This is a genomic window from Streptomyces natalensis ATCC 27448 (assembly GCF_000935125.1).
Lineage (GTDB): Bacteria > Actinomycetota > Actinomycetes > Streptomycetales > Streptomycetaceae > Streptomyces > Streptomyces natalensis.
This window is the reverse complement of the sequence record NZ_JRKI01000026.1, coordinates 169451-280855: the sequence shown is the minus strand read 5'-3', so window position 1 is coordinate 280855 and position 111405 is coordinate 169451. Positions and strand designations below refer to the sequence as shown.

Genomic DNA, 111405 nt, shown 5'->3' with positions numbered 1-111405 from the left:
ACCTACAAGCGTGGCAGCACGCCCACGGAAGACTCCCCGTACACGACGCTGGTGTACAACACCAGCGGCTATCTGGTGGTGCGCCGTGGTCAGCTGTTTTCCACCAGTTTCGCCACGGGCGACAAGGTGGAGGTGTATCCGGTGACGGCGGGCGAGGTCCAGAACATCGCGCCCGCGGCGAACGAGGTCAGCAAGGCCATGAGCCCGCTGAAGGTGACCTCCGACCCGGCGACGCGGGCGACCGTCGCCTGATGCCTGATATCTCCGAGCTGCTGGAGCAGGCGTCGCCCCGGGAGGCCACCATCCGGGTGTGTCTCTCGGGCGACGCCGGCGCTGAGTTGGAGGCGCTGGAATCCGAGGTGGGGCAGCTGGGGGAGTGGCAGCCCACATCGCTTGGCGAGGCCAATCCGGTGTTCGAACTCCAGGAACGCATCGAAGTGGCTCGGCAGCGGGTGCGGGAGTCTGCGGTCGAGTTCCGGTTCCGGGCGCTCGGGCACCGCGCCTACAGCAACCTGCTGGCAGCCCACCCAGCGCCGGAAGGCTCCAAGGAACCCTACGACGCTGGCACGTTCCTCCCGGCGGTATTGGCGGCCTGCTGCGTCGAGCCGTCGCTGACGCCCGCGCAGGTGGACCGGCTGCTGGACGTCGTCAACGACGGCACGGCGCGGACCCTGTTCGCGGCGGCGCTCGCGGTGAACGAGGAGCCGTCGCCCCTCCCTTTCTCGTAGCCCGCCTCCGCGACAATCGTCTGCCCTACCGGCGGGAGGTGGAGGCGGCGCGCGCGTGGGGCATTCCCCGCAGCATCCTTCTCGGCCGTCCCCAGCCGGGCCCGGGGGAGCCGTTGTGGCTGCCGGAGGACCGCTGGTGGGCGATGGCGCTGATGGAGGCCGAGTCTGGGCTGTGCGGGGACTGCGGGCACCTGCTCGCCGAGACGACGCAGGCCGAGAACGAGTTCGTCTACGACGCGTCGATCACGAAATGCCATGCCTGTCTCGCCGCTGCCCGCCGGGTGGCGACGTACCAGGAGGACGGAGGGAAGACCGAGGGATTGAAGATCTCGGTCTTCCGGAGAGAGGGCTGAGATGGACGGCATCACCGTGACCGGCCTGCAGGGCGTGGTCGACGACCTGGAGATGTTCCCGGGGCGTTTGCTGGTCAACGTCCGCAAGGCCGTGCAGATCACCAGTTTGAAGATCAAGCGAGACGCACAATCGCGCGTGTCTGGCCACCCTCGCTGGGTTCACTATCCGCGCACCATCACCTATGACACCAAGGTCACCGCCGAAGGCATCGAGGGTGAGATCGGGCCGGACAAATCCCTGAGGGGACAGGCACCCTATGGAGCGATCATCGAGTTCGGGACGAGCGTTACCGCCCCCATCCCGCACCTCGGCCCCGCGCTCGACGCGAACGCTGAAGACCTGGTCACCGGCATCGAGATCGCCGTCAACCAGGCCATCACCTAGCACCACAGATCATCAAGGACAGGGACCCCAATGACCACGAGCAGGAAGCCACCCGCACGCCGGGCAGCCAAGCCGCCAGCACTGACGTTCGCCGACGTCCGCGCCAAGATCCAGCGCCCCAGGAGGGTCGTCGAACTCGTCATGGACGCCGAGGCTGCTGCAGAGATAGGCGCCCTTGAGGAGCTCCTCGATAGGGCGCAGCGTCACGACGAGGCGAACGGTACGGAGACCGCCCGAGACGTCGCTAAGCGTCTGCAGGAGCTGGAGGCGCAAGCCGAAGCGTCGCGAGTGCAGTTCACCCTCGAGGCCATCACGCACCGCGCCTACCAGCAGCTCCGTGCTGACCATCCGCCGACGAAGGAGCAGATTGAGGCCGCGGCGAAGCGCGGTGGCGAAGAGGAACCGGCCTTTGATCCGGACAGTTTCGCCCCGGCCCTGGTCGAGGCTCAGCTGATCGAGCCCAAGCCCGCGGACTCGGAAGAGTTCGTGGAGTTTTGGGATGCCCTGTCGGACGGCCAGCTCGGGCAGTTGTGGGGCGCCGCGATCCAGATCCAGTTCCAGACTGGCGAGCTCGGGCCGCCCTCGCAGGCCGCCGCCGACATTCTCCGCTCCTTCGGGATGGCCACCGGCTGACCTACTCGCCGCGCAACAACTGAAGATCGGGGGGATGCCGTGACTGACCGCACCGTCCGTGTCCGGGTCCTCGCCGAACTACCCGGGTACGCCGCGGCTATGCGAGCTGGCGTCGCCTCGACGACGGCGCTCGGCGAGGCCGCGGCCCTGGCTGGCCGGGGCGTTCGGACGCTCGGCGCCGACGCTGCGGCAGCCCGCGCCGGAATGATGTCCATGGGGACGGGCGCCCGCGGCGGCGCGGCGGGTGTCCGAGAGGGCGAGGCTGCCGCGCTGGCCGCAAGCCGGGGAGCGCGGGCCATCCGGGAGGAGACGGCTCTGGCCACGCCCGCGTTCGGGCGGCTCGGTTCCGCTGCCCGCGCTGGCATGGGATCGGTGCGGTCAGGTATCGAATCGGTCCTCGGCCCCGTCCAGCACTTGGGTGCGCTCTTGGCGGGCGGGGCGATCCTGTTCGGCCTGCACGACATCGTGCACATGGGCAACGAATACACGGACAGCATGAACAAGTTCCTCGAGGTCACGCGGGCCTCGGGGGCGCAGATGTCGGCGGCCGGCCGGGAGGCGCAGTCGCTGGGTGCGGACATGAAGCTGCCGTCGGCGAACGCGGCGGAGGCTGCGGACGCCATGGTGGAGCTCGCGAAGGCTGGCCTGTCCGCCGGGGATGCCATCAAGGCTGCCCGCGGCACGATTCAGCTGTCCGCCGCCGCCCGCACGGACGTGTCCACGGCCGCCCGCATCGAGGGCGACATCATGGACCAGTTCGCCCTGAAGAGCACCGAGGCGACGAAGGTCGCGGACACGCTCGCCAACACCTCGAACGCGGCGTCCGGCGAGCTCATGGACATCTACTACGCCATGAAATACGTGGGACCGATCGCCCACAGCGCTGGCATCTCGCTCCAGGACACGGCCACAGCGGTTGGCCTGCTCGGCAAGTCCGGCGTCATCGGTGAGACCGCGGGTACCGCGCTGCGGTCCGCGCTGGTCAACATGTCCAAGCCGACCAAGCAGGCCACCGAGGGTCTGAAGACCCTCGGTATCCAGGCATACGACTCCAACGGGCGCTTCAAGGGCCTGCAGTACGTCATCACCCAGCTCGGCGCGGCATCCGAGCACATGTCGACGCAGCAGTTCATGGCGGCGACGGCGATGGCCTTCGGCAAGCCCGCCATGACCGGGATGATCGCGCTGGCGCATCAGGGTGGCCCGGCATTCCAGCAGTTCAGCCAGCAGGTCGGCCGTGTCGGCGGCGCCGCTGCTCTGGCCGCTGCTGAGAGCAAGGGCTTGGGCGGCGCCATGCGCGGCCTCGGCAAGCAGCTCCAAAGTGCCTTCCTTCAGGTCTACCTCGGTGTTGCGCCGGGCCTGGAAAAGGTCACGCGGTCGATGACGCAGGGTGTCTCCGACGCTATCCCGTACATCAAGAGCGGTATCCGTATCGCAGGTGACCTGTGGGACATCTACGGGCCGACCGTTGAGGCGAAGCTGCGTGCGGCGGCCAGCGGTGTCGAGCGGGCGGCGGAGGAATTCGCTACCCCGCTGAAGACCGCGATCACATCGACGGCCGCCGCGACGATCCCGCTCGCCATCACCTCCGTCCATTCCCTCAGCCAGGTTCTCGGCAACGCTGGTGCAGCCACGCAACCGCTGCTGGGCGGCCTGCACGACATGTTCTCGTCCGTCTCGTCTGGGGCCGGCGCCCTCGGCATACTTACGGGCCGCCTCCAGGTCGGCGTGGGGCTCATCGGTGACATGTCCGGCGTCCTGCGCCCAATCGGCGAGCTGGTGGGTGGCGTCGCGCACGCATTCGCTGCACTGCCGGGCCCGATCCAGCTGTCGGTGCTGTCCATGCTCGCCCTGCGCCCGTTCCGGGGCCAGATCCAGAGCATGCAGCAGTCCGTTGCCAACTTCGGCCGGGCCGGCATCAACGCATTCCGTGGCATCGGCGACGCTGCCTTGTACCAGCGGGTGCAAGCCGCGAACTCCGGTGTGACCCTTGGCCGGTTCGGCGGGGTGATGGCTGAGCTAGAGCGGCGCTCCCCGACAATCGCCGCGATGGGCACCAGCTTCCGTAGCGCCTCGGCCGGGATCCAGGAGGCCGGCGGCCGTCTCGTCGGCTTCCGCTCTGCTGCTGGCGGCGCGCTCGCGGCCATCGGTACCGGTGCCGGGCGCGGCCTGGTAGGTGCTGTCCGCGGGCTGTGGTCGTTCCTGGGTGGGCCGTGGGGTGTCGCGATCGGCGCAGCGATGGTCGGCCTGGACCTGCTCGCCCAGAAACAGCAGGAAGCCGCGGCAGCTGCGGCGGCCCACCAGCAGCGGATCTCCAGCCTTACCCAGGCGCTGCAGCAGTCCGCCGGAGTGGCGGACGGCAGTGTTCGTGCTGCCGCTGTGCAGACCCTCGCGGACGCGAAGCTGGCGGACGGCAAGACGCAGCTGCTGGACGTGATGCGGCAGGCCCACGTCGGCACCACCGAACTGACGAACGCCTATCTCGGGCAGGGCACGAGCATCGACACTCTGCGCAAGCGGCTGTCGGCCGCCGCTGAGGAGAACGCGCAGTGGATCGCCTCGGGCCGGACTAGCCAGAAGGTGTACACACCGCAGGGGGAAGCCTACAAAAACGCCGCTGACGCGCTCGGCAGCCTGTCCGGCGAGTTCGACACGGCCAAGAAGAAGCAGAAGGATCTGGCCGACGCTGTCAAGGGATCCGGCGCGGCTGCACTCGACGCCACCGACCCCACCGGGCGGCTGCAGAGCGCCATCAAGACGCTCGGCGACTCGGCATCCGATGCCGACACCAAGGCCCGTGCCCTGCACACCGCCCTCGACCTGCTGTCTGGTGGCGAGCTGGACGTGCAGGCGGCGATGGCCAACATGAACCAGGCGCTGCTGGACCTCAACAGCAGCTACAAGGACGGGGTAGACAAGTCCAAGGGCTACAAGAGCGCCCTCCTCCAGGTTGACGGCAGCCTGAACACGACCTCGGAGAACGGCCAGAGCTTGTGGAACAAGCTGCAGGCGCTGAACGAGCAGACCGCGTCGGCAGCGCAGGCCACGTATGACTTCGCGCGCGCCAACGGGACTGCCGTGGTGCCGGCGCTGCAGGAGTCCGAGGCGCGCATGCAGAGCGCATGGGCGGCCGCGGTCAAAGCTGGGCAGGCGTTCGGCCTGTCCGCGGACCAGGCCAAGGTGCTCGCCAACCAGATGGGGTTCATCCCGAGCAGCCTGGCCATCACCATGTCCACGCCCGGCCTGTCGGACACCGAGAAGCAACTCCTCTACGTGCAGGGGCTCGCCGGGCACATGCCGACCGGGTCCACGATCAAGGTGTCCGCGCTGACCGCCGAGGCTGTCAAGGACATCGAGAGCGTCGGCTTCAAGGTCAAGACCCTGCCCGGCGGACGGCAGATGGAAATTACCGCCCCGACCGGAAAGGCCGCCGCCGCTCTCGATGCCCTGATCGCGAAGAGGCTTCCCTCAAAAACCGTCAAGGTCGACGCCGAGACCGCCAGCGCCATCCGGGAGCTGAACCAGGTCCAGCAGAAGGTGCGGGACACCCACGGCAAGTCCTTCACGATGACGGCGCTGACCGGCACTGCCATCGCCGCGCTGGAGGCTCTCGGCTTCAAGGTCACGCACATGCAGGACGGCACCGTGCGGATCACCGTGCCCACGGGCGGCCCGAGGGCTGCTGTGGCTGCCATCCAGCGCGCGATCAACAGCGTGTCGGGCAGCTCAGCGACTATCACCGTCACCCGCCGTCAGATTTTCGAGACTGTCATCCGGGGTGGCGGCAGCAGCCAGGCCGCGAAGAACGCGGCGGAAACGTCGGGGTATGCCACTGGTGGCACCGTTGACTACTACGCGAACGGCGGCGTCCAGCGCGGCGGTGTCCGTCGCTTCGCCGCCGGTGCTGAGCAGCACATCGCACAGTTCGCGCCGGCTGGCACCTGGCGCGTGTGGGCAGAGCCCGAGACCGAGGGAGAGGCATACATCCCCCTCGCCCCCTCCAAGCGCGGCCGCTCCCGCAAGGTCGCCGAGGAGACCGTCAAGCGCCTCGGTGGCAAGGGCATCGCCTGGAACGCCGACGGCAGCGTCACGACCTACGCGTCCGGCGGGATCCCTGGTTTCACGTACACGCCCAGCGGCCAGCCGGTACTCGGCGGGCCCTCGGACGCCAAGACCCGCTACGACCAGGCAATCCAGAACCTCAAGGATGCATGGAACAGCCTCAACAGCGCCCTCACAGACGCGAAGAAGAAAGCCGACGCCCTTACCAACGCTGAGAGGAACCTGTCCCGGGTCCGCCACGGGCATCACACGGCCGCGCAGTTGCGGGCCGCCCAATCCGCGGTCGACAAGGCGGAATCCGCAAAGCGGCAGGCGGACGCCAACGCCCGCGCCAAGCGGGCAGTCGTCAACAAGGACGACGCGGCGCTCGGGCTGAGAAGAGGCGCCAAGGTGCCCGTCGGGTTCGACCTGAAGGGGTACGAGGCGCAACTCGCCAAGTCCGTGGCGGCGACGACCTGGTGGCGCCACAACCTGGTCACCATCGGCAAGCGGGGCGGCGCCGAGCTGAAGTCGACGCTGGAGGGCATGGGGCAGGACGGTTACGCCCTGGTCAACGCCCTGGCGAAGGCGTCCAACAGGCAGTTCAAGGACATCGCGGACAAGTTGCAGAAGACCGGAGAGCTGGCCAAGGCCACGCTGGGCGACTTCACCAAGCAGCTCGGTACGTCCACCCAGCAGTCCCAGCAGTTCGCTGCCGACCTGCAGAAACTCGCCGCGCAAGGCTTCGGTAACCTCGCCCAAGCTCTCGCAGCGCAGGGCGACGCGAACGCGATGGCCGTCGCTCACCAGGCGGCGACCGGATCCAGCAAGGGGGCGGCGGCCGCCAACAAGGCCGTCACCACCGCGCAGTCCACACTCACCGGCGACGACCTGGCTAACAGCCTGATCTTGCTGTCCACGCTGCGCGGCGGCAAGGGACGCGGCTACGCGGACCTCATCGCCGCAGGCCTGGGCGTCGACGTCATCAAGGCCCTCGTGCCGAAGATGACCAAACAGATCAGCGGGCTGCCCACGGCGAACAAGGACGTCTTCGTGCGGCAGTGGGTTTCGCAGGGCGGACAGGCCATGGCCATCGGCGGAATCCTCACCCAGCCGACCCCGGTTCTCGCCGGGGAGGCAGGCGTACCCGAGGCGTTCATCCCACTTAACGCCTCGATCCGCAGTCGGGCCCTGTTGGCTGCTTCGGCAGCGGCGCTCGGATTCCACTTGGTCCCGGCAAGCCGGTACGCCAGCAGCGGCTACCGCGACCACTGGTCAGGAGGAAGCGGCGACCGCATCACCAACATCACCCTCAACGGCGCGAAGCAGTCCAGCGCCGAACAAGCCGCCGACATCGCACGCCACATGAATTTCGTCGGCTGAGGAAGGGGGCGCGGTGGCGTTCACTCCAGGCACGGATCTCGGCGGGCTCCGAGTCGACCTCGGCCCCATCCCGCTCGGCGGGGTGGACACGGCCGGGGTCGCCTGGTCGCTCCAGTCCCTAGAAGGCTGGGATGGTGCCGAGGTCCGCTCCGAATACACCGAAAGGGAAGCCGACCACGGGGCATGGGCCAGCCCCGTCTACTTCGGCTCCCGGCCCATCACGCTGGCCGGCACGGTCACCGCACCGGACCGGGTGACGCTGGAGGACGCTCTGGACCGGCTGCGGTCCGCCGATGCTCTGAGTGACACCACGCTGGTGGTGTACGAGCTGACCACGCCGAAGCAGGCGGTTGTGCGACGGTCAGGAAAACCCCTGTTCGCCTACGTGACGGACCGGATCGCCACGTACAGCGTGATGGTCACCGCCGCGGACCCGCGCCGCTACAGCACCAATTTGCAGTCCGGAACGGCGGGGCTGCCGACCACCAGCGGTGGCCTCGCCTTTCCGGTGACGTTCCCGATCACGTTCTCGGCGACGACCGTCTCGGGCGTGATCAACGCCGTGAACACCGGATCCTTCGAAACCAGACCGGTACTGACCGTCGCAGGCCCGGTCACCGCGCCCAGCGTCGCCGCCCTCTACCCGGACGGCACCGTCAAACAGCTCATCTACTCCCTCGACCTGCAATCCGGGGACGTCCTCACCATCGACACCGACGCCCACAGCGTGATGCTCAACGGCACCGTATCCAGGCGCCGCTTCATGACCGTCTCGGGCGGCTGGCCCACCATCCCGGCCGGGTCATCCGTCAACTACCAGTTCCAGTCCGGCACCTACAACGCGACCGCGATGCTGACCGCCACATGGCGATCGGCCTGGATGTAGGAGGGGGCATTCATGCCGGTCAACCCGTGGGCGATCGACACGCTCAACTTCACGGGCTTGCAGGCCCGGAACGCGGACTCCGCGTTCGCCATGCCCAACGGCACCGCCCTGGGCTCGCTGTCGGGCGTGCGGCCCGGTGACCCCGGCCTCACCGTCACCCTGGCCGGTACGACCATCAACTGCTCGGCGGGCGTCGCCACCGTCGCCTACGCCGGGCAGGGCGTGTACCGGGCGGCGTTCCCGACTTCCGTGTCACCGGGCACGTACACGGCGCCGCACGCCACTCTCAACAGGATCGATTTGGTCTATTTGAGGGTGTGGGACAACTCGGTCGACGCGTCCGGCCTGAACAAGGCGGACATCGTCTACCTGGCCGGGACGCCGTCGTCGACGCCGGTCGCGCCGACCCCGGCGGGCACGCAGATCTACATGCCGCTCGCCACTATCACCGTGCTGTCGGTCTCTAACGGCGGCACCGCCTCGGTGTCCACGTCGGTGCGGCCGGTCGCGGTGGCGCCGGGCGGGATCTGGCCGTCCTCGACGGCGCCATCCAGCCCGTACACAGGCCAGTACTACGACAGCGGCACCGACCTGCTGCGCTGGAATGGGTCCTCCTGGGACACCTACTTCAAGATTCCGGGCGCCTGGACGGCGTACACGCCGACCTGGTCGGCGTCCACCACCAACCCGGTCCTCGGTAACGGTACGCTGATTGGTCGGTATCAGAAGATCGGCCGCACGGTCATCTTCCACGTTAACCTGACCACCGGCAGCACCACCACTTACGGGTCCGGCTCCTACAACTTCACCTTGCCGCCGTTCGCGGTCGCCAGCGTTGGGGCGTCCTACATCGGTAACGCGCACCTGCTGGGGACCGACCGCTGGATGGGGCAGCTCGTCCTCTCGCCGGGCGCCAGCTCCTTCGCCCCGTTCTTCCCACTCAGTTCCACCAACGTCCGGATCGGTGGGCAAACCCCCGCCCAGCCGGAGACCTTCGCCAGCGGCGCACAGGTACGCATGACCGGCATCTACGAGTCGGCGACATGAGCGAGCTCCCTTACCGGCTCGCCTGGTACGGCTGTGACCTGCGCACTGGCGGCATCGTCGAAGACCTGCGTGCGCTCAAGCCCACCGGCGCCCTTACGCGCAAGCTCGGTGACGCCACCACCCTCCAGTTCGAACTCGCGCTTTCCGGGGCGCCGAGCGGCTGGGAGGAGGCCACCGTCCCGGGGCAGAGCGCCTACGTCGCGGTGGACACAGCCACCGACACGCCGATCTGGGCTGGCGTCGCTCTCACCCGCGCGAGCGGCAGCACGCAGACCGTTCAGCTCGGCGCGGCCACCCTGGAGCGCTATCTCGACTCCCGCTACCCCGGCACCCAGACCCTCCTTGCGACGGACCAGGCGGCCGTGGTGTCCGCGCTCGTCACCCCCGCACTCACCGCCGGTCCGCCGATCACCCTCGACGCCCCCGGAACCGGCGTGACCATGAACTACCTGACACAGGACGGCGACGACAAGACCATCCTGTCCTGCCTCAAGGAGCTCATGGGCCTGGAAGGCGGCCCGGAATGGACCATCGACGTCACATGGAACAGTGATCATTCCGGCTTCCAGTTCCCACTGCGGGTCCGCTCGGCGATCGGAACTCAAGTCGCCACGCCCGAGGGCACCTTCGACTTCCCCGGCTGCGTCTCCAACTACACCCTCACCGAGTCCTACGAGGACGGCAAAGGGGCCACCGTCGTCACCGCCCGCGGCGAAGGTGAAGGATCATCGCGGCTCACCTCGGCGGCGCACGAAGCCACCGCACTGCTGGCGGCAGGCTGGCCACGCTGGGAATACCGCTACACCCCGGCCGCGGGAGTCACCGACCCCGACCAGCTCGAAGCACACGCCACGCAGTCGCTCGCGCTCATGCAGCAAGGCGCGCAGGTGTGGAACATCGAAGCCGTCGCCTCACGGGCACCCCGACTGGGACGGGACTGGTCTCTGGGCGACACCGTCCGTCTCGCTGTCGAACACTCACCGCGGCACCCACAGGGCACCGACATAGCGGCCCGCTGCTGGTCGTGGGAGCTCGACCCGGGCGCCGACCGCGTCCGCCCCATCATCGTGGAGGAGGGCTGAATGCCGCGCCAACTGGACCAACTGCCGCCCGACGCCACCAGCCTGGCGCGCCGCCTGGCCGCCCTGGAACGCGAGGTTCGTGAGCTGCGGGCAGCTCGCCGCCTCGGCTCGGCAACTGCCGGCCTCATCCGGACCGCGGCCAGCGGATCACGGCTTGAGCTGGACGGCAGCACCCAGGACCTGAATATTTACGGCGGCTCGGACGGCAGCCAACTCATTGCCCAGGCCGGCCCTGACACGTCAGGTGGCGGGGGCTGGTGGAGTCGCGACTTCCAGTTCCCGTACAACATCACGTCGTTCATGGGCGGCGGAACAGTGGCCTTCCGCACCATCGACGACGGCATCATCGCTATGAATGGCGGGCTCCTCTACCTCACCGACGGATCCAGCTACGCGGACATGATCGTGACGTCCGGGGCCGTCGGAACAGCCGATAAGCGCGCCCTCATCATCCTGGAGACGGTGTCCGGCGGTGGCGCACCCTACGTCTACGTCACCGGAGACGGCACGACGACCGCGAACCTTGACGTCTCCGGCGTCACGACCTCGGGGAACCTGGCGTGGGGCTCGGTGGTCATCACGCCGTCAGCCGCGAACACACCGACGTCGGCTGTCATCAGCGGCCTCAACGTCCGCGGATCAACATTCATTGCCTTCGCCTCGCCCGTGACGTCTCGGCCGGGCTCTACGGGCACCCCTGACGGCGTCACCGGCGTCAGCACCAACAACATCAGCTCGACCGGGCTGAACGTGTGGCTGAACCGGCAAAACCTGACCGCAACTACCGTGAACTGGATGGTCATCGGCATATGAGCAGCGACGTCACGCTCGAACCCGCGCTGTACTACGAGGTCACCGCCCGAGACAACAACCCGGACTGCCGCAACTACAACCAGGTCTTCGACATCCCGCAGTTCTATTCCAACGACGGTATCCGCTACGCCGTCGTCTGCGGTGTCTGCGGTCAGCAGATGGAGATCCTCACCGCGACCCTCCTAGACCCGCAGCCCGAAGTCTCCTGACGCCACGGCGCCCAACGATCAGCCCCTCCGGGGCTTTTTTCATGCCCGGGAGGGCCCTTGTACACGCACCACCTTGCGCAACCCGATCCGCGTCTCGGCCGGCACGTCCAGCATGACCCACGCTCGCTGCGGTACGCGCACGGCGTCCTGCCACAGTCGGCCATCAAGACGGTTGATTGGCAGCGCCGCGCACCGATCTTCGACCAGGGCTCGGTCGGCTCCTGCACCGGCAATGCGGCAGCTGGCCTGCTTGGAACCGACTCGTCCGCCCGACCGGGCCTGACCTCGGTCACCATCTCCGGGAACGCGGTACCCGTCGACGAGCAGCTGGCCGTTCAGGTGTACAGCCTGGCCACGCAACTCGACAGCATCCGCGGCGCCTACCCACCCGACGACACCGGCAGCAGTGGCCTCGGCGCCGCCAAAGCCCTGGTGAAGCTCGGCCTGGCCGCGAAGTACACGCACGCCTTCTCGCTGGATGCCCTCAACAGCGCCCTCCAGGCGGGCCCGGTCATGGTCGGCACGCTCTGGCTGGAGAGCATGTTCAACATCGACCCTGATGGCTACGTCGTCGTCGACCGTAAGAGCCAGGTCGCGGGCGGCCACGAGTACGTCATCAGCGCCTACGACGCCGACCGCAAGGCGTACCGCCTCGATAACTCCTGGGGCGAGTCGTGGGGGGCTCACGGCAGCGCCTGGTACAGCCAGACGAATCTGGCCTGGCTGCTCTCACAGGACGGCGACGTCACCGTCCCCGTCTGGTCGGTCGCCCCCTCCCCGAAGCCCGCACTGACCGCCGCAGATCTCGCCAGCCAAGTGCGGGCTCTCCTCGCCGTGAATGGAGTGTGAGGCATGATCCACGGCATCGACGTCTCCGCATACCAGTCGGAGACGTACAGCACGAGCGGCCTTGACTTCGTCTTCACGAAGATCACTGAGGGGCTCTCTTATATCAACCCGCGGTGGGTGGCACAGCGCGACCGAGCGAAGGCTGCCGGTCTGGTGTGGGGTGCCTACCACTATCCGCACATGGCCAACGACCCGAAGGCCGAGGCGACGTATTTCCTCAAGCAGGTGGCGTGGAAGCCCGGCGATCTCATCGTCCTCGACTGGGAGGGCTACGACACCGCCAACAAGGCCGTCCCCAAAGCCCAGCAGATCGCCTACCGGGACGCCTGGCTGAAGTACGTCAAGAGCGTCATACCCGACCACCGCGTCGGCATGTACTGCAACACCGACTACTGGCGCAACGTCGACCAGACCTCGACCTGCGGCGACTTCCTGTGGATCGCCACCGGCGGCGAGCCCGCTGGCCAGCCCGGCATCGACTACGGCTGGACCTTCCACCAGTACAGCACGGCGAACAACATCGACCATGACGTCGCCAACTTCCCCGACCGCGCCGCGCTCGCCGCGTGGGCCAGCAACACTCAGGAGGACCCCGTGGCTCTGACCTCGGACGACATCAGCAAGGTTGCCGACGCTGTGTTCGCCAAGCTCGCTGCAGGCGGTGGCGTGCTGGAGAACAGCGACCTCGACCGGATTTGGGGTGACGACGTCATCCCTGCCGCCGTACCGCCGTACAACAACAGCGACTACTACGGGCCCGACGGCAAGACGGTTGCCAACAGCACCTGGACCGCGAAGTACACGCAGTACACGCAGGTCATGGTCGGCCGGGAAACCCTCGCCCGCGTGAAGAACCTGGAGACCGCCACCGGGGCCGTGCAGATGACGGACGCCCAGGTCGCCGCGCTCGCCAACCAGGTCGCCGCCAGCACCAACCTCGTCGACCTCATCGCCGAGAAGGTCGCCGAGAAGATCGCGACCAGGCTAGCCGAGTGATCCTCAACCTGACTCCGCACCCGATCCGTCTGTACGACGCGGAGCGCGAGGACGGCATAGACGACCTCGACCTGCACCTGCGGACCGTCATCGAGCCGGAGGGCGCGCCGGCTCGGCTGGCGACCATCGAACTGGGCACGCAGTGGGACGGAACCGAGCTTGTGGAGTACGGACATGCACACAATCTCCCGCCCCGCCGCGACGGGGCTCGGTACGTGGTGTCCCTCGTCGTAGCACTCTCGCTAGCCCCTAGCGGGCGCAACGACCTGCTGGTGCCCTACCGCGAGGTGCGCAACAGCTCCGGCACCGTCATCGGCTGCCGCCAACTGGCTCAACCCGTCTAGGAGAATCGATCATGCAGCTCACCGATGCTCAGCTCTGGGCGGCGGCCCTCGGCTACCTGTCCCCGCCCGTCATCGCCATCGTCCAGCAGCCGCGGTTTGCCGGCCCGCTGAAGGCCCTCATCATGCTCGTGTGGGCGGTACTTGTCGGCCTCGGAACCGCGTACCTCAACGACCAGTTCCACGGGCAGACCATCACAACTTGCATGCTGACGGCCGCGGTCGCAATCGGCGTCGCCTACCACACGCTGTGGCGGCCCTCCGGGATCGCACCCGGCATTGAGGTCGGAACATCGTCTAGCAGCCGCGCGGTTCCGCAGGAACCGCAGGGCGCCTGACCTGACCGGAGCGACTCGTGCCCGACGAGCTGACTCCCGGCGAGCTCGGGCGCGCGGTCGCCTCCCTGCGGCAAGAAATCCAGGCAATGGCGCAGGGCATCAACGCGCGCCTGGACAAAGTCGTATCGACCGAGGTGTACACACTCCAGCAGGCGTACACCGACCAGCGACTAACGGCCCTCAGTCAGAATCTACAGAAGGCGATCGACGCCCGCGAGGCCCTGGAGCGAGAGTTTGAGCAGTACCAGCTCGCGGAACGGGACCGGCGCGAACGGGACCGGCAGGCGCGCCTCTACCAGATGATCGTACCCATCTTGATGACGCTGTTGACGTCAGCGATAGCGGTGTGGGCGGTGGTGGCGAAATGAGCGCCCAGCATGGAGCCCGCCGGATCCGCCGCCTGCCGAGCGCTGAGGCTCTCGGCGCGGCAACTGCACTGCTGGTGCTGGTTTTTCTGGTCTGGCTGGCAGTGCAAACCATCGGCCTCTCCCGGGACCTGGCCACCGCCAACGAGGCGCGTGATGCCCTGGCCCGGCAAGTGCAGCAGCTCGGCCACAAGCCGGTAGCGGGGCCGCCTGGCAGCCGCGGCGCGCCGGGCCCGGCGGTACGCGGTCCTCAGGGGCCCCGCGGCCCGCAGGGCGAGCCAGGCCCGACCGGCCCGAGCGGGCCACCCGGCAAGACCGGAGCCAATGGCAATACCGGCAAGACCGGAGCCGGCGGCGCGTCCGGAAACGACGGATCCGCAGGGCAGCCGGGCAAGGACGGATCCCCCGGTGCCGCGGGAACACCCGGCCCGCAGGGACCACAAGGGCCGCAGGGCGAGCCAGGCCCCGCGGGGAAGGATGGCCAGAACGGCCGCGATGGCGCGGACGGCCAAACCTGCCCAGACGGGTACAGCCTCCAGCCGCCAGCCGACGACCCTGACGCGCTCGTCTGCCGCCGTGACGGGGCACCTTCGCCCTCCCCGAGCCCTACCACCACACCGCCCACCGTCCTCGACCGTCGACGGCAATAGAACCGCGCCCCGCCTCTTCGGAGGCGGGGCGCTTCGTGGTCTCAGCGGCGGGCCGCTTCCGCCCACGCGGCGAGCAGCTGCTCGTACTCCTCGGCCTCCTCCTCAGGCCAAAGGGGTCGGCCTGCGCGGGCGGCCATGAACTCGCGTATCCGCTCGTTGGCCACGTCGGTGGCGTCGGGTACGCAGGGGATTGCCATACGTGAAGCCTACGACCAGCCTCTGACAAATGCGTGCGAGTTGCCCGCCCGTAGGCTGCTCACATGATCCGTGCAGTGGCATTCGACGTCGGCGAGACTCTGATCAAGGATGACCGCGGGTGGGCGGCATGGGCCGACTGGCTCGGCGTCAATCGGCACACCCTGTCTGCTCTGGTCGGCGCGGTGGTGGCGCAGGGCCGGGACAATGCCGACGCGCTGCGGCTGGTACGGCCGGGCATCGACATTGAGGTCGAGCGGGCGGCCATGGAGCGCGCCGGGCGCGGTGAAGCCCTGGACGAGTCGGACCTGTACCCGGACGTCCGGCCGTCCCTCGCCGCACTGCGGGACATGGGGGTGCGTGTGGTCGTGGCCGGTAACCAGACGTGTCGGGCGGCGGAGTTGCTGCGCCGGCTCGACCTGCCGGTAGATGCTGTGGCCGTGTCCGGGGAATGGGGTGTAGCCAAACCCTCGCACGAGTTCTTTGCACGAACCGTGGAGCTGGCCGGCGTCCCGGCGCACGAGGTGCTGTACGTCGGCGATCATCCGCAGAACGATGTGACGCCAGCGCGCGCCGCCGGTCTGCGAACTGCGCACCTGCGCCGTGGCCCGCTCGGGTATCTCTGGGCAGGCAGCGAGGAAGCACGGGCCGCGGACTGGCGGATCCAGGACTTGGCGGAGTTGGTTGAGGTGCTCCGGCCGCAGTGAGTCAACTGCACGGCCCCGTCCGCGTCATGCGGGCGGGGCCGTTTTCGTGCCTGCGCGTGACGGCGCGGGTACGGTTCGGAGTGGCTGCACCGAACGGAGAAAGTATGGCATCCAGCATCGTGTACCGCGGGGTAGGCCCACGCATCGCCTACGAACGACGCATCCACGGCCTTACACAAGACGACCTCGCGCGTGCCGCGGGAGTCGCACTCGGCACCATCAGGAAGATCGAACGCGGTGAACGCGGCGCATCCGACGCTGTCCTGACCGCCCTCGCGGACGCACTTGATATCGACCCAACCCGCATGCTCCCCGGCACGGAACGCCCTGACGAACGCGTACACCAGGCCATGCCGGGGCTCTCCGCCGTCCTCGCCCAGTACGAGGCGCCGGCCGATGGGCCGTGCCGGGATTTGCCGGCCCTCGGCGACGCTGTCGCAACGGCCATAGCGCACCGACTGAACGCCCAATACTCACGGATTGCCCGCACAGCGCCAGCTCTCCTCACGGAGCTGTGCCGCGCCCTGCACACCGCGACGCCTGCCCACCGGCCCGCGGTGGCACGGTTGTTGGTGGACGCCTGCCGGGCCGCGGACGCTGTTGCCTTCAAGCGCGGGGCAAAGGATCTTTCGGCGCGCCTGATCGACCTCATGCGATGGGCTGCGCCCCAAGCCCACGACCCGCTCCTCGACGCGACCGTGGCCTACGTCCGAACCGAGGTGTTCTTCTCTGCTCGGACGCATGCTGTTGGTCTGCGCGCCCTCGAACAGGCCCTGGACAACGCATCCCGCAGCGCTCAGCCCGGAGCCCTGGCGGTTCGCGGCGCACTGCACATGCGGGCCGCGGTGGTCGCCGGCCGGGCCGGCAACGGGAATGCGGCAGTCGACCACCTCGACGATGCGCGGGCCCTCGGCGACCGACTACAGGAGGGCATCTACCAGGGGACCGCGTTCGGGCCGGACAGCGTCCGCGTACACGAGGTCTCTGTGGCCGTGAGCCTCGGCGACGACTATTTGGGCAGGGCGCTACAGCTGGCTCGCGAGTGGAAGCCGCCCCGTGAACTACCGGCTGAGCGACGCTCCGGCTTCTACATCGAACTCGGTCGCGCACAGCTCTGGTCCGGTCGCCCCGATGCGGCATTCGAGTCACTGAAGGTCGCGAGGAGAATCGCGCCGCAGCACGCCCGGGAGCACCGATGGGTGCGGGAAGACGCAGCTACCCTGCGCCGGCTGAAGCGCGCGGACGCCGAGAGCTTGTCGAACTTCGCCGAGTGGTGCCACGCGAGCAGCTGACTGCTACCCCTCACAGGGGTACTTGAGGCATCCCCGACTGCCGAACATCTCCCTGAGCCAGCCACCCACGCAGGGAGACAGCGTGACCACAGCGACAGCTCCACCCGCGGACCCAGACGTCAGCATCGTCCGCCTGCATGGCGAGGCGTGCTACTGGTGCGGAGCGGCGAACGGAACCCTCACACCAGCAGGATCTGTCACCACTCCAGTCGAAGGCGGCCGGCGCGTCTGGTTCATCGTCGCCTGCCCACGGCACAGCGCCCGCAGGCCGCGGTGAACTCTCGCACCGACCGAGGCGTCACGACGAAACCGACGCCTGACCTCCCGATCGACACGGACACGATCAGCGACACGATCCGCGAGGTGCAGGCGCTCGGCTCGGGCCCCCTCGACCTCGAGGCGATGACCGCACTCCACGAGATGCTGCGCGGCCACGTCGCCCTGCTGCTCCCGCCGGCCCGCAGCGACGCAGACTCGTTGTGGCGGGGGGACACCGCCTGGTACCAGCGGGCTGCCCGCTTGGACGGCATCATTCGGGAGGCTGAACAGCCTCTGTCCCACGAGCCGTTCGCGGCACTCGTGCACGTGCAACTGCTCGCACGGGACTGCGGCTGGCTGCTGGAACGACACGTCGGGGCGAACACCATCACGCGTCCCTGCTGGCAGCAGCAGGCCCAGGCCAGCACCCCTGAACGCAAAAATTGAGGAGGAGCAATCCGGGCGTCATGGCTGCCAGAGTCCGGGGCGGGTAGGGAGGGACCGTGAAGAGATCTGACCCTGTGTACCTGGACGCGGTCGATGCGGCTGCCCGGATCGTTCGCGAACGAGCGCGCGAGCGCCGGACGATCAAGTATGGGGAACTCAGCGCTGCCCTCAGACAGGACGGCTACGACGTGTCGCCTCACGGCGACGTCATGCGCTACCTACTAGCCGACGTTTCTAGGCTCGACAACCCCGACGGACGGTTGCCGATGCTCTCGGCTCTCGTCGTCACCCAGGGGTTCGGTGTACCGGCCGAAGGGTTCTATGAGCTTGCCGCCCAACCCCCGTTCTCCCGTGGGCGTCAGGGCGGGCGAATGTGGGAGAACGAGCGTGACGCGGTCTGGAAGGCGCACAACGCGTAGCGGCGCTGGCTGCCGGGCCGCAGTTTAGAGGGATCGCGGCCCGCGTAGCGATTGTCCGGCCGGTCACGCCGCTCACTGCACAAGCACGGCCGCGGGTTGGCTCCTTGGAGTGTCGTCCTGGATGAGCCGTGCCCAGTGGTTGGGGGCGGAGTCGTGGACGGAGACAAAGCGTGTCACCGTCCACTCCGGAGGCAGCGAAGGCCCCGACTTGATCGAGGTCGCCACGGTCTGGAATCCCCTGATCGAGGAACTCGCGCTGCCTACAGGCCGGTGACGGGGTTGTCCTCCCAGGGGTCTCCCTCGTCGAAGTACCGTGCCAGGGAGGTCGAGTTGTCCGCCCATCCGCCCTGCCTCGCAACCCGGACCATCGGTGCGCCTCCGCGCTGGGCTGCGGTGGCGAAGCCCCGGCGTAGGGAGTGACCGCGCCAACGACCCATGAAACCGGCCGCCTCCGCCAGTCGCTCGATCACGTCCGATGCCGCGTCAGCGGTGAGCCGGCCGGACGGGTCACCGATCGGTTTGCCATGCCGCACCATCGGCGGCGCGATGCGGCCGTGTCGATCGATCCGCACGAACAGCGGCCCCTCGGTACGGCCCGCCTCCCGCATGGCGGCGATCAGTGAGCGCAGGGCCCGAACGGGGCAGGTCGCTGGGTTCTTCCCATAGGGGATGGCCGACTCGGTGAACTTCTTCATCTTCACTCGGTAGATCGACACGAGGTATCCCTCGTCGCACTCGACCGGCTCGCCGATGTCGAGGCCGACCAGCTCCGAGGAGCGGGTGGCCGCCGAGTAGCCGAGTAGCAGCATGGCTGCGTCACGCTTTCCGATGAGCGTGTCCCGGTCGAGGGCGTCGAGCATCTTCCGCAGCGCGGGCGGCAGTGCGGGCTTGACCTGGCGCTGCTTGCCGCCGGGCTTCTTGTCGAGGGCCAGCTTGTGCTTGTAGCCCGCGATGACCGTTCGGGCGCCCTTCGTCACCGGCTTCGGCAGGTCCAGCTCTGCGTGCATCGTCGTGATTGCGGACAGCATCCGCTCTAGGGAACTCGGCGCCGACGGGCGGCCCGTGCGGGGGCGCGGCGTGAGTGTCAGGTGCGTGACGTACTCGACGAGCAGATCCTGTGACGCGGGCAACGGCTGCTCGCCACGCTCGGCGCACCATGCGAGGTACGCCGAGCGATCCTCCGCGTAGGCGCGGCGGGTGGAGTCGGCGCGGCCGGCGGCGAGGGCCGCCTGCGCTTCGGGGGACAGTTGCCGGACGGCGGGTGGGGCGGCTGGTGTGTAGTGCTCGATCTCGGTCATGAACTCCCCCTTGATACCGCCCTATTCTGACTCCAGAGAATAAAGATTATCAGGAGTCAGGGCCGCAGCGGCAGGATCGCCGCGAGGCGCGCGGGGCGGCGGCACGATTACCGGCTCGATGTCAGCCGAGCTTGTCGAGTGCAGCCTTGTACTTGGCGGCCTGGTCCGGGGTGAGGAGATGGGAGAGCCGAAGGACGATGTCGCCGTGTTGGTAGTCGTACTCGGCGAACCACTGCACGGTCTTGGTCACCGCGGCCACGTACTTGGTGCGGGCCGCAGCGTCGCCTGGGCTGGAGAAGACTTCCACGCTTCCGCCGAGCTGCACGTCACCCGTCTTGTACATCTTGGCACCGCCGGGTTCGGTGTCCTTGGCCGGGATCTGCGAGTCCGCGAACGCAATCTTCGACGTGTACTGATTCGGCCGCCCGAGCAAGTGGTTCGGATCGTTCGCCGCGGTCGCCGTCCACGCCATCTTCGCGGTAGGCACCGCGCCGGCGAGTGCCTTGAACACGCCAGCGGCGTCCCGAGTGGATGCGGCCGGGGTCCCCACCGGATCGTGGGCGTGTACGGATGGCTTGGACGTCCCGCTGCTGCAGGCGGTGGCGAGCAGGACAGCGGGGACGAGCAGGACGATACGGCGCATGAGGCCCCCCCTTGGCAGTGCGGTAGTTGCGTGCGGCCAAGGATGGCAGTTGCATACGGAGCGCGCAGGGATGTTGCCAGAACGTGAATGAGGCGAGCCATGAGGTTGGTGAGCTGACTCTGTTGGCGCGTCTTATGGGTTGGCCGGGCCGGATGCCAGCTCGACGGCCACTGGCCTACAGCCTTGCCTCCAAGCTCGCCGCGCGGCTCAAGCCCAGCGGGCGCGACGCATAGGGGAACGTTATGCGCTACTCGCTCTCGCCCGTTTCGGTGGAGCTGATGTGATTGTCGGCCCCCCAGGTACAAGGGCTGGCAGACTCGCCGTCCACATCACAGGAGGGGAACCATGACGACGACGCGACGTCCGGAGATCCTTGCGCACCTCAAGGCGCAAAACGGCATCGCCCGGGAGACGATGGCGTGGCTCCGTAACCGCTTCGACCCCAGCTGGGACAAGCTCAGCAAGCCACGATCGGCTGATATCTCAGCCTGGCTTCAAGCTCAGAAGATCCTTCATCAACCGGCTGAGCTGCCCTCGCGGGAGACGGAGAAGGTGACGCTGTACTCCCTGGACTCCGTAGTGGGGATGGTCGTCGCTGCTGCCCGAGTTGAAGGCCCCTTCTCCGGCAACGCCTCGTTTGCGCACCTGTTCTTGCAGGGGCATGCCGACGGCTTGGCGAAGCGCGAGGCCGACGATGAGAGCGCCTTCGGGGGCGAGTAGGCCGAAGCCGTCAGATGCTGTGGAGGTCGGGCCCGCCGTAGTCGTGCGGTCGGCCTCCGCGCCATTCCACCCACGCGTCGTCGTCGAGGATCCGCTCAGGCTCCTCGACCCCAGCGCGACGCAGGAACTCGACGAGATCGGCATCCGAGTAGGCCAGACCGAGGATCTGCCCGCGGGCGACGACCCGGCGGCCGCCGGTGGCGGACAGCTGGTGTACGACGATCGGCGCGCGGCCTCCCATCCTCCAAGCGTGCGCCGCCCGACCGCGGCCCGCAGGTCAGAGGATGCCGAGCTCCGTATCCGGCCGACACAGAGCGCACGGCTCCAGGCCCTCGGTGAGGGCGCGCATCGCCTGGTCCCGCGAGACGGGACGAGCTCGTCTGCCAGCGCTCGGGCAGCCGCCAGCATGCACCGCGATCGGTCGCCCCTCGCCGCCGATGCTGAGCTGCAGCACCCAGTCCGGCGGCGGGGGAGGGATGGCGCGCTGCTGCTGAGCTGCTCGCTGCTCGGCGACGACGATCTGCTGCCGGACACGGTCGAGAGTGAGCTGCAGCCAGGTCTCCAGGGTACGGAGGCGGCTCAGATCCGGTGGCAAATCGTTCACATGTGCGATTCTAGGTGTGGTCATGCGACCTGACGACACCGGGCAGCTGTCTCGCGGATCAGGCTGCGTACCCTCGGCTGCGTGCCTCGCCATTCAAAGAAGCCCCGCCGGCTGGTCGCTGACGGTCGCCTGTACATGTGGACGATGCGCCACAGTCACCGAAGAGACGACGACGGTCGGTCCGTGGACTGCCGCCAAATCCTCACGCTGTCCCCGCAGCCGGCCGGCACCGGCGGCCCGCTGCGCATTGTCTTTGCCGACGGGCCCGGCCGGTACGTCCCGGGCGGGGCCCCCGTTGGCTCCGGGGACGTGGGCTTCACCCAGGGCGCAGACCTGAACCTGCACGAGCCGGGCGCCGTCCGGGCGCTGCTCGATGTGGCGCTGGCCCGTGGGTGGCAACCAGAAGAGCGGCGGGCGGCGGAGGTCGACGGCTGGCCCCTGCTGGAGGCGGCAGCCGCCGTGCAAGCCGGAGACGCTGGCCCCGAAGCCCCGTAGCTACGGCGATCAAACTTCAGTGAGACTGGTCAAACTCCGTTGAGATGGGGCGCCCGTACCTTGGGTCCATCACAAGCGCTGCTGTTGGCTGTGGCGGCGCTGCTACCCCGCCCCGCCCGGAATAGCGCCCGGCGCGGGGCGCGTGCATGACGAGGTCGTCGCGGAATTGGCGCCGGGGATACACGGAAAGCGCTTGCATATGCCAGCCACTGTCGACGATGTTGTCAGCACTGTGAGCAGTGAGCTACAGGGCAACCTGCCAGCGATCCGAGGGGAGCACGAGATCCGCCACCTCCACCGGCGCCCCGTCTGCGCCGTACCGCGTCCGCTGCACCACCAGCGCGGGAATGCCCGCTGGCAGACCCAGCAGATCCGCGTCTCGCCGAGCCATCGACTCCGTCCGCACTGTCACCCGGCATGAGGCGTGCTGTTGAGCGGCACCTCGGCGCCACGTGGTCACGACCATCGCCGGCCGACCGTCAGGGTCGAGGCGCTCGATCCGCTCTCGCTGAAGCTGTGCCCCCGGCGAGACGCCAAGGCGCACGGCGAGGTCATCGTCGGCTCGCACCCGCGTGCGCTCGATATCCCCGTAGCCGTGAGGCCATGGAGCGTCAGGGTTGGCAAGGGTGCGCACGCCTACAGGGTGCGCCACGGTTAGGCGGCGACGCGGGGTGCCGAGCAGCAATCCCTCCGAGCGGAGGATCGCGACGGCCTGATGGGCGGCGCCTTGGCCGACGTGGTACTCGGCCGCGATGGCTCGGTGGCTAGGGAAGGGAGCCCCTGCGGGGTACGTGCCGTCCTCGATGAGCTGCCGCAGCTTTGCGGCGAGCCGTCGGTGCGGCGCGTTCATGGCATCCCCAGGCGAACGATCTTGAGGTCGCAACCGTAGGAGGAGCCGCCGAATCTGCTACGTAGCAAGTACGCTAAAACGTGCTGCGGCCTGCAGTTCTGTGGGCCCTGCATGGGTGGCGAGCGAGGGGTGACCTCTCGGCGTAATCGAATGTATGTTCACTCTGACGGATGTGCTGACGCATCCGAGGAGCCGAGCTGAAAGGGGGTGGGTATGGCGGTCATCAACTCGGGATCGAACGCTCTCGCCGCCCCGGAGGGAGCCATGCACGCTGACGACGTTCTCGCCGCCTACACCTGGTCTGCCGGCGACTGCTTCAGATGCGCGACACCTCAGGTGCCCACGGTGAGCGTGGGTGAGATCGATACGCCCAGCGGCGAGCGCTACGACATCCGAGCCTGTGGGCGGTGCGTCGTGGCGATGGAGGCGGAGCGCCAACGGTGGGCCAGGCGTCACGGGCTCGCGTACCGTCCGGGCGAGCTCGGAGCCTCGTAGACAAGGGCGTTGAGGCCCTCGGGTGAGCTGTAGACGGCGCGTCTGCTGGGGAGTATGTGGGGAGAATTTGGGGGCTGGGGAGTCTCTGGGGAGGGGTAGACGCCCCTAGAACCGCCCAACAAGAGAACAGATAGGAACGGAAAAGAGTGCAGGTGAGAGGGGAATTCGTCCGCCGCATCGGACTCTTCCAGGCCACTGCCCTCAACATGAGCCAGATGTGCGGCATCGGCCCCTTCGTCACCATCCCCTTGATGGTGGCGGCGTTCGGCGGGCCGCAGGCCGTCATCGGCTTTCTCGCGGGCGCGGTCCTGGCGCTCGCCGACGGGCTGATCTGGGCCGAACTGGGCGCCGCCCTGCCGGGCGCGGGCGGCAGCTATGTCTATCTACGGGAGGCGTTCCAGTACCGCACCGGCAAGCTGATGCCGTTTCTGTTCGTGTGGACGGCCATGCTGTTCATCCCTCTCGGGATGGCCACCGGAGTCATCGGCTTCGTGCAGTACCTGGGATATCTGTGGCCGGGCATGAGCCGGGGCGCGGGCGATGCCGTTGGCCTCGCCGTCACCGCGGGCATCGTCGTCCTGCTGTGGCGGCGCGTGGAGAGCATCGCCAGACTCACCGTAGTGCTGTGGACGGTGATGATCGCCTCCGTCGTCCTCGTCATCACCGCCGCCTTCACCCACTTCAGCCCCGAGCGCGCCTTCACCTACCCCGCGCACGCCGTCGAGCCGACCTCGGCGCACTTCTGGACCGGTTTCGCGGCGGGCCTGACCATCGGCATCTACGACTACCTCGGCTACAACACCGTCGCCTACATGGGCGCCGAGATCCAACGGCCCGGACGCACCATCCCGCGCGCCGTCCTCCTCTCGATCCTCGGCATCATGACGATCTATCTGCTGCTCCAGATCGGCATCCTGGGCGTGGTCGACTGGCGGGACATGCTCGACCCGGACAGCGCGGCCTCCTCGTCGGTGGCCTCCGTCGTCCTGGAGAAAGCCTGGGGCCGGGGTCCCGCCGACGCCGTCACGGTGCTCATCCTGATCACCGCCGTCGCCTCCGTCCTCACCGGACTGCTCGGCGGCTCCCGCATCCCCTGCAACGCCGCCCGCGACAGGGTCTTCTTCCGGGCGTACGGCATCCTCCACCCGCGCCACCGCTTTCCCGTCCTGGGCCTGCTGACCATGGGCGTCCTCATGGCCGCCGGCTTCCTGCTCGGCCGGCACACCGACCTGGCCACCGTCATCCAGCTGCTGACCGCCGTGATGGTGCTCGTTCAGGCACTGGCCCAGGTGGCCGCGGTCACCGTGCTGCGCCGCCGGCGTCCGGGGCTGCACCGCCCGTACCGGATGTGGCTCTACCCGCTGCCGAGCCTGGTGGCGCTGACCGGCTGGCTGGTGATCTACGGCTTCGCGGACCGCAACGCGCCGGGCAGACACCCCATCGCCTGGTCGCTGGCCTGGGTCGCGGGCGGCCTGGTGGCCTTCTTGCTGTGGGCGCGGCACGAGCGGGAATGGCCGTTCGGGCCCCGGCAGATCAGCGAGGAGTACCCGGACGGCGGCCTGGAGGAGCCGCCGCACGAGACCACACCGGAGGTCGAGCCCGCCTGAGCCCCGCCGGTCGGGCGTGCCGGAGCCCAGGCCGTCCGGAGCCGTGTACTCCAGGTGTGGTTTCCGGGCCGGTGCCTCAGCTGTGGGCCAGGGTGCGGTCCAGGAGGGGGAGCAGGCGGTCCCAGTGACGCTTCATCCCGGAGGCGCTGAAAGCGTCGGTGTCGGACATGGTGAAGCCGTGGACGGTGCCCGGGTAGATCTCGGAGGTGTGGTCGACACCCGCGACGTCCAGGGTCCGGTTGAGCTCGCCGAGGGCCTCGGGCGTCAGGTCGGTTTCGGCGTGGCCGAGGTGGACCCGGGCGGTGATCCTGGACAGGCTGTCGGGCCCGCAGGCGCTCACGGGGCCGTGGAATCCGGCGACGGCGGCCACCTGGCCGGGGTGGGCCGCGGCGGTGTGCATCGCCAGGAGGCCGCCTATGCAGTAGCCGGTCACGGCGACCGGTCCGGCGGCGACCTCGGGCTGGGCGGTGAGGAACCCGAGGTAGGCGTCGGCATCGCGCAGGATGCGTTCGGTGGTGTGCGCCTCGATCAAGGGCATCAACTGGGCGATGACCGCAGGCCGGACCTCTTCTCCGATGTACTCGGGAAGCTCGACCACAGGTGCCGGGCCGTGCCGGTAGAAGAAGTGGGGGACGAGCACGTAGTAGCCGTGCCCGGCAAGTTCGCGGGCCATCTCCCGCAGTACGGGCCGGATGCCGAAGGCGTCCGCGTACATCAGCACCCCAGGGTGCCGCCCGGCGCCGTCGGGGAAGGCGGCGAAAGCGTCGGCCTGACCGTCAGGGGTGGGAATCTGCAGTGTCTTGGTGGGAATGGCGGATCTTCCTTCCTGGAGTTCGCTCGACTAACGTTAGTCACACTAACGGTGTCGGTACGGGTGAACGTATATCGTTAGCCGGACTAACGCAATGGGGGGAGTGGGAAGGGAGTCATGAACAGAGCCGAAGCCGCGGACCTGCCCGACGACGGCGTGCTCAAGACGCCCGAGAGGCTGCGTCGGCGGGCGAGCCGACTGTTGTCGCAGCTGAGCATGCGATCGGGCCGGCTGATCACCGAGGGGCTGGCCCGGGTCGACGCCCGCAAGTGGCATTACGCCGTGCTCGCCTCACTGCACGAGTACGGGCCCGGAAGCCAGGCGGAGCTGAGCCAACGCTCCGGTATCTACCGCAGCGACATGGTCGGCGTGCTCAACGAACTGGCCGAGCGTGACCTCGTCGAGCGGGCGCCGGATCCCGCCGACCGGCGCCGCAACGTCATCACGATCTCCGCCCAGGGCCGCCGCCACCTGCGCCGCCTCGACAAGGTTCTGGACGACCTCCACGACGAACTGCTCGCGCCGCTGAGTCCGGCCGAACGCGACCAGTTCGTGCAGCTGCTCACTCGCCTGCTGGACCACCACACCCGGGGCTCCTGAGCCGCGTAGCGGCATCCGGCATGCCCCTGCCCACGCCTACGGGCACCGGGTGCCGCACGGCAGCAGCGCATGCACGGTCTTGCCCTGCGGCGTCACACACACGGACGTGGCCAGCGCCAGCCGGCGCACCATCGGCCACCCGAAGCCGCCGCCCTCCCCGTCGACGTCCGGGTTGCGCCCCACGGGCAGCGCGGAATTCCCGTCGGTCACCGACACCATCACCGCATCCCCGCACACCGCCAGCCGCAGGGAGCAGGTGGCTCCGCCCGCATGCCGTACGGAGTTGGTGACGAGCTCGGAGACCACGAGCACCACCGTGTCGGCGGCCTCCCGATGGGCCGTGGGCCGCAGATCCGCCAGGAACTCCGCCGCGGCCTCCCGCGCCCTGGCGGCGGCCCGCGGGCAGCTCTCCAGCGTCACCGCATACGTCGGCGGTGACGGGGACGGACGAAGCGCCGTGCCGCCGTTCCTCAGGTGCGTCGCCCAGATGCTGTTCACGAAGCGTCATTCCCTTCTCGCGCTTCCCGTCGGGCAGTGCCGCCCGGCACTGCCGCTGACCTGCCGCGCGATGTCCGAGCCGGTCGCAGCGGCCATCTACCCCTGTCACGTTGCGTTATTCCGCGCGGACGGATGAGAACGGAGGAGAAGGGCCCCGGACCGGCCCCGGCATGCCCACCAGCGAGGTCATCGATGTGTCAGCGCCATTTCATCGGCCGGAGCTAGCGTCGACGCCGTCCGATGCAGGGAGACCTGCGGAAGGGCTCACGAGTGAGCCGACTGCGAAAGGCACTCAGGATGACACGTCCCTCGGACGAGCAGGGCGCGACGGCCGGCGGATACTCCCGCCGTAAGCTCCTCAAGATCGGCATCGGCGTCGCCATGGGGGCGGGGGTCGTCGGTTCGAGTGCCGAGGTGGCCATGGCCGGCGGGCCGAACGACCCCACCAGCCCGACGCTCGCGACCAAGGTGAAGAACCTGACCGGCCCGGCCGAGACCGGCTCGGTGGCCTCGCCCTGGACCGACCTCGGCATCCCCGTGCTGTGCCCGAACGGCACCATGCTGTTCGTCTGCGGCGACACCTTCAACGGCGACCACGTACCGCACGACGGCGAACCCGCCGACGACTGGCGCGCCCCGGTCGGCCTGCGCTCCAGCAGTGCGGACCTGAACAACCTGCGGATCGACGGCAGCGTCGGCGGCGACCATGCCAACAGCCTTGTCGACGAGCCCCACAACCCGGTCGGGGACAAGGCCACGACGGCGATCCCGTCCGATGTGTTCGTCGTCGACGGCGTGATGTACATGCACCTCATGCGCGGCGTCATCTACGACACCCACCACACGGACTTCTGGCGCTCCACCGACAACGGCGAGACCTGGGAGTACCTGTGCCAGTGGCCCGGTGACCTGCACGACGGTCAGTTCCAGCAGAAGACCTACGCGGTGGCGGAGGGCGACTACTGCTACGTCCTGTCGACGGTCTTCAACCGCGATGTGGAATCGGGGATGTTGCTGCACCGGGTACGGAAGGACAGCCTCGGCAACCCGGACGCCTACGAGCCGTGGGGCTACGCCGACGGCGACTGGCGGTGGAACGCGCCCGCGCCGACGTCCGTCTTCGGCACCCGCAAGTGGGGCGAGATCTGCTTCCGCGCCATGGACGGCAAGTACGTCCTCACCTGGCTGAACATGAACCCGCTGTCGATCCGGGCGATGGTCTTCCCGCTGCCGACCTCGGACCTGACCCGGACGCTGGAGCAGACGATGATCCTGCCCTGCGCCCCGGGGCAGGAGGTGGCCAACCTCGTCGCCAGCCCGTACGGCGGATTCGTCATTCCCGGCTCGACGTTCGGCAACTTCCACATCGCCGTCAGCCAGTGGTACGACCCGAGGAACTACCGGGTCATGCAGTACAAGATCAACATGCTGTCCTGAGCCGGGCGGCGAGGCGGGCGCCGTCCCGGGACGCCCCGGGATGCGCCCAGTTGGATTCCTGGTTGGATTTTCCAAGGTGTCACTTGGAAAATCCAACTACCCTCGCTACGCTTTACTACACCGTGCCGAGCGGCGCCGGGGTGCTCTCCTCCGGGACGATGCGCTGGGTCGAGGCCCTGCTGGCGGGCGCCGGGGACGACGGCCGCGCGCACGGGATGGACACCCGCACCCGCGCGTTCGTCACCCGCACCACCGAGAACCTGCTGCACGCCTTCGCCGACGGCCCGGCCGCCACGTCCCGGCCCCTGCCGCGGCACAATGTGCCGGAGGTGTACGGGACTTGATGCGACAGCCACGTTCCTGTGACTCCCGACACAGGCGGCAAACCGAGGTCGGTGCCGGATCCGGCGCCCGGCGGCGCTAACGTGGTCGGTGCGGACAGCGGTGCCGGTGCTGGTTCCGTGCGGTGGTGAAGGCGGAGGAACAGTAAAAATGCAGGTCGGAGCGTTGCTGTGAGGATGCTGCACACCTCCGACTGGCATCTGGGGCGGTCGTTTCACCGGGTGAGCCTGCTCGCCGCCCAGCGCGCCTTCCTCGACCACCTCGTCGAAACGGTCCGTACCCGGGAGATCGAGGCGGTGCTCGTCGCGGGCGACATCTACGACCGGGCGGTGCCGCCGCTGGCCGCCGTGGAGCTCTTCGACCAGGCCCTGCACCGCCTCGCCGGCCTCGGCGTACCGACCGTCATGATCTCCGGCAACCACGACTCCGCCCGCCGGCTCGGCGTCGGCTCCGGGCTGATCCGGCAGGCCGGTATCCATCTGCACACCGACCCCGACGCCTGCGGCACCCCGGTGCTCCTTGAGGACGCCGAGGGCCCGGTGGCGCTGTACGGACTGCCCTACCTCGAACCGGCCATGGTCCGCGACCGGCTCGGCGCCGCGCGGGCCGGTCATGCCGAGGTGCTGGGCGCCGCGATGGACCGGGTCCGCGCCGACCTGGCCACCCGGCCCGGCACCCGCTCCGTGGTCCTGGCGCATGCCTTCGTCACCGGCGGCGCGGCCAGCGACAGCGAGCGCGACATCACCGTCGGCGGGGTGGCCTCCGTGCCCGCCGCGGTGTTCGACGGCGTCGACTACGCCGCGCTCGGCCATCTGCACGGCTGCCAAACCCTCACCGAACGCGTCCGCTATTCCGGCTCGCCGCTCGCCTACTCCTTCTCCGAGGCCGCGCACCGCAAGTCGATGTGGATCGTGGACCTCGGCCCGCACGGCGAAGTGCACGCCGAGCGGGTCGACTGCCCGGTGCCCCGCCCGCTGGCCCGTATCCGCGGACCGCTGGAGGACCTGCTCGACGACCCCGGGCTGGAGGGCCACCAGGACTCCTGGGTGGAGGCGACGCTCACCGACAGCGCGCGCCCGCACGAGCCGATGGCCCGCCTCGCCGAGCGTTTCCCGCATATCGTCAGCCTCGTCTTCGACCCCGACGAGGGACCCGCGCGCACGCTCGCCTCCTACGCCCAGCGGCTGCGCGGGCGCAGCGACCAGGAGATCGCCGAGGACTTCGTGGAACACGTACGGTCCGGTCGCGCCGCCGACGCCGACGAGCGGGCCGAACTGCGCTCCGCGCTCGATGAGGTACGCCTGGACGACACCCTGCACGAGGTGGCGCGATGAGGCTGCACCGGCTGTCCCTGACCGCCTTCGGGCCCTTCGGCGGCACCCAGGTCATCGACTTCGACCGGCTGACCCGGGACGGGCTCTTCCTGCTGCACGGCCCCACGGGAGCGGGCAAGACCTCCGTCCTGGACGCGGTGTGCTTCGCGCTGTACGGGTCGGTGCCCGGGGCACGGCCCGGCGGAGGCGCGCTGCGCAGCGATCTGGCCCAGCCGCTGACGCCGACCGAGGTGGTCCTCGAACTGACCGTCGCCGAGCGGCGGTTGGAGATCACCCGGCTGCCCGAACAGCCGCGCCCCAAGAAGCGGGGGAGCGGTACGACCCGGGAGAAGGCGCAGAGCCGGCTGCGGGAGTTCGATGCGGCCGAGGGCGGGTGGCAGCCGCTGAGCCGCTCCCACCAGGAGATCGGCGAGGAGATCGGGCAGCTGCTCGGCATGAGCAAGGAGCAGTTCTGCCAGGTGGTGCTGCTGCCGCAGGGCGACTTCGCGCGCTTCTTGCGGGCCGATGCGGAGGCCCGCGCCCGGCTCCTCGGGCGGCTCTTCGACACCCGCCGGTTCGCCGCCCTGGAGGAACGGCTCAACATCCGGCGCCGGGCCGCCGCCGACCGGGTCACGGCGGGCGACGAACGGCTGCTGGCACTGGCACACCGGATGGCGCAGGCGGCGGGGGCCGATACGGATCTCGACGACCCGTCACTTCCGCTGCCCGATCTGACCGTTGAGCCCCCCAGGAGCGGGCGCGGCCGGACGGCGCGGGTGCCGGCGCAGAGCCGGGGCGACCGGGCGGACGCACCCGGCCCCGGGGAGCCCGGTTTCGCCGACGCCGTGCTGGTGCGGGCCGCGGTGGCCCGGGCGAGCGCCCGCGAACGGCTGGAGATCGCCAGGTCCGCGGTACGGGCCGCCGAGGCCGCGGAACGGACCGCCGCCGGGCGCCTTGAGGAGGCCCATGAACGCGACCGGCTCCAGCGGCGCCACGCGGACGCCCGCCGCCGGGCCGCCCAGCTCGCCGCCCGTGCCGAGGACCACACCCGTATGCGCGACCGCCTGGAGCGGGGCCGCGCCGCCGCCGACGTCGCCCCCGCGCTGGCCCTGCGCGCCGCGGCCCGGCGCGAGCTGGACGCCGCACGGACCGCCGAACGCCGGGCCAGGACCCAGCTGCCGCCCGATCTCGCCGGGACCGACGGCGACGGACTCGCCGACCTGGAGCGACGGCTGAGGGGCGACCTGGGATCGCTGGCGGCGGCCCGGCGGGCCGAGCGCAGGTCCGCCGACCTCGCCGTGGAGCGCACCGCCCTCGACCGCGAGGCCCGCGCCGACGAGCAGACCCTGCTGGACACCGCCGACTGGCTGGCCGGCTGGGACGCCGCCCGCGAGGCCCACCAGCGGCGCATCGAGACGGCCCAGGAGGCCGCGGCCCGCGCCGAACAGTCCGCCGCGCAGCTGCGTCCGGCCGCCGAACGCCTGGCGGCGGCCCGCCGGCGCGACGTCCTCGACCAGTCCGTCCGCGCTGCCGAGCAGGAGGCGCTCGACGCCCGCGAGCGCGCCGCCGCGGCGCACGAGAACTGGCTCGACCTCAAGGACCGGCGGCTGCGCGGGATCGCCGCCGAACTCGCGCAGGGCCTGCGCGACGGCGAGCCCTGCGCGGTGTGCGGGGCGAGGGGCCACCCCGACCCGGCCCGCGCCGGCACCGGGCACGTCGACCGGGCGGCCGAGGAAGCCGCGCTCGCCGATCACCGCCGGGCCGAGGACGCCCGAGGGCAGGCGGAGGCCCGCCGCCAGTCCGCCAAGGAGGCGCTGGTCGGCGCCGCCGCCACGGCAGGGGATGCCCCGACCGCCGAACTGGCCGCACAGGTGGAGGAGTTGCAGACCCGGCACACCCGCGACCATGCCGCCGGGGCCGATCTGCACGCCGCCCGCGAGGCGTACGCACGCGCGGAGCGCGAGTACGAGCGCCGCCGCGACGAGGCGCAGCAGGCCGAGCGCCGGGCGGCTGCCCGTACGTCCCACCGAGAGGCGCTGGACCGCGAACGGGCCGCGCTGGACGAGGAGTTGAGGCAGGCGCGCGGCGAGAGCGCCAGCGTCGCCGAGCGCGCCGGGCGGCTGGAGCGGCAGGTGACGCTGCTCGCCGACGCCGCGGAAACATCCCGTACCGCACACGCCTGCGCCGAGCGCCTCCAGGCCGCCGAGGCCGCGCTCTCCGAGGCCGCCCGCGGCGCCGGGTTCGACACCCCGCAGTCCGCCGCCGAGGCGCTGCTGACGGACGCCGAATGGCGGGCCCTCCAACAGCGGCTCGACCAGTGGCAGGCCGAATCGGCCGCCGTCGAAGCCGAGCTGGCCGACCCCGCGGCACTCGCCGCGGCCGCCCTGCCGCCCGCGGACCCGGACGCCGCGCGCACCGCCCACGAGGCCGTCGGACACCGGCTGCGGAGCGCCGCCGCGGCCCAGTCGGCGGCCCGCGACCGCTGCGGCGAACTCGACCGGCTCTCCGCCCGCGCGGCGACCGATGCCCGCGAACTGGCCCCGCTGCGCACCGCCCACGAACGCCTCGACCGCCTCGCCGGGCTCGCCTCCGGCACCTCCAGCGAGAACGAACGCCGGATGCGCCTGGAGTCGTACGTCCTGGCCGCCCGGCTCGAACAGGTCGCGGCCGCCGCCAGCGAGCGGCTGTACAAGATGTCCTCCGGCCGCTACACCCTGGTCCACTCCGACGAACGGGCCGGCGGCACCCGCCGCTCCGGCCTGGGCCTGCACGTCATCGACGCCTGGACCGGCCAGGAGCGCGATACCGCCAGCCTCTCCGGCGGCGAGACCTTCTTCGCCTCGCTCGCCCTGGCGCTGGGCCTGGCCGACGTCGTCACCGACGAGGCGGGCGGCACCCGGCTCGACACCCTCTTCATCGACGAGGGCTTCGGCAGCCTGGACGAGCAAACCCTCGACGAGGTCCTGGACGTCCTCGACGCACTGCGCGAACGCGACCGCAGCGTCGGCATCGTCAGCCACGTCGCCGATCTGCGCGGCCGGATCCCGGCCCAGCTGGAGGTCGTCAAGAACCGCTCGGGCTCGGCCGTCCGGCACCGGGTACCGGGCTGAGCGGGGCGGCCGGCGCTCGTACGACGGCGGGCGGCATCCGGCCGGAACGTCAGATGCCGCGGCCGGACGCCGTACCGTCTCAGCTCACAGCGCCGACAGCTCGCTGAGCAGATCGTCCAGGCCAAGCGAGCCCTGGGAGAGCGCCGCCATGTGCCAGGACTTCAGATCGAAGTCCGCGCCGTGCCGGGCGCGGGCCGCCTCCCGGCCGTCGAGCCAGACCCGCTCGCCGAGCTTGTAGCCGATCGCCTGGCCCGCGATGCCCTGATAGCGGACGATCTCGCTCTCGACGAAATCGGCCGGGCGGCTGCTGTGCAGCCCGAAGAACTCCTGGGCCAGCTGCGGCGTCCAGCGCTCGCCCGGGTGGAAGGGGGAGTCCGCCGGGATCTCCAGCTCCAGATGCATCCCGATGTCGATGATCACGCGGACGGCCCGCATCATCTGGGCGTCCAGATAACCCAGCCGGCGTTCGGCGCTGGTCAAGAAGCCCAGCTCGTCCATGAGGCGCTCGGCGTACAGCGCCCAGCCCTCCACGTTGGCGCTGACGATGCCCACCGACGTCTGGTAACGCGAGAGCCGGTCGGCGACATGCGTCCACTGCGCCAGCTGGAGGTGATGGCCGGGCACGCCCTCGTGGTACCAGGTGGAGACCAGGTCGTAGGCCGGGAAGCGGGTCAGGCCCATCGTCGGCAGCCAGGTGCGGCCGGGGCGGGAGAAGTCCATCGAGGGCTGGGTGTAGTACGGGGCGGCGGCCGAGCCGGCCGGGGCGATGCACGACTCCACCTTCCGTACCCGCTCGGCCAGGTCGAAGTGGGTACCGTCCAGCGCCTCGATCGCCTCGTCCATCAGCGACTGGAGCCACCGGCGGGTCTCCTCGACGCCCTCGACCGCCTCGCCGTGCTCATCGCACCAGGCCAGCGCCTCCCACGGAGTCTTCGCACCGGGCAGCACCTGCTGCGCCTCGGTCTGCATCTCGGCCAGCAGCCGGTGGAACTCCGACCAGCCGTACGCATACGCCTCGTCCAGATCGAGGTCGGCGCCGTTGTAGTAGCGCGCCAGCCGGGCGTAACGCTCCCGGCCCACCACGTCCGGTGCGCCCTCGATCGCGGGGGCGTAGTGGTCGCGCAGCCAGTCCCGCAGCTCGACCAGCGCACCGGTCGCCACCTCGGCCGCCTTGGTCAGCTCGCCGCGCAGTGCCTTGGGGCCCGGCTCGGTGAACTGGGCGAACCAGCTGCGGTCCGTACCGATCCATTCCTCCAACTGGCCCAGCACGGTGGTCACTTGGCGCGGGCCTGCGGGAAGGTCCCGCTTGCGGCCGGCGTCCAGCGCGGCGCGATAGCCCTCCAGCGCCGCGGGCACCGCGCGCAGCCGCTGGGCGATGGCCGCCCAGTCCTCTTCGGTCTCGGCCGGGGTGACCGTGAAGATCTCGCGCACATGGTGCAGCGGCGAGCCGAGGTTGCTCACCGCGCGCAGCCCCTCGCCCGCCTCGTGCACCGCCAGCTCCGCGGTCAGCCGCTCGCGCAGCAGCCGCGCACAGACCTGCTCGGCGACGCCGTCCGCACCCGGCCGGGCCTCGGCCTCGGTGAGCTTCTCCAGCGTCGTACGGGCCAGTTGGGCCAGCGCCTCCTGGCCGGTGGGGGAGAGGTCGGGAAGCTTGGCGGAGCACTCGGCGATGCCGAGGAAGGTGCCGGTGATGGGGTCCAGGGCGACGAGGGCGTCGACATAGGCATCGGCGATCTGGCGGGGCAGTGGGCCGCCGCTGGAGGAAGTGGTGTTGGACATGCGGGCCATCCTCGTACGGATCACCCCGCCCCGTCATCAACAATAGGCCGGATGTGCCTGTCACTTTGCGGTGTCATTGCCCCTGCGGTGCGGACGTGGGGGGGGAGGCGCCAGGGCCGGCCGGGCGTCGCTGCGCCCGGCCGGCCCTGGGGAGATGCGGTCAGCGGCGGCCGGCGCCGTCCTGGGCCCGGAGGACCTCAAGGGCGGGCGACGGGGCGGCCGCCTGCGCGGGCAGCACCGCCGGGCGTGCAGTGATCACCAGGGTGCCCTCCTCTATCTGGTAGTCCAGCGGCAGGCTCAGGCCGCGCATCGCCGCCACCATCCCGGTGTTGGACGCCTGCGTGATGGCGTACACGCTCTCGCAGCCCGCCTCGGCGGCCATCGCCACCAGCCGGTGCAGCAGCTCCGAGCCGATGCCGCGCTGCTGCCAGGCGTCCTCGACCAGCAGCGCGACCTCGGTCTCGTCGCCGTCCCAGAGCAGATGGCCCAGCGCCACCAGCCGGCCCGACGCGGTCTCCACCGCGAGCGTGCGGCCGAAGCGCGGGCTGAGCAGATGCCCCAGGTAACGCTCTGCGTCGGAGACCGGGCCGTGGTAGCGCAGCGCCAGGGTCGCCGGGGAGCAGCGGTCGTGCATCTCGCGGGCGGCGGCCAGATCGCCGGTGTCGGCGCGGCGGATGGTGATTTCGTTGCCCTCGGGCAGCGTCAGCACATCCCGCCGCCCCGGCACCCGCTGTCCGAGCCGGGCATCCAGATCGACCAGGGCGCGCACACGGGCGAACTCGGTGGGCGTGAACGGCAACTGCGGCCTTTCGATGGTGAGCGAGCCCCCGGAGGGGTCGCGGAACTTCATGAGGTGGTCCTCCAGTACACCCTCGGTGGGTACCTGCTCGGCGAGCGGCTGCCCGGACAGCGAGCGCGCGGGCATCGAACGGATCGTGCAGCGCCCCAGCAACTGCCGCAGTGCGAGCGGGAGTTCGGCGGAATCCAGGGCCGTACGGGTGGCCATGCCCAGCATCCGGGTCGGCGCATCGACCAGATCGTGGGCATCGGCCCGCTCCAGCCACGTGTGCGCGCCGCCCGCAGCGGCGACCGTACGGGTCAGCTGCTCGGGAACGAGCGTGTCCGGCGCGCGCAGCAGGAATTCATCGACCGTGCCATCCGAGAGCGGGTGGGCCTGGAGGCTGAGTATGTCCACACGGAACGCGGCCAGTGCTGTGCACAGCGCGGCCAGGCTGCCCGGCTCGTCGCGGACCGTGGTCCGCATCCGCCACAGCACCGTCTCCGGTCCGCCGGCCCCGGGGGCCGCGGGGGAGGACGGCGCCGTGGCGCCGGTATCGGACGGTGGCGGGGCGTTTTCGTGGCGGCGTGACCACCACACGTGGAACACGGCCGTGGCGAGCAGCGCCACCGCCCCGGCGCACAGCAGCACCGGGCCGCGCGGGCCGTGCGCGACCGTATTGGCCGCCGCGTCCGCCACGGCCACGGCCGTGAACAGGGCGGCGAGCTCGACGACGTCCCGTCGCCAGTGATGCCGGCGGGCCGATCGGGCAGAGGTTGCTTCAGTCATGCAGACAGCCTGGCCGACCGGTGTTGCCTGATCACCAACAGCTTGTGTCCGACGGGTAAAACATGCAATCGCCCCATTGGTCCTTACTGTCCCACCCGTCCGGGTTGCAGCACCTTGCTGAACACCACCTCTCCGCCTTCCTGCCGCAACCGCACCGTCAGCTCCCCGCTGCCCCCGTCGATGTCGATCTCGCCGAAGTTCTGCGGACTCTCCGCGGGGGAGGTGTTGGCACGGTCCGGCGCCTTGATGAACGGCTGGGCGGGCCCGAACGTTCCATCCAGCTTCACGGCCTGGAAGCCGCCCGCGTTCAGCGGCCCGGAGACGAACTCCCAGAACGGTTCGAAGTCCTTGAACGCCGCCCGCTCCGGCGCGTAGTGCTGCGCCGAGGTGTAGTGCACATCCGTCGTCAGCCACACCGTGCCGGTGATCCGCCGGTGCTTGATGTGCCGCAGCAGCTCGGCCAGCTGAAGTTCACGGCCCAGCGGTGCACCCGGGTCGCCCTGCGCCACCGCCTCGAAGTTGACCGCGCCGTCCGGAACGACCAGCCCCAGCGGCATGTCCGCGGCGATCACCTTCCACACCGCACGCGAGCGCGACAGCTCCCGCTTGAGCCAGCGCAGCTGCTCGGCGCCGAGGATGCCCTGCGGGTCATCGGTCTGCCGGTCGGGCGAGTTGGCGTTGCGGTAGCGGCGCATGTCCAGCACGAACACGTCCAGCAGCGGGCCGTGGCGCACCACCCGGTACACCCGGCCGTCCCCGTCGCCCGGCCGCAGCGTACGGATCGGGAAGTACTCGGAAAACGCCCGCAGCGACCGCGCCGAGAACACATCCACGTCCTTGACCGTGTACCGGTCGTCGTCGAGCAGCTGCCCCGGATACCAGTTGTTGTGCACCTCGTGGTCGTCCCACTGGATGATCGTGGGCACCTGGGCATTGAACCGCCGCAGATTCTCGTCCAGGAGGTTGTAGCGGAACGCGCCGCGGAACTCCGCGAGCGTCTCGGCGACCTTCGCCTTCTCCTCGGTCGTCACATTGCGCCAGATCCGGCCGTCCGGCAGCGTCACCCGCTCGGTGATCGGGTTGTCGGCGTAGATGTTGTCGCCGCTGCACAGGAAGAAGTCCGGGTCACGGCGCCGCATGTCCTCGTAGATGCGATAGCCGCCGAGTTCCGGGTTGATGCCCCAGCCCTGCCCGGCCAGATCCCCCGACCAGTGGAAGCGGATGCCGTCGCGACGCTTGTCGGGCGCCGTACGGAAGGTGCCGGTGACCGGCTCGCTGTGGCGCCGCGGATCGTCCGGGTCCGCCAGCAGCACCCGGTAGTGGATCTGCTCCCCGGGCGGCAGCCCGTGCAGCGCCGTGACCCCGGTGAAGTCCGTCCCGGGCCCGACCACCGGGCCCCGCCAGGTGCGCGCGCCGCGGAACGACTCGGTGGCGGCGGTCTGTACGGTCATCCGGGCCGGCCGGTCCGACCGCACCCACACCACACCCGAGGACGTCGTCACGTCCCCGACCTGCACGCCCCACGCGGCGGACGGCCGCCCGCCACGCACCAGTGCCGGCGCGGCCACGGCGAGCCCGGGCAGCGCCAGCACCCCCGAGCCGGCCGCCGCACCCCGCAACAACGACCGTCGGCCGAAGCCCCCGCCCCATCCCTGCGCCATCTCAAACCTCCGTCGTCACAGCGGACTTGCACCGTTGATGTTGTGCCGTTCGTACCGGGAACGGATGCCGTACACCCCAACACCCGGTGTCCTGCGCCCGAACGGCGGATGCGCCCGGCCGGAGCGTACGCGGCGGGGCACGGCGCCGGACAGCACGCGAGGGGCCGCTCCGCAGGCGCATTGGTCTTGACCAAGGTGTCGGCCGGCCATATCGTCGGGATACTGCAACAACCTTTAATAAAGACTCGCTCATAACGCCGCCAGTAACGCCGCGAGGCGGGCGGGGCAACGGCCGATGCGGAGGACAGGGTGGGGACCACGCAGCTCGAAACGGCGCCGGAGCCGAAGTACTGGCACCTCAAGACCGTGCTCAGCGAGGCGCTGGACTCGGAATTCGCGGTCGGCGAGATCCTGCCCAACGAGCGCGAGCTGGCGGCGCGGTTCGGCGTCGCCCGGGCCACCCTCCGGCAGGCCCTCGAACAACTGGAGCTGGAAGGCCGCCTTCAGCGCCGCCGCGGTGTGGGCACCACCGTCGCCCCGCCCCGCATGGGCGTCGCCGTGGACCCCGCCCGCCACACCTGGCCGGGCGCCCCCGGCGACGACTGGCAGCCGCTGGACGCCGTCGAGACCGAAACGGTACCCGCCGCCGTCGCCCGCCTCCTGGAGAGCGTGCCCGGCGACCGCGTGCACATCGTGCGCCGCAGCCGGGTCACCGGCGGTCAGCCCGTCGCCGCCGAGCTGCTGTACGTCTCCTCGGCCCTCGTCCCGGCCCGCTCCACACTCACCCCGCTCGGCGCACCGGCCCGCGCCCGCGCCGTGCTGAACGCGCTTCAGGAGAGCGAGCTGGAGGGCCAGGACCGCACCGTCGAGCTGGGCTCGGCGTGCGCGCAGGACGCCAAGGAGCTCGACCGGCTGCCGGGCGCACCGGTCCTCGTGGTCACCACCCGCTATGTCTCCGGAGGCCGTACGGCCGCCGTCGCGGTATCCACCTACCGCGCGGACACCTGCCGGCTCACCTTCGGGGAGAGCGACGCGGTGGCGCTGCTGGCGGGCTGAGGATGTCCCTTAGGGGATGGGCGAACGGATCCCCTAGGTGTACTGACCGGAGACGTTGATCAATCGTGAGAACGGCGGCAGGCTCCCACATGCCGTATGAGGCCTGTGGTGGTTGTAGTAGTGCAACCAGCCCGCCAACTCACTCCGGCGTTCGGCCTCGGAGGCGTAGTAGCGGGCGTAGGCCCACCCATCGACCAAGGTGCGGTGGAAACGCTCGACCTTCCCATTGGTCTGCGTCCGGTACGGCCGCGTGCGCTTGTGTGAGATCCCGAGCTCGGCGCAGGTGTCTCGCCACAGGTGTGAGCGGTAGGCGCCGCCGTTGTCCGACAAGACCCGCTCAACGGTGACGCCTCGAGTGTTGAACCACTCGACAGCACGGACCAAGACCGCGGTGGCCGTTTCGGCGATTTCGTCGTCGTGTATCTCGGCGTAGGCGACACGGGAGTGGTCGTCGATGACGGTGTGCACAAACGCGTATCCGAGCTTCGGGCCGCCATAGGCATTGCGTGACTTGCCCTGTGTCGCGGCGCGGTGCTTCTCGCCTTGGCGGCGGCCGACGTAGCGCCAGCCGCCGCCGTCGGGGATATTCCCGAGCTTCTTCACGTCCACGTGCACCAGCGATCCTGGATGGTCGTGCTCATACCGGCGGATGGGCTCACCGGTCGCGCGGTCGACGTAAGCGAGTCGGTTCATTCGGGCCGATCGCAGGATTCGGCGCACTGTCGACGGCGCGAGGTTCAGTCTCGCTGCAAGCTGGACCGGCCCTTCCCGCAGACGCAGTCGAAGGCTGACGCACCTCTTCGTCACGGTCTGGGGTGTCTTGGTCGGAGACCTTCGCGGCCGTGAGGAGCGGTCCTGCATGGACTCGCCTGCGAGGCAGCGGTCGACCCAGCGCTTCACGGTCGGCCAGGACACCTGGAATCGAGCCGCGATTTCGCTGATTGGCCATCCGTCGTCAACGACGAGTCGAGCGACTTTCAGACGGTGGCGCGGAGTGAGGACGGCGTTCGGATGGGACATTTCTGGGCTCCTGGACAGGTTGAAGGGCCGGCCATCGTGTGTGGCCGGCCCTTCAGCTATGAGAAGTGTGGGTAAGGGTCGTGCGGCTCAGTCGACCGGGGAGACCCGAATGAGGTTGCCGTCGGGGTCCGCGATCACGAACGTGCGGCCGAAGACAGCGTCGTGTGGTTCCTGCACGACGTGGACCCCTTTTGAGACCCAATTCGTGAAGATCTCGTCAATTGCCTCCGGTGGTCCCGGCACCATGAGACCGACCTCGCTCGTGCGAGGGGTGCTCGGGACAGCATGCTCGCCGTAACCCGTCCACAGCGCAAATAGGACGCCGGGGGCAGCCTCGAAAGCTACGTAGTGGGGACTGGTGAAGGTCGGTTCGATCTCGAACAGGTCGCTGTAGAAGGCGGTAGCGGTCTCGGCATCACGGACGCCGATCAGGAACAGGTTCGGTGTGGGCATGGAGTGCTCCTCAACTCGGTGGTTTCTCGGTACCAGTCCAGGTGATCACCCAATCGCGACAGAACCTGTCACCTTTTCTGCGAACATTGGTCAGCATGAAGGCTTCGAGGCTGTTGCACCTGTTGTTGCTCCTGCAGACCCGTCAGCGCATCACCACCACCGAGCTCGCCGAGCGTCTGGAGGTATCTCGGCGGACTGTACTGCGGGATGTCGAGGCGCTCTCGGCAGCAGGTGTGCCCGTTTATGCCGACCGCGGACGGAACGGCGGGATCGTCTTGCTCCCCAGTGCACGGCTCAACGCATCCCATCTGGAACCACCAGAGCTGGAAGCCCTCTCCGTAGCTGGCTTGGATGGCACGCAACGTGAGCGTATGGGCCTGTCTGCGGCATGGGAGACGGCCTCGCGCAAGATCGCCGCCCGTCAGGCTGCTGCAGCATCTGAGTCGCCGACCCTGCCGCGACTGGCGGACCTGGTGCTGGTCGACAGCACCGCATGGTTTGCTGACTCCGAGGCATCGGTCGATGTATCGGATCTGGCCTCGGCGCTTCGACACCGACGACGGCTTCGAATCCAGTACCGGCGCAGCGCCGAGAATACGGCCTCGACGCAGGTGGTTGACCCGTACGGGATCGTGGCGAAATCTGGCCGCTGGTATCTGGTCGCCGATAACCAGGGGGACGGTCGGTTGTTCGCACTGGAACGCCTATCGGCCTACAAACGACTCGACGAGCCAGCTGTACTCCAACCAGGCGAAACCCTCCGCACCAGATGGGCCGCGTTGAAGGAACGCACAGAGGGGCAAGATCGCGTGAGCGTGACCGTCCGCCTGCCAGAAAATGGCCTCGCCCTGGCGCGGCGCATCCTGGGCACTCGCATCCACGATGTCTCCGATGCGGTCAACGGCTCATGCACCGTTGTCGTCCGGTACCCCGACATCGAGTCTGTGCGCCAGCTCCTCCAGTTCGGCGACCACATCGAGGTGCTCACCCCAGAGACGGCCCGCAAACGCATCAGTCAGCTCGCCAGGGACCTAGTTGAAAGGCACTCAACCCCAGCATCGTGACTGCCATTCGAGATGCCCTGCTCTCAATCAACGTCTCCGGTCAGTACACCTAGGGGATGCCGGGCCCCCTTGCAGGCCACAACGTGGGGGAGGCGAACGGTATTCCCGCGGGCATTCCCGTCGGGTATTTCCGTTGGGCATTCCCATGGGCGCCCTACCGCCGGCCCGTCACCGTGCTTTCCACCGCGAAGAGTTCGCCCTCCACATGGTCGAGCGCGAGCCGCAGTGCCCCGGTGGCGACCGCCGCCTCGCCCAGTTCGGAGAGGGCGACCTTCGGCGGGCGCAGGCAGTAGCGCGCCAACTCCCCGCGCAGCGGCGCAAGGACACCGGCCAGGCCCGCCGCCCAGCCGCCGATCACCACCAGCTCCGGGTCCAGCGCCAGCACCAGCGCCGCCACATCGTGCACCAGCCGCCGGATGAACCGTTCCACCGCCTCCCGCGCCCGCGCATCCCCCTCCTGCGCCCGCGCGAACACCGCCGCGACCTGGCCCTCGTCCAAGGGCTCCAACGGCTGACCGGTCGTCGACAGCAGCGTCTCCGGCGTCGCTTCCCGCCCCAGCAGATGCAGCGCGCCGATCTCCCCGGCCGCCCCGCCGAACCCCCGGTGCAGCCGCCCGCCGATCAGCGAACCGGCCCCCGGGCTCAGCCCCGCCAGCACGAACACCACATCGTCCGAACCGGCCGCCGCGCCCTTCCAGTGCTCGGCCACCGCCGCCGCGTTGGCATCGTTCTCCACCAGCACCGGACAGCGGAACGACCGCCGCAGCCGCTCGCCCAGCGGCAGACCGGTCCAGCCGGGCAGCGCCGTGCACAGCCGTACGGTGCCGCCCGCCTCCACGATGCCGGGGCTGCCCACGCCCACCGCCCGCAGCGCACCACGCGGCACGCCCGTACGGCGCAGCAGTTCGGCCACCAGGCCGCGGACCCGCTCCAGCCGCTCCTCGGCCGGTGCGGTCTGCGCCACCGGGCGCTGCGCCGCGTCCCGTACCCGCCCGCTCAGGTCGGCGAGCTGCGCCGCGACACGGTGCGGCCCGATCTCGATGCCGAGCAGATGGCCCGCCTCGGCACGGAACCGGAACCGGCGGGCCGGGCGTCCCTGACGGCGCGTCTCGCCCTCCTCCGCGGCCGCCTCGGCGACCAGCCCGGAGGCGATGAGCCCCTCGACCACGCCCTCGACCGTGGGCCGCGACAGTCCCGTCAGCTGGACGAGGTGGGTGAGCGTGGGGGAGTCCGCGCCGCGCAGCGCATGCAGCACCACCGCGGAGTTGATCCGCCGCAGCAGGGAGGGATCGCCACCCGTGAGTCGCCCCACCGTCACTCTCCCTCGCGTCGCATCTGTGGCGGATCGTAGCCGGTCAGCGGGTGTGCGGCGAGACCCGGCGGAAACGGGACAGCCCGCGCGGCCGGGGCGCCGGAGCCGGGCGGGCCCCGGACCGTGCCCGGCGGACGGCCAATTGTCAGACCCCCGCGGTTTACTGACGGTATGACGACTGGCGAGCAGTTGACGGTGATCGATGCGCTGCGCCGCCGCCCGTTCCCGGTCCGGCGGGAGCGGTCCGCGGCGGGCGAGAGCGGGCCCGGGTTCCATGTGGTGCGGCTGTGGGAGAGCGCGCCCCTGTGGGAGGCGGATCCGGCCGAGGCCGGGGAGATACGCGAGGACTGCGCGGCCGAGCTGGCGGCGCTGACCGAGGTGCTGTCCTTACGGTGGGGCGCGCCCGGCGTCCTCGACCTCGCGCCCGCCCTGGAGCGGACGGTGATGGGCCTGCCGGTCGCCCCTCCGCTGGACCTCCTGTGCGGCCTGGTGCCCCGGCTGCACACCTGGCGGGCGGACGGCCGCTGGCTGGCCCTCGGCGCCGGCCAGTGCGGGCCGGAGCAGCCCTGCCAGGTGCTGGCGGCGATAGCCGGGGGAGGGGCGACAGCGGCCTGAGCCCGCGGGTCAGGCGTCGTCGCCGAAGGCCGCCGCGCGCAGCCGGCCGTACTCCTGCGCCATGGTCGCGAGCGTCCAATGGGCGTTGAGCCCGCTGGGGTTGGGCAGCGCCCAGATGCGGGTGTCGCCGAGGGTGTGTTCCTGCGGGCCGATCGTGGCGTGCTTGTCTCCGAAGGCGACGCGATAGGCCGTCACGCCCGCCACCGCGAGCCAGTGCGGCCGCAGCCGCGCCACCTTCTCGGCCAGCAGCCGCCCGCCCTCGCGGTACTCCTGCGCGCTCAGTTCGTCCGCCTTGGCGGTCGGCCGGGCCACGACGTTGGTGATGCCCAGGCCGTGGGCGAGCAGTTCTTCCTGCTCGGACGGCCGCAACTGCCGGGGGGTGAAACCGGAGGCGTGCAGCACGGGCCAGAAGCGGTTGCCGGGCCGGGCGAAGTGATGCCCGGTGGCGGCCGACATCAGCCCGGGGTTGATTCCGCAGAAGAGCACGCGAAGGCCGCTCGCGGCCACGTCGGGGACGAGGCGGTCGCGAGCGGCTTCCAGCTCTTCGGGGGTGAAGCGCATGACGGTCGCGTCAGAGGATGGCGCCGGGGGTGTAGGCCGCGGCCTCCGGGTGCTGCTTGGCGATCTCCTCGATCCGGGCGACGACGGACGCCACCTGGTCGGCCGCCGCGCCGGTGAAGGAGAGCTTGTCCGCCATCAGCGCGTCCAGCTGCGCCCGCTCCAGCGGGATGCGCGTATCGGCGGCCAGCTTGTCCAGCAGCTCATTGCGCTCGGCGCCCTGTTCGCGCATGGCCAGCGCCGAGGCGACCGCGTTCTCCTTGATGGCCTCGTGCGCCTCCTCGCGGCCCACCCCGGCGCGCACGGCGCCCATCAGCACCTTCGTCGTGGCGAGGAAGGGCAGGTAGCGGTCCAGCTCGCGGGCGGCGACGGCCGGGAAGGCGCCGAACTCGTCCAGCACGGTCAGGAACGTCTCCAGCAGCCCGTCCAGCGCGAAGAACGAGTCCGGCAGCGCGACGCGGCGCACCACGGAGCAGGACACATCGCCCTCGTTCCACTGGTCGCCGGAGAGCTCACCGGCCATCGAGGCGTAGCCGCGCAGAATGACCATCAGGCCGTTGACGCGCTCGCAGGAGCGGGTGTTCATCTTGTGCGGCATCGCCGACGAGCCGACCTGGCCGGGCTTGAAGCCCTCGGTGACGAGCTCGTGCCCGGCCATCAGGCGGATGGTCTTGGCCAGCGAGGACGGCGCGGCGGCCAGCTGCACCAGCGACGTGACCACCTCGTAGTCCAGCGAGCGCGGGTAGACCTGGCCGACGGAGGTGAAGGCCCGGCCGAAGCCGAGGTGGGCGGCGATCCGCTGCTCCAGGTCGGCGAGCTTGCCGGCGTCGCCGCCGAGCAGGTCGAGCATGTCCTGCGCGGTGCCGACGGGGCCCTTGATGCCGCGCAGCGGGTAGCGCGAGAGCAGCTCCTCCAGGCGCGCGTACGCCACCAGCAGCTCGTCCGCCGCGGTCGCGAAGCGCTTGCCCAGCGTCGTGGCCTGCGCGGCGACGTTGTGCGAGCGGCCGGCCATCACCAGCTCGGCGTGCTGGGCGGCCAGCGAGCCCAGGCGGGCCAGCACGGCGACCGTACGGTCCCGCATCAGCTCCAGCGACAGCCGCACCTGGAGCTGCTCGACGTTCTCCGTCAGATCGCGGGAGGTCATGCCCTTGTGGACCTGCTCATGACCGGCCAGCGCGTTGAACTCCTCGATCCGCGCCTTGACGTCGTGCCGGGTGACCTTCTCGCGCTCGGCGATGGAGGACAGGTCGACGGTCTCCAGGACGCGTTCGTAGTCGGCCAGCGCCTGCTCGGGGACCTCCACCCCCAGGTCCTTCTGCGCCCGCAGCACGGCGAGCCACAGCTTCCGCTCCAGCTTGACCTTGTACTCGGGGGACCACAGCACGGCCAGCTCCGTAGAGGCGTAGCGGCCGGCCAGAACATTGGGGATGCGAGGCTTCGCAGACACAGCAGTCACGTGGTGAGAGTCTACTGGCGGTTTGCGCAGGCCAGCGCCCCGCCCCGGACTGTGCTTTCCTACAGGGCGGGCGCCGGCCCGTCAGCTCTCGTACGGCAGCAGCTCGGGCCGCTTGGCCGGACGGCCGTCGCCCGAGGACCGCCCGCTCAGCCGCCGCCCCACCCAGGGCACCAGATGCTCCCGCGCGAACCGCAGATCCGCCGCCCGGCGCATCCGCCGGCCCGGCGCCTCGGCGGCCGGCAGCGGCGCGTCCCAGTCCGACTCCGCGGGCAGTCCGAGCGCCTGCCCGACGGCCTCCGCCACCCGCCGGTGCCCCTCTGCGTTCAGATGCAGCCGGTCGTCCGCCCACAGCCGCGGATCGGCCAGCGCCCGCGAGCCGTACAGATCCACCACCACCGCGCCGTGCCGCGCCGCCAGCGCATCGATCTGCGCGAACAGCCGCTCCATCCGCGGCCGGAAGCGCTCCAGCACGGGCCCCTCGCGCCCCGGGCTGCGCAGCAGCGCCAGTGGACGGCGAAGTTGGTGAGCCGGAAGCCGGGCCCACTGGCCGCCGACCGTGCGGCGAGCAGATGGGCCCGGCTCCGGTAGGAGTCGTTCGGCAGTGCGTAGTGCGCGTCCGACATTCCCTCGTTGAACCCTCTTCCTCGCAAGCGAGGGAGATTCCTGGCTCACGCAGCTCAGCCGTTCAGCGAACGACGGAGTCTTACGCGATCAACGCCAGCCGGGTTGGAACCAGCCCGGTTTCCCCGAACGATGGGGATCGCTGTGCTGGCTTGGTTCTCACTACAGCACGTCACGACTCTACCACCCATTGTGTGGGCGCCGATTGGTCTTGGCGGCGATTCGCCTGCCACCGGCCGCAGGCGTGTACGGTCTGATCGACAAGGGGCAGGCCAGGCACGGAATACGAGGTGGGCGCGCGATGACTCCCCGCCGCGGCGACGGCCCGGACGCACCGACCTTCACCGAGCAGGCCCGGCGCCGGCAGCTCATCGAGTGCACCATCGACCTGATCTCCACCCGCGGCTACCCCGCCACCTCGCTCTCCGCCATCGCCGAGCGCGCCGGGGTGTCCAAGGCCGCGGTGCTCTACCACTTCACGTCGAAGGACAACCTCACCCGCGCCGCCCTCGACCAGGTGATGACGCAGTTCCGCGGGTATGTCACCGAGCGGCTGGCGCGGGCGGAGGGCCCCCGCGAGGCCGTCATCGCCTATGTGCGGGCGATGATCGGCTACCAGCAGGCCAACCGCCGCCATGTCCGCGTGATCACCGAGATGCTGCTCGACGATGCGGGAGGCACCAAGCTCAAGACGCCCGGCTCGCATGACACCGGCGGCCGCTGGCAGGCCCTCGCCGACCTCCTGACGCAGGGTCAGGAGGCGGGCGTACTGCGGGAGTTCGACGCCCGTACGGTGGCCCTGGCGATCGGCGGGGCGATCGACGGGGTGATCGCCCACTGGCTCGTCCATCCCGAACTCGACCTGGACGCCGCGGCCGCCGAACTGGAGACCTTCACGCTCAACGCGATCGAGCGCCGGGCCTGACCCCGGCGCGAGCGAACGCCGGGGCCCGCTCGGGCCGGATACCGACCCCGCCCAGCGCCCCGGTCACGGTCCGCAGCGCCGGTATCCGCCGCAGCAGCCGCATCGGCACCGGCAGCCGGTCCCCGTCCAGCGTCCCCTCCAGCGCGGCGCGGATCATCCCGTGCTCGGCCCGCTGCGACGACTGCACCACCGCCATCGGCAGCTCCCGCCGCCTTTGTACGCGCGCCAGATCGGCGACGGCGACCGTGCCGCGGTGCAGCGGCCCGGCCAGGATCCGGGCGGCCGCCACCGCGTCCTGGAGCGCCAGATTCACCCCCACCCCGCCGACCGGCGACATGGTGTGCGCCGCGTCCCCGATGCACAGCAGTCCGGGCCGGTGCCAGCGCCGCAGCCGCCCGAACGTCACCTCCAACAGCTTGACGTCCGCCCACGAGCCGATCGTGGCGGTGACGTCGGCGTCCCAGCCGAACAGCGCGCCCAGCCGGTCGCGCAGCCACTGGATGTCATGTGCCCCGCGCAGCGCCGCGTCCTGCCCCTTCGCGATGAGATACGAGGTCTGGTAGTACGTGCCGCGGTCCATGGTGACCGCCGCCTGGCCGCCGCCGAACCGCGCGAAAACGCGTCCGTCCTTGAGGGCATCGGCGGGAGCCTCCACCCGTATCTGCCACACATCCATCGGCACCTCGAAGTGGTCCTGCCGCAGCCCGGCCGCGCCGCGCACCACCGAGTCCCGGCCGTCGCAGGCCACCGTGAGATCCGCGGCCAGCTCACCGGGCCGGCCGTGCTCATCGACGTAGCGCACCCCGCGCACCCGTCCGCCCTCGGTGCGCAGCCCGGTGACCTCGGTGTTCATCCGCAGAGTGAAGGACGGCTCCCGGGCCCCCGCCTCCGCGATCAGGTTCAGGAAGTCCCACTGGGGAACCATCGCGAAGTATTTGTGCCGCCCCGGGATCCGCCGCATATCGGCCATCACCACCGTGGTGTCGCCGATCTGCATCCGCATGTCCTCCAGCTTCGGGAACGGCAGCCGCGCGAACGCCTCGCCCAGTCCCAGCTCGTCCAGCAGGCGCAGCGTCGAGGGGTGCACGGTGTCCCCCCGGAAGTCGCGCAGGAAGTCGCCGTGCTTCTCCAGCACGGTCACCTCGACACCGGCCCTGGCCAGCAGCAGCCCCAGCATCATCCCGGCCGGTCCACCGCCCACGATGCAGCACGTCGTGCGGTCCATCCCTTGCCCCCTCGGTATCTACGGCACACGGACATGACGACCGGCGGCCGGACGTGCCATCGGCACGGCGGCTAACCGATCGGTCAGCAATCTAACCGATCGGTCAGTCGACGGGTGTGCGGGGGGGGGGGTCCGTATTTGTGCGTCAGGGCGATCCAGGACCCGTGGCGTGTGCGGTTGCGGCTCAGACCGCGGGCGGCCGCTGCTGAAGGACCAGCTCCCGCAGCACGTCCTCCATCGTCACCAGCCCCGCCAGCGTCCCGTCGTCACCGATCACCGCGGCCAGATGCGTACGGGAGCTGCGCATCGCCGTCAGGACGTCGTCCAGCGGGGTCGCGGCCCTGACCCGGGCGATCGGGCGCAGCGCGCCGACCGCGAACGGCAGATCGCGCGGAATGGCGTCCAGCGCGTCCTTGACATGCAGATAGCCGAGGATGCGGCTGCTGTCGTCGACGACCGGGAAACGCGAGAACCCGGACCGCGCGGCCAGCTGCTCCAGGTCCTCGGCGGTGACCCCCATCCGCGCGGAGACCACCCGGTGCGCGGGCAGCACCACATCGCGCACCGGGCGGCGGCCCAGCTCCAGGGCATCGCGCAGCCGCTCCCGGGCCCGCTCGTCCAGCAGACCGGCGGCCCGCGAGTCCTCGACCATCTTGGCCAGCTGGTCGTCCGAGAACGTCGCGGCCACCTCGCTGCGGGTCTCCACCCGCATCAGCTTCAGCAGCACATTGGCGAACGCATTGACCGTGAAGATCACCGGGCGCAGCGCGCGGGTCAGCGCCACCAGCGGCGGCCCCAGCACCAGGGCGCTGCGTACCGGCTCGGCCAGCGCGACGTTCTTGGGCACCATCTCGCCGAACAGCATGTGCAGATAGGTGGCCAGGGACAGCGCGATCACGAACGACACCGGATGCACCAGCGCCTCCGAGATGCCCACGGCGTGGAAGACCGGCTCCAGGATGTGGGCGATGGCCGGTTCGGCGACCGCACCGAGCACCAGCGTGCACAGCGTGATGCCCAGCTGGGCGGCGGCCAGCAGCGCCGAGACGTGCTGGAGCCCCCACAGGACGCTGGTGGCCCGCCGGTCGCCGCGTTCGGCATGCGGTTCGATCTGACTGCGGCGCACCGAGATCAGCGCGAACTCGGCACCCACGAAGAAGGCGTTGACGACCAGCGTCAGCAGGCCCACGAAGAGCTGGAGGGCGATCACCGGCCGGCCTCCGTCCCCGCACCTCCGCCGCCCGCCACAGGCGCGTGCAGCAGCACCCGCGCGGCGCGGTGCCCGGAGGCATCGAGCACGTCCATCGCCCAGCCGGCGACCTCGACGGTGTCGCCGCGCACCGGGATGCGGCCCAGCTCGGTGGCGATCAGCCCGGCCAGCGTCTCGTACGGCCCGTCCGGCAGCCGCAGGCCGATCCGCTCCAGCCGGTCGGTGCGGGCGGCGCCGTCGGCCTGATAGACGGCGCGGCCCTCGGTGTCGGATCCGGCCGGCGCCAGATCGGGCGTCTCCAGCGGGTCGTGCTCGTCGCGGACCTCGCCCACCACCTCCTCGACGATGTCCTCCAGCGTCGCGACACCGGCCGTGCCCCCGTACTCGTCGATCACCACGGCCATGGTCCGCCGGCCCGACAGCCGGTCCAGCAGCCGGTCCACGGTCAGCGTCTCCGGCACCAGCAGCGGCTCGCGCAGCAGCTCGGCGACGGGCAGACGGGGGCGGCGCTCCGCCGGGACGGCCAGGACGTCCTTGATGTGCGCGACCCCGACAACGGTGTCCAGGCTCCCGCGGTAGACCGGGAAACGGGACAGCCCCGTCGCCCGGGTCGCATTGGCGACGTCCTCGGCCGTGGACTGCACCTCCAGCGCCATCACCTGCACCCGCGGCGTCATCACGTTCTCCGCGGTCAGCTCGGACAGGGCGAGGGTGCGGACGAACAGCTCGGCGGTGTCCGCCTCCAGCGCGCCCTCCTTGGCCGAATGCCGGGCCAGCGCCACCAGCTCCTGCGGACCGCGGGCGGAGGCCAGCTCCTCGGCGGGCTCCAGGCCCATCCGGCGCACCATATGGTTCGCGGCACTGTTGAGATGCCCGATGAACGGCTTGAACGTTGCGCTGAAGCCGCGCTGAGCGGTGGCGACGTTCTTGGCGATGGCCAGCGGGCTGGAGATCGCCCAGTTCTTCGGCACCAGCTCGCCGATGACCATCAGGGCGACCGTGGAGACCGCCGTACCCACGACCAGCGCCACCGACTCGGCGGCCGAATGCGGCAGGCCGATCGCGGTGAGCGGCCCGGCCAGCAGCGTGGCGATGGCCGGTTTGGAGAGCATGCCGATGACCAGGCCGGTCACCGTGATGCCCAGCTGAGCGCCGGAGAGCTGGAAGGTGAGGCTGCGGACCGCCTTGAGTGCGCTGTCCGCACCGCGCTCGCCGCGCTCGGCGGCGCGTTCCAGCTCGCTGCGCTCGACGGTCGTCAGCGAGAACTCGGCCGCGACGAAGACGCCACAGGCCAGTGTCAGGAGGAACGCCACGCCCAGCAGCAGCAGGTCGGTCATCGGGTCACCTCACGTCCCATGATCGAACAGGATCGGGACGTTCGCCCTCCGTGGCCCGGACCGGCGTCCGGAGCGGTCCGGCATCGGGAGCGGTCCGGCTCAGTCCCCGTCCACCAGGTGCTTGACCCACCGGCTCCACTGCGGCTCCGGCGCATAGCCCGCCGCGCGCCAGGCGTGCTGGGCCAGATCATTGCGGTCCAGCACCATCGCGTCCCCGCGCCGCCCGCCGAGCGCGACGAAGCGTTCCTCGGCGGCCGCCAGCAGCGCACCGCCGATCCCCTGCCTGCGGTGGCCGGGATGCACGGCCAGCCGGTACAGATGGCAGCGCCACCCGTCGAACCCGGCGATGACCGTGCCCGCCAGCTCGCCGTCCAGCTCGGCCAGCAGCAGCGACTCGGGGTCGCGGGCCAGCAGCCGCGCCACCCCGTCGGAGTCGTCGCTGATGCTGATGCCCTCGGCGGCCACCGTCCAGAAGGCCAGTACGGCATCGAGATCGGCCGGTGCCGCGGCCCGGATGTGAAGATCACTCATACCGCGATCCCATCACCGGGCCGACGGGGCTGTCGATCCCCTTCCGCGCGCCGGACCCCCGTCCTGGCCCGCTCAGCTGCCCTTCAGCTCCTCCAGCACCGGGGCGAACGCGTCCAGGAACGGCTCCAGGACGGTGATGTACGAGAACCCGTAGCGCTCGCGCCGCTCGCGCAGCTGCTCGGCCATCTGGGCGGGCGTGCCGATCAGCAGGGTCGGCGAGTCCAGCACCTGCCGGTCGAGAACCAAGACAGCACATGCACCTCCAAGCTCTGCTGTACCAAACCGGGCTGGTTTCAACCCGGCTGGTGTTGATCGTGGAAGACCTGTCGGGTCGCTGACCCGCAGGCGGCGTGAGCCAGGGATCCCCCTGCTTCACCTGGGGGAGGATTCAAAGCCCAAGTCCTCGGCGTGACGGCATTTCTGACGCCAGGATGCCCCGTCGTCGAGAGCGAACATGTTGATACCGAAGCGGAACGGGCGCGGCATGGGACTCCCTTGGCGGACGGACGGACGGACGGACGGGCACGGGCCGGGGCCGGGGCCGCACACACTGCGGCCATGATCGTCCGAACGACGCGGCCGCCTCCTGCATTCCCGTCCGGAGCCGGCCCGGCCGCCTTGCCCACGCTAGCGTCGGGGCGCTAGCGTGAAGCCGTGGCGAAGACACAGCTGAACGTCCGTGTGGACGAGGCCACCGCCGACGCGGCGCGGGAGCGCGCCCTCCAGCGGGGAGTGAGTGTGAACCGCTATATCGAGGAACTCGTCCTCAAGGACGCCGGAGAGGTCGGCCAGACCTTCGTCGAGGCCGCCGCCGACTTCATGAAGCAGTACGAGCGCGTCTTCGCCGAAGAATTCGGCCGCGAGCCCGATACGGCGGCCGGTCCGCCCCCCGGCCACGGGCGACGGCCCTCCCCGTAACCCCCCGGCCTCACCGCAGCGCGGACGACACGCACGGCACGATCACCGACGTCACGCACGTCACGCATGTCACGGACGACACGGACATCCCGGGGGCGGACATCACCCTGCGCATCGACCTCGCCTGGCTCCTCCTGATCGCCGAACGCCACACCCCCGGAGACCCCCAGGTCACCGACTGGGGTGCCCTGGTGGCCGCCGTCAGCCGCCACGAGGCGGAAATATTCGGCGTCCCCGTCTACCCCGACCCCCAGGACCGCGCCGCGGCCCTCCTCCAACTCCTCCTCCAGGTACCGGCGTTGGAGCGCTCGAACGCGATGTTCGCCACCGCCGTCGCCTACGGCTACCTCGTCGCCGGCGGCCTGAAGGTCACCATCTCCCCCGAGCAGGTCCGCGACCTCGCCCGCCTCGTCAAGGACGGCACGGCGGACGTCCGGGCCATCGCCGACATCCTGCGCACCTGGACGGTGTGACGGCCCCGCCTCCGGCCGCCTCCTCGGACCGGCCCGGCCCGGCGTCAGGACGGCAGGCGCAGCGGTCCCGCCCCCCACAGTTCCGGTGCCAGCCACTCCCGTGCCGCCGTACGGAAGGTCTGCGGCGGCAGGGAGCCGGAGCCCTGGGGAATCACGCCCAGGAGCGGGGCGCCCGCGGCCTCGGGCAGATCGGTGAGGTTGCAGCGGGCGGCGAGGTCGGGCTCGGCGGGCCAGTTGCCGATGACGACACCGGGGCAGTGGAGGCCGTGCGCGCGCAGGGCCAGGGCGGTCAGGGCGGTGACGTTGAGGGTGCCCAGACCGGCCTGGGTGACCACCAGGACGGGGGCCTTGGCCAGGCGGGCCGCGTCGGCGAGGGTGTGGCCTTCGTCGTCGAAGCGTACGAGCAGGCCGCCGGCGCCCTCGACGAGCACCAGGTCGTGCGAGGCGTCCAGCTTGGCGGCGGCCTCGGCGATCTCGGCCGGGCCCACCGGGGGCAGCCCGGCCCGGGAGGCGGCCGTGGCGGGCGCCAACGGCTCGGGAAAGCGGGCGAGTTCGGCCGTGGTGACCGGACCCGCCAGCCGCACGACCTCCGCCGCATCGCCCGCCTCGTCGGCGCCCACCCCGGTCTGTGCCGGTTTGAGCACCGCCACCGAACGGCCCTCGGCGAGCGCCGCCGCGGCGATCGCGGCCGTGGTCACGGTCTTGCCGATCTCCGTGCCCGTGCCCGTCACGAACAGCACCGACATCTCTCGTCGCTCCCTGGTTCTCTAGCCCTCGCGCGCCGCCGCGCACACCGCGGCGCAGATGCGTGCCACCTCGTCGTCGCCGGTGATGTACGGCGGCATGGTGTAGATCAGATCCCGGAACGGCCGCAGCCAGACGCCCTCCCGGACCGCCGCCCGGGTCGCGGCCGCCATGTCCACCGCATGGTCGAGCTGGACGACGCCGATCGCGCCCAGGACGCGGACGTCCCGCACCCCGGCCACGCCCGCGGCCGCCGCCAGCCCGTCCCGCAGCCCGGTCTCGATCCGTTTGACCTGCTGCGCCCAGTCCTGGGACAGCAGCAGACCGATGGAGGCGTCGGCGACGGCGGTGGCCAGCGGGTTGCCCATGAAGGTCGGTCCGTGCGCCAGTACCGGAAGCTCGCCCTGCGAGATGCCGTCGGCGACCGCGGACGTGCACAGCGTCGCCGCGAGGGTGAGATAGCCGCCGGTCAGGGCCTTGCCCAGACACATGACATCGGGTGCGACGCCGGCGTGCCCGGCCGCGAAGAGTTCGCCCGTACGGCCGAAGCCGGTGGCGATCTCGTCGAAGACGAGCAGGACGTCGTGGGCGTCGCAAGCCTCGCGCAGCGCCCGCAGATAGGCGGGGGAGTGGAAGGACATTCCGCCCGCCCCCTGGACCACCGGTTCCACGATCACCGCGGCCAGCTCGTCGGCGTGCCGGGCGATCAGATCGTGCAGATGCGTCAGATAGGCCGGATCGGGCGGGGTGTCGAAGCCGGGCGGCGGTGCGTCCGCGAAGATCTGCCGCGGCAGCACCCCCTGCCACAGCTCATGCATACCGCCGTCCGGATCGCAGACCGACATCGGCTGCCAGGTGTCGCCGTGATAGCCGCCCCGCCAGGTCAGCAGCCGCTGTTTGCGCGGCCTGCCCACCGAGCGCCAGTACTGAAGGCACATCTTGACGGCGACCTCGACCGACACCGAGCCGGAGTCGGCCAGGAAGACATGCTCCAGCGGCTCCGGGGTGAGATCGACGAGACGTTTGGCCAGGCGTACGGCGGGCTCGTGGGTGAGCCCGCCGAACATCACATGGCTCATCCGCTCCAGCTGGCCCCGCGCGGCGTCGTTGAGCACCGGGTGGTTGTAGCCGTGCACCGCCGACCACCAGGACGACATCCCGTCCACCAGCTCACCGTGCCCCTCGGCGGGGCGGGCCAGCCGCAGCCGGACGCCGGACGCCGACTCCACCAGCAGCGGCTCGGCGCGGCCGGGCATCGGCCCGTACGGATGCCAGACGTGCTGCCGGTCGAGCGCCAGGAGTTCGTCGGGGGTGAGCGCCGCGGCCCGGTCGGGGAGCGGCTCAGGCATTGGGCGGCAGGTCGGTGCCGGCGCCGCGGCGACGCACCGAGACCAGGTCCCTTCGGGTGTCGTCCGAGGGCGGTGCGGGGACGGCCGCCGCGGGAGCCTCCTCGGCGGGGGCCGCCGCCTCGGTGCCCGTACGGTGCTCGGGCAGCGTCGTGGTGTCCGTGCCCTCGACCTCGAACCCGGCGTCCGCGATCATCGCCAGATCGTCCTTGCCGGCCTGGCCCTCACTGGTCAGATAGTCGCCGAGGAAGATGGAGTTGACCAGGTGCAGGGCGAGCGGCTGGAGGCTGCGCAGATGCACCTCGCGGCCGCCGGCGAGCCGTACCTCGACGTCCGGGCAGACGAACCGCACCATCGCCAGGATGCGCAGCGCGCGCTGGGGGGTGAGGTTCCACTCCTCGGCGAGGGGAGTGCCCTCGAAGGGGATCAGGAAGTTGACGGGGACGGAGTCGGGGTCCAGGTCGCGCAGGGCGAAGACCACATCGACCAGGTCGGCGTCGCTCTCGCCCATACCGGCGATCAGGCCGGAGCAGGCGGACATCCCCGCAGCCTGGGCCTGCTGGACGGTGGAGACCCGGTCGGAGAAGTCGTGTGTGGTGCAGATGTCGCCGTACGTGGCTTCCGAGGTGTTGAGGTTGTGGTTGTACGCATCTGCCCCCGCCGAGCGCAGCCGTTCGGCCTGACCGTCGGAGAGCAGACCCAGACAGGCGCACACCTCCACGCCCTCGTTCTGCTCCTTGATGGTGGAGATGGTCTCCGAGACCCGGTCGACGTCCTTGTCCGTCGGCCCGCGCCCGCTGGCCACCAGGCAGACCCGCTTGGCGCCGCCCGCCACCCCGGCGGCCGCCGCCTTGGAGGCGTCATCCGGCTTCAGCCAGGTGTACTTGAGGATCTCGGCCTTCGAGCCCAGCCGCTGCGAGCAGTACGAGCAGTCCTCGGGGCACAGGCCCGACTTCAGGTTGACCAGATAGTTGAGCTTGACCCGCCGCCCGAACCACTGGCGGCGCACCTTTCCGGCCGCGGCCACGACATCGAGCAGCTCGTCATCGGAGGTCGCCAGTACGGCGAGCGCCTCTTCGCGGGTCGGCAACTCGCGCCGCAGTCCCTTGTCCACCAGTGTGTTCAGCAGGTCCATGGCGTTGATCCTGGCCTACGCCACCGCCCCCGGCCAAGGAGGATTCCCACAACGCGCCGCGATCGGGGTGTGTGTATCGCCACACCGTGGCCGTGCGGAACGACCGCTAACGTCTATCGACAGCCCACAATCACCTCCACTTTCAGCTCCACCCAGCCCTCCGTGGTCACACCCACGGCGGCGCCGGCATGCGCGGCCGCGCGACGGGGCCGGGAAGACAAGGACGCCGATGCCACAGGAATCAGCCACCGCGCCGCTCCGTGACGCCGTTGCACCCGCCCCGGCCGGATCCGTACGGCCGGTGTCCGGCGCGGCCTTCGACTGGATCGACGCGGCGCACGACCACCGCCGGCGCGCCGGGCTGGTCCGTACGCTGCGGCCCCGCCCCGCCGCCTCCCCGCTGCTGGACCTGGCCGGCAACGACTATCTCGGACTGGCCCGCCACCCCGAGGTCACCGATGCCGCCGCCCGCGCCGCCCGGCAGTGGGGCGCGGGCGCGACCGGCTCCCGCCTGGTGACCGGCAGCACCGAACTGCACGCCCAACTGGAGGCCGAACTGGCCGCGTTCTGCGGCTTCGAGGCGGCGCTGGTGCTGTCCTCGGGCTATGCGGCCAACCTCGCCGCCGTCACCGCGCTCACCGACCGCACCACCCTCCTCGTCTCCGACGCGGGCAACCACGCCTCCCTGATCGACGGCTGCCGCCTGTCCCGGGCCCGTACGGAGGTCACCCCGCACGCCGACCCGGAGGCCGTACGCGCCGCGCTCACCGGCCATGAGGGGCGGGCGCTGGCCGTGACCGATTCGGTGTTCTCCGTGGACGGCGATGCCGCACCGCTGGGTGCGCTCGCCGCGGCCTGCCGGGCACACGGTGCCGCGCTCCTCGTCGATGACGCGCACGGGCTGGGCGTGCTGGGCGACGGCGGACGTGGCGCGGTGGCGGCCGCCGGGCTCGCCGGGGACGCCGATGTGGTGACCACCGTGACGCTCTCCAAGGCACTCGGCTCCCAGGGCGGCGCGGTCCTCGGCCCGGCCCGGGTCATCGAGCATCTGGTCAACACCGCCCGGTCGTTCATCTTCGACACCGGCCTGGCCCCCGCGGCGGCCGGCGGTGCACTCGCCGCGCTCCGGCTGCTCCGCCGCGAACCGCAGCGCTCCCGGCGGGCCCGCGAGGTGGCCGCCACTCTGCACACGCGGCTCACCGCGGCCGGTCTGCCGTCGGTACGGCCGGATGCCGCGGTGGTCTCCGTACAGGCGCCGTCCCCGCAGCAGGCGGTCCGCTGGGCGGCCGACTGCCGCGAGGCCGGGCTCGCGGTCGGCTGCTTCCGGCCGCCGTCCGTCCCGGACGGGATCTCCCGGCTGCGGCTCACCGCGCGGGGCGACCTGACGGATGATCAGGTCGATACGGCGGTGGGCGTGATCATCGCCACCGCACCGGCCGGCTGAGGGCGGCGGCGGGGCGACGTCGCCCAAATACCGTCTGACGTTGCAGACTTCACCGCTTTGAGCGAGAGAAATCCGTATATCTCCGCGGATCGGCCCGCACGGCGGCGGCAGGAGTGGCACTCTGGCGCGCACAGCACCAGGCCGAGGCGTACCGGGCATCCGGTGCGGCCCCGGCGGGAAAGGGACGGCGTCGCGATGGCTGATCACCAGGAATCCTCACTCACCCTGCCGACCGCCCCGGCCTCCGTGGCCCTCGCCCGCCGGCATGCGCTGAAGGTGCTGGCCGACTGGGGCCTGCCCGACGGCGCCGAGACCGCCGACACCGTCCGGCTGATCGTCTCCGAGCTCGCCACCAACGCCGTACTGCACACCTTCGGCAAGTCCCCGACGTTCACCGTCGCGCTCCGCCTCGACCGCGGGGAACTGCTGCGGGTCGGCGTCACCGACAGCTCTCCGCGCCGGCCGCAGCGGCTGCCCGCCGCCGTCCAGCAGGACAACGGGCGGGGCATGGTCATCATCCGCTCGCTCGCCGCGGAAGCGGGCGGACGACTCTCGGTCGTGCCCAGTGCGTGCGGCGGGAAGACGGTCAGCATCGCGATGCCGTGGACGGCCGCCGCCGGGTGAACGGGGCCGCCTGACCCTCTCACCGACCTGGCCCTCTCACCGACCGGCCGCCCGGCCCGCCCGCTTCAGGACGCCGGCTTGCGGGCGAACGCGCCGTGCAGCAGGGCACGCAGCGTGTCCGCGGCCGGGGTACCGCTGCCGGAGCGGGAGGCCACCGAGATGGTGCGGCGCAGCTCGGGCGGATCCAGTCGGCGCATCCCCAACGGGGTCACCGCACCGACCGCCATCATCTCCGGCACCACCGCCACCCCCATCCCTGCGCTGACCAGCGCACACACCACCCCATAGCCCGGGGACTCACAGCGCACCGCCACACTGGCCCCGGCGGCCGCCAGCGCCGCCTCCACCGCCCGCCGGTTGGGATTGGCCGGCGCCATGCTCACCAGCGGCTGGCCGGCCAGTTCGCCCAGCGCGAGCCGCCCGGTGCCCGCCGACAGGGCATGGCCGGGGGCCGTGACCAGCACCAGCTCCTCGGTCAGCAGCGGCTCCAGCCGCACCCCGTCCGGCACCGGCACCGCCTCGCCGGGCACATACTCGTGCGTCAGCGCAAGATCCACCTCGCCCAGCGCCACCGCCGTCATCTCCTGGGGCGGGACGAACTCCGTCACGCTCAGCTCCACATCCGGGTGCGCCCGCCGGAACGAGCTGAGCGCGGGCGGCAGCAGATGCGTACCGGCCGTCTCGAACGTGCCCACCCGCAGCCGTCCGCCGGACAGCCCCGTCAGCCGCGCCAGCTCGTGCCGCGCAAGGTCCAGCTCGTCCAGCACCCGCCGCGCCCGTACGAGCAGCAGCTCACCGGCCGCCGTCAGCCGCGCGCCCCGGTGGTGACGCACCAGCAGCGCCGCTCCCGCCTCCCGCTCCAGCTTGGCCAGCTGCTGGGACAGGGCGGGCGCGGTGTAGCCGAGCCGGTCGGCCGCCCGGGTGATCGAACCGGCCTCCGCCACCGCCACGAGGGCGGCCAGCCGGGTGGGGTCGTACACGCGATGCGCCTCCTCCTCCCCGGGCCTTCCGGGACTCACCTCCCCGGCTCCACCTGCGGAGCCTTAAGAATCCCTTTGGGCTGACCCTCAAGATTCCCAGTACCTATTAAAGGCCCTGAGGAGCGAAGCTGCTTCTCATGGACGGACAGCTGATGACTTTCACCGCCGTCGCCGCGGGCATGGTCGCCCTGCCGGGCGCGGACTTCGCGGTCGTGGTGCGCCAGGCCCTGGACTCGCGCCGGGCAGGAGTGGCGGCCGCGCTCGGCGTCGCCGGCGGACTGCTGGTGCACACCGCGCTGGCGGTGGCCGGACTGGCGGCGGTGCTGGTGGCCGTGCCGACGCTGTTCGAGACCGTCCAACTGCTGGGCGGCGGCTATCTGTTGTATCTGGGCATCCGTTCGCTGAGCGCCGCCGCACGGCAGTGGTCCGCCGCGTGCGCGGAGCGGCCCGCCGCTGAGGCGCAGGGCGGATCCGCCGGGAATGCACCCGCCGGGAACGCACCCGCCCAGGACGTCCCCGCTCACGGCCCCCGGCCTCGTGCGACGGCCCGCCGGAGCACCGCGCACAGCCTGCGCCAGGGCTTTCTCACCAATGCGCTCAATCCCAAGGCCCCCGTTCTCTTCCTCAGCCTGCTCCCGCAGTTCGTCCCGGCGGGGCAGCCCCCGCTGCCCCGCACCCTGGTGCTGGCCGCCATCGTCGTCGCCATGGCGGCGGTGTGGTTTCCCGCCGTGGCACTGCTCGTCGACCGCCTCGGCGGCCAACTGCGTCGCCCGCCGGTGGCCCGCGCCCTGGAGGCGGCCACCGGAACGCTGCTGACCGTCCTGGGCAGCGTCCTGCTGGCCGAGCTGGTGCTCGCCTGACAGGCCACTGCGCGGCCGGTCACCACGCGGCCGGCCACCGCAGTGCCGGTTGCTGTGCCAACGTACCGGCGGCCACTGACAATCGGCCGCGGACCTCAGCCCACCCGCCCGTACCACACGGCGGAACTCCAGATCCGCTCCAGCCGCACCACCGCACCCGACTTGGGCGCATGCCAGATCCGGCCGCGGCCGGCGTAGATCCCGACGTGGTAGACGCCGCGGGCCGTGTGGAAGAAGACCAGATCGCCGCTTCTGCGCGCCGCGCGGGAGACATGGCTGATGTGGTTGTACTGCGCGGCGGCGGTGCGGGGCAGCATCTTCCCCGCGTGCTTGAACGAGTAGCGGGTCAGCCCCGAGCAGTCGAAGCGGTAGGGGCCCTGGGCGCCCCACTGATAGGGGGAGCCGCGCTTGGAGGCCGCGATCCGCAGGGCCTTGGCGGAGATGGCGGCGGCGTCGGCGTCCTGGGCCGTTCCCGGGGCCAGGGTGGTGCCCGCGACGGTGACCATCGTCAGGGCGGAGACGGTGCCGGCGCGAGCCAGCAGATTCGGCAGATGCCTGCGCACGCTCATGCGCAACCCTTCGTCAGCCGCCTGCGAAGGGTGACCTGTCGGGTTCGGGCAGGCGAAGAATGCCCGGCCGTGCGTACGGCTTCACCCCAAGGAGCGCGTCGGCCCGAAGGCCGCGGCCCCGTCGTGCTCGGTTCCTCCGCTCCTGCCGGTCCACACTGCATCGACCTGACATCCGGACGTCGGCAGGATTCGGCGTCCGTCCGGACCGCCCCGTCGCTGTGGCGGGGTCTTGTCGTGGAGGGATCTTCACGCCCTCACCGTCCAAAATCCGGCAAGAAATGCTTTGTTACACCACTGTGTGACATTGGTCACATTTGATCCAAAAGGTGGCTTATGCCGGATTTCTCGAGTGGTTCGTCGCGACCGCCGACGCCGGGACCAGCGGCGACGCGTCGCCTGCCGGACGACGTGCGGGCGTGTTCTGCAAGTTGTCGCCCTCTCGCCGCGGGCACACCTGCTACGCCGTCCGGGCCCGTCGGGTACGCCGCGTGTCGGATTCAGGGCGCGGACGGCGGTGGCACCGCGACGAGTCCGGCGCGGCGTTCGCCGTCCAGGACCCGTAGCGCGCGGGTCAGCGTCGCGGTGTGCAGTTCGCTCTCGCCCCGGCTGTGCATCAACGTCAGTGCCTCGCGCAGCGCGGCCGCCGAGCGGACCAGCGCCTGGGCCGCGCGCAGCGAGCTGTAAGTGCCGCCGCTGCGCGCCGGATTGATCCGGCCCAGCAGATCCACGACCTCCAGATAGCGGTCGATCACCTCACCCTCGGCTCGCGTCAGCGCGGGCAGCGGCGGCAGTTCCGGTGGCAGCATCCCGGCTCACCGCACGCCGAACGGGACGGACTGCTGCTTACGCCCGCGCGTGAGCCCGTCGATCAGGCCGTATTCCTGTGCCGACGGCGCGTCGAAGATCTTGTCGCGCTCGATGTCCGCGGCGATCACCTGCCGTGGCTGACCGGTGTGTTCGGCGAGCAGCTCCTCCAGTTTCTCGCGGGTGCGCAGCATTTCCGTCGCCTGGATCTCCAGATCGGTGACCTGGCCCTGGACCGGCTCGCTGAGCGACGGCTGGTGGATCAGGATCCGGGCGCCGGGCAGCGCCAGCCGCTTGCCCGGCGTACCGGCGGCCAGCAGCACCGCGGCCGAGGAGGCGGCCTGCCCCAGGCACACCGTCTCGATGTCGCAGGAGACGAACCGCATCGTGTCGTAGATCGCGGTCATCGCCGTGAAGGAGCCGCCGGGGGAGTTGATGTAGAGCGAGATGTCCTGTTCCGGGGCGGCGTGTTCGAGGTGGATGAGCTGGGCCATCACGTCGTTCGCGGAGGTGTCGTCGATCGCGGTGCCCAGGAAGATGATCCGCTCGCCCAGCAGCTTGGAGTACGGATCCAGGGTGCGCGTCCCGTTGGTGGTGCGCTCGGTGAATTCCGGCAGGACGTAGCGGGCCGTCGGTCGCAGCATGACCGCTCCTCTCCTCTGTTCTGTAAAAAATGTACAGGACGTACATCCCGTTGGAATGGGACCGGATTCTAGTGATCAGCTAAAAGTCCCAGGTCAGAGGCTGTTTTGCTGTTCGCTGAGGGCTGACATCTCACAAATCTCTCCCTGGAACTGCGGCACAAGGTCGAGATCCATCGGATGACCGGGCGGGTCGTCGAGTGCCCGATCGACGAGATGAACCGCCCGCGGGGATCCAAGGACGCCGCCCTGCGGATCCCGCCGGCCGAACCGGAGGTCAGGCGCTGTTCACCGGCTGGGGCGGCGAGCTGGCGACCTGCCATCGCCGACGGTGGCCACCGCGGCACCGGGCTGGTCATCCCGCACCGTCGCGAGCCCGGCCTGAGCGAACTCCCGGGCTGGAAGGAGGAGCACAACTGCTTGCACCGCAAGGTCCGCGCCCGCGTCGAGCGCGCCTTCGCCCGAATGAAGGGGTGAAGATTCTGCGAGACTGCCGCCTCAAGGGCGACGGCGTTCACCACGCGATGCTCGGTATTGCCCACCTCCACAACCTCGCCCTCGCCGGATGGACCTAGGACACCCCGCCACAGAGGCCATCCGGCCCGCCTAATCGATCATTGCGGGACAAGCCTTTAGTCGGAAGTGTTTGCAGGGCCACACCCGCAGGTGTTCCGTTCCGCGGCGACCGGAACGAGCAGGGTGCTTACAAGTCGCGATACCCATCGTTGTCGCCCGTTTCGGGTGGAACATTGCCGCGCTTGTTGAACAGCAGTGAATAGTTCAGTAGCGCACGAAAGAGTTCAGGTGGTACTTCAGTGGCGCAGGGAACTGTTCAGTGCCACACCTCACTGGATCTTCGGTTTCTGGCCGTGGGGATCGATGCCCGAGGCGATAGGGGGCAGCTCCCCCGGATGCCCGGATTCGGGGCGCCAGAGCCATTGCGGACGGAGGTGTTCCGCCTCCACCTGGGGTTGTCCCTGTCTCGCCACCCGTCCGGCGTTCCGCACGGCTGGCGGGGGCGCGGTCGTGGTGCTTCAAACGCTCCCCGGTTTGCGCCCTGCCGGGGGCGTTCGGGTGCCCGTCACGCTGGCGTTGACCCGGGCCGAAACTCTTCGGCGGCCGTTGTCCGCGACTGCGTCGGCCCTCACGGGCGTGACGGGTGAGAGTTCCACAATCCCGACGACTTAACGTAGTGCTCTCGGTACTCTCTGCGCCTGTGGCTCAAGGTGCTCACGAAAGGCAGCCTGCATGAGGAACGTGGGTGCTTGAGCAGTGCCGCAGCGACGGCACGTCCTTCAGCGACAGGCTCATCCCCGGCCACTGTCTCCAGAACGGCAGCTACCGCCTGGAGATGCAGTTCGACGGCAACTTCGTGCTCTACTCCGGCTCCCGCGCCTGCTGGGCGAGCGGCACCGACGGGACCAACGAGGTCTACGCGAAGTTCTCCGGGGACTGGAAGCCCGACTCCCCCTACATGACGCTGGAGTCGCCCGTCGGGGAGCTCAGGAAGTACCGCGGGAAGTACACCGGGCTGCACAAGACCGGGAACGTCAGCCTCAACAACAAGGGCGAGGTCTGGATCGCCTACGGGAAGATGGCGGGTTGCTGATCCGATGCTGGTCCTGCCCGTTCAGGCCCTGCGCGGCAGCACGGTCGGAGTCCCGTACGCAGAGGCGTTCCCGATACTGCGCCTCGTCGAGGACGGGAGCCCCGCATGAGGGTAGCCATGCTCCAACCCACCTACTGGGCAAGGGCCCATGTGTGGAATCGGGTAGTGTCCGCCGATCTCTTCGTCTGGCTGGACAGTGTCAAGTTCGCACGTTCCTCGACCAAATGGGAGGACCGCACGCTCGTCGAGACCCCGGACGGACGCCCTGTCATCCTGCGGTTGCCCGCCCAGGGGTCACGCGAGGTGTCCTGGCGCGAGGTGGAACTTTGCGACGGGTGGACCAAGCACCGTAAGACGCTGCAGAGCTGCTACGGCAAACGTCCGCACTGGCGGGCTGTGGTGCCGTATCTGGAGAGCGTCTACGGGACGCCGGCCGGCACGATCGAGGCCGTTTGCCGGCGCACGTTCGAGGCCACACTCTCCCTGCTCGGCGAGAACCGTCCAGTCGTGCGAGCCTCACAGCTATCGGCCAAGGGCACCAAGGGCGAGTTGGTGCTGCAGCTGGTCCGTGAAGTGGGCGGGACCACCTACGTGACGGGCGCGCCGGGCGCCGCGTATCTGGATGCCGCGCGGTTCGCCGACGCCGGCGTGACCGTGGAGGTCCAGTCCTGGACGGCTCCGGTCACCCGGCATGGGCTGGTCAACCCCTCGATTGTCCATGTCCTGGCGGAACTGGGCTCGGTCGGTGCGCGGAGGATGCTGCTGAAGAGCCATTGACGTCGGCCCCCGTCCAATCTCGGTGGGAAGCCGGAGGGACGTTGGCCGGCCTGGCTGGTACGAGGCCCCGCACGCCGCGCTCCGCTGCGCTGCAACCTGAAGTCCATCAGTGTCCATGAGGGTTCCGTGATGTATGTGCAGACCACCCAGGACGAAACAGGATCCGATCAGATCTCGATCGTGTCCTCGGGAGTCAAATCAACAAGCACACTCAGCGGTGCTTTGCTCACGCGGTGGGGATGCGGGACCTCGGGGGCTTGCCCAGTGGCGGGGAACGAACTGACGCCCGGGAAATTGATCGCCAAGGCCCGCAGGCGCAAGGGATGGCCGCAGCGGGACTTGGCCGCGATGATCGACCGCTCAGAAAGCTGGGTCTCCCAGGTCGAACGGGACACGATTCCCGTCAACAGCCTTGGGACGCTACGCGAGTTGTCCGGCGCCCTCGACGTCTCGCTGTCCGATCTCCTGGCTGCCGCGCCGCCTCCGAGCCAGATGCCAAGATCGCCTCGTAGGAGGTGTGCCTCCACTAGGGTCCGTCTTCAAAGATCACTCGCGGTGGTGGATCATGGTGGGGTGATACGCCGTCATGAACTCACCGACAAAGAGTGGGAGTTACTCGCTCCGCTGATGCCGCGGGCCGCGACTGGGCGGCCGCGCGTGTCGGACAGACAGGTCGTCAACGGGATGGTCTACAAGATCCGGACCGGGATCTCCTGGCGTGACCTGCCGGAACGCTATGGACCGTGGAAGACGGTCGACACCCGCTTTCGCCGCTATGCCCTGGACGGCGTGTTCACCCGAGCACTCCAGCAGATCCAGGCCGAGGCGGACGCGGCCGGCGACATCGACTGGCTTGTCCAGATCGACTCCACCATCGTCCGTGCCCGCCAGCACGCCGCCGCGACAGGCCGAAAAGGGGGATCCGTCGGCCGGACGAACCAGACAATCACGCCCTCGGCCGATCCCGAGGCGGACTGACCACCAAAATTCACCTCGCCTGCGACGGCCTCGGCCGCCCGCTCGCCATCATGCCATCACCCGGCCAACGCCACGACAGCACCTGCGCACGGCCCCTCCTGGAATGCATTCGCGTTCCACGCACCGGCCTCGGCCGCACCCGCTGCAGGCCCGACCAGGTCATCGCCGACAAGGCCTACAGCTCCCGCGGCTTCCGCACCTACCTGCGTAAACGCGGCATCGCAGCGATCTTGCCCGGCATGTCGAGGGGTAGCCGTAGCGAACGCGGAAAATCCAACGAATCTGTTGGGCTGGGGTTATTCGAAGACGCGCTCGACGACTTCGGCTTGTTCGGTCTGGCCGGCGCGGAAGTAGCGGGCAGCGGTTTCGACGGAGGCCAGACCGAGGAGGGCCTGGACCTGGGCGGGGTTGGCTCCGCTTTCTTTGGCGCAGGCGGGTCGCGTAGGTGTGGCGGCAGCGGTGAGGCCGAAGGCCGGGGAGGCGGGGTGGGACCTACGTCGGAACCGGATCGCACGCTAGGCCGGAGACCGGCGTTTGTACTGTGCGTGAGTGGTGATGGCTTGCTGAGCAGCCGATCTGCGCCGCGTTTTACGCTATGGAGTCAGGCTTCGCTGGCAACGCCAAGCGAGGCGACCCTTTCTGTGTCTAGCCTGCTCACCTGCTCTATGAGCGCCGTACCGCCGTTTCCGGTCCACTGTTGTTCGAGCCCTGCTACCTGACCGCGTTGTCGACCATCGACCTGCGTCCACCGCGGATCATGCTCCCTGCACCCCGAACGTACTTGCGCGTTTGCTAGTGGCTCTGCGCAGGCCACCAGCATTCTGCTGACCGGATCAGCGGCCATGACCCGCATCTATGGTGGCCTCGACCAGGCTGGCGACCTTGGACATCCCGGTCTTGTTGGGGTGGTAGGGCGTCCGTCCCGGTTGCGTCCGGTACCGCTCCACCCACGGGTCGCTGGAGCAGGCATGGTGCTGCCTGCTCGCGGTGGCGGCGTTGACCACCCTCGCGTCATGACGTCTGGCGGCCTCGTCGGTGGCGGCCTCCAGCCTGGACGCGACCAACCGTTCGAACCACACCTGGTCGTCCGTCAACGGAACCCCGTCGCACACCGGCCCGGTGAGCGGCAATATGGTCAGGTAGTTTACCAGCAGCACCCGCGCGTCGGGGGCCCGCCGGTGGACCGCGTCGACCACCTTGCCGATCGACGAGGCGACGGACCGGAGTTCGCGATTGATCCTGTTCTGGTCCACGGCCGCGCAGTTCTTGCCCTGGCTGTTCTGGCACGAGTACGCGGTCAGGCTGCCCAGGTATTCGACGTCGTTGCCGCCGATCGTGATGGTGACCAGTGCGGTGTCCCGGGTAACGGCCCTGATCTGCGGCGGCCTGCCACCCTGCGGGGCGGTGAGAATGTTGTTGGTGTCCGCCCCGGAGCACGACACGTCGTGCAGGTCCAGTTCATCATGGCGTGCCACCACGCTGGCGTAGTTGTTCCGTGAACGACCACACCCGGCCGGGCTGCCCGGCTGTCTCGGCGGAATCCCCGGACCAGCGGCGAAGGAGCTACCCAGCGCCACAGACTTCCCCACTGGGCCGAGGCCCGGCGGCGGCGCGGCTCCGGCGGGCGTGGCCATGGTCAGCGCCAAGACCAGCGCCGTTACCACCGCGGTGCTCATTCTCCGGCTCATCTCGAACCCCCCGCATCCATCGAAGTGCCGGTCTGCTCGTCCGCCGCGACCGGTTCATCCGCCGCATCGGCGGGCGGTGAGAGCAGGCCCGGATTGGTGGCGGCCTGGGAGCTGTCGAAGCCCAACGTGCTTCCCCGGTACTCGAAGGTCCACTTCTGGTTGTATTTGCCGTTGCACTTCCAGATGCCGACCCAGCGGCCGTTGCCGGTCCTGTTGCCCAGCACGTCAAGGCAGTCCTTGGTGACGACATTGACCAGCCCCAGCGCGCCGGGGTCGGCGTCCCAGATGTCCACCAGCCAGTCCTGGCTGCGTTGTCCCTGACAGTCCCACTCGTGGACGTAGTCGCCGGCGCGGGACCGGTCGCCGCGGCGCAGGTCCAGGCACTTGCCGGTCCTGATGCTGCGGATCACGTACGCGCCACCGCCGTGCTGACTCTGCACGAACCGGAACGCCTGGTTCAGGCCGTTGTGCGAGTCGTAGGTGATGATGTGCGTGCCGTTGGCGCTGTTGCCCTTGCGCACATCCAGCACCCGCTCCCCGACGCCACCGTGGTTGCTGTAGCTGCCGATCTGGAAGCCCGCCGCTGCCCGGATCGGGATCACCCCGAACTCGACCGGGTAATGGTCGGCGGACAGGCCGCCGAACAGGCGCCCCTGGTAGCGCAGCCCGAGCCGGCCCATATTGCGGGACGCGATCATGTAGTCCAGTTCGCCACCGGCCTGCTGGGTGACCCGGCCTGACCGGAAGATGTGCGCGTTGGCGGGCATCCTGCCGTTCAGCGAGGAAGGTTCACGGTTGAAGTCGCCCAGGATCGCGAAATCGTAGCCCGCCGCGCGTACCGGGTTGTCGATGTGCCGCACCAGGGCAGGCACGTCGGGGCCGTGCCCCCTGGACCGCGCGTGCACGGTAAAGAACACGGTCCGGCCGTACCGCAGCCCGAACGCCGCACGGGAGCTACGCAACTGGGCGGGCACCGTCCAGATCTGGTTGGCCCGATTCTCGGTGACCATGGCCAAGTTGACCCGGTGTCCCCTGGGGTCGGTCTCCAGGAAATACACGTGCCGGTTGATCGGGCTGGTCCTGGTGCCGAAGTTGCGGGTGTAGTGGTAGACGGTCTCGTCACCCACCATGGTCGAATCCACGTATTTGAAGGGCCCTTCCTGATTCCGGGCCGGTAGCGGGCCTGCCTCCTGTAGCGCGATGATGTCGTGCCGGGCCAGCAGTTGCGGGAGGTCCGATGTCCACTTCGGCGTGGTGTCCTGGCTACTTCCCTGCATGTTGTAGGTGACCGGACGGTGTTCCTCCAGGTTCTTCGCCTGGGTGCGCCCGCCGCCCGTACTGCTCCAGCGACCCCGGGAACACCGCCAACTGATTCGCCAACCGCAACACCGCAGCCTGCGGAAGCGACCAGATGTCATCGGGCACGAACCCCAGCCACGGCAGCGTGTGTCCGGGTAGCACCGCAGCCCCTCCATCTGCTCATCGGAGAAGAATTGAGTGGCCAACCCCACCAACCCCCAACGGATGTACCGGAACCGACACGAACCGTGGCGGCAGAGATCAACGCCTGTCCTCAGAACCCGAATAACCCAAGCTCAGGCGTTGGTTCGTTGGATTTTCCGCGTTCGCTACGGCTACCCCGTCGAGGACGACCGGCAGCTCCGGAGCCACGGCGTCCTGGTCGACGGCGGTGTGCTCGGGCATGAGGTCGGCGACGGCCGTACGGATGGCCCCGCGGCTGCGTGTTCGCGGGCGAGGCCGGCAATGGACTGTCCGCCTAGGCACGCGGTACGCACGGTGTCGGTCTTCCCGGCTGCAGCAGGGTATCGGTGTCCGGTCCGATCGCGTCGACGACGCCTGCCGCGTCCATGCCCGGCACGCACGGATCGGGACGGCCCTGGAACAAGGTGGGCGCGGCCCCGGCGCGCAACAGGGTGTCGGTGGGGTTGGCCGACGCTGCGTGCACGCGAATACGCACTTCGCCGGTGCCCGGCACCGGATCGGGCAACTCGATCACCCGTAGTACCTCGAGTCCACCGAACTCGGTCAGACCGATCGCTCGCACGGCCACCGCCCCTTTTCTACGTCTGTCATCGAACGTGAGCTCATGGGTTCCTGCGCGTTCTCGAAAGTGGCGGGCCTTCACCTCTCGGTGGGGATGGCGGCGGCTGCGGGGTTGCCCACGGACCAGCGGGAGCTGACCCGGTTGCGGCGGACCAGCCACACGTGGTCGTGGTCGCGGACCAGGTCGGTTTCGAACCGGTTGCCCAGCAGGAGGTGGTCCTGGAAGTGGACCGACGGTCCTTCGCCGGCGCGGTGGTGCTGCCCGATCAGGTAGCAGGTCAGTTGGGCAGTATCGCCGTCGACCCGGACCCGGATGTTGGACAGCGCGTGGAACGTGTCCATCGCCAGTCCCACCGTCCGCATCAAGGTCCGTACGACCTGCTCGCGACCCACGTAGGGCTCGAAGGCGTGGATGCTGTGGTCGATACCGCTGAGATCGAACACGGCGTCCTCGGTGAAGGCAGAGCGCAGCAGGTCCGCATTGCCGAAGTCGATTCCTTCGACGATCCGCGTCACCGCGTCAACGATGCCGTCTCGGTCCGTGAACTCCGTCGTCTCGGTCAGGTTCATGAGCAGTCTCCGTTTCTCGGGATGGAGCGGCGATGCCTGGTCGGCCGCATCAGCAACGCCAACGTTGGTGTGGGAACCCTGTCATCAGCCTCCATCGGATCTGATTGGATCCGCGCCGTCGCGAGGCCCCGAAACTTCGGGGTTCATCGGACGCGTGTGGCGCCTGTCGTCATTCGTTTGACGACAGAGATAGGGGGCGCTGCTGCCGGAACTGGCTGGGGTGGAAGCTGCCCACGATGCCGCGCATCAGAGCCGCAACAACAGGCCCTCGCTGAAGCAAGGCGGAGCCGTACTAGTTGATATGGACGCGGTAGATGTTGGCGTCGTGATTTGGCAGGTAAGAGCAGGTGTTGCGGGAGAAATGGAACCGGTACCAGTCGTTGTACGCGACCCAACCGTCGTTGTTGCCGGCACACAGCACCTCCGCATGGCGAATATCCACGGCGACATCGCCAGCGTTCGCGTAGCAGTATGCAGTTTGGCCGGGCTGAGGAATCGTGTGGATCTGGAGGTAATCCGCGGATCCGCAATTTACCGGGCTGATGTACGCGGGACTTGTGGAGGCCACCTAGGGAACGCCGATCACGGGTGCGCCGACAATGGCCCCGACAGCAAGTGCCTTACGCATGAATCCAAATTTCACTGCTCGATCCCATCAGTAAGAGGCGCAGAAGACAGCGCCCAACCGGTTCGTTCAGAGTTCGCCGGGAGCGGCAAACCGACAAAACACGCCGCCGACCGGCTGGATGCCCAAGAGCAGCCAGACCGCGCTTTCGAAGTCGTAGCCATGTCTGAAGCGTGCGGGAACGGCAGGAGCAGTGGGAGAGACCTGGTTATCCAGGGATCGGCGCTCCCTGGCTACGCGTGCGGATCTGGAGGACCCTGAAAGCGTGGACCGAATCGAACTCGCGGATTTCCTGCGCCGCGCCCGCACCCGGCTGGCCCCTTGCGATGTGGGCCTGAGCGCGGGTCCGCGGCGCCGCACCCCGGGCCTGCGCCGCGAGGAGGTGGCGCAGCTCGCCGGGATGTCCACGGACTACTACACGCGCCTGGAACAGCGCCGTGGCTCCCACCCGTCGCGGCAGATGCTCACCGCGCTCGCCCGCGCCCTAAGGCTCACGGAGGTGGAGCGCGACCACCTGTTCCACCTGGCGGGCCAGGAGCCGCCCCGGCCCGGCAGCTCCTCGGGCCACGTCCGCCCGGGACTGCTGCTGATCCTGGACCGGCTGCACGACCTCCCGGCGTCGGTGATGAGCGACTGGGGCGAGATGCTCGCCCAGAACACGATGTCGATGGCCCTGGTCGGCGACCTCACCGGGACCAATCTGACCCGCCGCTGGTTCACGGCGGCGGGCGCACGGGACCTGTTCCCGCCCGAGCAGCACGACCAGCTTGCCCGCGTGCACGTGGCGGGCCTGCGGGCGGTCACCGCGGCACGCCCCGACGACCCGGGCCCGGCCGCTCTCGTGGCCGAACTCCGCGCCGCGTCAAAGGAGTTCGAGGCACTCTGGGAGTCGCACGACGTCGTGGTGCGCCGCCCGCTGAAGAGGTTCCTGCACCCGGTGGTCGGCGCCCTCGACCTCGACTGCGAGATACTGCTCAGCGACGGACACAGCCAGCAGCTCTTCGTGTACTCGGCGCAGCCGGGCACACAGACGTACCAGCGGCTCGAACTGCTGCGGGTCATCGGCCTCCAGGACCTGACCATCGCTGCCACACCGCACTCGGCGGCCACCCGCCCATCACCCGCGTGAACAACCCTGCGGGTCAATACACCTAGCGCGTGAAGTCGGCCTTCTTGAACGCCTCGACATCGCAGCACGGAACGAACGGCCACGGGGCACAGGCTCCACCTGGAGCGTTATTCAACGAGGCCGGCCTCTGGCACGATCGCGGCGGCGAGTCGGACTCCACGGGCATGAACGCGTGCGACGACGACAACGGGACCCACAGACGCCGTCGCCGCCGTACCGCGGAACGGGGCAGCGGTCAGCGCGGTTGGCGTAGCCCTGCGACGAGGAGCTCGACCAGTCGACGTGCGTCGTAGCGGGAGTCGTTCTCGGCGCCGATGCAGAGGTTTCCGATGCCGCGCATGAGTGGGTAGGCGTCGAGGCCGGAGCGGATCTCGCCGGAGGCGGCGGCAGCGTCGAGGAGTTGGGTGCACACCGGCAGGAGGCGGTCGAGGAAGTAGGCGTGCAGTGTCTCGAAGCCGGTGTTGTCGGCCTGCATTGCGGCGGCGAGGCCGTGCTTGGTGACCAGGAAGTCGACGAAGAGGTTGACCCACCGCCCGAGGGCGGCATGGGGTGTCGGGCCGGTCGCCAGCAGGGCCGGGCCGGCTTCGGCGCAGGCGTCGACCTGGTGGCGGTAGACGGCGATGATCAGATCTGCCCGGGTGGGGAAGTGGCGGTAGATCGTGCCCATCCCGACGCCGGCCTCGGCCGCGATGTCGCGTACCGGCGCTTCCACGCCCGAGGTGACGAAGACCGCGGCGGCCGCGTCCAGCAGGGTCTGCTTGTTGCGCCGGGCGTCCTTGCGCTTGGATCCGGCTGTGCTTCCCGCACCCTGGCCGCTGTCGTTCACCGCGGCGCTCCTTCCGTGACTGACCTTGCAAACCGGAACACTGCTCCGTATCGTTAGTGGAGCAACGTTCCGTTTTACTCATGATGCCAGAGCAGGGACGCGGCACCCAAGCCGCGCATCTCGTCATGCCTTCGCCTCCCTCCCCGGCCCGGCACTGTGGCGCCGCTGATCGCCGGGTCCGTCGCCCCACCACGCAAACAGACCGAACGGAAGCACTGCGGACGAGAGTCCCGCCCGCGTCACTCTGATCCAGCGGCTCAGCTCGGCCTTCCTGCGCAGCGCCCTTTACTCCGAGGACACCAGCTGGCAGGCGGCGGCCACCGCACTGGAGGAAGACCCCAACCCGCTGGGGAAGCTGCACAGCAAGTGAGCGAGCCTCACCAGAACCCAGCGCGCCGGGCGGACGTTGCTGGTAGGCGGCACGGCTCAGGCCCCTTCCGCACACGCGCCGCAGAGCGGCGCGCTCCCGCCCGGCACCGCTGACGTGGAAAGGAACCACGGTCCCATGACGCAACCTCTCACTCCCTGCTTCGGGATCATGACCGCTCCCTCGCAGGTCGACTACCACCACATCCTGCGGGTCTGGCGCGAGGCCGACACCATCCCGGAGATCGAGCACGCATGGCTGTTCGATCACCTCATGCCGATCGGCGGCGACCCCAACGGGGTGGCCTACGAAGGCTGGACCCTGCTCTCGGCCCTCGCCGCGCATACCCAGCGACTGCGTCTGGGCGTGCTTGTCACGAGCAACCGCTTCCGGCCGCCCGCGATGCTGGCCAAGATCGCCGCGACCGTGGACGTCGTCTCCGGCGGGCGCCTCGATTTCGGCATCGGCGCCGGGTCACGCCCCGGCCACCCCGTGGCCCGGCGCGAGTACGAAGCCCATGGTCTGCCCTTCCACGACGCAGCCCACGCCGTGAGCAGCCTCGCCGAAGCATGCACGGTGATCCGGCGACTGTGGACAGAGACCGAACCGTTCGACTTCCACGGCACCCACATCCAGCTGACCGGCGCCTTCGGCAATCCCAAACCCGTTCAACGCCCTCCCCCGCCCCTTCTCATCGGCGGACGCGCCGCCTCGACGCTGCGCGTGGTCGCCGAGCACGCCGACTTGTGGAACATCCCGGGCGGTGACATCGACGACGCCGTCGAGCGCAGCGCATTGCTGGACCGCTACTGCGCCGAGATCGGGCGCGATCCCGCCGCCATCACACGCTCGATCGTGCTGCCGGTCTCCTACGCCGATCCAGATGCGACCCGGCACGCGATCGGCGAAGCAATCCACGCCGGTTTCCGGCACATCGTCCTCGGACTGACCGCGCCCTACCCCGACAACGTCGCACGGTGGGTCGCCGACGAGCTCATCACCGCCTCGGCCAAGGAGCACCACTCGGCATGAGTACGCATACGACATCGACACCATCACGATTCAGAAAGGACAGGCGATGATCCTCGTCACCGGAGGTCTCGGCTTCATCGGATCCCACACCGTACGAGCCCTGCTCGACCTGGGAGAAGACTGCGTCGTGGTCCAGCGCCGCGCCCCTGAACTCCCGGCCGTACTCGCTGGAGCAGGAGCACGGGTGGCGGTGGAGCAGGCGGACATCACCGATCGCGATGCCCTGCTCCCCATCGGCCGCCGCCACACCATCACGGGCATCGTGCACCTGGCGGGGTCTGTCCCCTGGCCTCCCGCCCCCCATGCACCGGTCGAGGCAACCCGCAGGGCGCTCGGCGGGCTGCTGAACATCGCGCAGGCAGCGCAGGAATGGGGCGTGCGGCGTCTGGGCGTCGCCAGCACGATCGGGGTCTACTTCGGCGCCAAGAACGACGGACCGCTGCGCGAGGACGCTCCGCTGCCGATGAACGCACCCGTCTCGATCCCCACCTTCAAGAAGGTCGGCGAACTGCTGGGCGGATACCTCGCCGACACCACAGGGCTCGACATCGTCAACTACCGCATCTCCGGTACCTGGGGCCCGCTCGGCCATCCCGATCCGTTCTTCGCCGCACCCGCCCTCATCCACGCCGCCGCCCGCGGCACCGCCCCTGACCTCTCCCACCTCGTGGGGCCGGCCTTCGCCGAGGACGGGCTCGACCTCAACTACGTGAAGGACACCGGGCGCGCGATAGCCCTTCTCCAGCTCGCGGACCGGCTGAACCACCGCACGTACAACGTCGGCTCCGGCCGGGCCACGACCAACACCCAGCTCATCGAAGCGATCAAGAAGGTGGCCCCCGACGCTCAGGTCGGCCTCCCCACCGGAGGCGATGCACCGCACCTGGTCCTCGACATCAGCCGTCTCCAGGAAGACACCGGCTATCAGGCCCAGTACGACACCGAGCGAGCCGTCAGCGACTACATCGCATGGCTGCGCGCCGGCAACAAGAACTGAGTCGACGATCTCCGGCTACCTTCCCCTCCTTGAGGATCATCACCACAAAGCCGACCTGGCCCTCGCCAACGGTCAGACGGTCAAGGCTTCGCTGGACACCGCCAAGGCCGCACGGACGCCGGACCAGACCGTGGTGAAGCGGGCCGACGACCGGTAGTCCAACGGAACAGATGCGTGAACAGCCCGGGGCGGTCGCGGACTCGAACCACCGCGTCCGCATCCTCGAGGCCAGTCCGGACTTCCCTCGCAAGGGGATCTACGACAGTGCAGGCCGTTGTCAAGGCTCCTGTTGACTCCGGTGGCGCCAGGTGTCCTCGTCGGCGTTGACGCGCTGGAGCAGGTCGAGCAAGGTGGCGCGGTCGGCTGCGGACAAGGTGGAGAAACACGAGACCAGCACCTCGTCGGCCACCTGGTGGCCCGCCTTCAGGACGCGTGCACCGGCGGGGGTGAGGTGGTGCTCGATCCGTCGGCCGTGTCCCGGCCGGCGCTCGATCAGGCCCTGGGCGACCAGGCGGCCGGCGAGCGTGCCAAATGCCTGCTCGCTCTGGAACGTTGCCACGGCCAGAGCGCGAGCGGATGCCCCACGCGCGTTACTGATCGCCCGCAGGGCATCCCACTGGGCGAGCGTGGTACCGACAGTGGCCAGCTCCCGGTCCAGGGCCCGGTGTTGCCGGTACTGGGCCTGCTTGACCGCTCTCCCGAGGACTTGGATTTCACCGTGCATGAATTCACCCTACCCTGCGACTAAGCTAGCTTATATCAATATCTTTAGTTAGTGTCTGTGGCATGCCTTCTCGCCACACGGTCTCCGTGCACCCGGACCTGCTCCTCACACTCTCCGAAGCCGGCGCCGGCAGGCCCGTCCTGATCCTGCACGGCGGCGGAGGTCCGGCCACGGTTGCCGGGCTCGCCGAGCACATTTCCCGTGCGGCGCACACCATCACGCCCGTACATCCCGGCTGGGACGGCACCCACCGTCCCCCATGGTTCACCGGTATCGACGACCTCGCCCTCTCCTACCTCCATTACCTGCACGACCGCGGGCTGCGCGACGTGCTCGTCATCGGCTCCTCGCTCGGCGGCTGGATCGCCGCCGAGATGGCCGTCCGTGACACCGCCCACCTCATGAGTGGACTCGTCCTGATCGATGCCGTGGGCGTGCACATCGACAACGAACCGATTCGCGACTTCTTCACCCTGGACGCGCGCGGTGTCGCTGAATACGCCTGGCACGACTCGGCCCGCTACTACCTCGACCCCGCAGACCTCCCCGCCGAGCAACTCGCCATCCGGCAAGCCAACATGAACACCATGCGCATCCTTGCGGGCGACCCCTACATGCACGACCCCAAGCTGCTACGCCGCCTGGGACGCGTACAGCTCCCCACCCTTCTGCTCTGGGGAGAGAGCGACCGCATCGTCACCCCGGCCTACGGGGCGGCCTACGCCAACGCCTTCGGCGATGCCCGCCTCGAGGTCATCCCCAAGGCCGGCCATCTCCCGCAGATCGAGCAGCCGGAAGCCACCTTCGCCATGATCGATGCGTATTACCCGGGCTGGGCCGGCATGGGCTGCGCCGATTGACCTGACGGACTCACCCTCCGCTTGAGGGTGCGGATGACCGGTGCGGTTTCGATATCGCGGATCTGCGTGCGGGAATTGCCCGAGGCGGTCGGTGAGGTAGCCGTACAGAGCCGGGCTGTCACGGCAGACGGCGGAAATAAGCAGGTTGGTGGGGCCGGTTGTGGCCGCGCCATGCCTCTGCCTCGTCGAGCGCCTGGACGTCGTCGACGGTGAGGCCGGCAATGGCCTTTTCCAGGCTGTCGAGGACGGACAGGACCGAGTCCGCTCCGGCGGATTCCTCGGTGACCGACTGGGTGCGCAGATGCCGGACGACATCGGTCGGCGTCAGGTAGTCGAACACCAGGGTGGCCGGAAGGCGCAGCCTGGTGGCCGCGTTGGAGGAGGGAACCCCGCCCCCTCTACCTCAACCACGACGGCGCGGCAGCCTCACGACCAGCCCCTCCCCCTCCGAGGGAGGACCCGCCGGAGGCATAAGGCTCTGAGGCCGGCTCCGTTCGCTGGTTCGAGTTGTGTTCTGACCTGTGCCTACGGTGCATGCCATGAGCCGGCATACCAAACAGCAGTGGGGGAACGAGTGAGCACGACGTCAACAGCATCGGTGAGCGCAGCTGAGCTGCGTCGCAGGGTTCGCGCTGTGGAGGCGCTTCAGGCGAGGACGCTGCCTCCCCGCACGACTTGGCCGCGGGCTCCCGGCTACGCGGCGCAGGCCCGGATCGCCCGGCGAACGGGGCCTGCATTTGATCACCTCCACCCTCGCGGACACCGCGTCCCGCGCTGCCGTCCCGGAGCAGCCCGACGTCTCGCTCACCTCCCTCAACGATCAGGAGCCCAGCACCACCGAACGTCTCCTCGCCGCTCTGCATGATGCCGCCCACTCCGAGCCCATACCTGCGCCGGCCCGATTACTTCCAACCCAAATGTCCGGCACCGTTCAGAGGCCCTACCCTCGCCCGCTCCATCGCATCCCCTGAGCTGGGGTGTTGCGACGACCACGAGAACTCCAGTTCGCGGTGGGGACCTTCGCCGTTGTCTGTCTGTCTTCAGGGGCCACGCGGTGCTCGCGGGAGCCCGGGCACCGGCTCCGATGGGATTCCTGGCCGGTCTCTCGGCAGCAGCACTTGCAGTCCACCTGGCCAGGTTTCGCACGTGACCGGAAGAGGCAGCGTTACGGCTTCGCCATCGATCCCTGCATCCAGTTGCCGGCCCCGGCCGCGCAACGTGATGCTGGCCGCCCTCCAGGCGCTCGCCGCATCACCTGCCGTACCTGGGGGCTGCTGCCGCAGCAGCTCACTGCGCAGGTGCCGGAGGAGGTCTGGTGGGGTGTCGGTCGGACGCTTCAGCACGATGGCGCCGAGCAGTCCTGAGGCGAGCGTGAAGCGACGCCCCAGGTAGCGGGGAGTGGCGATGTGGTAAGGGTTGTTGGAGACCAGCACCACTTGCGGGAAGTGGACGGCTCCCCGCGGGGTGTCCACGTCGGCTTCGACGCATTGCCTTCCTGTGAGGTAATCGGGTGTGACCGAAGCGAGGGCACGCACCTTGTCCTCCCGGTACCCAGGGTCCAGCAAGGCGTCGGCGTAGGGGCCGAAAGAGACGTTGTTGATGAAGACGCGCGGGCCTACCAAGCCGAGATCCACACGGGTGGGCACGCCATCGGTCAGGGCGCTCAGTGAGGACACCGGGTTGCGGATGTCGAGGCCAAGATCCCGGGCGAAGTGGTTGCGCGTGCCTGCCGGGAGCACCAGCAACGGCCGATCCGTGTCGGCGGCCACCGCAGCCACGGCCGATATCGTTCCATCTCCGCCCGCCACCCCCAGTACCTCAGCCCCCTCCCGGACGGCGAGCCTCGCGAGTGACGCCGCGTCGTCATCGACACTGGTCGACCAGACCCGCGCTCCCATGCCCTCGACCTGGTTGGCCAGGTCGAAACGAGCAGGACTGCCGCCGCCCGAGCGTGGATTCATCACGACCACTACCCGGGTACGCGCCTCAGCTCCAGCCATCACCACACCCACTTTTGCCGCACTCAGCGGAGCATGGCAGTCGCAAGAAATCAGTGCTGGGGGTGCGGCCGGGAGTGGAACAGCGGCCGTCGCTGGGCAGTAGTGCCGGGAGCGAGGCGGCCGACGTCGGCCCGCATCCTTATGGCGTGGAAGACCTCAACCACCCCGAGGACTATGGCCATGATGCTCACCGTCAGGGTGAGCGCGGCGATCGAGGTGAACGGTGCGACGATCAGCACGGTGCCTGCCAGCAAGCCGATGATTCCGGAGAACAGCATCCAGCCTCGTGCCGGCATCTCCCGGGGTGCGGAGGCAGCCGTTGCTGTCACCATGATGCCGCGCACCAGCCAACCGAAGCCGATCCACAGTGCGAGCAGCAGAATCGACTCCAGCGTGCCCCGGAAGCAGATCAGGCCGAGGAGGACGGAGAGCGCACCGGTGAGGAAATGCAGCGCCCGAAGATGCCGGGGGACATGCGTGCCGAAGGCGGCGGCCAGCTGGAAGACACCGATGACCAGCAGATAGACGCCGAAGAGCACGCCGACGACCCGCAGCGTCTCCTGTGGCCAGGCAAGGACCACGACACCCAGTGCGATGGCAGCCAGGCCCATGGTGAGAAGGGCCTGCCAGCCCATGTTGGCCAAGCCACCCAGGCTTTCGGTGCCGGAGGCGTCCTGTGGCTCGGTGCCGCGCGGAGGGCCGGCGTCTGAGGAATCGAAGGAAGAGGAGGCCATACCGTCTGCTCCTCTCAGGAACAGGGTGGTCGGTTCAGTTCACCTCCATAGTCCCCCCATCGGCTCTGTATGGCCCGGCGAAAACAGACGGTTCGTCGCTCGGAATTCCCACGAATACGGCGGTGGCCGGGGGCCGGGCTCGGCGGGACGGGGGCCTTGGCGGCGCGGCAGAAGAACCGACCGTCGATGGCCCGGAAGTCTGGGGCCGGCACGGCCGAACCCTCAGCAGCCACGCCGTGCATCCTGACCATGGCGCGTGTTGGCTGCGGATGCTCTCTGCCCCGCAGGACAAGGCCGGCGGCAAGATCTGGGAAGGCAACTGCGAAGCCTCCGCCCTCTTCGACGGCCGTGTTCACAAACCAGCCCTCAATGGGACCACGCAGGCCGCTGGCGACAGCCACGCGCACCTGGTCGCTGCACTGCCGTGACCGCGAACGCCGCCGGTGGCGGGCTGGAATACCCGGTACCGAGCACATTTTCCCTGGCAGTAGCGGATTTGTGGTCATGGAGTATGAGGCGAATAATTCCTTTTATAAGGGATCATCTGCATCGCCTTGACGCCCAGGCCGTCGTGTGTGGACCGCGGCCTCCGGGCTGTGACGCCCACCGGCCATAAGCGTCCTGCGAAGGAACCGCCGGGGCGAACAAGATCCGACACATGGGCGCTCAGCCGGGTGGCTCGGCTGGTGCAACCGGTCGGCTGTGCAGCCGGGTTACCCGACCGAAAGGGCCTGATGGGCCCTGATGACTGCGGCGGAGACGAATGACCGCGTCGATGGTCGCTGTGGGGCCGGAGACAGGACGGAAGGAGTCCGCCATGCGGATCGTCGTGGACCTGAATCGCTGCCAGGGATACGCACAGTGCGTGTTTCTGGCCCACGAGGTCTTCAGACTGAGTGGTGACGAGACGCTCACCTACGAGCCGAACCCGGATGACGAGCAGCGCCTGCGGGTTCAGCGGGCCGCTGCCGCCTGCCCGGTGCAAGCGATCGTGATCGACCGCCTGGAAGGCGCGGAGCGGAGCGTGACGCCATGACGGTGCCCGCAATGGTCGCGGAGGTGGTGCGCAAGTTCAGGGCCAACGCCCGGATCGTCATCGTCGGCGCCTCCCTGGCGGGACTGCGGGCCGCTGAAACCTTGCGTGAGGAAGGCTTCAGCGGGCCTCTGACCATCATCGGGGACGAGCCGCATGAGCCCTACGACCGTCCCCCACTGTCCAAGCAGGTACTCAAAGGGTGGGTGCCGGCCGACCACACCAAGCTGCCCCGCTTGCGAGAAGTGGATGCGCAGTGGCGGCTGGGGGTGGCAGCCACCGGGCTGGACCGGGCAACCAAGCAGGTACGTCTGGAGGACGGCGAGCAGGTCCCGTACGACCGGGTGCTGATCGCCACGGGCACCCGCGCGCGCCAGTGGCCCAACCCGGCCGAAGCCGCCCTGGAGGGCGTGTACACGCTGCGCTCGCGTGATGATGCTGCGCGACTTCAACAGGCGCTGGCCGCGCGGCCGTCACGGGTCCTGATCATCGGTGCCGGGTTCATCGGCTCGGAGATGGCCTCCGTCTGCCGGGAACTCGATCTCCCGGTGACTGTCGCCGAGCGGGGCTCGGCGCCGCTGGTCGGCGCGCTCGGCGGGGTGATCGGCGAGATCGCGGCGGAGATGCAGCGCGACCATGGAGTGGACCTGCGCTGCGGGGTGGGCGTGTCGTCGCTGGAGGGTGACGCCGACGGGCACGTGCGGCGTGCTCGGTTCTCGGACGGGACCACCGTTGAGGCCGACGTGGTGGTGGCCTCGCTGGGGTCGATCCGCAATGTGGAGTGGCTGGAGGGCTCCGGGCTGGCGTCCGGTTTCTGGGGCGTCGGCTGCGACGCGGGCGGTCGGGCCTTCGATATCAACGGCGTGGTGACCGACAGCGTCTATGTGGCGGGGGATGTGGCGCGCGCGCCCCACGTGCTGTACGAGTATCAGTTCCTCGCGATGGAGCACTGGGACAACGCCGTCCTCGGCGCCCAGGCCGCGGCGCACAACATGGTGAACCTCGAGCCCCACTACCGCCCGCACCTGTTGCTGCCCGGCTTCTGGTCCGGCCAGTTCGGCGTCAACATCAAGTCCGTCGGCGTGCCGTCCTTCGGCGACGAGATCGTCTTTACGCAAGGATCGGTCGAGGAGCGCCGCTTCGCCGCCGCCTACGGCCGCCGGGGCCGCATCGTCGCCGCCGTCACCTTCAATCACGGTAAGTGGCTGGAGTACTACGGGCAGCTGATCGAGGAATCGGGTCCGTTCCCGCCCCCGCCACCGGGCTGGGACCGGCCCGACGACACCAAGCCGATACCCGCCCAGTTCCCGGAGCTGGGTGTCCCGACGGCGATACCCGAAGTCGTCCTGACCGGCCACGATCCGAGCGAGCGCAAGGCCGTGTTCCGGCCCCGACGCTGAAGCACCCCTCGCGACGAAGCGACCCACCGGCCCGCGCACCCAGGAAGAAGAACACCATCATGGCCGAGGAAACGCCCTGGCAGCAGTCGCTCCGCTACGCCAACCGCGCCAATCCGTACCCCTTCTACGAAGAGCTGCGCAAGACCCCGGTGGCGCGCCAGCCGGACGGCTCGTACGTCGTCAGCACCTATCGGGAGGTCGTCCAGTTGCTGCACGACCTGCGCGTCACCTCGGATCCGAGGAAACGCCCCGAGCCGGACCAGCCCGACAATCCCCTCGAGGGATCGATCATCACTGTGGACCCGCCCCAGCACGACGTGGATCGCCGCCGGATGACGCGGCACTTCGGCCCGCCCGAGTGCCCCCACATGGTCGCTGACTTCGAGCCCGAGATCCGCCGCCTCACCGCCGAGCTGCTGGACCAGATGGAGGGCAAGACCCGGATCGACCTCGTCGACGAGTTCGCCTTCCCGCTGCCCGCGACCATGATCTGCAAGGTCCTGGGCGTACCGCTGGAAGCCATACCGCTTTTCCACGACTGGATCGAGACCGCCCTGGACGGGATCGATTTCGGGCCGGAGGCGAACGACCCGGAGCAGCAGCGCCGGGCGCAGCGCGTCCCCGATGCGGTGACCGGCATCCGGCAGTTCCTGGCCGACCTGCTTCACCAGTACGCCGAGCAGCCCGGCCCGGGCATGTACTCGGCGATGGTCAACGACGACGGCCCCGAGGGGCGCCTGCCCCAGGATGTGATCATCAGCGATGCCCTGCTGCTGCTCTTCGCCGGGCATGAGACCTCGGTCAACCTGATCGCCCACAGCGTTCTCACCATGCTGCGCCACCCCCACGTCCACGAGCAGCTGCGCCACCAGCCGGAGCTGCTCGTGCCCGGCATCGAGGAGTTCCTGCGCCTGGAGTCGTCGGTCCAGATCTGGCACACCCGGGCAGCGCTGGAGGACATCGACATTGCCGGCACCACCATTCCGAAGGGTGCGCCCCTCTTCATCGCCTACGGCTCGGCGAACCGCGACCCCGAACGATTCGAGAACCCCGACGAGCCACACATCGAACGCCCCGACAACCAGCACGTCGGCTTCAGCCAGGGCATCCACTACTGCTTCGGCGCGCCGCTCGCGCGGCTCGAGGTCCAGATCGCGCTCGGCGAGTTCCTCCGCCGCGTGGAGAACCCGCGGCTCGTCGAGGATCCGCCGCCGTATCGCCGCAACCAGATCTTCCGCGGCCCACGCCACGTCCTGCTCGACATCGACGGAATCCGCGACTGACCAGCTCGCGCAAAGGAATCGCCATGAGGGCTTTTCAACTGGTCGAGTGGCAACAACCACCCGAGCTGCGCGAGGCACCGGTGCCCGAGCCCGGGGCGGGGCAGGTCCTGGTGAAGGTCGCGGGCGCCGGTGCCTGCCACTCCGATCTGCACATCATGCAGGCACCCGCACCTGGAGACGACACGAGGCTGCCCTTCACACTCGGCCATGAGAATGCGGGGTGGGTGGAGACGCTGGGACCGGGCGCCACCGGCTTCGCGCCCGGAGACCCGGTGATCGTCTACGGTCCCTGGGGCTGCGGACTGTGCGCCAACTGCCGGGAGGGCCGGGAGAACTACTGCCAGGAGACCGCCGGTCTGGGCGGGGGCCTGGCCGGCCACGACGGCGGAATGGCCGAGTACCTGCTGGTCCCGGCGTCGCGATTCCTGATCCCGCTGGGCAGCCTCGATCCCCGCGGGGCAGCCCCGCTCAGCGACGCGGGGCTGACCAGCTATCACGCCGTCAAGCGGTCGCTGCATCTGCTGGGGCCGGGCTCGACCGCAGTGGTGATCGGGGCGGGTGGTCTCGGCCAGATGGCCATCCAGATTCTGCGAGCGCTCAGCGCGGCGACCACCGTCGTCGCCGTGGACACCGACGCCGGCAAGCTGGAGACCGCAAAGCGCATGGGCGCCGACGAGGCGCTGCTTTCGGGCGAGCAGGCGGTGACGCGCATCAAGGACATGACGCGGGGGCAGGGCGCTCAGCTCGTGCTGGACATGGTCGGTGTGGACCCGACTCTGCGGATGGCCGCTCAGATGGCCCGGGTGCTCGGCCACCTGACCATCGTCGGTCTCGGCGGCGGGGCCCTGCCCGTCGACTTCTCGAGCCCCCCGCACGAATGCTCGGTCGCTTCCCCCTACTGGGGCTTCATCCCCGAACTCATCGAAGTGATCACCCTTGCCCAACAGCAGAAGATCAAGATGCTGGTCGAGCACTTCCCCCTGGAACGCGCCGGCGCGGCATACCAGCTCCTGCACGACGGCAAGATCCAAGGACGCGCCGTCATCACCCCCCAGGTATGAGCACCGTCGCTATCTTGCCGAGCGCGACGTGTGGAGTGGCCAAGGCGGGACTGCAAGCAAGATGGTCGAGATGCTCCTGCACCTGCTGGACCTCTCCGCGGATGAGGCCCGCGACCTCGCCCGGCGGCCCCTTCCCGCGGCAGCCTCATAGCTGGATGGGCGGGTGTCAGGGCCCGCGGCGCATGGTGTTCCGGCGGTAAGGGGGCGGGTCCGCAGCCTCGGGTTCGCGGCGCAGGTGGTCCACTTGCTCGGGGTGGCCCCGCAGGATGAGGACTCAGTTGGTGGTCAGGTTGACCGTGGTCTCGTGCTCCGGGAGTCCTTCCTCCATCGTCTCCCCCCTTTCCAGCATGCGGGGAGAACGGGGGTTCGCACGGCCACGGTGCGGGACGGCGGTTGGTCCCGGGGGAGGGCCACCTGTCAGCCCAGGGCGCGGTCGAGGTTGAAGGCCGCACTGATGAGGGCGAGGTGGGTGAACGCCTGGGGGAAGTTGCCGAGTTGCTCTCCTGTGTGGCTGATCTCCTCGGCGAACAGGCCGACATGGTTGGCGTAGGTGAGCATCTTCTCGAAGGCCAGGCGTGCTTCGTCCAGGCGTCCGGCGCGAGTGAGAGCCTCCACGTACCAGAAGGAGCAGATGGAGAAGGTGCCTTCCTCGCCTTCGAGCCCGTCGGGGCTGGCCTCGGGGTCGTAGCGCCAGACCAGGGAGTCGGAGACCAGTTCGTTGCCGAGGGCGTCGAGGGTGGACAGCCACACGGGGTCGTTGGGGGCGATGAACTTGGTCAGCGGCATCATCAACACCGCCGCGTCCAGCACGTCGCCGTCCTCGTGCTGAACGAACGCCTGCCTGCTGGGCGCCCAGCCCTTTTCCATGATCCGCCAGTAGATCGCGTCCCGGACCGGGCCCCAGCGGCCGAGCTCGGCGGGAAGGCTCCGGTGCTGGGCGATGCGGATCGCACGATCGATGGCCACCCAGCACATCAGCCGGGAGTAGAGGAACTTCTTACGCCCGCCGCGGGTCTCCCACACGCCCTCGTCCGGCTGGTCCCAGTGCTCGCAGACCCAGTCCACCAGAGCGCACACCGCACGCCAGCGACCGCTGGAAAGAGGTTGGCACCACTTGTCGTACAGGTACACGGAGTCGATCAGGGCGCCGTAGATGTCGAGCTGCAGTTGGGTAGCGGCACCGTTGCCGACCCGCACGGGCGCCGAGCCCCGGTAGCCCTCCAGATGGGGCAGCTCGGTCTCGGGCAGTTCGGAGCGTCCGTCGATGCCGTACATGATCTGGAGCGGCCCGGACGGTCCGACGTCACGCCGCTCGATGTGCTGGGTGAGGAACCCCATGAAGGCTTCGGCCTCCTCGGCGAAGCCGAGCCTGAGCAGCGCGTAGACGGCGAACGCGGAGTCGCGCACCCACGCGTAGCGGTAGTCCCAGTTGCGGCCGCCGCCAATCTGCTCGGGCAGGCTGGTGGTGGGGGCTGCCACGATCGCGCCGGTGGGCACGTAGGTGAGCAGCTTGAGGGTGAGGGCGGAGCGGTGCACCATCTCCCGCCACCGGCCGCGGTACCGGGAATGGTGCAGCCAGCGCCGCCAGAACGCGACCGTGGCCGTGAACTCCCGCTCGGCCTCGGCGAGCAGGCAGCCGCGCGGCGGAGTCTCTTGGCTGACCCGGTTCAGAGCGAAGACCGCCGTCTCACCCTGGGAGAGAGCGAATCGCGTCCAGACGTCCTTCCCGTCGGACTCCAGCGGCACCGTGGCGGTCAGCGTGAGCGACAGCGCCTCGGACGCAAACAGGGCGGACCCTTCCAGCATCCGCAGGGTGTGCGGGTGGGCGCCGTAGCCGAACCGGGGCGCCACCCGGGCCCGGAACGGAATGGTGCCGCGGACGCACACCACCCGCCGGATCAGCCTGTGGCGGTCGGACTGCATGGAGTCCGCCACGGGCATGAAGTCCTGGACCTCCCCGAGCCCGTCCTCGGTGAAGAACCGGGTGATCAGCACATTGGTGTCCGGGAAGTAGAACTGCTTCGTGTCCGCCGGCACGGCGGCGGACAGCTCGAACGTGCCGCCGCGGTCCGCGTCAAGGATGGCGGCGAAGACGCTCGGGGAGTCGAAGGAGGGACAGCAATACCAGTCGATGGTTCCGTCGGTGCCCACCAGCGCCGCCGTGTGCAGGTCCCCGATCAGGCCGTGCTCGGCGATCGGCAGGTAGGGGGCTGACGTGGGCCCTGTCGTTGCTCCGGACATCGCAGCAGCCTCCTCCTAGCTCCTGCCTCCACTGTGGTCCTTCTCGATCGCAGGGGCATCAGGGCGGCCAGGCGAGGGCATCGAGCGCCCGATCAAGGGGTGGTCGGCCCTACGGCACGAGCTCCGAACCTGGCTCGGCCCTGAACGCTCCTGCCCGTCCGGTCGCCCGAACCGCACTGACGGTGACCGTCTGGAAACCGGTGGTTGTCAGCGAGCGTGCCGCCCCACCAGCGTTGCGGCCGTGCGGGGCGGCTCAGCGCGTCGCGGTCAGTGACACGGATAGCCGCTCCAGGCTCCTTCAGGGCAGCGGCGACCTCGGCCGGCCTCTGGAGCACAGTCCAGTGACTGCTGTCCAGTTCGAGGATCCGGGACGCTCCCAGAGCTGCACCCCGGGGTTGTCCCTCATGTCCTTGGCGAAGGCAGCGGCATTCAGTTGGTCCTGGCCCCGGTCCGCCTCGCCCAGCAGCGCGGGAAGGGTGGCACCGTTGGCGATGCCGTCACCGCCTACGAGAGGATCCTCATCCCCCGCCCTGCCGAAGCGGCCGAGGGGGCCGCTGAAGGAATCGACGGCGCCTTCGCTCCCGACAGCACCGAGCAGACCCTCGCCCACATAACGCCCACCACTGATACCCGGCGTTGCTGCTTTAGCCGAACGCAGCCAGGGAGACCGGCTGCCACTGGCGCCAGGTACTCAGACGCTCCTCGTAAAGACCAGCAACGTCGGTGAAGGACTTGCCGAGGAAGATCCTCAGTGGGGGCCGCTCCGCATCGACGATCCGAAGAATCGCGTCGCGGGTCGCGCGCGGGTTGCCTACCTCGAAATCCTTCGCAGTGGCCGCGTGGACTTCGGTGTAGTCCGGGTGCCGCTCACTGTGCCGTGCCCCGAGAGCCAGCCAGTCGGTGGCATAAGGGCCAGGCTCGACGTTGGTGATGTGGATGCCGAAGGCTGCAACTTCTTGCGCCAAAGACTCCGACAGCCCCTCAAGAGCCCATTTGGAGGCGTGGTACGCACCGATGCCGGGGAATGCACGTACGCCGCCCTCGCTGGTCACTTGCAGGATCCTTCCCGCTCGTTGCGACCGCATGAGGGGCAGCACGGCCTGCGTGACCCACACTGCGCCGAAGAAGTTGGTCTCCATCTGAGCCCGGAGGTCGTCCTCGTTCACCTCCTCGACCATGCCGAAATGCCCGTAGCCGGCGTTGTTGACCGCGATGTCCAGCGAACCGAAATGCGCGTGGGCACGCTGCACTGCCTCATGCACCGCGGCGCGGTCGGTGACGTCGAGCCGGACCGGCAATACCGCATCCCCGTGCCGCTCGACCAAAGGGGTCAGCTGGCTGACGTCCCGGGCCGTCGCCGCGACGTGATCGCCGCGTTCGAGCGCCGCCTCCGCCCACTCGCGGCCGAATCCCCTCGAACTGCCCGTGATGAACCAGGTCTTGGCCATGGCTGGTGCTCCCTGCAGGTGGCTGGATTGCTTGCGGTTGCTACTTCCATCGTGCTGCTGATCGTGGTATTCCACCAGCGAAGGTCTTACATATAAGACATGCGGTTTTGGAATGTGTCAGGATGACGGCGTGGCCGACTTCACCCTCACTGGTCTCCGCGTCATCCAGGCCGTGGTCGACACCGGATCGTTCACCGCCGCGGCCGACGCACTCGGATACACGCAGTCAGCGGTGTCCCGTCAGGTGGCGGCGATGGAGGCCGCCGCGGGTGCACCGCTGTTCGTCCGGGGCGCTCGCGGGGTGGCCCCTTCTCCCGCGGGCATGATGCTCGCCCGCCGAGCCACGACGGTCCTCAACGAGATCGACGCCGCCAGCACAGACCTCGCCGGGCTGCAGGACCACGTCACCGGACGCGTCGCCATCGCGGCCTTCCCCTCGGCCGCCGCCGTGCTCGTCCCCAGGACATTGGCACGCCTTGGAAACGACCACCCGGGTTTGATCGTCGAGTTCGGCGAGGCGTCCTCGCCCACGCAGCTTCGCCAACTCCGCGCTCAGCGCATCGACGTCGCAGTGATCGGCGTGGGACCGGACCTGCCCGCCTACGACTTCGAGGGACTGCGCCGCGACCTGCTCCTGGACGGCGGTCTCCTGCTCGCCGTCCCCGCCAACCACCGGTTCGCCGGCCGCGGAACCATCCCGGTGACCGAGCTGAGGGACGAACCCTGGATCGTCGGCAAGGGCCTCCGTGACGACCCTCAGTTCGGCGCCTGGCCAACCCTCGACCAACCGCGGATCGCCTACGCCGCTCGCGAATGGCCCACTCGCCTCGGCCTTGTCGCCACCGGGCTCGGCATCGCCGTACTCCCCGAAGTAGCCGCCGCCGCGGTCCCCGCCGGCGTCCGCATCGTCCAAGTCGACGACCCCGCCTGGCTCGGCCGAGCCATCGTCGCCGTCACGGTCCGCGACCGCTCTCCCGAGGTGACGGCTGCCGTGGTGGCGCTGCGCCAGGAGGCCGCACAGCTTCGCGCGGCGCCATAACGCCGCACCCGGCAAGGAAGATCCACGCTGTGATTCCGCTCTGCTCGCCCACGGCCGACTCGGCCTGGATGCGGTCGGCCTCCTCTCACAGTTCGTCCACGCGACGGCGAGCACCCAGCTCACGCTGTTCGAGCGGCCCAACCATCGACGGAGGGCGACGAGACGTACCTCCCGGTAGTTGGTCAGCCATTCACCGGGAGCGAGCCGGGCGACGGGTTCCACCTCGCGTGCGCCGTAGTAGCTGCGGCGCATCCCGCTCATGCCGTGTGCGGGCGGACTGAGGGCGAGGTGCCCCCCCCGGGGCGGGGTCGGTTACAGTCCGCACCCGGTCGGTCAGCCCGGCCAGCTCGTCGGAGGCGTGCAGTCACAGCCAGGCGGTGTTCGCGGTGTCGGGGATGATGAGTGTCTGGTCGGTGCCGACCAAGCGGGCCGGCGCGGTCGCCGTGTGCTGCAGCCGCTCCGCTGCGGGTAGCGGGTCGTCTCGCCTCGTCTCACACATCTCTCACACACGAGAGCGCACGGGAGTACGCGAGAACCTCTGACCTGGATGTTCGCTGTTGCCACGGACCACGGCGGACCAGGTGAACATTACATAGGCTAGGAGCATGGCCTACGAAATTCCGGTGACGCAAGCCCGGGCGGAGTTCGCGGATCTGATCAACCGCGTCGTCTACGGCAGCGAGCGGGTGGTCGTCACCCGCCACGGAAAACCCCTGGTCGCGCTGGTGTCCGCCGCTGACCTGCAACTCCTCGAAGAGCTGGGGCGGCGCGAGCAGGACGCTCAGGACGAGCAGGTGATCAGCACGGTGTCCGCCGTGCGGCAGCTGCCGTCCGCTGCGGGCGAACGGCGCCGGTTCGGTATCGCGGCAGAACACCGCGACCCGGCCGCCGGGGACCGGCGACCGGGTCGCGAGAGATGACGGTTCGGCGGGCGCCGACCGTACGGGGGAGCGGGTGGCTCAGGAGCTGAGCTGCCAGATGGCGTGCGCGATGGCGTCGGTGTTGATGTCCAGCGCCTTCTCGTCGAGGTTCTTCGAGGTGTCGCAGGACTGGTGGTAGCAGGCGTCGAACGCCTTGCCCGCCTCGCCGCCCCAGTTCTTCGCCTGCTGCTGGGTCTTGATGTAGTCGGCGCCCGAGAAGAGGCCGCCGACCGGGATGCCCGCGTCCTTGAACGAGGCGTGGTCCGAGCGGCCGTCGCCCTCGGTCTCCTTCTCGGTGGCGATCTTCTTGGTCGCGAACCAGTCCTTGAAGACCTTCTCCAGGCGGCTGTCGTCGTCGTAGACGAAGTAGCCCGGGTTCGGCGAGCCGATCATGTCGAAGTTCAGATACGAGTCGATCTTCGACTTGTCGGCGCCGAGCTTGTCGACATAGGCCCGCGAGCCGACCATGCCGTCCTCTTCGTCGCCGAACCAGGCGAACCGCAGATGCTTGGCGGGCTTGAGGCCGGACTTGGCGACCGCGAGGGCAACTTCGAGGATGCCGGCCGAACCGGAGCCGTCGTCGTTGATGCCGGGACCCGCGTCGACCGAGTCCAGGTGGGCGCCGGCCATCACGGTCTTGCCCTCGTCGCCGCCCGGCCAGTCGGCGATGACGTTGTAGCCCTTGGCGCCGTTGTTGTCGAACTCCTGGATCTGGGTGGTGAATCCGGCCTTGTCCAGTTTGCCCTTGATGAAGTCGACGGACGCCTTGTATCCCGCCTTCCCGTGGGCGCGGTTGCCGCCGTTGGCGTCGGCGATCGACTGGAGCTGGTCGAGGTCGGCCTTGACGGCCTTCACGTCGATGTCCGGGGCGTTGGCCGACGCGGGACCGGCATAGGCGCCGGCCGCGGTGAAGAGGGTGGCGGCGAGGGCGGTGGCGGCGCCCGTGGCCAGCGCGGCCCGGCGTATTCGTACGGAACGAGTCACGTAAGGCTCCTGGTGTGGGGGGTTGGAGCGGAGCTGTTGGGTGTTCTGGCGCGCGCAGATGTCGCACGCGTCGTGGTCTTGACGCGCGCATGCTGGGCGCGCACCTGAGGATTGCGATCACTTTCCGTACGGTCAAGAGCGGATACCGGACAGGGGGCCGTTCGCGGACCAGTCGTTGCGATCGCGTATCCGCCCGTTTTCCCCTCTTTCTAGGCAATTGCAGGGTGTGGTACGCCCCGGTGCCTCCCGTTGCCGACAGGTAACGGAGGGAAGTGCGGCATGTTACGGCGAGGGTGGGATCGGGTGTCCGGATGTCCCGGTGCGTAACGCCGCTGAAATCGCGCCGAACTACGCTCACGGTGCGGAGATGTCGATGGTGAACTGCTGGAAGTCGATTTGCTCCCCCTTTAGTTAATGCGTGGTACATCTAAGCGCGCGGGTTCGCCCACGCCCGTGACCTGGGGAAATGTTCCCGGGTGTGAAGACTGTGAGGTGGAACGTATGCAACTGACCCCGCATGAACAAGAACGCTTGATGATTCATGTGGCGGCAGACGTGGCCGAAAAGCGACGATCCAGAGGACTCAAGCTCAACCACCCCGAATCCCTCGCGCTGCTCACCGTGCACATCCTCGAAGGCGCCCGCGACGGCCGGACGGTCGCCGAGCTGATGTCCTCGGGACGCAAGGTGCTCGGCCGGGACGACGTCATGGAAGGCGTCCCCGAGATGATCCACGACGTGCAGGTCGAAGCCACCTTCCCCGACGGCACCAAGCTCGTCACCGTTCACGAACCCATCAACTGACCCGACTGACCACGGGAGAGCAGACGATGATCCCGGGACAGATCCTCTACGCCGACGAGCCGGTGCGCCTCAACGAAGGCCTCCCCCTCACGCGCATGACCGTCCTCAACGCCGCCGACCGCCCTGTCCAGGTCGGCTCCCACTACCACTTCGCCGAGGCCAACCCCGGTCTCGACTTCGACCGCGCGGCCGCGCACGGTATGCGGCTGAACGTCGCGGCCGGTTCCGCCGTGCGCTTCGAGCCCGGCATTCCCACCGAGGTCGAGCTCGTCCCCATCGCGGGCAAGCGGATCGTCGCGGGCCTGCGCGGCGAGACCGGAGGCACCCTCGATGGCTGAGCTGACCCGCCAGGCGTACGCCGATCTCTTCGGCCCCACCGCCGGCGACCGGATCCGGCTCGCCGACACCGACCTGGTCATCGAGATCACCGAGGACCGCTCGGGCGGCCCCGGCAGGGCCGGTGACGAGGCCGTCTTCGGCGGCGGCAAGGTGATCCGCGAATCCATGGGCCAGTCCCGCGCCACCCGCGCCGAGGGCACCCCCGACACCGTCATCACCGGCGTCGTCGTCCTGGACCACTGGGGCATCATCAAGGCCGACGTCGGCATCCGCGACGGCCGGATCGTCGCCCTGGGCAAGGCCGGCAACCCCGACACCATGGACGGCGTCCACCCCGACCTGGTGATCGGCCCCGAGACCGAGATCATCGCCGGCAACGGCAAGATCCTCACGGCCGGCGCCATCGACACCCACGTCCACTTCATCTGCCCCCAGCAGGCGGACGAGGCGCTGGCGTCCGGCGTCACCACCCTCGTCGGCGGCGGCACCGGACCGGCCGAAGGCAGCAAGGCCACCACCATCACCCCCGGCGCCTGGCACGTGGCCCGGATGTTCGAGGCGATGGACTCGTTGCCGGTCAACGTCGGACTGCTCGGCAAGGGCAACACCACCTCCCTCGCCTCGATGCGCGACCAGCTGCGCGCCGGCATCCTCGGCTTCAAGATCCACGAGGACTGGGGCGCGACCCCCGCCGTCCTCGACGCCTGTCTGAGCGTCTGCGAGGAGAGCGGCGCCCAGCTCGCGATACACACCGACACCCTGAACGAGGCGGGCTTCCTCGGCGACACCCTCGCCGCCATCGCCGGCCGCTCGATCCACGCCTTCCACGTCGAGGGCGCCGGTGGCGGCCACGCCCCCGACATGATCGCGATGGTCTCCGAGGCGAACGTCCTGCCCGCGTCCACCAACCCCACGCGGCCGCACACCGTCAACACCGTCGAGGAACACCTCGACATGCTGATGGTCTGCCACCACCTCAACCCCGCGGTGCCCGAGGACCTCGCCTTCGCCGAATCCCGGATCCGGCCCTCCACCATCGCCGCCGAGGACATCCTGCACGACCTCGGCGCCATCTCGATCATGTCCTCCGACGCCCAGGCCATGGGCCGCATCGGCGAGGTCGTGCTGCGTACGTGGCAGACCGCGCACGTCATGAAGCGGCGCCGCGGCTCCCTGGCCGGCGACGGCAGCGCGGACAACCACCGCGCCCGCCGCTATGTCGCGAAGTACACCATCAACGCGGCCCTCGCCCAGGGCATCGACCATGTCGTCGGCTCCGTCGAAGCGGGCAAGCTCGCCGACCTCGTCCTGTGGGACCCGGCGTTCTTCGGCGTCAAACCGCAACTGGTCATCAAGGGCGGCCAGATCGCCTATGCGCAGATGGGCGACGCCAACGCCTCCATCCCCACCCCACAGCCGGTGCTGCCCCGCCCGATGTTCGGCGCCATCGGCAAGGCCCCCGGCAGCAACTCCGTCAACTTCGTCTCCCCGCAGGCCCTTGAGGACGATCTCCCAGAGCGCCTGCCGCTGGCCAAGCGCTACGAAGCCATCCGCTCCACCCGCGGCGTCACCAAGGCGGACATGCGCAACAACGACGCGCTGCCCCGGGTCCAGGTCGACCCCGACACCTTCACGGTGACCATCGACGGCGAGGTGGTCGAACCCGACCCCGCCGCCGAACTCCCCATGGCCCAGCGGTACTTCCTCTTCTGAGCGGACCCATGAACACCCTGGAACACCACCGATGAGCGAGCGTAGCGAGCGAATCATTCAAAGGTGCGCGCCTGGCGAATGCGAGGCCGGGCGAAGCGTGGGGGTACCCCCGGTCGGAGACTGGGGGAGTGTCGGCATGAGCCGCGCCGCGCTGCTCGTCCTCGCCGACGGCCGGTTCCCCGCCGGAGGGCACGCCCACTCCGGCGGCGCCGAACCGGCCGTCACCGCGGGACGCATCAAGGACGCCGCCACCCTGGAACGCTTCTGCCGGGGCCGGCTGCACACCGCCGGCCTGGTCGCCGCGGGGCTCGCCGCCGCGGCCGCGGCCGGCTGCGACCCGCTCCTGGTGGACGACGCGGCCGACGCCCGTACGCCCGTCCCGGCCCTACGGCAGGTCGCCCGGCGGCTCGGCCGGCAGATGATGCGGGCCGCCCGCGCCACCTGGCCCTCGGCCGAACTGGACGCGCTGGCCGCGGCCCGGCCGCGCGGCGCACACCAGCCGGTGGTGCTGGGACTGGCCGCACGGTCGGCCGGACTGGCGCCGCTGGATGCCGCCTACGCGGTCGCCTACGAGAACATCAGCGGCCCGGCCACCGCCGCCGTCCGCCTGCTGAGCCTGGACCCCTTCGACGCCACCGCCGTCCTCGCCCGCCTCGCCGCCGACGTCGACCAGGTCGCGCAGCAGGGCACCGAGGCCGCGGCCCGGGCCGTCACCGAAGGCGTCGACGCCCTGCCCGCCGCCTCCGCGCCGCTGCTCGACATCACCGCCGAGGCGCACGCCGCCTGGCCGGTACGGCTCTTCGCGTCCTGACCCGCACCCACCCCCCGAACCCGCTCGGAGTCCGTATGCACCTCGACCACCAGGACACCTTCCCCCAGCGCCACACCTACAGCGCCGCCGACCCGGTACGGCCCGACGGGCGCCGCCGCGCTCTGCGCATCGGGCTCGGAGGGCCGGTCGGCACCGGCAAGACCGCCACCGTCGCCGCCCTGTGCCGCACGCTGCGCGACGAGCTGTCCATCGCCGTCGTCACCAACGACATCTACACCCGCGAGGACGCCGAATTCCTGCTCCGCGAGGCCGTGCTGCCCGCCGAACGGATCGCCGCCGTCGAAACCGGCGCCTGCCCGCACACCGCCATCCGCGACGACATCTCCGCCAACCTGGAGGCCGTGGAGGACCTGGAAGACGCCGTCGGCCCGCTCGACCTCGTCCTGGTGGAGTCCGGCGGCGACAACCTGACCGCCACCTTCTCCAAGGGCCTGGTCGACGCCCAGATCTTCGTCATCGACGTCGCGGGCGGCGACGACATCCCGCGCAAGGGCGGTCCCGGCGTCACCGCCTCCGACCTGCTCGTCATCAACAAGACGGACCTGGCGCCCTACGTCGGCGTCGACCTGGAGGGCATGGCCCGCGACGCCAAGACCCAGCGCGGTGACCTCCCCGTCGCCTTCACCGCGCTGAAGGCGGAGAACGGTGTGCAGCCGGTCGCCGACTGGGTCCGCCACCAGCTGGCCCACTGGACCGCGGGCGCCGCATGACCCTCGCCGTCCCCGCCCCCACAGCGCCGACCGCCGTCCCCCGGGCGGCCGGTCTGCGGGCCACCGCCCGGATCACCGCCCGCGCCGACGGTGGGGGCACCACCCGCCTCCCGGTTCTCGACGGCGACGGGCCGATCGCGCTGCGGCGCCTGCGCGCACACGGCCACCGGGCCCGGGTCTGCGTCGTCGGCGCCATGAGCGCCCCGCTCGGCGGCGACCGGCTGGCCATCGAGGCGGTCGCCGAGCAGGGTTCGGCCTTGCAGATCACGGCCGCCGCGGCCACCGTCGCGCTGCCCGGCCGCGGCGCCGACCACGCCGTCTACGACGTACGCCTGACCGTGGCCGACGGCGCATGCCTGGAGTGGCTGCCCGAGCCGCTGATCTCCGCCGCGGGCAGCGATCTGCGGATGACCACCACCGTCGATCTGGCCCCCACCGCCCGACTCGTCCTGCGCGAGGAGCAGGTCCTGGGCCGCAGCGGCGAGCCGACCGGCGCGCTGCGCAGCCGGCTGAGGATCCGGCGCGCGGGCCGCACCCTCCTCGACCAGGAGACGGCCTACGGTCCCGGCGCCCCCGGCTGGGACACCGCGGCCGTCCTGGACGGCCACCGCGCCTCGGGTCAACTCCTGCTCGTTGACCCGGAGTTGGCGGACGATCCGGTCGCCGTGCGGCTCCTCGGGGACGCGGCCGACGGCGCCGGAGCGGGCGTCCTCGCCCCGCTCGCCGGCCCCGCGGCCCTGGTGACGGCCGTCGCCCCGGACGCCCTGCGCGTACGGCGCCTCCTGGACGAGGCCGCCCGCTCACACCTCCAGTTCGGCCTCTAGCCGGGCCAGACGGTGACGCGCCAGCGCGAGGTTGGCGCGTTTGCGGTCCAGCACCAGATAGAGGAACAGCCCGGAGCCGTTCTTTCCGGTCACCGGGCGGATCAGGTGGTACTGCGCGGTCAAGGTGATGAGCATGTCCTCGATGGCACCCTGGAGTTCGAGCATTTCCATGGTGCGGAGTTTCGCCCGTACCACGTCGGTATTGCCGGCCGCGGCGACATTGAGGTCCAGCGCATTGTTGTCGCCGAGCGTGGCGAGCGCCATTCCGCTGGTGTAGTCGACCAGGGCGACGCCTATGGCGCCTTCGATGGTGGACATCGCATCGGAGAGGGCGGATTCCATTTGTGCCATGAGTAGGACGGACCTTTCGGTGTAGTCAGACTTCTTGTCAGAGGTGTTGTCGGAAATACGAATGGATCAGGACCCGTTGTCCATCAGGGCACCTATCCGTGCCGCCGTCTGCCGGGCCTGCCAGTGCAGCCGGCCCACATTGGTCTTCGGACCGGCCACGGCCGTCAGTACCGCGCGGCTGCCCGCCGAATAGGCCGCGATATATCCGTCGGCGCCGCGGGTGAGGGATTCCTCGAAACCGCCCCGGCCGGTCGCCTCGGTGAGCCGTTTGGCGACCCCGATGGCCGCGGCGGTCAGCGCGGCGAGGCCGTCCGGTTCGATGTCCCGCAGATCGTGGGCGATCACCATCCCGTCCGCACTGGCCACCATTCCGCCGTGCAGATGCCGTACCTGATCGCGCAGTGCGAGCAGTTCCTCGCGCACATCGGGTTCGATCGTCATGGGTCTCCTGTCTCTTCGGGGAATGCCGGCTTTCTGTCTGAGGACGCGCATTCCGAATACGTGCCTCATGGCCGGATGTGGTGCGGGAAAGGGGGCACGGCTGTCATAGGTTTTCCTCCAGCGCCGTACGCAGTCGGACAAGGAGGGCAACATCCGGATCGGGGGTTTCGAGCAGATCCGGGACCGGGAGTTGCCAGCTCGGCGGGGGGCTTTGGGTGGTGGGCGGTACGGGGTGACAGGCGCCGGGGCGCCGCCGGGGCAGCGCGGCGGGCGCGGCGGGCATCCGGACGAGTCCGGCCGCGGCGAGGCGGCGGGTGTCCAGCAGCGTCAGGAACGCGGACTGGCCCAGTGCGCGGGCGAGTTCGCACGGGGTGTGCCGGCCGTCGGCGCTTTCGAGCAGTCGGCGCTGCCGCCCGGTGGCGGGGGAGGGGCCCCCGTCCGCGGGTGCGACGGGGACGACGGGGGCGGCGTCGACCGCCGCCCAGGGCCGTAACCGGTCGAGCAGCGCCCGGCGGTGGGCCGTCGCCCGCTGGAGGGCGGCGGCGCTGACGGCGCGGACGACGCCCAGCCAGTGCGCGGTGCCCGGGGTGAACGAGGTGGTGCCGGGCGGCAGCGGCAGTGCGAAGAACGCGGCGTCCAGGAGCGCGCCCAGATGGCAGATCTCCAGCTCGCCCTGGGTCAGCCAGCCCTCGCCGACCAGGAACTGTCCGCCCCGGTGCGTCGGCCCCGCGGTCTCCCGGGCCCGCTGCCAGCGCTCCGCGGGCAGCCGCCCGGCCGCGCCGAGCCGGGCGCCGGTCCCGGGCGAGGCGGTGCCCTCGACGCAGTACACGGCGCCGTCGCGCAGATAGAAGCAGGCGTTGGGGGCGTACAGCGCGCCGGTGACGCGTTGCGCGGCCAGGTGGTCGAGCGGGCCGGGAGAGGCGGCCCCCGGACAGGACGCTATGAGAGAGGTCATGACGGGGCGTCAGGCCGCGACCAGCTCCGCCGCCAGCTCGCGCAACCGTAGCCGGGCCAGGGCCAGGTTGGCCTGCGCGCGATCCAGCCACAGATGCAGACAGGTCTGGCTGTCGAAGGCCGTCCGGACGAACCGGATGAGGTGGTAGCCGCCCGCGGAGGTGATGATGACGTCCTCCAGGCCGGGACCCTCGGCGTCGGCGCTCCCGAAGGTGGCATTGCGCACCACGGCCTGGACCACCTCGGCGGTGTCCGCGGCGGCCGCTTCGTGATCGTCGTGCGGGGCCCGTCCGGCCGTACCAAGTGCCAGTCCGCTGGTCCAGTCGGTCAGCCCGGCGCCCAGCACGCCGGGGATCCCCATCGCTTGGGCCAACACCTGGTCGATACCGGACACTTCTGATCTCCTTGTGGCAGCCTGTGGGGGAACCTGCACGGAAGGTTACTGATGTGGAGGGCTCCGGCACATGCCGATTGGATATGTGGCTGGCAATTGACGTGTTCTCGCCCCTTCGTGGCCGTCGCCTGGTAGAGCCCGGTACAGCCCGGTACAGCTGTGGGGCGGGGGCGCGGGGGAGGGCAGGGCCGACGCGCCAACCCTACGGATTGGTAAAGAAATCGCGGTCAAACCTGTTCAGGAGGGGACAACAGACGACAGGATCCCTCTGTAGCAGCTCTGTGATCACCGTCGCCACAAGCGACGCACCAAGCAGGGGGATCCACCACGTGAGACGAACAGCAGCGCTCGGCGCCGCCGGCACCCTGGTGACCGGCACGCTCATAGCAGGCGCGATAGCCGCCACGCCCGCCAGCGCGGGCGAACACCACAGGCCCGGATCGGCCGAAGCGCGTGGCGTCAAGACCGCCGCCGCACGCGCGGCCAAGAAGGGCATCGACTGGCAGAACTGCCCGGCGGACTGGGGCCTCAAGGCCCCCGTCCAGTGCGGCTATGTCACCGTCCCGGTCGACTACGCCAAGCCCAACGGCCGCACCATCAAACTGGCCGTGGACCGGGCCACCAGCACCGGCAGCAAGCAGGAGCGGCAGGGCTCCCTGGTCTACAACCCGGGCGGGCCCGGCGGTTCGGGCATGAAGTTCCCGAACCGGATCACCACCAAGAACCCGCTGTGGGCCAAGACCGCCAAGGCTTACGACTTCGTGGGCTTCGACCCCCGCGGCGTGGGCCACTCGGCGGCGATCTCCTGCATTGACCCGCAGGAGTTCGTCAAGGCCCCCAAGGCCGACCCGGTGCCGGACAGCGAGGCCGACAAGCGCGCCCAGCGCAAGCTCGCCAAGGAGTACGCCGACGGCTGCGCCGAGCGCAGCGGCGCCCTCCTGCCGTATATGACCACGCCCAACACCGCCCGAGACCTGGACGTGATCCGCGCCGCGCTCGGCGACAAGAAGCTCAACTACCTGGGCGTTTCCTACGGCACCTACCTCGGCGCCGTCTACGGGACCCTCTTCCCGGACCACGTTCGCCGGATGCTCGTCGACAGCGTCGTCAACCCGTCGCGTCAGAACATCTGGTACCAGGCCAACCTCGACCAGGACGTGGCCTTCGAGACCCGCTGGGGCGACTGGGAGAAGTGGGTCGCCAAGAACGACGCCGCCTACCACCTCGGCAACACCCCCGAGAAGGTCCAGGCGGCCTGGGTGAAGCTGCGGGCGACCGCCAAGAAGCAGCCGATCGGTGGCCTCGTCGGCCCCGCCGAGCTCACCGGCTTCTTCCAGAACGCGCCGTACTACGACTCCATGTGGGCCACCGTCGCCCAGGTGTGGAGCGCCTACGCCGCCGGTGACGACAAGCCGCTCATCGAGAACGCCGGCCCGCACCTCAAGGACACCGCCGGCAATATCGCGGCCGAGAACGGCAATGCCGTCTACACGGCCGTCGAGTGCAACGACGCCAAGTGGCCCACCAGCTGGCAGACCTGGGACCGCGACAACACCCGCGTCAACCGGCGGGCACCGTTCATGACCTGGTCCAACGCCTGGATGAACCTGCCCTGCGCAACCTGGCCCGCCAAGCAGCACACCCCGGTGAACGTCACCACCGGCAAGGGCCTGCCCGGCGTGCTGATCGTGCAGAGCACCCGGGACGCGGCGACCCCGTACGGCGGCGCCGTCGAGCTGCACAAGCGGTTCGCGGGCTCGCGTCTGATCACCGAACGGGGCGCCGGCTCGCACGGCGTCACCGGCCTGGTCAACCCCTGCATCAACGACCGGGTCGACGCGTACTTCGTCGACGGCAAGATCGACGCCTCGGATGTGACCTGCGCCCCGCACGCCACGCCGACGCCGGGCAAGCAGACGGCCAAGGCCGCCGCCAAGGGTGCCTCCGACCTTCCGGTCGCGCCCTGATCACGGGATGAACGCCCTGACAACGGCATGAAGGGGCGGCCGGGATCCGATCCCGGCCGCCCCTTCTCCGTTCCGGCCGCAGCTCCGCCGCAGGCCGCCGCCCGCCGCCCGGCTTCCGCCCCGCCGCAGGCCGTTGGCCGACCCGCCGCCGCTCAGCCCGCGATCGGCTCCACCCGCGGCTCCGCGATCGCGACGTAATCCGCCGTCGCCAGCGCCATCGAACGGTCCAGCCGCGCCGCGTTGAAGAAGATCTCCGGCTGCTCCAGCAGCACCGGATCGACGATCAGCTCCAGCTCCTCGTCGAACGAGAACGGCAGGATCGTCCCTCCCCCACTCTCGGCTACGCTTGAGCGGGGGCACCCCCATCGCTCCGCGCCAGCCGCTCCGCCACCTCCGGCGTCGCAAAGCCCGCGTACGACCCGCCCAGCAGCGCCTTCACCGCCCCCAGATCCACCCGCCGGTCCCCGGGCACCACCGCCAGCACATGGCGCTTGGTCTTCTTGCCCAGCTTGACCATCACCACGATGCACTAGGGCTGCTCGATGGCGTTCCCGCGCAGCGCGCTGACCGCCCGCCCGTCGCCCGACCACCGCCCCGGCCCGAGGCGCTGCGCGCCGCCCCTCTTGCCGTGGCCCCCTCCTCGGCATGCTCGTAGATCCGGTACCGGGCCCCACGTTCGTCCAGCAGCCCGACCAGCTTGCCGTACGTCTCGTGCTCACTCACCGTCTCACTCACGGTCGTCCGCGCCCTTCGTCGGTTCCTCACGTCCCGCGCCGAACACCTCGCGGAAGGCGGCCCTGGTGGGCGAATCGTCCCGGCGGTCCAGCACGGCGAACACAATACGGTCGAACCGTCCGGCGAACCGCCCGGCCCCCAGCAGATGTGCGGCGAACGCCCCTGCCACATCGGCCGGTTCGTTACGGAACACCCCGCATCCCCAGGCGCCGAGCACCAGTTGACGGTGCCCACCGGCCGCCGCGACCTCCAGCACCCGCTCCGCACGGGCTGTCAGCGCCTCGGCCACCAGGGCCGTCTCCGCCGGCCGCTGCCGCGCGATGACCCCGGCGTTCGGCGCCGCCGCCGTCAAGAACCCCGCCTCGTACGGCACTTCGAGCAGCGCACCCCGGTCGTCGCGGAACACCGGCACACCAGGGGAGAGGATCACCCGGTCGCTGTAGAACGGGCTCGGCTCGGCACGGTGCGCGGCATAGAATTCCGGTGCCTCGCGCACACAGGTGTACAGCGCCGACCCCCGGCACAGCGCCTCCTCCTGCGCCTGGGCACCATTGAGGTAGCCGCCGCCGGGATTACGCGCCGAGGCGAAGTTCAGCACCGCGAGCGGCCCACCACCCGCCTCGGCCAGCCGCCGCCCCGCCGTGAGACTGCCTTCCGCCGTCACCTCGAGAACCGTCCGCCCGCCCGACGCCGCAAGCGTCCGCCCGCCCGGTTCCGCGCCTTCGAAGGCCACCGCCTGCGGCCCGTACAACCGCGTCCCCGCCCGCGCCCGCCGCACCGCCGCCGCGATCTCCACCAGCCGCCCGCTCGGCGCGCGATACGCACCCGCCGCAACGATCCGCTCCGTCTCCTGCGCCATCCCGCGCAACCGGGCACTCATCGCCGGCACCCCCGTATCCGGTCCATCATGACGATCAAGGTACGCGAGGCCACCGCACGTCGCGACGGAATATCCCCCCCGCCCGGTGCGCGGGGTGACGACCACTCAGTTCCCGCCGCGGTGCCCCGCGCGGCCGTGCGGCACCCGGGGCACCGCCTTGGCCTCCGCCTGCGCCGCGGCCTTTGCCTCACCGGCGTACAGGTCCACGTATTCCTGCCCGGAGAGTCGCATGATCGCGTACATGATTTCGTCGGTGACGGCGCGCACCACGGCGCGCTCGTCGGCCAGCCCGGCGTACCGCGAGAAGTCCAGCGGCGCCCCGAAGCGAATGGTGATCCGGATCGCCCGGGGCAGCCGTCGGCCCGTCGGCTGCGCCTCGAACGTGCCGATCATGGCGCAGGGCACCACCGGCACCCCCGCTTCGAGCGCCATCGCCGCCACCCCGGTACGTCCCTTGTAGAGCCGGCCGTCGTGCGACCGGGTGCCCTCCGGGTAGATGCCCAGCAGCCGGCCCTTGCGCAGGACCGCGAGGCCCGAGGTGATCGCCGCCTGCGAGGCCCGGCCCCCCGACCGGTCGATCGGAATCTGCCCCACGCCACGGAAGAACGCCGCGGTCAGTCGGCCCTTCAGCCCCGGCCCCGTGAAGTACTCGGCCTTGGCCAGAAACGTCACCCGCCGCGGGACGATCGCCGGCATCACGAAGTGGTCGGCGAACGACAGATGATTGCCCGCGATGATCGCGGCCCCCTCCTCCGGTACATGCTCGAGCCCCTCGACCCGCGGCCGGAACACCAACCGCAGCAACGGACCGAGAACGATGTACTTCAGCAACTGGTAGAACACGCGCTGGCCTCCCCGTAGTCACGGTGCCGACGCAGGGTAGCCGCCACCCGCACGGGGCGCGAGATCGCATCGCCGCGCTCGGCTACCGGGAACGCGCCGCGGGTTCGCGTTCACCCCGCCGCACCCGTACGGGCGACCTCACGGCGTGGCCGCTTGTCCGGCGGCGTGGGGCGGGGTGCGCTGGCACGCGTCCATCCGAGCTCGCTCCCACCGAGCCGCCCACAGGAGGCCCGCATGCCCCAGGCCCGCCGCGTCCCCCGTCCCGCCGCGCTCACCACCGCCGTGCTCGCCGCCCTGGCCGTCACGGGCAGCCCCGCAGCCGCCGACCTGCCGCCGCGCGAACGTGGCCTGTTTCTGACGGTGTCCGGCGCGGGCGACACCTGGATCCGCGGCGTACGGCTCACCTGCCCCGACACCCGCGGCAGCCATCCGCACGGCGCGACCGCCTGTGCCGAGCTGGCCGAGGTGGACGGCAATCTGGAGGCGCTGCCGGGGGATCCGCGCCCGTGCACCAAGCAGTACAACCCGGTGACCGTTGCGGCGAGAGGCGACTGGCACGGCCGTCCGGTGGACTGGCACAAGGCGTTCCCCAACGCCTGCGTCCTGGACTCCGAGACCGGGGCGGTCTTCCGCTTCTGAGACCGGTCCGACTTCCGGACGGCCCCGCGCCCCGCGCCCCCGGCTCACGCCCGGCGCGCCGCCACCACCCCGGCCGTCACCAGCGCCAGCACGACCCACAGGAACCACAGCCAGCCATTGGCGCCCAGGGCCACGGTGTACGCGGTCGCGATCACCAGCCCGCTCACCGTGCACACGGCCATCGTCTTGGCAGATCCGGGCATACCCGCAACCTCCTCACGGCGGCCCGGCTGCTCATGCTGCTCATGCCACGGGCCGCGGCCATGGGACCATCGTCCCCGGCCGCGGCCCGTGCCGCCAGACATCCGCCGTGCGGTCTCACTGCCCCCGCGCGTTGAGCGAGGCGAGATACGCGTTGTACTCCGCCAGGTCCTTGTCCCCGTCGCGGTCCGCGGCCCGGTCCGAGCGCTGCGACTGGCGCTTCTCGGACTTGTACCACTGGAAGACCAGGGCGATCAGCACCACGACGGACGGGATCTCGCTGAACGCCCAGGCGATACCGCCCGCGGCCGTCTGGTCGGAGAGCGCCTCGATGCCCAGCGAGGCGGGCGGGTGGAGGAACGTGTCGACCATCGGCTCGCTGGCCATCATCAGCGCGATGCCGAAGAAGGCGTGGAACGGCATGCCGGCGAACAGTTCCAGCATCCGCATCACATAGCCGGGGCGGTGCGGGCCCGGATCGACGCCCATGATCGGCCAGAAGAAGACCAGGCCGACGGCGAGGAAGTGAACCATCATCGCGATGTGCCCGGCCCGCGACTCCATCAGGAAGTCGAAGAGCGGGGAGAAGTAGAGGGCGTAGAGGCTCGCGATGAACAGCGGGATGGTGAAGGCGGGGTGGGTGATGATCCGCATGTACCGGCTGTGCAGCAGCGCCACCAGCAGTTCGCGCGGGCCCTTGCGGCCGCGGCCGGCGGCGGGCAGCGCGCGCAGCGCGAGGGTGACCGGCGCCCCCAGCAGCAGCAGGATCGGCGAGAGCATGCTGATGATCATGTGCTGCACCATGTGCACGCTGAACATCGCCATGCCGTAGTCGTTCAGCTGGGTGCACATCACCAGAGCCACCGTCAGCACGCCCAGGACCCAGGCGACCACGCGGCCCACCGGCCAGGCATCGCCCCGCCGCCGCAGCCGGATCACCGCCCAGCCGTACAGCAGCAGTCCCAGCAGGCAGCCGACGAGAAAGAACGGATCACCACCGAACTCCAGCCCCCGCGCCAGCGTGAACGGCGGCAGATCCATGTTCATGCCGTCCATGCCGTGCCCGCCGTCATGCATCCGCTCGCTCCTGATTCGTACCAATGCTCCGGCGACAAGACTAGACGGGTGAGTCCGAAGTCCCGCCTGCGGGGAGGCGTCAGGCACGCCCGTCCAGAGCCGCCCCCGGCCATCACAGCGGCAGGGGGCGGGTCGTACGACACGGACTATCGCGCCGGGGAGGCGACGGTCACAGCACGCACTCGGCCTCGTCGTACCGCTCGGCGGGCACCGTCTTCAGGCTTTCGACGGCCTCGGCCAGCGGCACCAGCGTGATGTCGGTGCCGCGCAGCGCGGTCATCATCCCGAAGTCGCCGCGGTGCGCGGCCTCGACGGCGTGCCAGCCGAAGCGGGTGGCCAGGACCCGGTCGTACGCGGTCGGCGTACCGCCGCGCTGGACATGGCCGAGGATGACCGGGCGGGCCTCCTTGCCCAGGCGGTTCTCCAGCTCGACGGACAGCTGCCGGGCGACCCCGGCGAACCGCTCGTGGCCGTAGATGTCCTTGCCTCCGACGTCGAAGGACATGGTGCCCTCACGCGGCTTGGCGCCCTCGGCGACGACCACGATCGCGAACTTCTTGCCGGCCTCGAACCGCTCGGCGACCCGCGCCGTCAGCTCCTCGATGCCGAAGGGCCGCTCGGGGACGACGATCGCGTGCGCACCGGCCGCCATGCCCGAGTGCAGCGCGATCCAGCCGGTGTGCCGGCCCATCACCTCGACGATCATCACCCGCTGATGCGATTCCGCGGTGGTCTTGAGGCGGTCCAGCGCCTCGGTGGCCACGCCCACCGCCGTATCGAAGCCGAAGGTCACGTCCGTGACCGCGATGTCGTTGTCGATGGTCTTGGGGACGCCGACGATCGGCAGCCCGGCGTCCGACAGCAGCCGCGCCGCCTTGAGCGTGCCCTCACCGCCGATCGGGATGATCGCGTCAAGGCCCAGATCGGCGACATGGCCGCGGGCCCGCTCGACACCGTCGCGCAGATGGGCGGGCTGTACCCGCGACGACCCCAGGATCGTGCCGCCGCGCGCCAGGATGCCGCCGACGGCGTCCAGGTCGAGCTTGCGGTAATCGCATTCCAGCAGGCCCTTCCAGCCGTCGCGGAAGCCGATCACCTCATCGCCGTGATCGGCGGTGGCGCGGTGGACGACGGAGCGGATGACGGCGTTCAGGCCGGGGCAGTCGCCGCCGGAGGTGAGGACACCAATACGCATTGCTCGAAAACCCTCTGCAACTCAACCGGAGACCCGGACCCCGTCGTCCGGTTGGATCCCGCTCACCCTACAAGCGCGGGGCCGCCGGGCACACGTACGCCCGCAGTGCGGGACTGCGGGCGTACGGAAAAGCCGCGGAACGGGGCGTTCCGGGATCAGGCGGGCTGCGTCGCGGCGGCGATCCGCTCCTGGCGCAGCGCCTCGTACCAGCGGTCCTCCACCGAGGGCAGCGCATTGACGTCCAGCGCCAGCTTGATCAGCAGATCGGCGATATGCGGATTGCGGGCCATGACGGGGCCGTGCATGTACGTGCCGAAGACGGTGTCGTTGTAGGCGCCCTCGTAGCCGTCGCCCACCCCGTTGCCGTTGCCGAAGCGCACCTTGGCGAACGGCTTGGCGGTCTCGCCCAGATGCGTCACGCCCTGGTGGTTCTCGAAGCCGGTCAGCGGAGGCAGGCCCAGCTTCGGGTCGATATCGGCCAGCACGTCGCCGACGCAGCGGGCGCCCTCGCCGCGGGTGCTCACCACGTCCAGCAGGCCCAGGCCCTCCTGCTGTTCACCGAGGTCGTTGACGAACTGATGGCCCAGGATCTGGTACCCGGCGCACACCGAGAAGACGATCGCGCCGTTTTCGACCGCGCGGTGCAGACCGCCGTCGCGGATCAGCCGCTCGGCGGCCAGCCGCTGCGGACGGTCCTCGCCGCCGCCGATCAGATAGATGTCGCCGGAGGTGGGAATGGCCTGGTCGGAGCGGACGTCCAGGCGCTGTACGTCCAGACCGCGCTGGCGCGCCCGCCGTTCCACCACCAGCACATTGCCCTGGTCGCCGTAGGTGCTCAGCAGGTCGGGGTAGACCCACACCAGGCGCAGGCTGTTGTCACTCATGCTCGCTCGTCCTTGTCCGTGTGGTCGGTGGACCGCAGTCAGTTGCCCACGCGGCGGCGCAGGTCCTGGAAGGCGGTGTAGTTGGCGATGACCTCGATCCGGCCGGGCGGGGCCATCTGCACCGCCTCGTCGAGGTTGTCGCAGACATGGAAGTCGAGTCCGGCGACCTCCAGCCGCACCGCAAGGTCCAGTTTGCGGTCCCCGAGCACGAACAGCGGGTGCCCGGCCAGCCGGGTGTAGTCGACGTCCCACAGCCAGGAGGTGTCGGTACCGTCCGCGCCGCGGGCGTTGACGGACATGATCACCGGGGTCGGCGGCGGGTCGATCAGCGAGAACGTCTCCAGCCAGCCGGCCGGGTTCTTCGCCAGCAGCAGCCGCAGCTCCCGCTCCAGGAAGGAGACCACGTCATAGCGGCCGGCCACCGCCTGCACCGCGTACATCCGCTCCAGGGCGACCTGCGGCGGCACCCCGAACGCGGCCGCGACCGCCGCCGAGGTCGTGGCGTTGGCCTTGTTGGCGCGGCCCGGCAGCTGGAGCTTGATCGGCCAGGCGCTGCCGTGCGGGTCCAGTACGTGGTCGCCGGACAGCGCCCAGCTCGGCGTCGGGCGGCGGAAACCGCATTCGCCGCAGAACCAGTCCTCTCCCGGGCGCTGCATCACGCCGCCGCACGAGGGGCAGGACCAGGCGTCGTCCTTCCACTCCTGCCCGGCCGCGACCCACACCACGTTCGCCGACGACGAGGCCGCCCAGACGATCAGCGGGTCGTCGGCGTTGGCGATGATCAGTGCCTTGGAGCCGGCCAGGCCCTCGCGCCACTTCTCCGCCAGCATCCGGGTCTCCGCGGCGCGGTCGAGCTGGTCGCGCGAGAGATTCAGCAGCGCTATGGCCTTGGGCGTCACATCCCGGGCCACCCCCGCCAGGTACTTCTCGTCGACCTCGATGACGCCGTACTTGGCGTCCGAGCCGCCCGCCAGCGCGGAGGTGATACCCGCCGGCATGTTGGCGCCGAGCGCGTTGGAGACCACCGGGCCGCTGGCCCGGAGCGCCTCGGCGATCAGCCGGGTGGTGGTCGTCTTGCCGTTGGTGGCGGACACCAACACCACGTCCAGGTGCCGGGCCAGCCGGGCCAGCAGGTCGGGGTCGAGCTTGAGCGCCACCCGGCCACCGATCACCGATCCGCTGCCGCGGCCCGCCGCACGCGATACCGCCGCCGCGGCCTTGCCCGCCGTCACGGCCAGCTTGGCCCGCGGCGACAGCGGCTCCGTGTTGCCTGCCATCGTCCTAGATCCTCCTTGCATCCGGCGCCCGCCCGCCACGTGGCTGCCGGTAAACGCCCCCTCCGCAGCCGACGACCGGCCGGAGGCTTCGGTCGGGGATCAGCCTATCGAGATCCGGCCGCGGGCCCGAACCCCGCCACCCGTGCCGCCACATCCGGTATGACCGGCGGGCCGCCCTGTGGACCGTACTCTGGGCGCCATGCGCTCCCGTACGATCCCCGGCAGCACCGGCCACCCGCGCCCGATGCGCCTCCTCGGCGACCCGGCCCTGCACGCGCCCTGCCAGGAGGTCACCGCCTTCGACGCGGAGCTCGCCCGGCTCGTCGAGGACATGTACGCCACCATGTACGCGGCCCGTGGCGTCGGCCTCGCCGCCAACCAAATCGGCGTCCCGCTACGGGTGTTCGTCTACGACTGCCCCGACGACGAGGACCGCCGTCATCTGGGGCATCTGGTCAATCCCCGGCTCGTCTCCGTCGACGGCCCGGTGATCCGCGGGCCCGAAGGGTGCCTGTCACTGCCCGGTATCGAGGCCGGTACGCCGCGCCACGACCACGCCGTTGTGGAAGGGCTCAGCGTCACCGGCGAGCCGAGGACCGTGACCGGCACCGGCTTTTTCGCCCGCTGTCTCCAGCATGAGTGCGATCACATCGACGGCGGTCTCTATGTCGACCACCTCACCGGGCTGCGGCGGCGACGGGCGCTGCGCGCGGCCGCCCGTGCCCCGTGGGCGGGGCGAACCGAGCTGGGCCGCTGACCTGCGGCTTCCGGGGTCCGGCCGCTGAATTCGGGCCGCTGACCTGCGGCAGCCGGGATCCGGCCGCCGACTCCGGGCCGCGTCAGAAGCCGGTGCCGCCGGCCAGATCCTTGACGGTGGCCAGCTGGCCCCACAGCAGATCCGTCAGATGCTCCACCAGCTTCTCGCGGGAGCACGGGCGCTCCCGCAGCCACCAGTCGCCGGCCGCATGCATCATGCCGACGATGCCGTGCCCCCACACCCGCGCCCGTTCCTCGCCCTCGGGCCCCAGGTCCAGGCGGTCGGAGATCACCTTCGCCAGCTCCTCGCCGAGCCTGCGCAGCAGCGGTGCCGAGTGCCGTCCCACGTCGAATCCCGACTCGGCCTGGCCCTGCTGCTCGGCCGGGTGCATCAGGAAGCGGTAGACCTGTGGCCGGGTCTCGATCGCGACCAGATAGGCGTCGAGGGTGGCCTCGACCCGGTCGCGGCGCAGCACCGGGGCGTCGAGCGCGGTGCGCAGATTGGCCAGCAGGGCGTCGGTGTGCCGTACGGCCAGCGCGCGGTAGAGGCCGCCCTTGTCACCGAAGTGCCGGTAGAGGATCGGTTTGGTGATGCCGGCCTCGGCGGCGATGGCGTTCATCGACGCCTCCGGGCCGTCGCGCAGCACGATCCGCTCCGCGGCCTCCAGCAGCTCCCGCCGTCTGCGCTCGGTCGCCGTCTGCCGTCGGCCGCTGTGTTGTGTGTTGTCCATGGTCGTGCTCCCACCCTCGTGAATCGTGGCGCTCGCGCAACGTAACACCCGAACTCCACGGTGAATTCGTTCCCCGGAGAGTTGACATCCTTTACTGACGAGTAACAGACTCGGGTTACCGCAAGTAACAATGGACGACCGCGGCACGAAGTGCGGCGCAGGAGGGGTCATGGCCGAGTTCACCATGGAGCTCAACGACGAGCAGCGGGAAGTCCGCGACTGGATTCACGGATTCGCCGCGGACGTCATGCGCCCCGCCGCGGCCGAGTGGGACGAGCGCGAGGAGACGCCCTGGCCGGTCATCCAGGAGGCGGCCAAGATCGGCCTGTACTCGCTGGACTTCTACGCCCAGCAGTTCTTCGACCCCACGGGCCTGGGCATCCCGATGGCCATGGAGGAGCTCTTCTGGGGCGACGCCGGGATCGCCCTGTCGATCGTCGGCACCGGCCTGGCCGCCGTCGGCGTCCTCGCCAACGGCACCGAGGAGCAGATCGGCACCTGGGTCCCGCAGATGTACGGCGACGCCAATGACGTCAAGGTCGCCGCCTTCTGCTCCTCCGAGCCGGACGCCGGCTCCGACGTCGCCTCGATGCGCACCCGCGCGGTCTACGACGAGGCCAAGGACGAGTGGGTGCTCAACGGCACCAAGACCTGGGCCACCAACGGCGGTATCGCCAACGTCCACGTCGTCGTTGCGGTCGTCGACCCCGAGCTGGGCTCCAAGGGCCACGCCTCCTTCATCATCCCGCCGAACACCCCCGGCCTCTCCCAGGGCCAGAAGTTCCAGAAGCACGGCATCCGCGCCTCGCACACCGCCGAGGTCGTCCTGGAGGACGTACGGGTCCCCGGCAGCTGCCTGCTCGGCGGCAAGGAGAAGCTCGACGAGCGCCTGGCCCGCGCCCGCGAGAAGGCCAGGGCGGGGGGTGAGCGCGTGAAGAACGCCGCGATGGCCACCTTCGAGGCGTCCCGCCCGGCGGTCGGCGCGATGGCGGTCGGCACCGCGCGCGCCGCGTACGAGGAGGCCCTGGAGTACGCCAAGACCCGCGAGCAGTTCGGCCGCCCGATCATCGACAACCAGGGCGTGGCCTTCCAGCTGGCCGATATGCGCACCCAGATCGACGCCGCCCGCCTCCTGGTGTGGCGCGCCTCCTGGATGGCGGTGACCGGCAAGCCCTTCACCTCCGCCGAGGGCTCGATGTCCAAGCTCTTCGCCAGCGAGGTCGCCAAGAAGGTCACCGCCCAGGCCGTACAGATCCTCGGCGGCAACGGTTTCACCCGCGAATACCCGGTCGAGCGGATGCACCGCGATGCCGCGATCTACACCATTTTCGAGGGCACCAGCGAGATCCAGCGGCTGGTGATCGCCCGGACGCTGTCGGGGATGCCGATCCGCTGACGAGGAATTCCCGGCACGCCGCGCGGAGTTCGTGCCGCGTGAAGAAGGGCCCCGTACCCCTCGGGGTGGGGCCCTTCGGCGCTCCCCGGAGGCGCCGAACGGCGGATGAGCGAGCCGGCCGGGTTCGTCGAGGGCTCGCTGCCCCGGCTGTCCCAGGTCGCCGGACGGCTGGAGAAGCGCGCCTGGGTGCGCCGCAGCCCCGACCCCACTGACGGCCGCTGCACCGTGGCCACCCTCACCGACTAAGGCTTCGACAAGGTGGCCGCCACCACCCCCGGACACGTGGAGGCCGTGCGTACCTACGTCTTCGACGCACTCGCCAGGGCACAGGTCCGCCAACCGACCACGATCGGCCGCCGCATCGTCGGCGCCGTCGACCCAGGTCACCCCCTCGTCACGGGAATGGTGGACCGACTTCGCCACAAGAAGTAAGGGCGCGCCGGAGACCGTCCGCACGGCCGCGTTGTCAGTGGGCCGTGAGAGCTTGGATGACATGTTGATCGAGCGGGCTTATGCGGATCTTCCGGAGGGGATGGGGCCGGCCGGGGAGGGCTGGCCCTGGAGGGTGCCGTGTGTGCGCCAGCTGGTCGAGGAGGGGCTGGCGTTCCGGGCACCGGTGACGTTTTTGGTGGGCGAGAACGGTTCGGGGAAGTCGACGCTGGCCGAGGCGCTGGCGGAGGGGTTCGGGCTGGACTCGTACGGCGGGTCGGCGGGCTACAAGTACGCCAGCTCGCGGGAGGCATCGCCACTGGGCCGTCGGATGCGGTTCGATCCGACGCGGGAGGGGCGGGCGATGGTGCGGGCGCCGAGGATCCGTCGGCGGGGCTTCTTTCTGCGGGCCGAGACGGCGCTGGAGGCGTTGAGCGGCGAGCGGGCGTCGCAGCGGATATCTCGGCATCCGGGCG

The 111405-nt window shown here is 69.9% G+C and carries 118 protein-coding genes, 3 pseudogenes and 1 riboswitch (2 of these 122 only partly in view); of the genes and pseudogenes, 65 read left to right on the top strand and 56 right to left on the bottom strand.

Annotated features, from left to right (window positions below; translation table 11 throughout):
• The 16 genes in view from SNA_RS17095 to SNA_RS17020 are tightly spaced (at most 57 nt apart) and all read left to right on the top strand, a layout consistent with a single transcriptional unit that may run on beyond the window.
• Positions 1 to 252: the 3' portion of a phage tail tube protein gene (locus SNA_RS17095; RefSeq protein ID WP_030064773.1), read on the top strand. The gene continues 228 nt to the left of window position 1, outside the view; only the last 252 of its 480 coding nucleotides appear in the window; its start codon lies beyond the left edge, outside the window; its stop codon occupies positions 250 to 252.
• Positions 252 to 728, top strand: coding sequence for a hypothetical protein (locus SNA_RS17090; protein ID WP_030064772.1), 477 nt, complete (start codon positions 252 to 254; stop codon positions 726 to 728). Before SNA_RS17095 ends, SNA_RS17090 begins: the two co-directional genes overlap by 1 nt.
• A gap of 38 nt (positions 729 to 766) precedes the next feature.
• A complete protein-coding gene (locus tag SNA_RS17085) occupies positions 767 to 1081 on the top strand; it encodes a hypothetical protein (RefSeq protein WP_078969959.1) in 315 nt (104 codons plus the stop codon).
• Position 1082: 1 nt separating this feature from the next.
• On the top strand, positions 1083 to 1466 hold the full coding sequence (locus SNA_RS17080) for an HK97-gp10 family putative phage morphogenesis protein (RefSeq protein ID WP_030064769.1): 384 nt from the start codon (positions 1083 to 1085) through the stop codon (positions 1464 to 1466).
• A gap of 30 nt (positions 1467 to 1496) precedes the next feature.
• Positions 1497 to 2099, top strand: a complete 603-nt coding sequence (locus SNA_RS17075) for a hypothetical protein (RefSeq protein ID WP_030064767.1) — start codon at positions 1497 to 1499, stop codon at positions 2097 to 2099.
• A gap of 39 nt (positions 2100 to 2138) precedes the next feature.
• Positions 2139 to 7523 carry a phage tail tape measure protein gene (locus tag SNA_RS17070; RefSeq protein WP_078969958.1) on the top strand — a complete coding sequence of 1795 codons (5385 nt, stop codon included), beginning with the start codon at positions 2139 to 2141 and terminating at the stop codon, positions 7521 to 7523.
• Positions 7524 to 7536: 13 nt separating this feature from the next.
• A complete protein-coding gene (locus SNA_RS17065) occupies positions 7537 to 8409 on the top strand; it encodes a phage distal tail protein (RefSeq protein ID WP_030064762.1) in 873 nt (290 codons plus the stop codon).
• Positions 8410 to 8421: 12 nt separating this feature from the next.
• Complete coding sequence (locus tag SNA_RS38340; protein WP_051877190.1) at positions 8422 to 9456, top strand: hypothetical protein; 1035 nt, start codon at positions 8422 to 8424, stop codon at positions 9454 to 9456.
• Positions 9453 to 10538, top strand: coding sequence for a hypothetical protein (locus tag SNA_RS17055; RefSeq protein WP_030064759.1), 1086 nt, complete (start codon positions 9453 to 9455; stop codon positions 10536 to 10538). The genes SNA_RS38340 and SNA_RS17055 overlap by 4 nt, the downstream gene beginning before the upstream one ends.
• Positions 10539 to 11351 carry a hypothetical protein gene (locus SNA_RS17050; protein ID WP_030064758.1) on the top strand — a complete coding sequence of 271 codons (813 nt, stop codon included), beginning with the start codon at positions 10539 to 10541 and terminating at the stop codon, positions 11349 to 11351. It begins immediately after the preceding gene.
• Positions 11348 to 11560: a hypothetical protein gene (locus SNA_RS17045; protein ID WP_030064757.1), complete on the top strand. Its 213-nt coding sequence runs from the start codon at positions 11348 to 11350 to the stop codon at positions 11558 to 11560. Before SNA_RS17050 ends, SNA_RS17045 begins: the two co-directional genes overlap by 4 nt.
• A gap of 57 nt (positions 11561 to 11617) precedes the next feature.
• Positions 11618 to 12409 (top strand): C1 family peptidase, encoded by a 792-nt coding sequence (locus SNA_RS17040; protein WP_030064756.1) that lies wholly within the window; start codon positions 11618 to 11620, stop codon positions 12407 to 12409.
• A gap of 3 nt (positions 12410 to 12412) precedes the next feature.
• Complete coding sequence (locus tag SNA_RS38845) at positions 12413 to 13405, top strand: glycoside hydrolase family 25 protein (protein ID WP_063752472.1); 993 nt, start codon at positions 12413 to 12415, stop codon at positions 13403 to 13405.
• On the top strand, positions 13402 to 13749 hold the full coding sequence (locus SNA_RS17030) for a hypothetical protein (RefSeq protein ID WP_030064754.1): 348 nt from the start codon (positions 13402 to 13404) through the stop codon (positions 13747 to 13749). Before SNA_RS38845 ends, SNA_RS17030 begins: the two co-directional genes overlap by 4 nt.
• An 11-nt stretch (positions 13750 to 13760) precedes the next feature.
• Complete coding sequence (locus SNA_RS17025) at positions 13761 to 14084, top strand: hypothetical protein (protein WP_030064753.1); 324 nt, start codon at positions 13761 to 13763, stop codon at positions 14082 to 14084.
• Positions 14085 to 14101: 17 nt separating this feature from the next.
• Complete coding sequence (locus SNA_RS17020; protein WP_030064752.1) at positions 14102 to 14452, top strand: hypothetical protein; 351 nt, start codon at positions 14102 to 14104, stop codon at positions 14450 to 14452.
• Between the two features lie 688 nt (positions 14453 to 15140).
• On the opposite strand, the gene SNA_RS43220 is transcribed toward SNA_RS17020, so the two are convergent.
• Positions 15141 to 15296, bottom strand: a complete 156-nt coding sequence (locus tag SNA_RS43220) for a hypothetical protein (protein ID WP_198535053.1) — start codon at positions 15294 to 15296, stop codon at positions 15141 to 15143.
• Between the two features lie 63 nt (positions 15297 to 15359).
• Between SNA_RS43220 and SNA_RS17010 the strand changes: the two genes are divergently transcribed.
• The 4 genes from SNA_RS17010 (at position 15360) to SNA_RS16995 (ending at position 18417) form a co-directional block, all read left to right on the top strand.
• Entirely contained in the window at positions 15360 to 16001 is a 642-nt protein-coding gene (locus SNA_RS17010; protein WP_044365680.1) for an HAD family hydrolase, read from the top strand.
• Positions 16002 to 16105: 104 nt separating this feature from the next.
• A complete protein-coding gene (locus SNA_RS17005; RefSeq protein ID WP_030064750.1) occupies positions 16106 to 17293 on the top strand; it encodes a helix-turn-helix domain-containing protein in 1188 nt (395 codons plus the stop codon).
• A gap of 273 nt (positions 17294 to 17566) precedes the next feature.
• Positions 17567 to 17998 (top strand): DUF6415 family natural product biosynthesis protein, encoded by a 432-nt coding sequence (locus SNA_RS17000; RefSeq protein ID WP_030064749.1) that lies wholly within the window; start codon positions 17567 to 17569, stop codon positions 17996 to 17998.
• 56 nt (positions 17999 to 18054) lie between these two features.
• Positions 18055 to 18417, top strand: coding sequence for a hypothetical protein (locus SNA_RS16995; RefSeq protein WP_030064748.1), 363 nt, complete (start codon positions 18055 to 18057; stop codon positions 18415 to 18417).
• A 260-nt stretch (positions 18418 to 18677) separates the two neighbouring features.
• Here the strand turns inward: SNA_RS16995 and SNA_RS16990 are convergent, their stop codons facing one another.
• Both SNA_RS16990 and SNA_RS16985 read right to left on the bottom strand, forming a co-directional pair.
• Positions 18678 to 19715: a tyrosine-type recombinase/integrase gene (locus tag SNA_RS16990; protein WP_030064747.1), complete on the bottom strand. Its 1038-nt coding sequence runs from the start codon at positions 19713 to 19715 to the stop codon at positions 18678 to 18680.
• Positions 19716 to 19836: 121 nt separating this feature from the next.
• On the bottom strand, positions 19837 to 20358 hold the full coding sequence (locus SNA_RS16985) for a hypothetical protein (protein ID WP_030064746.1): 522 nt from the start codon (positions 20356 to 20358) through the stop codon (positions 19837 to 19839).
• A gap of 345 nt (positions 20359 to 20703) precedes the next feature.
• Here SNA_RS16985 and SNA_RS16980 point away from each other — a divergent pair, with 345 nt between their 5' ends.
• Entirely contained in the window at positions 20704 to 21078 is a 375-nt protein-coding gene (locus tag SNA_RS16980) for a hypothetical protein (protein ID WP_030064745.1), read from the top strand.
• A 10-nt stretch (positions 21079 to 21088) separates the two neighbouring features.
• Here SNA_RS16980 and SNA_RS16975 read toward each other — a convergent pair whose 3' ends face one another.
• Both SNA_RS16975 and SNA_RS16970 read right to left on the bottom strand, forming a co-directional pair.
• Complete coding sequence (locus SNA_RS16975; protein WP_030064744.1) at positions 21089 to 21319, bottom strand: hypothetical protein; 231 nt, start codon at positions 21317 to 21319, stop codon at positions 21089 to 21091.
• Between the two features lie 36 nt (positions 21320 to 21355).
• Positions 21356 to 21682, bottom strand: a complete 327-nt coding sequence (locus SNA_RS16970) for a DUF6233 domain-containing protein (RefSeq protein WP_030064743.1) — start codon at positions 21680 to 21682, stop codon at positions 21356 to 21358.
• Between the two features lie 135 nt (positions 21683 to 21817).
• Here SNA_RS16970 and SNA_RS16965 point away from each other — a divergent pair, with 135 nt between their 5' ends.
• Positions 21818 to 22177 (top strand): hypothetical protein, encoded by a 360-nt coding sequence (locus tag SNA_RS16965; protein WP_241779714.1) that lies wholly within the window; start codon positions 21818 to 21820, stop codon positions 22175 to 22177.
• 244 nt (positions 22178 to 22421) lie between these two features.
• On the opposite strand, the gene SNA_RS16960 is transcribed toward SNA_RS16965, so the two are convergent.
• On the bottom strand, positions 22422 to 23027 hold the full coding sequence (locus SNA_RS16960; protein ID WP_030064741.1) for a GntR family transcriptional regulator: 606 nt from the start codon (positions 23025 to 23027) through the stop codon (positions 22422 to 22424).
• 647 nt (positions 23028 to 23674) lie between these two features.
• Between SNA_RS16960 and SNA_RS16950 the strand changes: the two genes are divergently transcribed.
• On the top strand, positions 23675 to 25129 hold the full coding sequence (locus SNA_RS16950) for an APC family permease (protein ID WP_275042007.1): 1455 nt from the start codon (positions 23675 to 23677) through the stop codon (positions 25127 to 25129).
• 76 nt (positions 25130 to 25205) lie between these two features.
• Here the strand turns inward: SNA_RS16950 and SNA_RS16945 are convergent, their stop codons facing one another.
• Entirely contained in the window at positions 25206 to 25940 is a 735-nt protein-coding gene (locus SNA_RS16945) for a dienelactone hydrolase family protein (RefSeq protein WP_044365677.1), read from the bottom strand.
• Positions 25941 to 26057: 117 nt separating this feature from the next.
• Here SNA_RS16945 and SNA_RS16940 point away from each other — a divergent pair, with 117 nt between their 5' ends.
• Entirely contained in the window at positions 26058 to 26540 is a 483-nt protein-coding gene (locus SNA_RS16940; RefSeq protein ID WP_030064737.1) for a MarR family winged helix-turn-helix transcriptional regulator, read from the top strand.
• A 36-nt stretch (positions 26541 to 26576) separates the two neighbouring features.
• On the opposite strand, the gene SNA_RS16935 is transcribed toward SNA_RS16940, so the two are convergent.
• Positions 26577 to 27038: an ATP-binding protein gene (locus SNA_RS16935; RefSeq protein ID WP_241779700.1), complete on the bottom strand. Its 462-nt coding sequence runs from the start codon at positions 27036 to 27038 to the stop codon at positions 26577 to 26579.
• 297 nt (positions 27039 to 27335) lie between these two features.
• On the opposite strand from SNA_RS16935, the gene SNA_RS16930 reads away from it, so the two are divergent.
• The 4 genes from SNA_RS16930 to SNA_RS16915 all read left to right on the top strand — a co-directional run bounded on the left by SNA_RS16930 (position 27336) and on the right by SNA_RS16915 (position 33240).
• On the top strand, positions 27336 to 28475 hold the full coding sequence (locus SNA_RS16930; protein WP_030064735.1) for a DUF4185 domain-containing protein: 1140 nt from the start codon (positions 27336 to 27338) through the stop codon (positions 28473 to 28475).
• A gap of 83 nt (positions 28476 to 28558) precedes the next feature.
• A complete protein-coding gene (locus SNA_RS16925; protein ID WP_338059804.1) occupies positions 28559 to 28819 on the top strand; it encodes a hypothetical protein in 261 nt (86 codons plus the stop codon).
• A 168-nt stretch (positions 28820 to 28987) separates the two neighbouring features.
• The gene (locus SNA_RS16920; RefSeq protein WP_030064733.1) at positions 28988 to 30151 is read left to right on the top strand and encodes an exonuclease SbcCD subunit D; all 1164 of its coding nucleotides are present in this window, start codon (positions 28988 to 28990) and stop codon (positions 30149 to 30151) included.
• On the top strand, positions 30148 to 33240 hold the full coding sequence (locus tag SNA_RS16915) for an AAA family ATPase (protein ID WP_044365675.1): 3093 nt from the start codon (positions 30148 to 30150) through the stop codon (positions 33238 to 33240). The genes SNA_RS16920 and SNA_RS16915 overlap by 4 nt, the downstream gene beginning before the upstream one ends.
• Positions 33241 to 33324: 84 nt before the next feature.
• Here the strand turns inward: SNA_RS16915 and SNA_RS16910 are convergent, their stop codons facing one another.
• From SNA_RS16910 to SNA_RS16900, 3 genes are all read right to left on the bottom strand, one after another.
• Positions 33325 to 35019: a DUF885 domain-containing protein gene (locus SNA_RS16910; RefSeq protein WP_030064726.1), complete on the bottom strand. Its 1695-nt coding sequence runs from the start codon at positions 35017 to 35019 to the stop codon at positions 33325 to 33327.
• A 160-nt stretch (positions 35020 to 35179) separates the two neighbouring features.
• Entirely contained in the window at positions 35180 to 36586 is a 1407-nt protein-coding gene (locus SNA_RS16905) for a GNAT family N-acetyltransferase (protein ID WP_044365674.1), read from the bottom strand.
• Positions 36587 to 36669: 83 nt separating this feature from the next.
• Complete coding sequence (locus SNA_RS16900; RefSeq protein WP_030064721.1) at positions 36670 to 38247, bottom strand: alkaline phosphatase D family protein; 1578 nt, start codon at positions 38245 to 38247, stop codon at positions 36670 to 36672.
• A gap of 309 nt (positions 38248 to 38556) precedes the next feature.
• Between SNA_RS16900 and SNA_RS16895 the strand changes: the two genes are divergently transcribed.
• Complete coding sequence (locus tag SNA_RS16895) at positions 38557 to 39303, top strand: GntR family transcriptional regulator (protein ID WP_044365673.1); 747 nt, start codon at positions 38557 to 38559, stop codon at positions 39301 to 39303.
• 33 nt (positions 39304 to 39336) lie between these two features.
• Here the strand turns inward: SNA_RS16895 and SNA_RS16890 are convergent, their stop codons facing one another.
• Both SNA_RS16890 and SNA_RS16885 read right to left on the bottom strand, forming a co-directional pair.
• A complete protein-coding gene (locus SNA_RS16890) occupies positions 39337 to 40323 on the bottom strand; it encodes an IS481 family transposase (RefSeq protein WP_044365671.1) in 987 nt (328 codons plus the stop codon).
• Between the two features lie 87 nt (positions 40324 to 40410).
• A complete protein-coding gene (locus tag SNA_RS16885; protein WP_030064716.1) occupies positions 40411 to 40776 on the bottom strand; it encodes a VOC family protein in 366 nt (121 codons plus the stop codon).
• A 41-nt stretch (positions 40777 to 40817) separates the two neighbouring features.
• Between SNA_RS16885 and SNA_RS39710 the strand changes: the two genes are divergently transcribed.
• Entirely contained in the window at positions 40818 to 41840 is a 1023-nt protein-coding gene (locus SNA_RS39710; protein ID WP_241779699.1) for a helix-turn-helix transcriptional regulator, read from the top strand.
• A gap of 154 nt (positions 41841 to 41994) precedes the next feature.
• Here SNA_RS39710 and SNA_RS16875 read toward each other — a convergent pair whose 3' ends face one another.
• On the bottom strand, positions 41995 to 43152 hold the full coding sequence (locus SNA_RS16875) for an ROK family protein (RefSeq protein ID WP_044365669.1): 1158 nt from the start codon (positions 43150 to 43152) through the stop codon (positions 41995 to 41997).
• Positions 43153 to 43323: 171 nt separating this feature from the next.
• Between SNA_RS16875 and SNA_RS16870 the strand changes: the two genes are divergently transcribed.
• Positions 43324 to 43767: a hypothetical protein gene (locus SNA_RS16870; protein WP_044365666.1), complete on the top strand. Its 444-nt coding sequence runs from the start codon at positions 43324 to 43326 to the stop codon at positions 43765 to 43767.
• Positions 43768 to 43776: 9 nt separating this feature from the next.
• Here the strand turns inward: SNA_RS16870 and mug are convergent, their stop codons facing one another.
• The 3 genes and pseudogenes from mug to SNA_RS16855 all read right to left on the bottom strand — a co-directional run bounded on the left by mug (position 43777) and on the right by SNA_RS16855 (position 46404).
• Positions 43777 to 44328, bottom strand: coding sequence for a G/U mismatch-specific DNA glycosylase (mug, locus tag SNA_RS16865; RefSeq protein ID WP_030064707.1), 552 nt, complete (start codon positions 44326 to 44328; stop codon positions 43777 to 43779).
• 10 nt (positions 44329 to 44338) lie between these two features.
• The gene (gene purB / locus SNA_RS16860) at positions 44339 to 45772 is read right to left on the bottom strand and encodes an adenylosuccinate lyase (RefSeq protein ID WP_030064706.1); all 1434 of its coding nucleotides are present in this window, start codon (positions 45770 to 45772) and stop codon (positions 44339 to 44341) included.
• A gap of 90 nt (positions 45773 to 45862) precedes the next feature.
• Positions 45863 to 46404: pseudogene (locus tag SNA_RS16855) on the bottom strand (GDSL-type esterase/lipase family protein).
• Between the two features lie 299 nt (positions 46405 to 46703).
• Between SNA_RS16855 and SNA_RS16850 the strand changes: the two are divergent.
• Positions 46704 to 47327 (top strand): TetR/AcrR family transcriptional regulator, encoded by a 624-nt coding sequence (locus tag SNA_RS16850; protein ID WP_030064702.1) that lies wholly within the window; start codon positions 46704 to 46706, stop codon positions 47325 to 47327.
• Here SNA_RS16850 and SNA_RS16845 read toward each other — a convergent pair.
• The 5 genes from SNA_RS16845 to SNA_RS39705 form a co-directional block, all read right to left on the bottom strand.
• A complete protein-coding gene (locus SNA_RS16845) occupies positions 47302 to 48552 on the bottom strand; it encodes an FAD-dependent oxidoreductase (protein ID WP_030064701.1) in 1251 nt (416 codons plus the stop codon). The genes SNA_RS16850 and SNA_RS16845 overlap by 26 nt on opposite strands.
• Positions 48553 to 48736: 184 nt before the next feature.
• Positions 48737 to 49762, bottom strand: coding sequence for a hemolysin family protein (locus SNA_RS16840; RefSeq protein WP_030064700.1), 1026 nt, complete (start codon positions 49760 to 49762; stop codon positions 48737 to 48739).
• Entirely contained in the window at positions 49759 to 51099 is a 1341-nt protein-coding gene (locus tag SNA_RS16835; RefSeq protein ID WP_044365664.1) for a hemolysin family protein, read from the bottom strand. The genes SNA_RS16840 and SNA_RS16835 overlap by 4 nt, the downstream gene beginning before the upstream one ends.
• A gap of 99 nt (positions 51100 to 51198) precedes the next feature.
• Complete coding sequence (locus SNA_RS16830) at positions 51199 to 51630, bottom strand: GNAT family N-acetyltransferase (protein ID WP_030064698.1); 432 nt, start codon at positions 51628 to 51630, stop codon at positions 51199 to 51201.
• A 72-nt stretch (positions 51631 to 51702) separates the two neighbouring features.
• The gene (locus tag SNA_RS39705; protein ID WP_241779698.1) at positions 51703 to 51876 is read right to left on the bottom strand and encodes a hypothetical protein; all 174 of its coding nucleotides are present in this window, start codon (positions 51874 to 51876) and stop codon (positions 51703 to 51705) included.
• Positions 51877 to 52284: 408 nt separating this feature from the next.
• Between SNA_RS39705 and SNA_RS16825 the strand changes: the two genes are divergently transcribed.
• Complete coding sequence (locus SNA_RS16825; protein ID WP_044365662.1) at positions 52285 to 52548, top strand: hypothetical protein; 264 nt, start codon at positions 52285 to 52287, stop codon at positions 52546 to 52548.
• A gap of 101 nt (positions 52549 to 52649) precedes the next feature.
• Complete coding sequence (locus SNA_RS16820; RefSeq protein ID WP_030064694.1) at positions 52650 to 53021, top strand: hypothetical protein; 372 nt, start codon at positions 52650 to 52652, stop codon at positions 53019 to 53021.
• A gap of 44 nt (positions 53022 to 53065) precedes the next feature.
• Here the strand turns inward: SNA_RS16820 and bioD are convergent, their stop codons facing one another.
• Genes bioD through bioB form a run of 3 tightly spaced genes read right to left on the bottom strand, consistent with a single transcriptional unit; the run spans position 53066 to position 56246 of the window.
• On the bottom strand, positions 53066 to 53767 hold the full coding sequence (gene bioD / locus SNA_RS16815) for a dethiobiotin synthase (protein ID WP_044365660.1): 702 nt from the start codon (positions 53765 to 53767) through the stop codon (positions 53066 to 53068).
• 21 nt (positions 53768 to 53788) lie between these two features.
• A complete protein-coding gene (locus SNA_RS16810; protein WP_044365658.1) occupies positions 53789 to 55114 on the bottom strand; it encodes an adenosylmethionine--8-amino-7-oxononanoate transaminase in 1326 nt (441 codons plus the stop codon).
• On the bottom strand, positions 55107 to 56246 hold the full coding sequence (gene bioB, locus SNA_RS16805) for a biotin synthase BioB (RefSeq protein WP_044365656.1): 1140 nt from the start codon (positions 56244 to 56246) through the stop codon (positions 55107 to 55109). The genes SNA_RS16810 and bioB overlap by 8 nt, the downstream gene beginning before the upstream one ends.
• 301 nt (positions 56247 to 56547) lie before the next feature.
• Here bioB and SNA_RS16800 point away from each other — a divergent pair, with 301 nt between their 5' ends.
• Complete coding sequence (locus SNA_RS16800) at positions 56548 to 57690, top strand: 8-amino-7-oxononanoate synthase (protein WP_044365861.1); 1143 nt, start codon at positions 56548 to 56550, stop codon at positions 57688 to 57690.
• Positions 57691 to 57885: 195 nt separating this feature from the next.
• On the top strand, positions 57886 to 58314 hold the full coding sequence (locus SNA_RS16795; RefSeq protein WP_044365654.1) for an ATP-binding protein: 429 nt from the start codon (positions 57886 to 57888) through the stop codon (positions 58312 to 58314).
• 65 nt (positions 58315 to 58379) lie between these two features.
• Here SNA_RS16795 and SNA_RS16790 read toward each other — a convergent pair whose 3' ends face one another.
• Positions 58380 to 59294 (bottom strand): LysR family transcriptional regulator, encoded by a 915-nt coding sequence (locus SNA_RS16790; protein WP_030064684.1) that lies wholly within the window; start codon positions 59292 to 59294, stop codon positions 58380 to 58382.
• 137 nt (positions 59295 to 59431) lie between these two features.
• Here SNA_RS16790 and SNA_RS16785 point away from each other — a divergent pair, with 137 nt between their 5' ends.
• Entirely contained in the window at positions 59432 to 60154 is a 723-nt protein-coding gene (locus SNA_RS16785; protein WP_044365652.1) for a LysE family transporter, read from the top strand.
• A 95-nt stretch (positions 60155 to 60249) separates the two neighbouring features.
• Here the strand turns inward: SNA_RS16785 and SNA_RS16780 are convergent, their stop codons facing one another.
• The 3 genes from SNA_RS16780 to SNA_RS16770 all read right to left on the bottom strand — a co-directional run bounded on the left by SNA_RS16780 (position 60250) and on the right by SNA_RS16770 (position 62171).
• Positions 60250 to 60723 (bottom strand): C40 family peptidase, encoded by a 474-nt coding sequence (locus SNA_RS16780; RefSeq protein WP_030064682.1) that lies wholly within the window; start codon positions 60721 to 60723, stop codon positions 60250 to 60252.
• Positions 60724 to 60726: 3 nt separating this feature from the next.
• Positions 60727 to 60923: riboswitch (cyclic di-AMP (ydaO/yuaA leader) on the bottom strand.
• 297 nt (positions 60924 to 61220) lie between these two features.
• Positions 61221 to 61529, bottom strand: a complete 309-nt coding sequence (locus SNA_RS16775; protein WP_030064681.1) for a hypothetical protein — start codon at positions 61527 to 61529, stop codon at positions 61221 to 61223.
• Between the two features lie 6 nt (positions 61530 to 61535).
• Entirely contained in the window at positions 61536 to 62171 is a 636-nt protein-coding gene (locus SNA_RS16770; RefSeq protein WP_044365650.1) for an ATP-dependent Clp protease proteolytic subunit, read from the bottom strand.
• Between the two features lie 318 nt (positions 62172 to 62489).
• Here SNA_RS16770 and SNA_RS39695 point away from each other — a divergent pair.
• From SNA_RS39695 to SNA_RS45205, 5 genes and pseudogenes are all read left to right on the top strand, one after another.
• Positions 62490 to 62743 (top strand): annotated as a pseudogene (locus SNA_RS39695) (transposase); the annotation flags it as partial.
• A gap of 686 nt (positions 62744 to 63429) precedes the next feature.
• Positions 63430 to 63777, top strand: a complete 348-nt coding sequence (locus SNA_RS16760; RefSeq protein WP_030064676.1) for a hypothetical protein — start codon at positions 63430 to 63432, stop codon at positions 63775 to 63777.
• Between the two features lie 105 nt (positions 63778 to 63882).
• Positions 63883 to 64554, top strand: coding sequence for a WbqC family protein (locus SNA_RS16755; RefSeq protein WP_078969957.1), 672 nt, complete (start codon positions 63883 to 63885; stop codon positions 64552 to 64554).
• 129 nt (positions 64555 to 64683) lie between these two features.
• Positions 64684 to 65532 carry an IS5 family transposase gene (locus tag SNA_RS39690; RefSeq protein WP_157879949.1) on the top strand — a complete coding sequence of 283 codons (849 nt, stop codon included), beginning with the start codon at positions 64684 to 64686 and terminating at the stop codon, positions 65530 to 65532.
• Positions 65475 to 66251, top strand: coding sequence for a transposase (locus SNA_RS45205; RefSeq protein ID WP_420823491.1), 777 nt, complete (start codon positions 65475 to 65477; stop codon positions 66249 to 66251). Before SNA_RS39690 ends, SNA_RS45205 begins: the two co-directional genes overlap by 58 nt.
• 114 nt (positions 66252 to 66365) lie before the next feature.
• Here the strand turns inward: SNA_RS45205 and SNA_RS16745 are convergent, their stop codons facing one another.
• The 5 genes from SNA_RS16745 to SNA_RS45200 form a co-directional block, all read right to left on the bottom strand.
• Positions 66366 to 67208 (bottom strand): SGNH/GDSL hydrolase family protein, encoded by an 843-nt coding sequence (locus SNA_RS16745; RefSeq protein ID WP_198535050.1) that lies wholly within the window; start codon positions 67206 to 67208, stop codon positions 66366 to 66368.
• Between the two features lie 8 nt (positions 67209 to 67216).
• Positions 67217 to 68497 (bottom strand): ricin-type beta-trefoil lectin domain protein, encoded by a 1281-nt coding sequence (locus tag SNA_RS16740; protein ID WP_030064668.1) that lies wholly within the window; start codon positions 68495 to 68497, stop codon positions 67217 to 67219.
• 500 nt (positions 68498 to 68997) lie between these two features.
• On the bottom strand, positions 68998 to 69291 hold the full coding sequence (locus SNA_RS16735; RefSeq protein WP_030064666.1) for an alcohol dehydrogenase catalytic domain-containing protein: 294 nt from the start codon (positions 69289 to 69291) through the stop codon (positions 68998 to 69000).
• Between the two features lie 71 nt (positions 69292 to 69362).
• A complete protein-coding gene (locus tag SNA_RS16730; RefSeq protein WP_030064665.1) occupies positions 69363 to 69854 on the bottom strand; it encodes a nuclear transport factor 2 family protein in 492 nt (163 codons plus the stop codon).
• Positions 69855 to 70146: 292 nt separating this feature from the next.
• The gene (locus SNA_RS45200) at positions 70147 to 70422 is read right to left on the bottom strand and encodes a beta/gamma crystallin domain-containing protein (RefSeq protein ID WP_157879947.1); all 276 of its coding nucleotides are present in this window, start codon (positions 70420 to 70422) and stop codon (positions 70147 to 70149) included.
• A 322-nt stretch (positions 70423 to 70744) separates the two neighbouring features.
• On the opposite strand from SNA_RS45200, the pseudogene SNA_RS16725 reads away from it, so the two are divergent.
• Positions 70745 to 71560 (top strand): annotated as a pseudogene (locus SNA_RS16725) (helix-turn-helix transcriptional regulator); the annotation flags it as partial.
• A 283-nt stretch (positions 71561 to 71843) separates the two neighbouring features.
• Here the strand turns inward: SNA_RS16725 and SNA_RS16720 are convergent.
• On the bottom strand, positions 71844 to 72434 hold the full coding sequence (locus SNA_RS16720; RefSeq protein WP_044365645.1) for a TetR/AcrR family transcriptional regulator: 591 nt from the start codon (positions 72432 to 72434) through the stop codon (positions 71844 to 71846).
• A 505-nt stretch (positions 72435 to 72939) separates the two neighbouring features.
• On the opposite strand from SNA_RS16720, the gene SNA_RS16715 reads away from it, so the two are divergent.
• Both SNA_RS16715 and SNA_RS16710 read left to right on the top strand, forming a co-directional pair.
• Positions 72940 to 73833, top strand: coding sequence for an LLM class flavin-dependent oxidoreductase (locus SNA_RS16715; RefSeq protein ID WP_044365643.1), 894 nt, complete (start codon positions 72940 to 72942; stop codon positions 73831 to 73833).
• A 46-nt stretch (positions 73834 to 73879) separates the two neighbouring features.
• Positions 73880 to 74830: an NAD-dependent epimerase/dehydratase family protein gene (locus SNA_RS16710; protein WP_030064656.1), complete on the top strand. Its 951-nt coding sequence runs from the start codon at positions 73880 to 73882 to the stop codon at positions 74828 to 74830.
• A 277-nt stretch (positions 74831 to 75107) separates the two neighbouring features.
• Here SNA_RS16710 and SNA_RS16705 read toward each other — a convergent pair whose 3' ends face one another.
• Entirely contained in the window at positions 75108 to 75554 is a 447-nt protein-coding gene (locus SNA_RS16705; RefSeq protein ID WP_030064655.1) for a MarR family winged helix-turn-helix transcriptional regulator, read from the bottom strand.
• Between the two features lie 62 nt (positions 75555 to 75616).
• On the opposite strand from SNA_RS16705, the gene SNA_RS16700 reads away from it, so the two are divergent.
• Positions 75617 to 76414: an alpha/beta fold hydrolase gene (locus SNA_RS16700; protein WP_078969954.1), complete on the top strand. Its 798-nt coding sequence runs from the start codon at positions 75617 to 75619 to the stop codon at positions 76412 to 76414.
• A gap of 118 nt (positions 76415 to 76532) precedes the next feature.
• Here the strand turns inward: SNA_RS16700 and SNA_RS42375 are convergent, their stop codons facing one another.
• From SNA_RS42375 to SNA_RS16685, 3 genes are all read right to left on the bottom strand, one after another.
• Positions 76533 to 76754: a hypothetical protein gene (locus tag SNA_RS42375; protein WP_030064649.1), complete on the bottom strand. Its 222-nt coding sequence runs from the start codon at positions 76752 to 76754 to the stop codon at positions 76533 to 76535.
• Positions 76755 to 77454: 700 nt separating this feature from the next.
• Entirely contained in the window at positions 77455 to 78414 is a 960-nt protein-coding gene (locus tag SNA_RS16690; RefSeq protein WP_241779697.1) for a diacylglycerol/lipid kinase family protein, read from the bottom strand.
• A gap of 50 nt (positions 78415 to 78464) precedes the next feature.
• Positions 78465 to 79148: an HdeD family acid-resistance protein gene (locus SNA_RS16685; protein WP_030064646.1), complete on the bottom strand. Its 684-nt coding sequence runs from the start codon at positions 79146 to 79148 to the stop codon at positions 78465 to 78467.
• A gap of 817 nt (positions 79149 to 79965) precedes the next feature.
• Here SNA_RS16685 and SNA_RS16680 point away from each other — a divergent pair.
• Genes SNA_RS16680 through SNA_RS16665 form a run of 4 tightly spaced genes read left to right on the top strand, consistent with a single transcriptional unit; the run spans position 79966 to position 83925 of the window.
• On the top strand, positions 79966 to 80184 hold the full coding sequence (locus SNA_RS16680) for a ferredoxin (RefSeq protein WP_030064645.1): 219 nt from the start codon (positions 79966 to 79968) through the stop codon (positions 80182 to 80184).
• Positions 80181 to 81581, top strand: coding sequence for an NAD(P)/FAD-dependent oxidoreductase (locus SNA_RS16675; RefSeq protein WP_030064644.1), 1401 nt, complete (start codon positions 80181 to 80183; stop codon positions 81579 to 81581). Before SNA_RS16680 ends, SNA_RS16675 begins: the two co-directional genes overlap by 4 nt.
• A gap of 59 nt (positions 81582 to 81640) precedes the next feature.
• On the top strand, positions 81641 to 82864 hold the full coding sequence (locus tag SNA_RS16670) for a cytochrome P450 (protein WP_044365641.1): 1224 nt from the start codon (positions 81641 to 81643) through the stop codon (positions 82862 to 82864).
• Positions 82865 to 82887: 23 nt separating this feature from the next.
• A complete protein-coding gene (locus tag SNA_RS16665) occupies positions 82888 to 83925 on the top strand; it encodes an NAD(P)-dependent alcohol dehydrogenase (protein WP_030064642.1) in 1038 nt (345 codons plus the stop codon).
• Between the two features lie 417 nt (positions 83926 to 84342).
• On the opposite strand, the gene SNA_RS16660 is transcribed toward SNA_RS16665, so the two are convergent.
• The 3 genes from SNA_RS16660 to SNA_RS16655 form a co-directional block, all read right to left on the bottom strand.
• Positions 84343 to 86166: a glycoside hydrolase family 15 protein gene (locus SNA_RS16660; RefSeq protein ID WP_030064641.1), complete on the bottom strand. Its 1824-nt coding sequence runs from the start codon at positions 86164 to 86166 to the stop codon at positions 84343 to 84345.
• Positions 86167 to 86464: 298 nt separating this feature from the next.
• Positions 86465 to 86776 carry a hypothetical protein gene (locus tag SNA_RS42370; RefSeq protein ID WP_030064640.1) on the bottom strand — a complete coding sequence of 104 codons (312 nt, stop codon included), beginning with the start codon at positions 86774 to 86776 and terminating at the stop codon, positions 86465 to 86467.
• A gap of 34 nt (positions 86777 to 86810) precedes the next feature.
• The gene (locus SNA_RS16655; protein WP_030064639.1) at positions 86811 to 87614 is read right to left on the bottom strand and encodes an SDR family NAD(P)-dependent oxidoreductase; all 804 of its coding nucleotides are present in this window, start codon (positions 87612 to 87614) and stop codon (positions 86811 to 86813) included.
• Between the two features lie 130 nt (positions 87615 to 87744).
• On the opposite strand from SNA_RS16655, the gene SNA_RS16650 reads away from it, so the two are divergent.
• Complete coding sequence (locus SNA_RS16650) at positions 87745 to 88653, top strand: LysR family transcriptional regulator (RefSeq protein ID WP_030064638.1); 909 nt, start codon at positions 87745 to 87747, stop codon at positions 88651 to 88653.
• A 605-nt stretch (positions 88654 to 89258) separates the two neighbouring features.
• On the top strand, positions 89259 to 89573 hold the full coding sequence (locus SNA_RS16645) for a type II toxin-antitoxin system Phd/YefM family antitoxin (RefSeq protein ID WP_044365638.1): 315 nt from the start codon (positions 89259 to 89261) through the stop codon (positions 89571 to 89573).
• 39 nt (positions 89574 to 89612) lie between these two features.
• Here SNA_RS16645 and SNA_RS16640 read toward each other — a convergent pair whose 3' ends face one another.
• Positions 89613 to 90557, bottom strand: a complete 945-nt coding sequence (locus SNA_RS16640) for a M28 family metallopeptidase (protein ID WP_030064637.1) — start codon at positions 90555 to 90557, stop codon at positions 89613 to 89615.
• A 501-nt stretch (positions 90558 to 91058) separates the two neighbouring features.
• On the opposite strand from SNA_RS16640, the gene SNA_RS16635 reads away from it, so the two are divergent.
• From SNA_RS16635 to SNA_RS16610, 6 genes are all read left to right on the top strand, one after another.
• On the top strand, positions 91059 to 91361 hold the full coding sequence (locus SNA_RS16635) for an urease subunit gamma (RefSeq protein WP_030064636.1): 303 nt from the start codon (positions 91059 to 91061) through the stop codon (positions 91359 to 91361).
• A 26-nt stretch (positions 91362 to 91387) separates the two neighbouring features.
• Positions 91388 to 91699 carry an urease subunit beta gene (locus tag SNA_RS16630; RefSeq protein ID WP_030064635.1) on the top strand — a complete coding sequence of 104 codons (312 nt, stop codon included), beginning with the start codon at positions 91388 to 91390 and terminating at the stop codon, positions 91697 to 91699.
• The gene (locus tag SNA_RS16625) at positions 91692 to 93413 is read left to right on the top strand and encodes an urease subunit alpha (protein WP_030064634.1); all 1722 of its coding nucleotides are present in this window, start codon (positions 91692 to 91694) and stop codon (positions 93411 to 93413) included. Before SNA_RS16630 ends, SNA_RS16625 begins: the two co-directional genes overlap by 8 nt.
• Before the next feature lie 136 nt (positions 93414 to 93549).
• The gene (locus SNA_RS16620) at positions 93550 to 94224 is read left to right on the top strand and encodes an urease accessory protein UreF (RefSeq protein WP_044365636.1); all 675 of its coding nucleotides are present in this window, start codon (positions 93550 to 93552) and stop codon (positions 94222 to 94224) included.
• Positions 94225 to 94259: 35 nt separating this feature from the next.
• Entirely contained in the window at positions 94260 to 94955 is a 696-nt protein-coding gene (gene ureG, locus SNA_RS16615; protein WP_030064633.1) for an urease accessory protein UreG, read from the top strand.
• Positions 94952 to 95779, top strand: coding sequence for an urease accessory protein UreD (locus tag SNA_RS16610; RefSeq protein WP_044365635.1), 828 nt, complete (start codon positions 94952 to 94954; stop codon positions 95777 to 95779). Before ureG ends, SNA_RS16610 begins: the two co-directional genes overlap by 4 nt.
• Here the strand turns inward: SNA_RS16610 and SNA_RS16605 are convergent.
• From SNA_RS16605 to SNA_RS16590, 4 genes are all read right to left on the bottom strand, one after another.
• The gene (locus SNA_RS16605; RefSeq protein WP_030064630.1) at positions 95756 to 96130 is read right to left on the bottom strand and encodes a roadblock/LC7 domain-containing protein; all 375 of its coding nucleotides are present in this window, start codon (positions 96128 to 96130) and stop codon (positions 95756 to 95758) included. The two genes, SNA_RS16610 and SNA_RS16605, sit on opposite strands and share 24 nt — an antisense overlap.
• 66 nt (positions 96131 to 96196) lie before the next feature.
• Positions 96197 to 96571, bottom strand: a complete 375-nt coding sequence (locus SNA_RS16600; protein WP_030064629.1) for a roadblock/LC7 domain-containing protein — start codon at positions 96569 to 96571, stop codon at positions 96197 to 96199.
• A gap of 103 nt (positions 96572 to 96674) precedes the next feature.
• Entirely contained in the window at positions 96675 to 97526 is an 852-nt protein-coding gene (locus SNA_RS16595; protein WP_044365633.1) for a hypothetical protein, read from the bottom strand.
• Positions 97527 to 97535: 9 nt separating this feature from the next.
• Positions 97536 to 97919, bottom strand: coding sequence for a roadblock/LC7 domain-containing protein (locus SNA_RS16590; protein WP_030064627.1), 384 nt, complete (start codon positions 97917 to 97919; stop codon positions 97536 to 97538).
• A 329-nt stretch (positions 97920 to 98248) separates the two neighbouring features.
• On the opposite strand from SNA_RS16590, the gene SNA_RS16585 reads away from it, so the two are divergent.
• Positions 98249 to 99886, top strand: coding sequence for an alpha/beta hydrolase (locus tag SNA_RS16585; RefSeq protein WP_030064626.1), 1638 nt, complete (start codon positions 98249 to 98251; stop codon positions 99884 to 99886).
• 340 nt (positions 99887 to 100226) lie between these two features.
• Here SNA_RS16585 and SNA_RS45195 read toward each other — a convergent pair whose 3' ends face one another.
• From SNA_RS45195 to SNA_RS16570, 3 genes are all read right to left on the bottom strand, one after another.
• Entirely contained in the window at positions 100227 to 100403 is a 177-nt protein-coding gene (locus SNA_RS45195) for a YbaK/EbsC family protein (protein ID WP_420823490.1), read from the bottom strand.
• A 210-nt stretch (positions 100404 to 100613) separates the two neighbouring features.
• On the bottom strand, positions 100614 to 101501 hold the full coding sequence (locus SNA_RS16575) for a TIGR02452 family protein (protein ID WP_030064625.1): 888 nt from the start codon (positions 101499 to 101501) through the stop codon (positions 100614 to 100616).
• Between the two features lie 105 nt (positions 101502 to 101606).
• Positions 101607 to 102344 (bottom strand): lysophospholipid acyltransferase family protein, encoded by a 738-nt coding sequence (locus SNA_RS16570; RefSeq protein WP_037788990.1) that lies wholly within the window; start codon positions 102342 to 102344, stop codon positions 101607 to 101609.
• A gap of 234 nt (positions 102345 to 102578) precedes the next feature.
• On the opposite strand from SNA_RS16570, the gene SNA_RS16565 reads away from it, so the two are divergent.
• Complete coding sequence (locus SNA_RS16565; protein ID WP_030064623.1) at positions 102579 to 102983, top strand: SSI family serine proteinase inhibitor; 405 nt, start codon at positions 102579 to 102581, stop codon at positions 102981 to 102983.
• A 44-nt stretch (positions 102984 to 103027) separates the two neighbouring features.
• Here the strand turns inward: SNA_RS16565 and SNA_RS43215 are convergent, their stop codons facing one another.
• The 5 genes from SNA_RS43215 to SNA_RS16540 all read right to left on the bottom strand — a co-directional run bounded on the left by SNA_RS43215 (position 103028) and on the right by SNA_RS16540 (position 107617).
• Complete coding sequence (locus tag SNA_RS43215) at positions 103028 to 103186, bottom strand: hypothetical protein (RefSeq protein WP_030064622.1); 159 nt, start codon at positions 103184 to 103186, stop codon at positions 103028 to 103030.
• A 115-nt stretch (positions 103187 to 103301) separates the two neighbouring features.
• Complete coding sequence (locus SNA_RS16555; RefSeq protein WP_030064621.1) at positions 103302 to 104261, bottom strand: cytochrome c oxidase assembly protein; 960 nt, start codon at positions 104259 to 104261, stop codon at positions 103302 to 103304.
• Between the two features lie 169 nt (positions 104262 to 104430).
• Positions 104431 to 105456, bottom strand: coding sequence for a 6-phosphofructokinase (locus SNA_RS16550; protein ID WP_030064620.1), 1026 nt, complete (start codon positions 105454 to 105456; stop codon positions 104431 to 104433).
• Positions 105457 to 105611: 155 nt separating this feature from the next.
• Positions 105612 to 106340: a type 1 glutamine amidotransferase gene (locus tag SNA_RS16545; RefSeq protein WP_044365630.1), complete on the bottom strand. Its 729-nt coding sequence runs from the start codon at positions 106338 to 106340 to the stop codon at positions 105612 to 105614.
• Positions 106341 to 106378: 38 nt separating this feature from the next.
• Positions 106379 to 107617, bottom strand: a complete 1239-nt coding sequence (locus tag SNA_RS16540) for a Mur ligase family protein (RefSeq protein ID WP_044365629.1) — start codon at positions 107615 to 107617, stop codon at positions 106379 to 106381.
• A gap of 199 nt (positions 107618 to 107816) precedes the next feature.
• Here SNA_RS16540 and def point away from each other — a divergent pair, with 199 nt between their 5' ends.
• Positions 107817 to 108374, top strand: a complete 558-nt coding sequence (gene def, locus SNA_RS16535; protein WP_030064618.1) for a peptide deformylase — start codon at positions 107817 to 107819, stop codon at positions 108372 to 108374.
• An 82-nt stretch (positions 108375 to 108456) separates the two neighbouring features.
• Here the strand turns inward: def and SNA_RS16530 are convergent, their stop codons facing one another.
• Entirely contained in the window at positions 108457 to 109104 is a 648-nt protein-coding gene (locus tag SNA_RS16530; RefSeq protein ID WP_044365628.1) for a TetR/AcrR family transcriptional regulator, read from the bottom strand.
• A 169-nt stretch (positions 109105 to 109273) separates the two neighbouring features.
• On the opposite strand from SNA_RS16530, the gene SNA_RS16525 reads away from it, so the two are divergent.
• From SNA_RS16525 to SNA_RS16515, 4 genes are all read left to right on the top strand, one after another.
• Entirely contained in the window at positions 109274 to 110500 is a 1227-nt protein-coding gene (locus SNA_RS16525) for an acyl-CoA dehydrogenase family protein (protein WP_030064616.1), read from the top strand.
• Between the two features lie 105 nt (positions 110501 to 110605).
• Complete coding sequence (locus tag SNA_RS42365) at positions 110606 to 110746, top strand: helix-turn-helix domain-containing protein (protein ID WP_157879946.1); 141 nt, start codon at positions 110606 to 110608, stop codon at positions 110744 to 110746.
• 12 nt (positions 110747 to 110758) lie between these two features.
• Positions 110759 to 110932, top strand: coding sequence for a hypothetical protein (locus tag SNA_RS42360; protein ID WP_157879945.1), 174 nt, complete (start codon positions 110759 to 110761; stop codon positions 110930 to 110932).
• 61 nt (positions 110933 to 110993) lie between these two features.
• Positions 110994 to 111405, top strand: partial view of an AAA family ATPase gene (locus SNA_RS16515; protein ID WP_030064615.1) — the 5' portion only. The gene runs 329 nt beyond the window's last position; only the first 412 of its 741 coding nucleotides appear in the window; the start codon lies at positions 110994 to 110996; its stop codon lies off the right edge, out of view.

Coding starts and splice junctions, on each gene's coding strand:
- SNA_RS17090 (WP_030064772.1), top strand. CDS start 252: ATGCCTGATATCTCCGAGCTGCTGGAGCAGGCGTCGCCCCGGGAGGCC.
- SNA_RS17080 (WP_030064769.1), top strand. CDS start 1,083: ATGGACGGCATCACCGTGACCGGCCTGCAGGGCGTGGTCGACGACCTG.
- SNA_RS17075 (WP_030064767.1), top strand. CDS start 1,497: ATGACCACGAGCAGGAAGCCACCCGCACGCCGGGCAGCCAAGCCGCCA.
- SNA_RS38340 (WP_051877190.1), top strand. CDS start 8,422: ATGCCGGTCAACCCGTGGGCGATCGACACGCTCAACTTCACGGGCTTG.
- SNA_RS17055 (WP_030064759.1), top strand. CDS start 9,453: ATGAGCGAGCTCCCTTACCGGCTCGCCTGGTACGGCTGTGACCTGCGC.
- SNA_RS17050 (WP_030064758.1), top strand. CDS start 10,539: ATGCCGCGCCAACTGGACCAACTGCCGCCCGACGCCACCAGCCTGGCG.
- SNA_RS17045 (WP_030064757.1), top strand. CDS start 11,348: ATGAGCAGCGACGTCACGCTCGAACCCGCGCTGTACTACGAGGTCACC.
- SNA_RS38845 (WP_063752472.1), top strand. CDS start 12,413: ATGATCCACGGCATCGACGTCTCCGCATACCAGTCGGAGACGTACAGC.
- SNA_RS17025 (WP_030064753.1), top strand. CDS start 13,761: ATGCAGCTCACCGATGCTCAGCTCTGGGCGGCGGCCCTCGGCTACCTG.
- SNA_RS43220 (WP_198535053.1), bottom strand. CDS start 15,296: ATGGCAATCCCCTGCGTACCCGACGCCACCGACGTGGCCAACGAGCGG.
- SNA_RS17010 (WP_044365680.1), top strand. CDS start 15,360: ATGATCCGTGCAGTGGCATTCGACGTCGGCGAGACTCTGATCAAGGAT.
- SNA_RS17005 (WP_030064750.1), top strand. CDS start 16,106: ATGGCATCCAGCATCGTGTACCGCGGGGTAGGCCCACGCATCGCCTAC.
- SNA_RS16990 (WP_030064747.1), bottom strand. CDS start 19,715: ATGACCGAGATCGAGCACTACACACCAGCCGCCCCACCCGCCGTCCGG.
- SNA_RS16985 (WP_030064746.1), bottom strand. CDS start 20,358: ATGCGCCGTATCGTCCTGCTCGTCCCCGCTGTCCTGCTCGCCACCGCC.
- SNA_RS16980 (WP_030064745.1), top strand. CDS start 20,704: ATGACGACGACGCGACGTCCGGAGATCCTTGCGCACCTCAAGGCGCAA.
- SNA_RS16975 (WP_030064744.1), bottom strand. CDS start 21,319: ATGGGAGGCCGCGCGCCGATCGTCGTACACCAGCTGTCCGCCACCGGC.
- SNA_RS16965 (WP_241779714.1), top strand. CDS start 21,818: ATGTGGACGATGCGCCACAGTCACCGAAGAGACGACGACGGTCGGTCC.
- SNA_RS16960 (WP_030064741.1), bottom strand. CDS start 23,027: ATGAACGCGCCGCACCGACGGCTCGCCGCAAAGCTGCGGCAGCTCATC.
- SNA_RS16940 (WP_030064737.1), top strand. CDS start 26,058: ATGAACAGAGCCGAAGCCGCGGACCTGCCCGACGACGGCGTGCTCAAG.
- SNA_RS16930 (WP_030064735.1), top strand. CDS start 27,336: ATGACACGTCCCTCGGACGAGCAGGGCGCGACGGCCGGCGGATACTCC.
- SNA_RS16915 (WP_044365675.1), top strand. CDS start 30,148: ATGAGGCTGCACCGGCTGTCCCTGACCGCCTTCGGGCCCTTCGGCGGC.
- SNA_RS16910 (WP_030064726.1), bottom strand. CDS start 35,019: ATGTCCAACACCACTTCCTCCAGCGGCGGCCCACTGCCCCGCCAGATC.
- SNA_RS16905 (WP_044365674.1), bottom strand. CDS start 36,586: ATGACTGAAGCAACCTCTGCCCGATCGGCCCGCCGGCATCACTGGCGA.
- SNA_RS16900 (WP_030064721.1), bottom strand. CDS start 38,247: ATGGCGCAGGGATGGGGCGGGGGCTTCGGCCGACGGTCGTTGTTGCGG.
- SNA_RS16890 (WP_044365671.1), bottom strand. CDS start 40,323: ATGTCCCATCCGAACGCCGTCCTCACTCCGCGCCACCGTCTGAAAGTC.
- SNA_RS16885 (WP_030064716.1), bottom strand. CDS start 40,776: ATGCCCACACCGAACCTGTTCCTGATCGGCGTCCGTGATGCCGAGACC.
- SNA_RS16870 (WP_044365666.1), top strand. CDS start 43,324: ATGACGACTGGCGAGCAGTTGACGGTGATCGATGCGCTGCGCCGCCGC.
- mug (WP_030064707.1), bottom strand. CDS start 44,328: ATGCGCTTCACCCCCGAAGAGCTGGAAGCCGCTCGCGACCGCCTCGTC.
- SNA_RS16850 (WP_030064702.1), top strand. CDS start 46,704: ATGACTCCCCGCCGCGGCGACGGCCCGGACGCACCGACCTTCACCGAG.
- SNA_RS16845 (WP_030064701.1), bottom strand. CDS start 48,552: ATGGACCGCACGACGTGCTGCATCGTGGGCGGTGGACCGGCCGGGATG.
- SNA_RS16835 (WP_044365664.1), bottom strand. CDS start 51,099: ATGACCGACCTGCTGCTGCTGGGCGTGGCGTTCCTCCTGACACTGGCC.
- SNA_RS16830 (WP_030064698.1), bottom strand. CDS start 51,630: ATGAGTGATCTTCACATCCGGGCCGCGGCACCGGCCGATCTCGATGCC.
- bioD (WP_044365660.1), bottom strand. CDS start 53,767: ATGTCGGTGCTGTTCGTGACGGGCACGGGCACGGAGATCGGCAAGACC.
- SNA_RS16810 (WP_044365658.1), bottom strand. CDS start 55,114: ATGCCTGAGCCGCTCCCCGACCGGGCCGCGGCGCTCACCCCCGACGAA.
- bioB (WP_044365656.1), bottom strand. CDS start 56,246: ATGGACCTGCTGAACACACTGGTGGACAAGGGACTGCGGCGCGAGTTG.
- SNA_RS16795 (WP_044365654.1), top strand. CDS start 57,886: ATGGCTGATCACCAGGAATCCTCACTCACCCTGCCGACCGCCCCGGCC.
- SNA_RS16785 (WP_044365652.1), top strand. CDS start 59,432: ATGGACGGACAGCTGATGACTTTCACCGCCGTCGCCGCGGGCATGGTC.
- SNA_RS16780 (WP_030064682.1), bottom strand. CDS start 60,723: ATGAGCGTGCGCAGGCATCTGCCGAATCTGCTGGCTCGCGCCGGCACC.
- SNA_RS16775 (WP_030064681.1), bottom strand. CDS start 61,529: ATGCTGCCACCGGAACTGCCGCCGCTGCCCGCGCTGACGCGAGCCGAG.
- SNA_RS16770 (WP_044365650.1), bottom strand. CDS start 62,171: ATGCTGCGACCGACGGCCCGCTACGTCCTGCCGGAATTCACCGAGCGC.
- SNA_RS16755 (WP_078969957.1), top strand. CDS start 63,883: ATGAGGGTAGCCATGCTCCAACCCACCTACTGGGCAAGGGCCCATGTG.
- SNA_RS39690 (WP_157879949.1), top strand. CDS start 64,684: ATGTATGTGCAGACCACCCAGGACGAAACAGGATCCGATCAGATCTCG.
- SNA_RS16745 (WP_198535050.1), bottom strand. CDS start 67,208: ATGAGCACCGCGGTGGTAACGGCGCTGGTCTTGGCGCTGACCATGGCC.
- SNA_RS16740 (WP_030064668.1), bottom strand. CDS start 68,497: ATGCAGGGAAGTAGCCAGGACACCACGCCGAAGTGGACATCGGACCTC.
- SNA_RS16730 (WP_030064665.1), bottom strand. CDS start 69,854: ATGAACCTGACCGAGACGACGGAGTTCACGGACCGAGACGGCATCGTT.
- SNA_RS16715 (WP_044365643.1), top strand. CDS start 72,940: ATGACGCAACCTCTCACTCCCTGCTTCGGGATCATGACCGCTCCCTCG.
- SNA_RS16710 (WP_030064656.1), top strand. CDS start 73,880: ATGATCCTCGTCACCGGAGGTCTCGGCTTCATCGGATCCCACACCGTA.
- SNA_RS16705 (WP_030064655.1), bottom strand. CDS start 75,554: ATGCACGGTGAAATCCAAGTCCTCGGGAGAGCGGTCAAGCAGGCCCAG.
- SNA_RS16700 (WP_078969954.1), top strand. CDS start 75,617: ATGCCTTCTCGCCACACGGTCTCCGTGCACCCGGACCTGCTCCTCACA.
- SNA_RS16690 (WP_241779697.1), bottom strand. CDS start 78,414: ATGGCTGGAGCTGAGGCGCGTACCCGGGTAGTGGTCGTGATGAATCCA.
- SNA_RS16685 (WP_030064646.1), bottom strand. CDS start 79,148: ATGGCCTCCTCTTCCTTCGATTCCTCAGACGCCGGCCCTCCGCGCGGC.
- SNA_RS16680 (WP_030064645.1), top strand. CDS start 79,966: ATGCGGATCGTCGTGGACCTGAATCGCTGCCAGGGATACGCACAGTGC.
- SNA_RS16675 (WP_030064644.1), top strand. CDS start 80,181: ATGACGGTGCCCGCAATGGTCGCGGAGGTGGTGCGCAAGTTCAGGGCC.
- SNA_RS16670 (WP_044365641.1), top strand. CDS start 81,641: ATGGCCGAGGAAACGCCCTGGCAGCAGTCGCTCCGCTACGCCAACCGC.
- SNA_RS16665 (WP_030064642.1), top strand. CDS start 82,888: ATGAGGGCTTTTCAACTGGTCGAGTGGCAACAACCACCCGAGCTGCGC.
- SNA_RS16660 (WP_030064641.1), bottom strand. CDS start 86,166: ATGTCCGGAGCAACGACAGGGCCCACGTCAGCCCCCTACCTGCCGATC.
- SNA_RS16655 (WP_030064639.1), bottom strand. CDS start 87,614: ATGGCCAAGACCTGGTTCATCACGGGCAGTTCGAGGGGATTCGGCCGC.
- SNA_RS16645 (WP_044365638.1), top strand. CDS start 89,259: ATGGCCTACGAAATTCCGGTGACGCAAGCCCGGGCGGAGTTCGCGGAT.
- SNA_RS16635 (WP_030064636.1), top strand. CDS start 91,059: ATGCAACTGACCCCGCATGAACAAGAACGCTTGATGATTCATGTGGCG.
- SNA_RS16630 (WP_030064635.1), top strand. CDS start 91,388: ATGATCCCGGGACAGATCCTCTACGCCGACGAGCCGGTGCGCCTCAAC.
- SNA_RS16625 (WP_030064634.1), top strand. CDS start 91,692: ATGGCTGAGCTGACCCGCCAGGCGTACGCCGATCTCTTCGGCCCCACC.
- SNA_RS16620 (WP_044365636.1), top strand. CDS start 93,550: ATGAGCCGCGCCGCGCTGCTCGTCCTCGCCGACGGCCGGTTCCCCGCC.
- ureG (WP_030064633.1), top strand. CDS start 94,260: ATGCACCTCGACCACCAGGACACCTTCCCCCAGCGCCACACCTACAGC.
- SNA_RS16610 (WP_044365635.1), top strand. CDS start 94,952: ATGACCCTCGCCGTCCCCGCCCCCACAGCGCCGACCGCCGTCCCCCGG.
- SNA_RS16605 (WP_030064630.1), bottom strand. CDS start 96,130: ATGGCACAAATGGAATCCGCCCTCTCCGATGCGATGTCCACCATCGAA.
- SNA_RS16600 (WP_030064629.1), bottom strand. CDS start 96,571: ATGACGATCGAACCCGATGTGCGCGAGGAACTGCTCGCACTGCGCGAT.
- SNA_RS16595 (WP_044365633.1), bottom strand. CDS start 97,526: ATGACCTCTCTCATAGCGTCCTGTCCGGGGGCCGCCTCTCCCGGCCCG.
- SNA_RS45195 (WP_420823490.1), bottom strand. CDS start 100,403: ATGGTCAAGCTGGGCAAGAAGACCAAGCGCCATGTGCTGGCGGTGGTG.
- SNA_RS16575 (WP_030064625.1), bottom strand. CDS start 101,501: ATGAGTGCCCGGTTGCGCGGGATGGCGCAGGAGACGGAGCGGATCGTT.
- SNA_RS16565 (WP_030064623.1), top strand. CDS start 102,579: ATGCCCCAGGCCCGCCGCGTCCCCCGTCCCGCCGCGCTCACCACCGCC.
- SNA_RS43215 (WP_030064622.1), bottom strand. CDS start 103,186: ATGCCCGGATCTGCCAAGACGATGGCCGTGTGCACGGTGAGCGGGCTG.
- SNA_RS16555 (WP_030064621.1), bottom strand. CDS start 104,261: ATGCATGACGGCGGGCACGGCATGGACGGCATGAACATGGATCTGCCG.
- SNA_RS16550 (WP_030064620.1), bottom strand. CDS start 105,456: ATGCGTATTGGTGTCCTCACCTCCGGCGGCGACTGCCCCGGCCTGAAC.
- SNA_RS16545 (WP_044365630.1), bottom strand. CDS start 106,340: ATGAGTGACAACAGCCTGCGCCTGGTGTGGGTCTACCCCGACCTGCTG.
- SNA_RS16540 (WP_044365629.1), bottom strand. CDS start 107,617: ATGGCAGGCAACACGGAGCCGCTGTCGCCGCGGGCCAAGCTGGCCGTG.
- def (WP_030064618.1), top strand. CDS start 107,817: ATGCGCTCCCGTACGATCCCCGGCAGCACCGGCCACCCGCGCCCGATG.
- SNA_RS16530 (WP_044365628.1), bottom strand. CDS start 109,104: ATGGACAACACACAACACAGCGGCCGACGGCAGACGGCGACCGAGCGC.
- SNA_RS16525 (WP_030064616.1), top strand. CDS start 109,274: ATGGCCGAGTTCACCATGGAGCTCAACGACGAGCAGCGGGAAGTCCGC.
- SNA_RS42365 (WP_157879946.1), top strand. CDS start 110,606: ATGAGCGAGCCGGCCGGGTTCGTCGAGGGCTCGCTGCCCCGGCTGTCC.